Source organism: Cellulomonas phragmiteti, from assembly GCF_016862775.1.
In the GTDB taxonomy this organism is placed as follows: domain Bacteria; phylum Actinomycetota; class Actinomycetes; order Actinomycetales; family Cellulomonadaceae; genus Cellulomonas; species Cellulomonas phragmiteti.
Map to the genome: position 1 here is coordinate 170,084 of NZ_BONP01000001.1, position 115,343 is coordinate 285,426.

103 protein-coding genes (1 of these 103 cut by a window edge) are annotated in these 115,343 nt (G+C 74.4%); 83 read left to right on the forward strand and 20 right to left on the reverse strand.

The window, feature by feature from the left end:
- Nucleotides 1-408, reverse strand: partial view of an aminotransferase class I/II-fold pyridoxal phosphate-dependent enzyme gene (locus Cph01nite_RS00830; RefSeq protein WP_203670453.1) — the start only. 933 nt of this gene lie to the left of the window's left edge; only the first 408 of its 1,341 coding nucleotides appear in the window; its start codon is at nucleotides 406-408; the stop codon falls past the left edge of the window.
- A 233-nt stretch (nucleotides 409-641) separates the two neighbouring features.
- Between Cph01nite_RS00830 and Cph01nite_RS00835 the strand changes: the two genes are divergently transcribed.
- The 11 genes from Cph01nite_RS00835 to Cph01nite_RS00885 all read left to right on the forward strand — a co-directional run bounded on the left by Cph01nite_RS00835 (nucleotide 642) and on the right by Cph01nite_RS00885 (nucleotide 13,846).
- Nucleotides 642-1,490 (forward strand): nitrilase-related carbon-nitrogen hydrolase, encoded by an 849-nt coding sequence (locus Cph01nite_RS00835; RefSeq protein ID WP_203670454.1) that lies wholly within the window; start codon nucleotides 642-644, stop codon nucleotides 1,488-1,490.
- A 25-nt stretch (nucleotides 1,491-1,515) separates the two neighbouring features.
- A complete protein-coding gene (hydA, locus tag Cph01nite_RS00840; protein WP_203670455.1) occupies nucleotides 1,516-2,937 on the forward strand; it encodes a dihydropyrimidinase in 1,422 nt (473 codons plus the stop codon).
- Nucleotides 2,938-2,949: 12 nt separating this feature from the next.
- The gene (locus Cph01nite_RS00845) at nucleotides 2,950-3,993 is read left to right on the forward strand and encodes a TIGR03842 family LLM class F420-dependent oxidoreductase (RefSeq protein ID WP_203670456.1); all 1,044 of its coding nucleotides are present in this window, start codon (nucleotides 2,950-2,952) and stop codon (nucleotides 3,991-3,993) included.
- Complete coding sequence (locus Cph01nite_RS00850) at nucleotides 3,990-4,940, forward strand: ABC transporter permease (RefSeq protein WP_373307528.1); 951 nt, start codon at nucleotides 3,990-3,992, stop codon at nucleotides 4,938-4,940. The genes Cph01nite_RS00845 and Cph01nite_RS00850 overlap by 4 nt, the downstream gene beginning before the upstream one ends.
- Entirely contained in the window at nucleotides 4,937-5,812 is an 876-nt protein-coding gene (locus Cph01nite_RS00855; protein ID WP_203670457.1) for an ABC transporter ATP-binding protein, read from the forward strand. Before Cph01nite_RS00850 ends, Cph01nite_RS00855 begins: the two co-directional genes overlap by 4 nt.
- Nucleotides 5,809-6,582 (forward strand): ABC transporter permease, encoded by a 774-nt coding sequence (locus tag Cph01nite_RS00860; protein ID WP_203670458.1) that lies wholly within the window; start codon nucleotides 5,809-5,811, stop codon nucleotides 6,580-6,582. The genes Cph01nite_RS00855 and Cph01nite_RS00860 overlap by 4 nt, the downstream gene beginning before the upstream one ends.
- An 82-nt stretch (nucleotides 6,583-6,664) precedes the next feature.
- A complete protein-coding gene (locus tag Cph01nite_RS00865) occupies nucleotides 6,665-7,813 on the forward strand; it encodes an ABC transporter substrate-binding protein (protein WP_203670459.1) in 1,149 nt (382 codons plus the stop codon).
- A gap of 88 nt (nucleotides 7,814-7,901) precedes the next feature.
- Nucleotides 7,902-9,236, forward strand: a complete 1,335-nt coding sequence (locus Cph01nite_RS00870; RefSeq protein WP_203670460.1) for an aspartate aminotransferase family protein — start codon at nucleotides 7,902-7,904, stop codon at nucleotides 9,234-9,236.
- 106 nt (nucleotides 9,237-9,342) lie between these two features.
- Complete coding sequence (locus Cph01nite_RS00875; RefSeq protein ID WP_203670461.1) at nucleotides 9,343-10,107, forward strand: SDR family oxidoreductase; 765 nt, start codon at nucleotides 9,343-9,345, stop codon at nucleotides 10,105-10,107.
- Nucleotides 10,108-10,172: 65 nt separating this feature from the next.
- Nucleotides 10,173-12,014, forward strand: a complete 1,842-nt coding sequence (locus tag Cph01nite_RS00880) for an ABC transporter ATP-binding protein (protein WP_239068943.1) — start codon at nucleotides 10,173-10,175, stop codon at nucleotides 12,012-12,014.
- Complete coding sequence (locus Cph01nite_RS00885) at nucleotides 12,011-13,846, forward strand: ABC transporter ATP-binding protein (protein WP_203670462.1); 1,836 nt, start codon at nucleotides 12,011-12,013, stop codon at nucleotides 13,844-13,846. The genes Cph01nite_RS00880 and Cph01nite_RS00885 overlap by 4 nt, the downstream gene beginning before the upstream one ends.
- 12 nt (nucleotides 13,847-13,858) lie before the next feature.
- Here the strand turns inward: Cph01nite_RS00885 and Cph01nite_RS00890 are convergent, their stop codons facing one another.
- Nucleotides 13,859-14,743, reverse strand: a complete 885-nt coding sequence (locus Cph01nite_RS00890; RefSeq protein ID WP_203670463.1) for a formate/nitrite transporter family protein — start codon at nucleotides 14,741-14,743, stop codon at nucleotides 13,859-13,861.
- 173 nt (nucleotides 14,744-14,916) lie between these two features.
- On the opposite strand from Cph01nite_RS00890, the gene Cph01nite_RS00895 reads away from it, so the two are divergent.
- Nucleotides 14,917-15,429, forward strand: coding sequence for a phosphoribosyltransferase (locus Cph01nite_RS00895; protein WP_203670464.1), 513 nt, complete (start codon nucleotides 14,917-14,919; stop codon nucleotides 15,427-15,429).
- On the opposite strand, the gene Cph01nite_RS00900 is transcribed toward Cph01nite_RS00895, so the two are convergent.
- Nucleotides 15,383-16,105, reverse strand: a complete 723-nt coding sequence (locus Cph01nite_RS00900; RefSeq protein ID WP_203670465.1) for an HAD hydrolase-like protein — start codon at nucleotides 16,103-16,105, stop codon at nucleotides 15,383-15,385. The two genes, Cph01nite_RS00895 and Cph01nite_RS00900, sit on opposite strands and share 47 nt — an antisense overlap.
- 39 nt (nucleotides 16,106-16,144) lie before the next feature.
- Nucleotides 16,145-16,816, reverse strand: a complete 672-nt coding sequence (locus Cph01nite_RS00905; RefSeq protein WP_203670466.1) for an HAD hydrolase-like protein — start codon at nucleotides 16,814-16,816, stop codon at nucleotides 16,145-16,147.
- 312 nt (nucleotides 16,817-17,128) lie between these two features.
- Between Cph01nite_RS00905 and ileS the strand changes: the two genes are divergently transcribed.
- From ileS to Cph01nite_RS01055, 30 genes are all read left to right on the forward strand, one after another.
- Nucleotides 17,129-20,419, forward strand: coding sequence for an isoleucine--tRNA ligase (ileS, locus tag Cph01nite_RS00910; protein ID WP_203670467.1), 3,291 nt, complete (start codon nucleotides 17,129-17,131; stop codon nucleotides 20,417-20,419).
- Nucleotides 20,416-21,801 carry a bifunctional folylpolyglutamate synthase/dihydrofolate synthase gene (locus tag Cph01nite_RS00915; RefSeq protein ID WP_203670468.1) on the forward strand — a complete coding sequence of 462 codons (1,386 nt, stop codon included), beginning with the start codon at nucleotides 20,416-20,418 and terminating at the stop codon, nucleotides 21,799-21,801. The genes ileS and Cph01nite_RS00915 overlap by 4 nt, the downstream gene beginning before the upstream one ends.
- A gap of 78 nt (nucleotides 21,802-21,879) precedes the next feature.
- On the forward strand, nucleotides 21,880-22,875 hold the full coding sequence (gene dhaK, locus Cph01nite_RS00920; RefSeq protein ID WP_203670469.1) for a dihydroxyacetone kinase subunit DhaK: 996 nt from the start codon (nucleotides 21,880-21,882) through the stop codon (nucleotides 22,873-22,875).
- A gap of 34 nt (nucleotides 22,876-22,909) precedes the next feature.
- A complete protein-coding gene (gene dhaL, locus Cph01nite_RS00925) occupies nucleotides 22,910-23,551 on the forward strand; it encodes a dihydroxyacetone kinase subunit DhaL (RefSeq protein ID WP_203670470.1) in 642 nt (213 codons plus the stop codon).
- Nucleotides 23,552-23,625: 74 nt separating this feature from the next.
- Nucleotides 23,626-24,384, forward strand: a complete 759-nt coding sequence (dhaM, locus tag Cph01nite_RS00930; RefSeq protein WP_203670471.1) for a dihydroxyacetone kinase phosphoryl donor subunit DhaM — start codon at nucleotides 23,626-23,628, stop codon at nucleotides 24,382-24,384.
- Between the two features lie 69 nt (nucleotides 24,385-24,453).
- Nucleotides 24,454-25,077, forward strand: coding sequence for a TetR/AcrR family transcriptional regulator (locus Cph01nite_RS00935; RefSeq protein ID WP_203670472.1), 624 nt, complete (start codon nucleotides 24,454-24,456; stop codon nucleotides 25,075-25,077).
- Between the two features lie 90 nt (nucleotides 25,078-25,167).
- On the forward strand, nucleotides 25,168-26,871 hold the full coding sequence (locus tag Cph01nite_RS00940; RefSeq protein WP_203670473.1) for an MDR family MFS transporter: 1,704 nt from the start codon (nucleotides 25,168-25,170) through the stop codon (nucleotides 26,869-26,871).
- 9 nt (nucleotides 26,872-26,880) lie between these two features.
- The gene (locus Cph01nite_RS00945; protein ID WP_203670474.1) at nucleotides 26,881-27,279 is read left to right on the forward strand and encodes a DUF4233 domain-containing protein; all 399 of its coding nucleotides are present in this window, start codon (nucleotides 26,881-26,883) and stop codon (nucleotides 27,277-27,279) included.
- Nucleotides 27,280-27,326: 47 nt separating this feature from the next.
- Nucleotides 27,327-27,761 (forward strand): nucleoside-diphosphate kinase, encoded by a 435-nt coding sequence (gene ndk, locus Cph01nite_RS00950; RefSeq protein ID WP_203670475.1) that lies wholly within the window; start codon nucleotides 27,327-27,329, stop codon nucleotides 27,759-27,761.
- A 98-nt stretch (nucleotides 27,762-27,859) separates the two neighbouring features.
- Nucleotides 27,860-31,420, forward strand: coding sequence for a chromosome segregation protein SMC (smc, locus tag Cph01nite_RS00955; RefSeq protein ID WP_203670476.1), 3,561 nt, complete (start codon nucleotides 27,860-27,862; stop codon nucleotides 31,418-31,420).
- A 119-nt stretch (nucleotides 31,421-31,539) separates the two neighbouring features.
- Nucleotides 31,540-31,881 (forward strand): hypothetical protein, encoded by a 342-nt coding sequence (locus tag Cph01nite_RS00960; RefSeq protein WP_239068944.1) that lies wholly within the window; start codon nucleotides 31,540-31,542, stop codon nucleotides 31,879-31,881.
- Between the two features lie 56 nt (nucleotides 31,882-31,937).
- Nucleotides 31,938-33,140 (forward strand): signal recognition particle-docking protein FtsY, encoded by a 1,203-nt coding sequence (ftsY, locus tag Cph01nite_RS00965; RefSeq protein ID WP_203670477.1) that lies wholly within the window; start codon nucleotides 31,938-31,940, stop codon nucleotides 33,138-33,140.
- 183 nt (nucleotides 33,141-33,323) lie between these two features.
- Entirely contained in the window at nucleotides 33,324-34,631 is a 1,308-nt protein-coding gene (locus Cph01nite_RS00970) for an ammonium transporter (protein WP_203670478.1), read from the forward strand.
- Entirely contained in the window at nucleotides 34,631-34,972 is a 342-nt protein-coding gene (locus tag Cph01nite_RS00975) for a P-II family nitrogen regulator (RefSeq protein WP_013116698.1), read from the forward strand. The genes Cph01nite_RS00970 and Cph01nite_RS00975 overlap by 1 nt, the downstream gene beginning before the upstream one ends.
- 21 nt (nucleotides 34,973-34,993) lie before the next feature.
- Nucleotides 34,994-36,790: a [protein-PII] uridylyltransferase gene (locus Cph01nite_RS00980; protein WP_203670479.1), complete on the forward strand. Its 1,797-nt coding sequence runs from the start codon at nucleotides 34,994-34,996 to the stop codon at nucleotides 36,788-36,790.
- 29 nt (nucleotides 36,791-36,819) lie between these two features.
- Nucleotides 36,820-38,442 (forward strand): signal recognition particle protein, encoded by a 1,623-nt coding sequence (gene ffh, locus Cph01nite_RS00985; protein WP_203670480.1) that lies wholly within the window; start codon nucleotides 36,820-36,822, stop codon nucleotides 38,440-38,442.
- Nucleotides 38,443-38,447: 5 nt separating this feature from the next.
- The gene (locus Cph01nite_RS00990; protein ID WP_203670481.1) at nucleotides 38,448-39,536 is read left to right on the forward strand and encodes an amidohydrolase family protein; all 1,089 of its coding nucleotides are present in this window, start codon (nucleotides 38,448-38,450) and stop codon (nucleotides 39,534-39,536) included.
- Nucleotides 39,537-39,738: 202 nt separating this feature from the next.
- Complete coding sequence (gene rpsP, locus Cph01nite_RS00995) at nucleotides 39,739-40,173, forward strand: 30S ribosomal protein S16 (RefSeq protein WP_203670482.1); 435 nt, start codon at nucleotides 39,739-39,741, stop codon at nucleotides 40,171-40,173.
- Nucleotides 40,173-40,412, forward strand: a complete 240-nt coding sequence (locus Cph01nite_RS01000) for an RNA-binding protein (RefSeq protein ID WP_191783510.1) — start codon at nucleotides 40,173-40,175, stop codon at nucleotides 40,410-40,412. Before rpsP ends, Cph01nite_RS01000 begins: the two co-directional genes overlap by 1 nt.
- A 79-nt stretch (nucleotides 40,413-40,491) precedes the next feature.
- The gene (gene rimM / locus Cph01nite_RS01005) at nucleotides 40,492-41,055 is read left to right on the forward strand and encodes a ribosome maturation factor RimM (RefSeq protein WP_203670483.1); all 564 of its coding nucleotides are present in this window, start codon (nucleotides 40,492-40,494) and stop codon (nucleotides 41,053-41,055) included.
- Nucleotides 41,056-41,058: 3 nt separating this feature from the next.
- Entirely contained in the window at nucleotides 41,059-41,874 is an 816-nt protein-coding gene (gene trmD, locus Cph01nite_RS01010) for a tRNA (guanosine(37)-N1)-methyltransferase TrmD (RefSeq protein ID WP_203670484.1), read from the forward strand.
- Nucleotides 41,875-42,157: 283 nt separating this feature from the next.
- On the forward strand, nucleotides 42,158-42,523 hold the full coding sequence (gene rplS, locus Cph01nite_RS01015) for a 50S ribosomal protein L19 (RefSeq protein WP_203670485.1): 366 nt from the start codon (nucleotides 42,158-42,160) through the stop codon (nucleotides 42,521-42,523).
- A gap of 146 nt (nucleotides 42,524-42,669) precedes the next feature.
- Entirely contained in the window at nucleotides 42,670-43,557 is an 888-nt protein-coding gene (lepB, locus tag Cph01nite_RS01020) for a signal peptidase I (protein ID WP_239068945.1), read from the forward strand.
- The gene (gene rnhB, locus Cph01nite_RS01025; protein WP_203670486.1) at nucleotides 43,554-44,378 is read left to right on the forward strand and encodes a ribonuclease HII; all 825 of its coding nucleotides are present in this window, start codon (nucleotides 43,554-43,556) and stop codon (nucleotides 44,376-44,378) included. The genes lepB and rnhB overlap by 4 nt, the downstream gene beginning before the upstream one ends.
- Nucleotides 44,379-44,403: 25 nt before the next feature.
- Nucleotides 44,404-44,727, forward strand: a complete 324-nt coding sequence (locus Cph01nite_RS01030; protein ID WP_203670487.1) for a DUF2469 domain-containing protein — start codon at nucleotides 44,404-44,406, stop codon at nucleotides 44,725-44,727.
- A gap of 142 nt (nucleotides 44,728-44,869) precedes the next feature.
- Nucleotides 44,870-45,226, forward strand: a complete 357-nt coding sequence (locus tag Cph01nite_RS01035) for a YraN family protein (protein WP_203670488.1) — start codon at nucleotides 44,870-44,872, stop codon at nucleotides 45,224-45,226.
- A complete protein-coding gene (locus tag Cph01nite_RS01040) occupies nucleotides 45,226-46,743 on the forward strand; it encodes a YifB family Mg chelatase-like AAA ATPase (RefSeq protein ID WP_239068946.1) in 1,518 nt (505 codons plus the stop codon). Before Cph01nite_RS01035 ends, Cph01nite_RS01040 begins: the two co-directional genes overlap by 1 nt.
- Nucleotides 46,740-47,951, forward strand: coding sequence for a DNA-processing protein DprA (dprA, locus tag Cph01nite_RS01045; protein WP_203670489.1), 1,212 nt, complete (start codon nucleotides 46,740-46,742; stop codon nucleotides 47,949-47,951). Before Cph01nite_RS01040 ends, dprA begins: the two co-directional genes overlap by 4 nt.
- Before the next feature lie 137 nt (nucleotides 47,952-48,088).
- Nucleotides 48,089-49,021, forward strand: coding sequence for a tyrosine recombinase XerC (locus tag Cph01nite_RS01050; RefSeq protein ID WP_203670490.1), 933 nt, complete (start codon nucleotides 48,089-48,091; stop codon nucleotides 49,019-49,021).
- Between the two features lie 71 nt (nucleotides 49,022-49,092).
- A complete protein-coding gene (locus Cph01nite_RS01055) occupies nucleotides 49,093-50,019 on the forward strand; it encodes a FliA/WhiG family RNA polymerase sigma factor (protein WP_239068947.1) in 927 nt (308 codons plus the stop codon).
- An 8-nt stretch (nucleotides 50,020-50,027) separates the two neighbouring features.
- Here Cph01nite_RS01055 and Cph01nite_RS01060 read toward each other — a convergent pair whose 3' ends face one another.
- Nucleotides 50,028-50,597 (reverse strand): murein hydrolase activator EnvC family protein, encoded by a 570-nt coding sequence (locus Cph01nite_RS01060; protein WP_239068948.1) that lies wholly within the window; start codon nucleotides 50,595-50,597, stop codon nucleotides 50,028-50,030.
- Nucleotides 50,598-51,022: 425 nt separating this feature from the next.
- Between Cph01nite_RS01060 and rpsB the strand changes: the two genes are divergently transcribed.
- From rpsB to dxr, 8 genes are all read left to right on the forward strand, one after another.
- Complete coding sequence (gene rpsB / locus Cph01nite_RS01065; protein ID WP_203670493.1) at nucleotides 51,023-52,045, forward strand: 30S ribosomal protein S2; 1,023 nt, start codon at nucleotides 51,023-51,025, stop codon at nucleotides 52,043-52,045.
- Nucleotides 52,046-52,160: 115 nt separating this feature from the next.
- Nucleotides 52,161-53,006, forward strand: a complete 846-nt coding sequence (tsf, locus tag Cph01nite_RS01070) for a translation elongation factor Ts (RefSeq protein WP_203670494.1) — start codon at nucleotides 52,161-52,163, stop codon at nucleotides 53,004-53,006.
- 135 nt (nucleotides 53,007-53,141) lie between these two features.
- On the forward strand, nucleotides 53,142-53,894 hold the full coding sequence (gene pyrH / locus Cph01nite_RS01075) for a UMP kinase (RefSeq protein WP_203670495.1): 753 nt from the start codon (nucleotides 53,142-53,144) through the stop codon (nucleotides 53,892-53,894).
- A 66-nt stretch (nucleotides 53,895-53,960) separates the two neighbouring features.
- Nucleotides 53,961-54,518, forward strand: a complete 558-nt coding sequence (gene frr, locus Cph01nite_RS01080; protein WP_203670496.1) for a ribosome recycling factor — start codon at nucleotides 53,961-53,963, stop codon at nucleotides 54,516-54,518.
- Nucleotides 54,518-55,360 carry a phosphatidate cytidylyltransferase gene (locus Cph01nite_RS01085; protein ID WP_203670497.1) on the forward strand — a complete coding sequence of 281 codons (843 nt, stop codon included), beginning with the start codon at nucleotides 54,518-54,520 and terminating at the stop codon, nucleotides 55,358-55,360. Before frr ends, Cph01nite_RS01085 begins: the two co-directional genes overlap by 1 nt.
- A 32-nt stretch (nucleotides 55,361-55,392) precedes the next feature.
- Nucleotides 55,393-56,523 carry a dual-specificity RNA methyltransferase RlmN gene (rlmN, locus tag Cph01nite_RS01090; RefSeq protein WP_203670498.1) on the forward strand — a complete coding sequence of 377 codons (1,131 nt, stop codon included), beginning with the start codon at nucleotides 55,393-55,395 and terminating at the stop codon, nucleotides 56,521-56,523.
- Entirely contained in the window at nucleotides 56,520-57,074 is a 555-nt protein-coding gene (locus Cph01nite_RS01095) for a DivIVA domain-containing protein (protein ID WP_203670499.1), read from the forward strand. Before rlmN ends, Cph01nite_RS01095 begins: the two co-directional genes overlap by 4 nt.
- Nucleotides 57,075-57,105: 31 nt before the next feature.
- Entirely contained in the window at nucleotides 57,106-58,257 is a 1,152-nt protein-coding gene (dxr, locus tag Cph01nite_RS01100) for a 1-deoxy-D-xylulose-5-phosphate reductoisomerase (protein WP_203670500.1), read from the forward strand.
- 15 nt (nucleotides 58,258-58,272) lie between these two features.
- Here the strand turns inward: dxr and Cph01nite_RS01105 are convergent, their stop codons facing one another.
- From Cph01nite_RS01105 to Cph01nite_RS01115, 3 genes are read right to left on the reverse strand one after another with little or no spacing between them, the layout of a single operon-like run.
- Nucleotides 58,273-59,649: an NAD(P)/FAD-dependent oxidoreductase gene (locus Cph01nite_RS01105; protein WP_239068949.1), complete on the reverse strand. Its 1,377-nt coding sequence runs from the start codon at nucleotides 59,647-59,649 to the stop codon at nucleotides 58,273-58,275.
- On the reverse strand, nucleotides 59,646-61,022 hold the full coding sequence (locus Cph01nite_RS01110) for an aspartate aminotransferase family protein (RefSeq protein ID WP_203670502.1): 1,377 nt from the start codon (nucleotides 61,020-61,022) through the stop codon (nucleotides 59,646-59,648). Before Cph01nite_RS01110 ends, Cph01nite_RS01105 begins: the two co-directional genes overlap by 4 nt.
- Nucleotides 61,019-61,489, reverse strand: coding sequence for an Lrp/AsnC family transcriptional regulator (locus Cph01nite_RS01115; RefSeq protein WP_203670503.1), 471 nt, complete (start codon nucleotides 61,487-61,489; stop codon nucleotides 61,019-61,021). Before Cph01nite_RS01115 ends, Cph01nite_RS01110 begins: the two co-directional genes overlap by 4 nt.
- Before the next feature lie 225 nt (nucleotides 61,490-61,714).
- Here Cph01nite_RS01115 and Cph01nite_RS01120 point away from each other — a divergent pair, with 225 nt between their 5' ends.
- The 8 genes from Cph01nite_RS01120 to Cph01nite_RS01155 all read left to right on the forward strand — a co-directional run bounded on the left by Cph01nite_RS01120 (nucleotide 61,715) and on the right by Cph01nite_RS01155 (nucleotide 71,197).
- On the forward strand, nucleotides 61,715-63,157 hold the full coding sequence (locus Cph01nite_RS01120) for an aminobutyraldehyde dehydrogenase (protein WP_203670504.1): 1,443 nt from the start codon (nucleotides 61,715-61,717) through the stop codon (nucleotides 63,155-63,157).
- A 238-nt stretch (nucleotides 63,158-63,395) separates the two neighbouring features.
- A complete protein-coding gene (locus tag Cph01nite_RS01125) occupies nucleotides 63,396-64,601 on the forward strand; it encodes a polyamine ABC transporter substrate-binding protein (protein WP_203670505.1) in 1,206 nt (401 codons plus the stop codon).
- 31 nt (nucleotides 64,602-64,632) lie between these two features.
- A complete protein-coding gene (locus Cph01nite_RS01130) occupies nucleotides 64,633-65,787 on the forward strand; it encodes an ABC transporter ATP-binding protein (RefSeq protein ID WP_203670506.1) in 1,155 nt (384 codons plus the stop codon).
- The gene (locus tag Cph01nite_RS01135; RefSeq protein ID WP_203670507.1) at nucleotides 65,784-66,716 is read left to right on the forward strand and encodes an ABC transporter permease; all 933 of its coding nucleotides are present in this window, start codon (nucleotides 65,784-65,786) and stop codon (nucleotides 66,714-66,716) included. The genes Cph01nite_RS01130 and Cph01nite_RS01135 overlap by 4 nt, the downstream gene beginning before the upstream one ends.
- Nucleotides 66,713-67,501, forward strand: coding sequence for an ABC transporter permease (locus Cph01nite_RS01140; RefSeq protein ID WP_373307529.1), 789 nt, complete (start codon nucleotides 66,713-66,715; stop codon nucleotides 67,499-67,501). Before Cph01nite_RS01135 ends, Cph01nite_RS01140 begins: the two co-directional genes overlap by 4 nt.
- Before the next feature lie 119 nt (nucleotides 67,502-67,620).
- Complete coding sequence (locus Cph01nite_RS01145) at nucleotides 67,621-68,937, forward strand: M50 family metallopeptidase (protein ID WP_203670508.1); 1,317 nt, start codon at nucleotides 67,621-67,623, stop codon at nucleotides 68,935-68,937.
- A 147-nt stretch (nucleotides 68,938-69,084) separates the two neighbouring features.
- The gene (ispG, locus tag Cph01nite_RS01150; protein WP_203670660.1) at nucleotides 69,085-70,221 is read left to right on the forward strand and encodes a flavodoxin-dependent (E)-4-hydroxy-3-methylbut-2-enyl-diphosphate synthase; all 1,137 of its coding nucleotides are present in this window, start codon (nucleotides 69,085-69,087) and stop codon (nucleotides 70,219-70,221) included.
- Nucleotides 70,222-70,297: 76 nt separating this feature from the next.
- Nucleotides 70,298-71,197 carry a GNAT family N-acetyltransferase gene (locus Cph01nite_RS01155; RefSeq protein WP_203670509.1) on the forward strand — a complete coding sequence of 300 codons (900 nt, stop codon included), beginning with the start codon at nucleotides 70,298-70,300 and terminating at the stop codon, nucleotides 71,195-71,197.
- Nucleotides 71,198-71,270: 73 nt separating this feature from the next.
- Here Cph01nite_RS01155 and Cph01nite_RS01160 read toward each other — a convergent pair whose 3' ends face one another.
- Together Cph01nite_RS01160 and Cph01nite_RS01165 are read right to left on the reverse strand one after the other, a co-directional pair.
- The gene (locus tag Cph01nite_RS01160) at nucleotides 71,271-71,666 is read right to left on the reverse strand and encodes a hypothetical protein (protein WP_203670510.1); all 396 of its coding nucleotides are present in this window, start codon (nucleotides 71,664-71,666) and stop codon (nucleotides 71,271-71,273) included.
- Nucleotides 71,667-71,711: 45 nt separating this feature from the next.
- Entirely contained in the window at nucleotides 71,712-72,602 is an 891-nt protein-coding gene (locus tag Cph01nite_RS01165) for an Fpg/Nei family DNA glycosylase (protein WP_203670511.1), read from the reverse strand.
- 92 nt (nucleotides 72,603-72,694) lie between these two features.
- Here Cph01nite_RS01165 and Cph01nite_RS01170 point away from each other — a divergent pair, with 92 nt between their 5' ends.
- Nucleotides 72,695-74,488, forward strand: a complete 1,794-nt coding sequence (locus Cph01nite_RS01170; RefSeq protein ID WP_203670512.1) for a proline--tRNA ligase — start codon at nucleotides 72,695-72,697, stop codon at nucleotides 74,486-74,488.
- A 48-nt stretch (nucleotides 74,489-74,536) separates the two neighbouring features.
- Here the strand turns inward: Cph01nite_RS01170 and Cph01nite_RS01175 are convergent, their stop codons facing one another.
- The gene (locus Cph01nite_RS01175; protein WP_203670513.1) at nucleotides 74,537-75,598 is read right to left on the reverse strand and encodes a DUF4439 domain-containing protein; all 1,062 of its coding nucleotides are present in this window, start codon (nucleotides 75,596-75,598) and stop codon (nucleotides 74,537-74,539) included.
- A gap of 140 nt (nucleotides 75,599-75,738) precedes the next feature.
- Here Cph01nite_RS01175 and rimP point away from each other — a divergent pair, with 140 nt between their 5' ends.
- The 5 genes from rimP to rbfA all read left to right on the forward strand — a co-directional run bounded on the left by rimP (nucleotide 75,739) and on the right by rbfA (nucleotide 81,486).
- Nucleotides 75,739-76,308, forward strand: coding sequence for a ribosome maturation factor RimP (rimP, locus tag Cph01nite_RS01180; RefSeq protein ID WP_203670514.1), 570 nt, complete (start codon nucleotides 75,739-75,741; stop codon nucleotides 76,306-76,308).
- Nucleotide 76,309: 1 nt separating this feature from the next.
- Nucleotides 76,310-77,413 (forward strand): transcription termination factor NusA, encoded by a 1,104-nt coding sequence (gene nusA / locus Cph01nite_RS01185; RefSeq protein ID WP_203670515.1) that lies wholly within the window; start codon nucleotides 76,310-76,312, stop codon nucleotides 77,411-77,413.
- Nucleotides 77,414-77,571: 158 nt separating this feature from the next.
- Nucleotides 77,572-77,883, forward strand: coding sequence for a YlxR family protein (locus Cph01nite_RS19395; protein ID WP_505661171.1), 312 nt, complete (start codon nucleotides 77,572-77,574; stop codon nucleotides 77,881-77,883).
- Between the two features lie 71 nt (nucleotides 77,884-77,954).
- Entirely contained in the window at nucleotides 77,955-80,885 is a 2,931-nt protein-coding gene (gene infB, locus Cph01nite_RS01195; protein ID WP_203670517.1) for a translation initiation factor IF-2, read from the forward strand.
- Between the two features lie 163 nt (nucleotides 80,886-81,048).
- Nucleotides 81,049-81,486: a 30S ribosome-binding factor RbfA gene (gene rbfA, locus Cph01nite_RS01200; RefSeq protein WP_203670518.1), complete on the forward strand. Its 438-nt coding sequence runs from the start codon at nucleotides 81,049-81,051 to the stop codon at nucleotides 81,484-81,486.
- Nucleotides 81,487-81,492: 6 nt separating this feature from the next.
- On the opposite strand, the gene Cph01nite_RS01205 is transcribed toward rbfA, so the two are convergent.
- A complete protein-coding gene (locus tag Cph01nite_RS01205; protein WP_203670519.1) occupies nucleotides 81,493-82,551 on the reverse strand; it encodes a glycosyltransferase family 1 protein in 1,059 nt (352 codons plus the stop codon).
- Nucleotides 82,552-82,563: 12 nt separating this feature from the next.
- Complete coding sequence (locus Cph01nite_RS01210) at nucleotides 82,564-85,257, reverse strand: sodium-translocating pyrophosphatase (RefSeq protein ID WP_203670520.1); 2,694 nt, start codon at nucleotides 85,255-85,257, stop codon at nucleotides 82,564-82,566.
- 257 nt (nucleotides 85,258-85,514) lie between these two features.
- Between Cph01nite_RS01210 and truB the strand changes: the two genes are divergently transcribed.
- The 9 genes from truB to Cph01nite_RS01255 all read left to right on the forward strand — a co-directional run bounded on the left by truB (nucleotide 85,515) and on the right by Cph01nite_RS01255 (nucleotide 97,415).
- On the forward strand, nucleotides 85,515-86,477 hold the full coding sequence (gene truB / locus Cph01nite_RS01215) for a tRNA pseudouridine(55) synthase TruB (RefSeq protein WP_203670521.1): 963 nt from the start codon (nucleotides 85,515-85,517) through the stop codon (nucleotides 86,475-86,477).
- A 151-nt stretch (nucleotides 86,478-86,628) separates the two neighbouring features.
- The gene (locus Cph01nite_RS01220; protein ID WP_239068951.1) at nucleotides 86,629-89,925 is read left to right on the forward strand and encodes a glycoside hydrolase family 9 protein; all 3,297 of its coding nucleotides are present in this window, start codon (nucleotides 86,629-86,631) and stop codon (nucleotides 89,923-89,925) included.
- Between the two features lie 126 nt (nucleotides 89,926-90,051).
- Nucleotides 90,052-91,062, forward strand: coding sequence for a bifunctional riboflavin kinase/FAD synthetase (locus Cph01nite_RS01225; protein ID WP_203670522.1), 1,011 nt, complete (start codon nucleotides 90,052-90,054; stop codon nucleotides 91,060-91,062).
- Nucleotides 91,063-91,178: 116 nt separating this feature from the next.
- Complete coding sequence (rpsO, locus tag Cph01nite_RS01230; RefSeq protein WP_203670523.1) at nucleotides 91,179-91,448, forward strand: 30S ribosomal protein S15; 270 nt, start codon at nucleotides 91,179-91,181, stop codon at nucleotides 91,446-91,448.
- A gap of 235 nt (nucleotides 91,449-91,683) precedes the next feature.
- A complete protein-coding gene (locus Cph01nite_RS01235) occupies nucleotides 91,684-93,915 on the forward strand; it encodes a polyribonucleotide nucleotidyltransferase (protein WP_203670524.1) in 2,232 nt (743 codons plus the stop codon).
- Nucleotide 93,916: 1 nt separating this feature from the next.
- Nucleotides 93,917-95,239 carry a M16 family metallopeptidase gene (locus tag Cph01nite_RS01240; protein ID WP_203670525.1) on the forward strand — a complete coding sequence of 441 codons (1,323 nt, stop codon included), beginning with the start codon at nucleotides 93,917-93,919 and terminating at the stop codon, nucleotides 95,237-95,239.
- Nucleotides 95,240-95,277: 38 nt separating this feature from the next.
- Nucleotides 95,278-96,108, forward strand: coding sequence for a helix-turn-helix domain-containing protein (locus Cph01nite_RS01245; RefSeq protein WP_203670526.1), 831 nt, complete (start codon nucleotides 95,278-95,280; stop codon nucleotides 96,106-96,108).
- 60 nt (nucleotides 96,109-96,168) lie between these two features.
- Entirely contained in the window at nucleotides 96,169-96,927 is a 759-nt protein-coding gene (gene dapB / locus Cph01nite_RS01250; protein WP_203670527.1) for a 4-hydroxy-tetrahydrodipicolinate reductase, read from the forward strand.
- The gene (locus tag Cph01nite_RS01255) at nucleotides 96,924-97,415 is read left to right on the forward strand and encodes a tetratricopeptide repeat protein (RefSeq protein WP_203670528.1); all 492 of its coding nucleotides are present in this window, start codon (nucleotides 96,924-96,926) and stop codon (nucleotides 97,413-97,415) included. Before dapB ends, Cph01nite_RS01255 begins: the two co-directional genes overlap by 4 nt.
- A gap of 24 nt (nucleotides 97,416-97,439) precedes the next feature.
- On the opposite strand, the gene Cph01nite_RS01260 is transcribed toward Cph01nite_RS01255, so the two are convergent.
- Nucleotides 97,440-97,991 (reverse strand): GNAT family N-acetyltransferase, encoded by a 552-nt coding sequence (locus tag Cph01nite_RS01260; RefSeq protein WP_203670529.1) that lies wholly within the window; start codon nucleotides 97,989-97,991, stop codon nucleotides 97,440-97,442.
- 42 nt (nucleotides 97,992-98,033) lie between these two features.
- Between Cph01nite_RS01260 and Cph01nite_RS01265 the strand changes: the two genes are divergently transcribed.
- On the forward strand, nucleotides 98,034-98,606 hold the full coding sequence (locus tag Cph01nite_RS01265; protein ID WP_203670530.1) for a hypothetical protein: 573 nt from the start codon (nucleotides 98,034-98,036) through the stop codon (nucleotides 98,604-98,606).
- A 19-nt stretch (nucleotides 98,607-98,625) separates the two neighbouring features.
- Here the strand turns inward: Cph01nite_RS01265 and Cph01nite_RS01270 are convergent, their stop codons facing one another.
- From Cph01nite_RS01270 to Cph01nite_RS01280, 3 genes are all read right to left on the reverse strand, one after another.
- Nucleotides 98,626-98,940, reverse strand: a complete 315-nt coding sequence (locus tag Cph01nite_RS01270) for an AzlD domain-containing protein (RefSeq protein WP_203670531.1) — start codon at nucleotides 98,938-98,940, stop codon at nucleotides 98,626-98,628.
- Nucleotides 98,937-99,629, reverse strand: a complete 693-nt coding sequence (locus Cph01nite_RS01275) for an AzlC family ABC transporter permease (protein WP_239068952.1) — start codon at nucleotides 99,627-99,629, stop codon at nucleotides 98,937-98,939. Before Cph01nite_RS01275 ends, Cph01nite_RS01270 begins: the two co-directional genes overlap by 4 nt.
- 67 nt (nucleotides 99,630-99,696) lie before the next feature.
- On the reverse strand, nucleotides 99,697-101,166 hold the full coding sequence (locus tag Cph01nite_RS01280) for an NAD-dependent succinate-semialdehyde dehydrogenase (protein WP_203670533.1): 1,470 nt from the start codon (nucleotides 101,164-101,166) through the stop codon (nucleotides 99,697-99,699).
- Nucleotides 101,167-101,201: 35 nt separating this feature from the next.
- Between Cph01nite_RS01280 and Cph01nite_RS01285 the strand changes: the two genes are divergently transcribed.
- The 4 genes from Cph01nite_RS01285 to Cph01nite_RS01300 all read left to right on the forward strand — a co-directional run bounded on the left by Cph01nite_RS01285 (nucleotide 101,202) and on the right by Cph01nite_RS01300 (nucleotide 105,238).
- Entirely contained in the window at nucleotides 101,202-102,038 is an 837-nt protein-coding gene (locus tag Cph01nite_RS01285; RefSeq protein WP_203670534.1) for a thymidylate synthase, read from the forward strand.
- 4 nt (nucleotides 102,039-102,042) lie between these two features.
- Nucleotides 102,043-102,525, forward strand: a complete 483-nt coding sequence (locus Cph01nite_RS01290) for a dihydrofolate reductase (RefSeq protein ID WP_203670535.1) — start codon at nucleotides 102,043-102,045, stop codon at nucleotides 102,523-102,525.
- Nucleotides 102,526-102,588: 63 nt separating this feature from the next.
- A complete protein-coding gene (gene dapA / locus Cph01nite_RS01295; protein ID WP_203670536.1) occupies nucleotides 102,589-103,518 on the forward strand; it encodes a 4-hydroxy-tetrahydrodipicolinate synthase in 930 nt (309 codons plus the stop codon).
- 34 nt (nucleotides 103,519-103,552) lie between these two features.
- Nucleotides 103,553-105,238, forward strand: coding sequence for a ribonuclease J (locus Cph01nite_RS01300; protein ID WP_203670537.1), 1,686 nt, complete (start codon nucleotides 103,553-103,555; stop codon nucleotides 105,236-105,238).
- A 32-nt stretch (nucleotides 105,239-105,270) separates the two neighbouring features.
- Here Cph01nite_RS01300 and Cph01nite_RS01305 read toward each other — a convergent pair whose 3' ends face one another.
- On the reverse strand, nucleotides 105,271-106,422 hold the full coding sequence (locus Cph01nite_RS01305) for a DNA glycosylase AlkZ-like family protein (RefSeq protein WP_239068953.1): 1,152 nt from the start codon (nucleotides 106,420-106,422) through the stop codon (nucleotides 105,271-105,273).
- Between the two features lie 132 nt (nucleotides 106,423-106,554).
- Here Cph01nite_RS01305 and Cph01nite_RS01310 point away from each other — a divergent pair, with 132 nt between their 5' ends.
- Together Cph01nite_RS01310 and Cph01nite_RS01315 are read left to right on the forward strand one after the other, a co-directional pair.
- Nucleotides 106,555-109,176, forward strand: coding sequence for an FtsK/SpoIIIE family DNA translocase (locus Cph01nite_RS01310; protein ID WP_203670538.1), 2,622 nt, complete (start codon nucleotides 106,555-106,557; stop codon nucleotides 109,174-109,176).
- Between the two features lie 11 nt (nucleotides 109,177-109,187).
- A complete protein-coding gene (locus tag Cph01nite_RS01315) occupies nucleotides 109,188-111,362 on the forward strand; it encodes a putative bifunctional diguanylate cyclase/phosphodiesterase (protein WP_203670539.1) in 2,175 nt (724 codons plus the stop codon).
- Nucleotides 111,363-111,389: 27 nt separating this feature from the next.
- Here the strand turns inward: Cph01nite_RS01315 and Cph01nite_RS01320 are convergent, their stop codons facing one another.
- Nucleotides 111,390-112,709, reverse strand: coding sequence for a CapA family protein (locus Cph01nite_RS01320; RefSeq protein WP_203670540.1), 1,320 nt, complete (start codon nucleotides 112,707-112,709; stop codon nucleotides 111,390-111,392).
- Between the two features lie 110 nt (nucleotides 112,710-112,819).
- On the opposite strand from Cph01nite_RS01320, the gene pgsA reads away from it, so the two are divergent.
- The 3 genes from pgsA (at nucleotide 112,820) to Cph01nite_RS01335 (ending at nucleotide 114,481) form a co-directional block, all read left to right on the forward strand.
- Complete coding sequence (pgsA, locus tag Cph01nite_RS01325; protein WP_203670541.1) at nucleotides 112,820-113,413, forward strand: CDP-diacylglycerol--glycerol-3-phosphate 3-phosphatidyltransferase; 594 nt, start codon at nucleotides 112,820-112,822, stop codon at nucleotides 113,411-113,413.
- On the forward strand, nucleotides 113,410-113,916 hold the full coding sequence (locus Cph01nite_RS01330; protein WP_239068954.1) for a CinA family protein: 507 nt from the start codon (nucleotides 113,410-113,412) through the stop codon (nucleotides 113,914-113,916). The genes pgsA and Cph01nite_RS01330 overlap by 4 nt, the downstream gene beginning before the upstream one ends.
- A 202-nt stretch (nucleotides 113,917-114,118) precedes the next feature.
- Entirely contained in the window at nucleotides 114,119-114,481 is a 363-nt protein-coding gene (locus Cph01nite_RS01335) for a helix-turn-helix domain-containing protein (protein ID WP_203670542.1), read from the forward strand.
- Nucleotides 114,482-114,518: 37 nt separating this feature from the next.
- On the opposite strand, the gene Cph01nite_RS01340 is transcribed toward Cph01nite_RS01335, so the two are convergent.
- Complete coding sequence (locus tag Cph01nite_RS01340) at nucleotides 114,519-115,340, reverse strand: DNA-formamidopyrimidine glycosylase family protein (protein ID WP_203670543.1); 822 nt, start codon at nucleotides 115,338-115,340, stop codon at nucleotides 114,519-114,521.
- Nucleotides 115,341-115,343: the final 3 nt, after the last annotated feature.

Consider the following 115,343-nt stretch of genomic DNA (forward strand, 5'->3'; position numbering starts at 1 on the left):
GTCGAGGTACCCGGTCGCGCGCGAGCCGTGCCCGTGCGCGGCCACCCGGGCCAGCGCGGGCGCCAGGTCCGGCAGGAGGTCGGGGTCGGGCGTGCCGCCGGCGAGGTCGAGGCGCGCTGCCGGCACGTCGGCCAGGTCGCGGTAGCGCGGCGGCAGCCGCCCGGCCGGACCGGGCAGCACGGACGTCCCGGCGCGCCCCCGGGAGATGACGAGCCCGGCGGACGCGAGCGTCTGCCAGGCGGAGCCGACGGTCGCCGGGCTGACGCCGAGGGCGCCCGCGAGCTGGCGGACCGTGGGCAGCCGGTCGCCGGGCAGCAGGTCGCCCGTGTGGACCAGTCGGGCGATGGTCGCGGCGATCCCCCGGGGGGACCGGTCGGCGACGAGTTCCGCCAGCTCCTGCGGTGACATGCGCGCATCGTCGCGCGCCCGTGTTGCGCCTGCGTGTCCGGGAGGTGAGCGCCGACGATGCGGCCGCGAGGCGGACGGGTGTCCAGAAGTTCACGCGCCGCTCCGGGAAGTTCCGTGGCCGCAAACGACCCGTGACCGCGAGGAAATGTCCAAGGACGACAGTCACATTCCTCCCCGGTGGGCGGCCCGTGCGGTCGTCGGCCCGGGGGCACCGTCGTCGAACCGGAGGACACATGACCGTCGTGCGCGTCGCGTTCACCCAGGCCACCTGGACGGGGGACAAGGAGTCCATGATCCGGCTCCACGAGGACTGGGCCCGTGAGGCCGCGGCCGCGGGTGCGCAGGTCATCGGGTTCCAGGAGCTCTTCTACGGCCCGTACTTCGGCATCACGCAGGACACCGCCTACTACGACTACGCCGAGCCGGTGCCCGGACCCACCACGCAGCGGTTCAGCGCGCTCGCGGCCGAGCTCGGGCTCGTCATCGTCCTGCCCATCTACGAGGAGGACCAGCCGGGCGTGCTGTACAACACGGCGGTCGTCATCGACGCGGACGGCACCGTGCTCGGCACCTACCGCAAGCACCACATCCCGCACCTGCCCAAGTTCTGGGAGAAGTTCTACTTCCGCCCCGGCAACCTGGGGTACCCGGTCTTCGACACCGCGGCCGGACGCATCGGCGTGAACATCTGCTACGACCGGCACTTCCCCGAGGGGTGGCGCGTCCTGGCGCTCAACGGAGCGCAGATCGTCTTCAACCCCAACGCCACGGCGCCCGGCATCTCCAACAAGCTGTGGGAGATCGAGCAGCCCGCCGCCGCCGTCGCCAACGGCTACTACGTCGTGGCGAACAACCGGGTCGGGCTCGAGGACAACGAGTACGGCGACGAGGCCGTGGACTTCTACGGCTCGTCCTACGCCGTGGGGCCCGACGGCAACTACGTGGGCGAGGTCGGCTCGTCCAGCGAGAACCAGCTCCTCATCCGTGACCTGGACCTCGACCGGATCCGCGAGGTGCGCGAGCGCTGGCAGTTCTTCCGCGACCGGCGGCCGGACGCCTACGGCCCGATCGTCGCCCCCTGACCGCGCGGCACGAGGAAGGAGCACCATGACCACCACGCTCATCCGCGGCGGGACCGTCGTCTCCGCAACGGGCCGGGTCGCGGCCGACGTCCTCGTCGACGGCGAGACCATCGCCGCCGTCCTCGCCCCCGGCTCCACGCTGCTCGGCCACGACCTCGCCGCGTCCGTCGACCGCGTCCTGGACGCCACGGGTCGGTACGTCGTCCCCGGCGGCGTCGACGCCCACACCCACATGGAGCTGCCGTTCGGCGGCACCGCGGCGTCCGACACCTTCGAGACCGGCACCCGCGCCGCCGCGTGGGGCGGCACGACGACGATCATCGACTTCGCGGTGCAGCGCGCCGGCGAGCGCGTCCAGGACGGCCTCGCGGCGTGGCACGCCAAGGCGGCGGGCGCCTGCGCGGTGGACTACGCGTTCCACCAGATCGTCGGCGGCGTGGACGAGGACTCCCTGGCCGCCATGGCGTGGCTCGTCGACGAGGGCATCACCAGCTACAAGCTCTTCATGGCGTACCCCGGCGTGTTCTACGCCGACGACGCCCAGATCCTGCGCGCCATGCAGCGGGCGGCCGACCTGGGGCTGCTGACGATGATGCACGCCGAGAACGGCCCGGCGATCGACGTGCTCGCGGCCCAGCTCGTCGAGCAGGGGAAGACCGCCCCGTACTTCCACGGCGTGGCCCGGGCGTGGCAGCTCGAGGAGGAGGCCACGCACCGCGCGATCATGCTGGCCGACGTCACGAACGCCCCCCTGTACGTCGTGCACGTGTCCGCCAAGCAGGCCGTGCAGCAGCTCGCGTGGGCGCGCGACGCCGGCAAGAACGTGTTCGGCGAGACGTGCCCGCAGTACCTCTACCTCTCCCTCGAGGAGCAGCTCGGGGCGCCGGGGTTCGAGGGCGCGAAGTGGGTCTGCTCGACCCCGCTGCGCTCCCGCGCCGAGGGGCACCAGGACCACATGTGGCAGGCGCTGCGCACCAACGACCTGCAGATGGTGTCCACCGACCACTGCCCGTTCTGCATGAAGGGCCAGAAGGAGCTGGGGCTCGCGGACTTCCGCGCGATCCCCAACGGCATCGGGTCCGTCGAGCACCGCATGGACCTCATGTACCAGGGGGTCGTGACCGGGGAGATCTCCCTCGAGCGCTGGGTCGAGATCACGTCGACCACGCCCGCCCGTATGTTCGGGCTCTACGGCCGCAAGGGGGTGATCGCGCCGGGCGCCGACGCCGACGTCGTCGTGTACGACCCCGCGGGGCACACGTCCATCGGCGTCGACGCGACGCACCACATGAACATGGACCACTCCGCGTGGGAGGGGTTCGAGATCGACGGGCACGTGGACGTCGTGATGTCCCGCGGCGAGGTGCTCGTGGACGCCGACGGCTACCACGGCCGACCCGGCCACGGCCGCTACCTGCGCCGCGACCTCTCGCAGTACCTGGTCTGAGGGGAGCGGCAGATGGACTTCGGCGTCGTCCTGCAGACCAACCCACCCGCCTCGCGCACCGTCGAGCTGGCCCGGCAGGCCGAGACCCACGGGTTCTCGCACGTGTGGACCTTCGACTCCCACCTGCTGTGGCAGGAGCCGTTCGTCATCTACTCCGCGATCCTCGCCGCGACCCGCAAGGTCGTCGTCGGGCCCATGGTCACCAACCCCGCCACGCGCGACTGGACGGTGCTCGCCTCGCTGTTCGCGACGCTCAACGAGATGTACGGCAACCGGACGATCTGCGGGATCGGGCGCGGCGACTCGGCCGTGCGCACGCTCAACGGCCGGCCCTCGAACCTCGCGACGCTGCGCGAGTCGATCCACGTGATCCGCGAGCTCGCGAACGACCGACCGGCCGACCTGGGGGAGCGCACCGTCCGGTTCCCCTGGTCGCGCGGCTCGGCCCTCGACGTGTGGGTCGCGGCCTACGGGCCGCTCGCGCTGAAGCTCACCGGCGAGGTCGGCGACGGCTTCATCCTCCAGCTCGCGGACCCCGACATCGCGCGCTGGATGGTGCGGGCCGTCCGGGACTCCGCCGAGGCTGCCGGCCGCGACCCCGACGACGTCGACATCTGCATCGCGGCCCCCGCGTACGTCGGCGACGGGTCCTCCCCGTCCGAGCGGGCGCACATGCGCGAGCAGTGCCGCTGGTTCGGCGGCATGGTCGGCAACCACGTCGCCGACATCGTGCGCCGCTACGGCACGGACTCGGCCATCCCGAAGGCCCTGACCGACTACGTCCGCGACCGCGAGGGGTACGACTACAACGAGCACGGCCGGGCGGGCAACTCCCACACCACGTTCGTCCCCGACGAGATCGTCGAGCGGTTCTGCCTGCTCGGCTCGCCGCACGAGCACGTCGAGCGGCTGCGCGAGCTGCAGGCGCTCGGCTGCGACCAGTTCGCCGTGTACCTCCAGCACGACAACAAGGAGGAGACCATGCGGCTGTACGGCGAGCGGGTCATCCCGGCGATGGCCGAGCACGTCGTGGCGACCTCCACCGCGGCACCGTGAGCACGGCGACCGCCCCGACCACGCTCGCCGAGGCGGTGAGCAGCCCGGCCGCCCCCGCGGCCGCCGGTCGCGTCGCCCGGCTGCTGCGGGTCCGCCCGCTGGTCGCCGTCCTGGCGGCGTTCGCGGTCGCCGCGCTCTGGGAGGCGTACAAGCTGCTCGGGCCCGAGCAGGGGTGGTCGCTCGGGGAGACCCGGCTGCTGCCGCGCACCACGGCCATGGCGATGCCCCACACGTGGGACGTCGCGGCGCGGCTGCTCGAGCCGGTGTCCGGCGCGACGGGCGCCGAGGCGCTGTGGGTCGCCGTCCTGCGCGCCGGCGCGTCCTCGGCGGGCATCGCGCTGACCGGCTGGGCGATCGGGGTGGCCGTGGGCGCGGTCCTGGCGGTCACCATGCAGCGGCTGCGGGTCGTGGAGTCCGCGGTCCTGCCGCTGGTCGTCCTGTCGCAGACGGTTCCGCTCATCGCGCTGGCACCCCTCGTGCGGTCCTGGGGGTCGCGGCTGGAGCTGGGGGCCGTGACGTGGCAGCCGTGGATGTCGGTCGCCGTCATCGCGAGCTACCTCGCGTTCTTCCCCGTCGCCGTCGGCATGCTGCGCGGGCTGCAGTCGCCGGACACGATCCACGTCGAGCTCATGCGGGCCTACGGCGCCGGCTGGTGGACGACCCTGGTCGCCCTGCGGCTGCCCGCCGCGGTCCCGCACCTGCTGCCCGCCCTGCGCCTGGCCGCCGCCAACGCCGTCGTCGGCACGGTCGTGGCCGAGGTCGCCACGGGACTGCCCGGCGGGCTCGGCCGGATGATCCTCGAGTTCGCCAACTTCGCGGCCAGCGACCCGCCCAAGCCGTGGGCGCCGATCCTCGGCGCCGTCGCGCTGGGGCTGCTCGCCGCGGGACTGGTGGCCCTGCTGGGCCGCGCCCTGCACCGGTACCGACGGACGGAGGTGGCGTCGTGAGCACCGTGCAGGAGCACCCGACCCCCGCAGCACACCCCCGCGGCGCGACCGCGGTCGAGATCGTGGGGGCCGGCCGGGTGTTCGGCGGCAGGTCCGCCCCGGTCGTCGCGCTCGAGGACGTCGACCTCACCGTCGCAGCCGGGGAGTTCGTGTCGCTCATCGGCCCGTCCGGGTGCGGCAAGTCGACCCTGCTGCGCCTGGTGGCCGACCTCGACCAGCCCACGTCCGGCACCGTGCGGGTGTTCGGCGGCAGCGCGCGCGACGCGCGCCTGGCCCGGGACTACGGCATCGCGTTCCAGCAGGCCGGGCTGCTGCCCTGGCGGACCGTGCGCGCCAACGTCGAGCTCCCCCTGGCCCTGGCCGGCACCGGCCGGGCGAGCCGCCGCGAGCGTGCCGACGAGCTGCTCGCCATGGTCGGCCTCACCGAGTTCGCGGAGCACCACCCCGACCAGCTGTCGGGCGGGATGCAGCAGCGCGTGGCGATCGCCCGCGCCCTGGCCGACTCGCCGTCGCTGCTGCTCATGGACGAGCCGTTCGGTGCGCTCGACGAGATGACGCGCGAGCACCTGCAGGCCCAGCTGCTGCGGATCTGCGCCGAGACGCGGGCCGCCGTCGTGTTCGTCACCCACTCGATCCCCGAGGCGGTGTTCCTGTCCGACCGGGTCGTCGTCATGTCCCCGCGTCCCGGGCGGATCCGGCAGGTCGTCGACGTGACGCTGGACCGCTCCGGTGCCGCGACACCCGGCTCCGGCCCGCACGACGACGCCGGCGACGACCTGCGCACCGACGCCGCCTTCGTCGCGGCCGTCGCGGCCGTGCGCACGGCCCTGCACGGCGGCGGCACCGGCCCCCGGGGGGTGGACCTGCGATGACCCGCTCACCGGTCGCAGGTGCTGCCCGGCAGGTGCTGCCGCCCGTCGTGCTGCTCGCCGCGCTGCTCGGCGCCTGGCACGGCGCGGTGGTGCTCGGCGACGTGCCGCCGTTCGTCCTGCCGGGACCCGCCGCCATCGGCGACCAGGTCGTGACGTACCGCGAGGCGATCTCGTCGGCCGCCCTCGTCACCGGGCGCAACGCGGCCCTCGGGCTGCTCGTCGGGTCCGTGCTCGGCGTCCTCCTCGCGGTCGTGGCCGCCGCGGTGCACCTGCTGGACGTGCTCGCCGAGCCGGTCGTCGCGGCGCTCGCGGTCGTGCCGATCGTGGCCCTCGCGCCCGTCCTGTACGCCATGTACGGGGCCGGCTCGGAGCAGGCGCGGGTCGTCGTCGCCGCGCTCGCGGTGTTCGTGCCCGTGTACGTCACGACGCTCCGCGGGCTGCGGCAGGTGCGCCCCGTGCACCGCGACCTCATGGCGGCCCTCGCCGCGTCGCGCGTGCAGGTCGCGCGCACGGTGACGATCCCCACGGCGGTCCCGTTCGTCTTCACCGGGCTGCGCATGGCGTCGTCGCTCGCCGTCATCTCGGCCATCGTCGCCGAGTACTTCGGCGGGCCGCGCTCGGGCATCGGCTCGTTCATCACGACGGCCGCCGCCGGCTCGAACTACGCGCAGGCGTGGGCGTACGTGCTCGGCGGCATCGCCGTCGGGCTGACGTTCTACGCCGTGACCGCCACCGCCGAGCACCTCGCCACCCGCCGGGCCGGCCCGTGAGCCGCCCCCGCACGTCCTCCTGCCGACGCCGCCAGGACGGTCGACCCGCTGTTCGTCCGCGCACGCAACGAAGGGAGATGACATGAGGACCACGACGTACCGGGGGGCGGCCGTCGCGGCCGTCGCAGCCGCCGGGCTGCTGCTGACGGCCTGCTCGAGCACCGACGGGGCGGAGGCGTCCGGTGGTGGCACCGCCGCCGGCGACGACCTCACGCCGGTCACGCTGCAGCTGCAGTGGCTGACCCAGGCGCAGTTCGCCGGCTACTACGCGGCCGTCGACCAGGGCTACTACGCCGACGAGGGCCTGGACGTGCAGATCGTCCCCTCGGGCGGGGACGTCGTGCCGCAGGACGCGCTCGCGGCCGGCGAGGTCGACTACGCGATCGCGTGGGTGCCCAAGGTCCTGGGCTCGATCGAGCAGGGCGCGCAGGTCACGCACGTCGCCCAGGTCTTCGAGCGGTCCGCGACCCTGCAGGTCGCGTTCGCCGACTCCGGCATCACGTCCGTCGCCGACCTCGCGGGCAAGAAGGTCGGCTCGTGGGGCTACGGCAACGAGTGGGAGCTGTTCGCCGGGCTCAACCAGGCCGGCGTCGAGGACTTCGAGCTCGTGACCCAGGCGTTCGACATGCTCGGCCTGCTCAGCGGCGACATCGACGCCGCGCAGGCCATGACGTACAACGAGTACGCCCAGCTGCTGGAGACGGTCGACCCGGACACCGGTGAGCTGTACCAGCCCGAGGACTTCACGGTCATCGACTGGAACGACGAGGGCGTCGCGATGCTGCAGGACGCGATCTGGGCCGACGCGGCACGCCTCGCCGACGACGAGGAGTACCAGGAGACGACCGTCAAGTTCCTCAAGGCCTCGCTCAAGGGCTGGGTGTACGCGCGGGACAACCCGCAGGAGGCGGCCGACATCGTCACCGCGGCCGGGTCCACCCTGGGCACGTCGCACCAGCTGTGGATGACCAACGAGGTCAACAAGCTCGTCTGGCCGTCCACGGGCGGCATCGGGCTGGTCGACCCCGCGGCGTGGGACCGCACCGTGGCGCTCGCCCTCGAGACGTCCAACGAGACCGGCGCGACGATCATCACGCAGGAGCCGCCGGACACGGCCTACACGTCCGAGTACGTCGAGCGCGCGCTCGCGGAGCTCGCCGAGGAGGGGGTCGACACCTTCGGCGCCGTTTTCGAGCCGATCGACGTCGAGCTCGCCGAGGGCGGCAACTGACCGACGCCCGGGCGGGGTGCGCGCACCCCGCCCGGGCCCCGGGGCGACGACGGACGCGGCCGCCCCGACGCACCGCCGGGAGGCACCCATGGCAGCACCCCCTCAGGTCGACGGCCTGACGCTCGACGCCGAGGCCGTCGCGCTCGACCGCGCGCACGTCTTCCACTCGTGGTCCGCCCAGGCCCACGTCGCGCCCTTCGTCGTGGCCGGGGGCGCGGGCTCGACCGTCTGGGACCACGCCGGGCACGCGTACCTGGACTTCTCCAGCCAGCTCGTCAACACGAACATCGGGCACCAGCACCCCCGGGTCGTCGAGGCGATCCGCGAGCAGGCGGCGGCGCTGACGACCGTGGCGCCGGCGACGGCGAACCTCACGCGCGGGCGGGCGGCCGAGGCGGTCCTCGCGCACGCACCCGACCGGTTCGCCAAGGTCTTCTTCACCAACGGCGGCGCCGACGCCAACGAGAACGCGATCCGCATGGCGCGCCTGCACACCGGCCGCGACAAGGTCGTGTCGCACTACCGCTCGTACCACGGCAACACCGGGGCGGCCGTCGTCGCGACGGGGGACTGGCGCCGCGTGCCCAACGAGTACGCCCGCGGCCACGTGCACGTGTTCGGCCCGTACCTGTACCGCTCGGAGTTCTGGGCGACCACGCCCGAGCAGGAGTGCGAGCGTGCCCTGCAGCACCTCGAGCGCGTCGTGCAGTGCGAGGGTCCGGACTCGGTCGCGGCGATCCTGCTGGAGACCGTGCCGGGGACCGCGGGCGTGCTCGTGCCGCCGGCCGGGTACCTGGCCGGGGTCCGGGAGATCGCCGACCGGTACGGGATCGTGCTGGTCCTCGACGAGGTCATGGCCGGGTTCGGGCGCACGGGCTCGTGGTTCGCGTTCGACCAGCACGACGTCGTCCCCGACCTGGTGACCTTCGCCAAGGGCGTCAACTCCGGGTACGTGCCGGCCGGCGGGGTGCTCGTCTCCGCCGAGATCGCCGCGACGTTCGACGACCGCGTGTACCCCGGCGGTCTGACGTACTCCGGGCACCCCCTGGCGATGGCCGCGATCGTCGGCGCGCTGGGGGCCATGGAGGACGAGGGGGTGGTCGAGAACGCCGCGGCCGTGGGGCGTGACGTGCTCGGGCCCGGGCTGGCCGACCTCGCCGCACGGCAGCCACTGGTCGGCGAGGTCCGCGGGTGCGGGGTGTTCTGGGCCGTCGAGCTCGTGGCCGACCGCGCGACGCGCGCGCCGGTGCCCGCCGCCGTCGTCGGGGCCGTCAAGGCCGCGTGCCTGGCGCGTGGCCTGCTGCCGTTCGTCGTGGACAACCGTGTGCACGTCGTCCCCCCGTGCGTGGTGACCCCCGACGAGGCACGCCGCGGGCTGGAGATCCTCGACGACGCCCTCACCGAGGCCACCCCCGCCCCCTGACCCGGCCCCACCCCACCCACCCCACCGGCGACGGTGCGATCCTGTCGCCCGCCCGCCCGCGTGCGATGCTCGTCCGACACCCGCACCGTGACCGCCAGGAGCCCGCATGACCTCGTCCACCGACCGTCCCCGCCGCGCGCTCGTCACGGGGGCGTCGTCCGGCATCGGCGCCGCCACGGTGCGTCGGCTGCGTGCCGAGGGGTGGGACGTCGTCGCGACCGCCCGCCGCGCGGACCGGCTCGCGGCGCTCGCTCGCGAGACGGGTGCGGACACGTTCGCCGCGGACCTCACGCGCGACGCCGACGTCGACGCGCTGCTCGCGCACGTGCGGGCGACGGGCGGGCTCGACGCCGTGGTCAACAACGCGGGCGGGGCGCTCGGGCTCGACAGCGTCGAGGACGCCGACGTCGACGGCTGGCGCACGATGTACGAGCTGAACGTGCTCGGGACGCTGCGCGTGGTCAAGGGCGTGCTGCCGCTGCTGCGCGAGCGCGGTGCGGGCGACGTCGTCGTCGTGACGTCGACCGCGGGTCAGGCGCCCTACCCGGGGGGCGCCGGGTACACGGGCGTCAAGCACGCCGAGCGCATGCTGGCCACGACGCTGCGCTGGGAGATCGTCGGGGAGCCCGTGCGGGTCATCGAGATCGCACCCGGCAACGTCGCGACCGAGGAGTTCTCGCTCGTGCGGTTCGACGGCGACGCCGAGCGCGCCGCGAAGGTCTACGAGGGCTACCAGCCGCTGCTCGCCGAGGACGTCGCCGACACGATCGCGTGGAGCCTGTCGCGTCCCGCCCACGTCAACGTCGACCTGCTGGTCGTGCGGCCGCGCGCGCAGGCGAACAACACGACGATCGCGCGCACCGGCGTCTGAGCGGGGCGACGCCGCGGGGCGCACCTCCGACGTGCGATGTCGGGGCCGCGATCTACGCTGGCCGGGTGCCCCCGCCCGACACCTCCACGACGCGTGCCCTCCTCCGCCTCGTGCGCTGGGCGCGCCCCGCGCTGCCCCGGGTGGTCGCCGGCGGCAGCGCGACGCTCGTGGCGAGCCTCATCGCGCTCTCGGTGCCGCAGGTGCTGCGCGGAGTCGTCAACGGGCCGCTGCTGACGGACGGCTCGCGCGTCGCCGTCGTGCAGGCCGCGCTGCTCGTGCTCCTGCTCGGTGTGCTCGAGGCCGTGCTGGTGTGGGCGCGGCGCGCGCTCATCGCGACCCCCGGGACCGGTGTCGAGCGCACCATGCGCACCGACCTGTTCCGGCACCTGCTGGACCTCCCCGTCGCGTCGCACGACCGGTGGTCGGGCGGGCAGCTGCTGCAGCGCTCGATGGGCGACCTGCACACCGTGCGCCGCTGGATGGTGTTCGGGCTCGTGCAGCTGGTCGTGTCCTCGACCACGGTGCTGGTCGGCGGGGTGCTGATGATCGTGACCAGCCCGCTGCTCGGCGTCGTGTACCTCCTGGGTGCGGTCCCGGTCATCTGGCTCGGCTTCCGGTTCCGCCAGCACTACAAGGTCGTCGCGCGGCGCGCGCGGGACCAGGCCGGCGACCTCGCGACGAGCGTCGAGGAGTCGGTGCACGGCATCCGGGTGCTCAAGGCCTTCGGTCGCGGCGACGACGCGCTCGAGGACTTCGTCCGGCAGGCCGACGAGCTGCGCGGCACCGAGCTCGACAAGGCCCGCGCGCAGTCGCGCATGTCGTTCGCGCTCGCGTGGATCCCCGAGACGACGTTGGCCGTGGCCCTCGGGCTGGGGGTGTGGCTCGCCGCGACCGACCGCGCGAGCGTCGGCGCGCTCGTCGCCTTCTTCGCGACCGCCGCCGTGATGACCCGGCCCGTCGAGAGCCTGGGGATGCTGCTGGCGATGACGCTCGACGCGCGCGCCGGGACCGACCGCTTCCTGGAGGTCATGGACGCCGTACCGGCGCTGGCCGACCCCGAGCGGCCGGTGGCCCTGCCGCTCGCGCCGTCGGCCGGGACCCGCGTCGAGCTGCGGGACGTGCGGTTCGCGCACCGGCCCGGGTCGCGCGAGGTGCTGCGCGGCGTCGACCTCGTGCTCGAGCCGGGGGAGACCCTGGCGCTCGTCGGCCTGACGGGCAGCGGCAAGACGACGCTCCTGCAGCTGGTGCCCCGCCTCTACGACGTGACGGGGGGTGCCGTCCTGGTGGACGGGGTCGACGTGCGGGACGTCACGCGCCACGACCTGCGCGGTGCGGTCGCCGTCGCGTTCGAGGACCCGATCCTGTTCTCGGCCTCGGTCCGCGACAACGTGCTCATGGGTGTGCCGGCCGAGCAGGTGGCCACCCTGAGCGAGGCGGACCGCGAGGAGGTGGTGCGCACGGCCCTCGACGTGGCGCGCGCGGGGTTCGTGCACCGCCTGCCGCGGGGTGTCGACACGGTCATCGGCGAGGAGGGCCTGAGCCTGTCCGGCGGGCAGCGCCAGCGCGTCGCGCTCGCCCGCGCGATCGCCGGGCGGCCCCGCGTGCTCGTCCTCGACGACCCGCTGTCGGCCCTCGACGTCGCGACGGAGGCCGAGGTGACCGCGGGCCTGCGCCGGGTCCTGGCGACCACCACGACGCTCGTCGTCGCGCACCGCACGTCGACCGTCGCGCTGGCCGACCGCGTCGCGGTGCTGGAGGACGGCCGCGTCACCGGGGTCGGCCGGCACGCCGACCTGCTGGCGACGCACGCCCACTACCGGTACGTGCTCACCGCCGAGTGCGGCGACGACGACCCGCCCCCGCCCGGTGACCCCCGGCTGCCGCTGGCCGAGGAGGTGCGGCGGTGAGCGCCACCACCGCCCCGGGTGCCGCCACGCCCGCACCCGGCGGGCCCGCGCGCGACGAGCACGAGGACGTGGCACCGGCCGAGGTGCGACGCCGCTCGCTCGGGCTGCTGGGCACGCTCCTGCGGCCGGTGGCGCGGCGGGCGACGCTCACGGCGCTCGTCGTCGTGGTCGCCCAGCTGGCCCTGGTGGCCGGGCCGGCGCTCGTCGCGGTCGGCATCGACCGCGGCATCCCCGCCCTGCGCGCCGGCGACTCCGGACCGCTCCTGCTCGTCGCCGGCGGCTACGCGCTCACCGCCCTCGTCGCGGGCACCTTCACGGCCGCGACCGTGCGCATGGCCGCCACCGTGAGCCAGACCGTCCTGCTCGAGCTGCGCCGGCGCGTCTTCCGGCACACGCAGCGCCTGAGCCTGGAGTTCCACGAGCGGTACACGTCCGGCCGGATCATCTCGCGGCAGACCTCGGACCTGGAGGCGCTGCGCGAGCTGCTCGACGGCGGCGTCACGACCCTCGCGGCCAGCGGCCTGGCGATGACCTTCACGGCCGTCGGGCTCACGCTGCTCGACTGGCGCAGCGGGCTCGTGCTGCTCGTCGCGGTGGTGCCGGGCGTCGTCCTGACGCGCTGGTTCCAGATGCGCTCCCAGGCCCAGTACCGGCGCTCCCGGACGGCGGCCGCGCGGGTCATCGTGCGGTTCGTCGAGACGATGACGGGCATCCGCGCCGTGCAGGCGTTCCGCCGGGAGCGCCAGGTCGCCGAGGTCTACGCCGAGGAGTCCGAGGAGTACCGGGCCGCCAACGCCGAGGCGATCCGCGTCAACGGCGTGTTCGACACCGGGCTCGTCCTCATCGGCAACGTCACGGTGGCCGGTGTGCTGCTCGTCGGGGGGCTGCGCGTGCTCGACGGCGCCCTCGACGTCGGCGTGCTCGTCGCCGCCGTGCTGTACGCCCGTCGGTTCTTCGCCCCGCTGGCCCAGATCGGCATGTTCTACAACTCGTTCCAGTCGGCGACGGCCGCGCTGGAGAAGCTGTCCGGCCTGCTCGCGCAGGAGCCGACCGTGCCCGACCCGGTGCGGCCCGTGCGCCTGCCCGAGCCCCGCGGTGACGTCCGCTTCGACGGCGTCGAGTTCGGCTACGCCGACGGGCCGACCGTGCTGCCGCACCTCGACCTGCACGTCCCGGCCGGGCAGACCGTCGCGCTCGTGGGGGAGACCGGGGCGGGCAAGTCGACCGTCGCCAAGCTGCTCGCGCGGTTCTACGACCCCCGGTCCGGGGCGGTGCGCCTGGACGGCGTCGACCTGCGCGACGCGGACCCGGGTGACCTGCGCACCGCGATGGTGATGGTCACGCAGGAGGCGTACCTGTTCTCCGGGTCGGTCGCGGCCAACATCGCGCTGGGACGCCCGTCGGCGACCCGCCAGGAGATCGAGCAGGCCGCCCGCGCGGTCGGGGTGCACGACCTGCTGGCCTCGCTGCCGGACGGGTACGACACGGACGTCGACACCCGCGGGGTGCGCCTGTCCGCCGGGCAGCGTCAGCTGGTGTCGTTCGCGCGCGCGTTCCTCGCCGACCCGGCGGTCCTGGTGCTGGACGAGGCGACGAGCTCGCTGGACATCCCGGGCGAGCAGCTCGTCCAGGAAGGGCTGCGCACCCTGCTGACCGGGCGCACGGCGGTCGTCATCGCGCACCGCCTGTCCACCGTCATGCACGCCGACCGCGTGCTGGTGGTCGACGACGGGCGCGTCGTCGAGGACGGCAGCCCGCAGGAGCTCGTCGCGGCGGGCGGGCGGTTCGCCACCCTGCACACGCAGTGGCAGGAGTCCCTGCGCAGCACCTGAGCCCGGGAGCCGTCAGGCGCCCTCGGCGCCGTCCTGCGAGCCCGCGTGGTCCCGCAGCCAGCGCGTGTCGTCGTTGACGAAGGCGTAGTACCAGCCGATGAGCAGGCCCCCGCCGAGGAAGTTGCCGACCAGCGCCAGCGCGACGTTCCCGGCGGCGAGCCCCACGTCGATCCCCTCGCGCAGCCCGACGATCGAGAACAGCACCGTGTTGGCGACGGAGTGCTCGAGCCCCAGGAAGGCGAACACGAAGACCGCGATGATCATGACCAGCGACTTCGTCAGGTCGTCCTTGATGAGCCCGTTGTAGACCAGCAGCATGGCGAGGTTGATGCAGAAGTTGCACAGCACCGCGCGCACCAGCAGGTCGACCCACCCGGTCGGCCCGTCCGCGACGAACGCGAGCTTGTGGTCCACCGACGCGACCATCTGGTCGAGGACCGCACCGTCGGCGAGCGTCGAGAACCGCACGAAGACCGCGACGAGCAGCCCGCCGACGAGGTTGCCGAGGTAGCACAGCCCGAGCAGGCGCAGCGCGTTCCCCCAGGTCGTGCGGCGGTGGTACGCCCCGATCGACACGATCATCATGTTCGAGGTCAGCAGCTCGGAGCGGGAGTAGTAGATGAACACGAGCGCCCAGCCGAACGTGAGGGCGCCGACGATGCGGCCCAGCGGGTACAGGCTCGACCCACCCAGCACGACCTGGTCGAACGCCGCGACGACCGCGTAGTGCACCGCGTACAGCAGGCCGATGATGATGCCGGCCATCGCGGCGCGCATGAGGTACCGGCGGCCCAGGGTCCCGGACATCGCGGTCTTCGTCTCGAGGGACTCCAGGACGGTGCTGATGAACTGCTTGCCCGGGAAGAGGGAACGGGCGTCGGGGCCGGTGGTGCTCACGGGCTCACGCTGCCACAGGGTGCCCCCGGCGCGCCGGGTCGACGGTCCCGTCGGACGCTGTGACCTGCGTCCCGCCGCGTCCGCGACGCCGGGGCACCCTCGCACGGCCGCAGCGGCGTCACCCGGGACGACCGGGCAACGCCACCGCAACGCGCGTGGGCGACGATGTGCGCATGACGACGACGGAGGCCGCACCCGGCCAGGACCTGCCCGGCGACCGCGAGGTCCTCGACTGGGAGACGTTCGGTGCGGCCGTGCGTGAGATGGCGCAGGAGGTCGTGGACTCCGGGTACGTGCCCGACGTCGTGGTGTCGATCGCACGTGGGGGGCTGCCGCCCGGCGGCGCCCTCGCGTACGCGCTGGGCACCAAGGCGGTCGGCACGATGAACGTCGAGTTCTACACCGGCATCGGCAGCACCCTGCCCGAGCCGCTGCTGCTGCCGCCGCTGCTCGACACCACGGCGATGCAGGACCTGCGCGCACTCGTCGTCGACGACGTCGCGGACTCCGGGGAGACGCTCGCGCTGGTGCAGCGGCTGCTCGCCCAGCACTGCCGCGAGGTGCGCACCGCGGTGCTGTACGCCAAGCCGCGGTCCGTCGTGGACCCGGACTACGTGTGGCGGCGCACCGACCGGTGGATCACGTTCCCGTGGTCGGCGCTCCCGCCGGTCGAGGCGACCCGCTGACGGCCCCGTCGTCGCCGGACGCACGGCCCAGGACCGCGAGCACCGCGGCCGCGAGGCCACCGACGTCGGCCACGACGTCGACCGCGCCGGCCGCGGCGAGCTCACCCGGCTGCGCGTAGCCCCAGGCCACCCCCAGGCAGTCGACGCCGTGGGCCCGCGCGCCGTGCACGTCGTGCTCCCGGTCGCCGACCATCAGCACCGCACCGCCGGGTCGCAGCGCGTCCAGCGCCGCCGCGACGACGGTCGCCTTGGAGGACGGCACGTGGTCGAGCGGTGCACCGAACACGCCCTCGAGGTGCGCGGCGAGCCCGAAGCGCTCGCAGATGGGCCCGGCGAAGACCTCGGGCTTGCTGGTCGCGACCGCCAACCGCACGCCGGCCGCGCGCAGCTCGACCAGCTGCTCCGGGATGCCGGCGTACACGGAGTTCTCCCACATGCCGGCCTCGCGGAAGTACCCGCGGTACGCCGCGACCGCCTCCGGCACGCGCTCGCCCGGCACCCCGAACGCGGGGAACGAGTCCGCCAGCGGGGGACCGACGAACCGGCGCAGCGCCGCGTCGTCGGGGACGGGCATGCCGAGGGCCGTGAACGCGACGCGCGCGCTCGCGGCGATGCCGGGGTAGGAGTCGGTGAGGGTGCCGTCGAGGTCGAGCAGGACCAGGGGTGCGGGAGTCATCCCCGCCATCCTCCCAGCACTGCCCGCCGGCGCCGACGGTCAGCCGGCGAGGTGGGCGAGCACCGCGGCGGGCACGTCGACGGGGGACGTGAGCACGGCCGCGGCACCCGCGGCCCGCAGCTCGTCCTCGCCGCCGTACCCCCACAGCGCACCCAGGCACGGGATCCCGTGCTCCGCGGCACCGTGCACGTCGTGCTCGCGGTCTCCGAGCATCACGGCCCGGTACCCCGCGTCGCCGGTGGTCGCGCGCACCCAGGTCAGCGCGCGCCCGATGATGTCGCCCTTGGTCTGCGACTCGTCGTCGGGGGCGCCCACGAGGTGGTCGAGCAGCGGCGTCAGCCCGACCTCGTCGCAGATGGGCGCGGCCCAGCGCGTCGGCTTGGCGGTCGCGACGACGAGCAGCACCCCGGCCTCCCGCAGGGTCGTCAGCGCCTCGGGGACGCCGTCGAAGACGCGGGTGTCCCACACGCCCTCGCGCCCGAAGTGCTCGCCGTAGCCGGCGATCGCGGCGTCGAGGCGGTCCGCGGGCACGCCGTGCGTCGTGAAGGACCACGCGATGGGCGGCCCGGCGAACGACCGCATGACGTCCTCGCCCGGTGCGGGCAGGCCGACGCCCGCGTACGCCGCGCGCACGGACGCGACGATGCCGGCGGCGGAGTCCATGAGGGTGCCGTCGAGGTCGAGCAGGGCCACGGGGCGTGCGGGGGTCATGCGCCCGATGGTGCCCCGAGCAGGTGCGCCGGCACGAATCGACGGGGCGTCGTGTCGCGGTCGTCGCTATGCTGGCCCGCACAGGCGTCGACCCGGCCATCACCGGCGAGCCTCCGGAAGAACGGGACGCCGCGGGTGCGGCGCCCTCAGTAGAACCGGACGGGGCAGGCCCGTCACAGCCGTCGGCGAGAGGCCGGGGACCCGTCCCCGGCAAGCGAGGTGGTACCGCGGTGTCCCCGGCCGGTCCGGGTGGCGTCGTCCTCGTGGCCGTACCGCGCCCGGACCGGGTGCGTGAGACCAGGAGCACCGACCGTGGCGTACCCGCTGCACCGCACGTCCGACGGCACCCCCGCGACCGTCCCGCCCAGCCCCGACCTGCCCGCCCTGGAGCAGGACGTGCTGCGGTACTGGGAGGCGGACGACACGTTCCGCGCGTCGGTCGCGCAGCGACCCGCGGGGCCGGACGGGACCAACGAGTACGTCTTCTACGACGGCCCGCCGTTCGCCAACGGTCTGCCGCACTACGGGCACCTGCTCACCGGCTACGCCAAGGACGTCGTGCCGCGCTACCAGACGATGCGCGGCAGGCGCGTCGAGCGCCGCTTCGGGTGGGACACGCACGGCCTGCCCGCGGAGCTCGAGGCCGAGCGCGTCCTGGGGATCACCGACAAGTCGCAGATCGACGAGATGGGCATCGCCGCGTTCAACGAGGCCTGCCGCTCGTCGGTGCTGACCTACACCCAGGAGTGGCAGGACTACGTCACGCGCCAGGCGCGCTGGGTCGACTTCGAGCACGACTACAAGACGCTCGACCCGTCGTTCATGGAGTCGGTGATCTGGGCGTTCAAGCAGCTGTACGACAAGGGCCTGGCCTACGAGGGCTACCGCGTCCTGCCGTACTGCTGGCGCGACGAGACCCCGCTGTCCAACCACGAGCTGCGCATGGACGACGACGTGTACGCGTCGCGTCAGGACCCCGCGCTGACCGTCGTGCTGCCGCTCGTCGACGCGCCCGGCGACCTGGCGGACGCTGCCCTGCTCATCTGGACGACCACCCCGTGGACGCTGCCGTCGAACCTCGCCGTCGCGGCCGGCCCGGACATCGCGTACGTCGCGGTCCGGCCGTCCCAGGGCACGTTCGCCGGGCGCACGCTCGTCCTGGCCGAGTCCCGCCTCGCGGCGTACGCGCGCGAGCTCGGCGAGCCCGAGGTCGTCGCCCGCCTGAGCGGCACGGACCTCGTCGGCCTGCGCTACACGCCGCCGTTCGGCTACTTCACGGGGCGGGAGCACGCGCACCAGGTGCTGGCCGCGGACTTCGTCACCACCGACGACGGCACCGGGCTCGTGCACCTGGCCCCGGCCTTCGGTGAGGACGACGCCGCGGTCTGCGCCGAGGCCGGCATCGAGACCGTCGTCCCGGTCGACTCCAAGGGCCGCTTCACCACCGAGGTCCCCGACTACGCCGGCCAGCAGGTGTTCGACGCGAACCCCGGGCTCATCCGCGAGCTGAAGGACCGTGACCTCGTGGTGCGCCACGAGACGTACGAGCACTCCTACCCGCACTGCTGGCGGTGCCGGAACCCGCTGATCTACAAGGCGGTGTCCTCGTGGTTCGTGCGCGTCACGGAGTTCAAGGACCGCATGGTCGAGCTCAACCAGGGCATCGAGTGGATCCCGGGGCACATCCGGGACGGCCAGTTCGGCAAGTGGCTCGAGAACGCGCGCGACTGGTCGATCAGCCGCAACCGGTACTGGGGCACGCCCATCCCCGTGTGGGTCAGCGACGACCCGGCGTACCCGCGCGTCGACGTCTACGGCTCGTTCGCGGAGCTCGAGGCCGACTTCGGCCGCGTGCCCACCAACGAGGCCGGCGAGCCGGACCTGCACCGTCCGTTCGTCGACGACCTGACGCGGCCCAACCCGGACGACCCGACGGGGCGCTCGCGCATGCGGCGCATCCCCGACGTCCTGGACGTGTGGTTCGACTCCGGCTCGATGCCGTTCGCGCAGGTGCACTACCCGTTCGAGAACCGCGAGTGGTTCGAGCACCACTACCCGGGCGACTTCATCGTCGAGTACATCGGCCAGACCCGCGGCTGGTTCTACACGCTGCACGTGCTGGCCACGGCGATCTTCGACCGTGCGGCCTTCCGCAACGTCATGTGCCACGGCATCGTGCTGGGCGACGACGGCCGCAAGGCCAGCAAGTCGTTGCGCAACTTCCCCGACCCCGTCGTCATGTGGGACAAGTACGGGTCGGACGCCGTGCGCTGGTCGCTCATGTCCTCGACGATCCTGCGCGGCGGCAACCTCGTCGTCACCGAGGAGGGCATCCGCGACGGCGTGCGCCAGGTGCTGCTGCCGCTGTGGAGCACGTACTACTTCTTCACGCTCTACGCCGGGGCCGCCGACGACGGCCGCGGGTACCCCGCGCAGCAGGTCACCGCCGAGCGCGCCGCCGGGCTGGCGCCGATGGACCGGTACCTGCTGGCCCGCACCGGGGACGTCGCGCAGCGCCTGACGGGGCTGCTCGACGCGTACGACATCCCCGCCGCGTGCGAGGCCGTGCGCGAGCACCTCGACCTGCTGACGAACTGGTACGTGCGCACCCAGCGCGACCGCTTCTGGTCCGAGGACGCCGACGCGTTCGACACGCTGTGGACCGCGCTGGAGCTGCTGACGCGCGTCATGGCGCCGCTCGCCCCGCTGGTCACCGAGGAGGTCTGGCGCGGCCTGACGGGCGGGCGGTCCGTGCACCTCGCGGACTGGCCGGTGCGCACGGAGCCGAGCCCGGACACCCCGGTGCACGGGCTCGGGGACGGCGCGCACGCCGTCGCGGGCCGGTTCGTCGGCGAGGCCCTGCTCGTCGACGACCCCGCGCTCGTCGCCGCGATGGACGAGGTCCGCGCGGTCGTCTCGTCGGCGCTGGGCCTGCGCAAGGCGCACCAGGTGCGCGTGCGCCAGCCGCTGCGCCGGCTCACCGTCGCCGTGGCCGACCCCGCCGCGCTGTCGCCGTACACCGACCTGCTGGCGGCCGAGCTCAACGTCAAGCACGTCGACGTCGTCGCGGCCGACGCCGCCACGACCGAGCGGTTCGGCATCACGCAGCGGCTCGCGGTCAACGCGCGCGCTGCCGGCCCGCGCCTCGGCCGTGCCGTGCAGCACGTGATCAAGGCCGCCCGCTCCGGCGCCTGGCGTGTCACGGGGGACACGGTCGTCGTGACGACCGACGACGGTGACGTCGCGCTCGAGCCGACCGAGTACGAGCTGACGACGGTCGTCGGTGACGGCGCCGGGGGCGACGTCGCGGCGGCCGTGCTGCCCGGCGGGGTGGTCGTCGTGCTCGACCTCACGCTCGACGACGCGCTGCGTGCCGAGGGCTACGCCCGCGACGTCGTGCGGGCCGTGCAGGACGCACGCAAGGCCGCCGGTCTGCACGTCGCGGACCGCGTGGACCTCACGCTCACGGTCCCGGCGGCGCACGTCGGCGACGTCGAGGCGCACCGCGAGTTCGTCGCCGCCGAGACGCTCGCGACGTCCGTGACGGTCGAGGCCGCCGACGTGGCCGAGGTCGCCGTGACCGTCGTGCGGGCCGACGCGTGAGCCGCGAGCACGGTGGCGCCGACCACCTGAGGGACGAGGCCGCACGCGCCGCCCGCGAGGCGGCCGACGAGGTGTACCGCGGCATCCTGGCGCGGGCCCCCGAGCACGACATCGATCCCGAGCTGGGCCGTGTCCGGGCCGTGCTCGAGCTGCTCGGCGACCCGCAGCGCGCGTTCCGCTCGGTGCACGTCACCGGCACGAACGGCAAGACGTCGACCGCGCGGATGGTCGAGGCGCTGCTGCGCGAGCACGGCCTGCGGACCGGCCGGTTCACCAGCCCGCACCTCACACGCGTCAACGAGCGCATCAGCATCGACGGCGAGCCGATCAGCGACGAGCGCTTCGTCGAGGTCTGGCAGGACGTCGCCCCCTACGTGCACATGGTCGACGCCGAGGCCGCGGAGCGCGGCGAGCCTCGGCTGTCGTTCTTCGAGGTGTTCGTCGTCATGGCGTACGCCGCGTTCGCGGACGCACCCGTCGAGGTCGCGGTCGTCGAGGTCGGCATGGGCGGGCGCTGGGACGCGACCAACGTGATCGACGCCGAGGTCGCCGTCATGTCGCCGGTCGCGATGGACCACGAGCGGTACCTGGGCAGCACCTTGGTCGAGATCGCCTCGGAGAAGGCCGGCATCATCAAGGACGGCGCGACGCTCGTGCTCGCGCAGCAGACCGACGACGTCGAGGGCGTCGTGCTGGCGGCGGCGGCCGAGCGCGGCGCCCGTGTCGTGCGTGAGGACGTCGACATCGCGGTCACCGACCGGCAGGTGGCCGTGGGCGGCCAGCTCGTGGCGCTGCGGGGTCTCGGCGGCGTCTACACCGACGTGTTCCTCCCGCTGTACGGCGAGCACCAGGCGCACAACGCGCTGCTCGCGCTCGTCGCGACGGAGGCGCTGCTCACCGGCGGCGCCGCGCTCGACGGGTCGGTCGTCGAGGCCGCGTTCGCCGGCGTCACGTCGCCCGGGCGCCTCGAGGTGGTGCGCTCGAGCCCGACCGTGCTCGTCGACGCGGCGCACAACCCGGCGGGTGCCGAGGCGCTGGCCGACGCCGTCGAGGAGGCCTTCGACTTCACGCGGCTCGTCGGCGTGGTTGGGGTCATGGCGGACAAGGACCCCGAGGGCATCCTCGCCGCGCTCGAGCCGCTGCTCGCCGAGGTCGTCGTGACGCAGGCGTCGACGGCGCGGGCGCTCGACGCCGACGACCTCGCGGAGATCGCGGTCGACGTCTTCGGTGAGGACCGCGTGCACGTCGCGGCCCGGCTGCCCGACGCCCTGGACCTCGCGGTGCAGCGCGCCGAGAGCGAGGAGGAGCGGGGGGCCGGCGTGCTGGTGACCGGCTCGGTGCTGCTCGTCGCCGAGGCGCGGATCCTGCTGGGCCGGCTCTGAACGGCGTCTCGCCTTGACGGCGGCGCGGGACCGGGGTGAGGTGGACGAGCCACCGCAGGGACGGGGAAGGGGCCGATCGTGAAGAAGCTCATCAACGACCCGCAGGACGTCGTCGCCGAGTCGGTCGAGGGGTTCGGTCTCGCGCACGCCGACCTGGTGACCGTGCACCTCGACCCGACGTTCGTCGTCCGTGCAGGCGGGCGGGTGCCCGGCAAGGTCGGGCTGGTGTCGGGGGGCGGCAGCGGCCACGAGCCGCTGCACGCGGGGTTCGTCGGCGTCGGCATGCTGGACGCCGCCGTGCCGGGGGCCGTCTTCACCTCGCCCACGCCCGACCAGATCGCGCCGGCGATCGCGGCCGTCGACGCCGGCGCCGGTGTGCTCACGATCGTCAAGAACTACACCGGCGACGTGCTCAACTTCGAGACCGCCGCCGAGCTCGCCGACGCCGACGGCACGACCGTCCGCCAGGTCCTGGTGAACGACGACGTCGCCGTCGAGGACTCGCTGTACACCGCGGGCCGGCGAGGCGTCGCCGGCACCGTCGCGGTCGAGAAGATCGCCGGTGCCGCCGCCGAGCGGGGCGACGACCTGGACGCGGTCGCCGCCGTCGCGCAACGGGTGGTCGACAACGTCCGGACCATGGGCCTGGCGCTCACGGCGTGCACCGTGCCCCACGTCGGCCGACCGAGCTTCGACCTCGCCGACGACGAGATCGAGATCGGGATCGGCATCCACGGCGAGCCCGGACGGCACCGCGTGGGGCTCGAGCCGGCGGACGTCCTGACGGAGAAGCTGCTGACCCCCGTGGCCGACGACCTGGGGCTGGCGCGCGGCGACCGGGTGCTGCTGCTCGTCAACGGCATGGGCGGGACGCCCACGTCGGAGCTGTACGTCGTCTATCGTCGGGCACGCGCGTTGCTCTCCGAGCGCGGGGTCGAGGTGACCCGCTCGCTCGTCGGCAACTATGTGACATCGCTGGAGATGCAGGGCGCGTCGGTCACCGTCCTCCGTCTGGACGACGAGCTGACCGCCCTGTGGGACGCGCCTGTGCGCACGGCCGCGCTGCGCTGGTGAGCGACGTGGGTGGGGACTCGGGGAGGCTGGGCGGATGACGTTGGACGCGGCATGGGCCGTCGACTGGGTGCGCCGCAGCGCGGCCACGGTCGCCGAGCACCGGGACGAGCTCGTCGAGCTGGACCGGCAGATCGGCGACGGCGACCACGGCGAGAACATGAACCGCGGCTTCCGGGCGGTCGTGGCCAAGCTCGACGCGCTCGACGCCCCGCCCGCGAGCGTCGGTGACGTGATGCGCCTCGTCGCGACGACGCTGATGTCGACGGTCGGGGGAGCGGCCGGCCCCCTGTACGGCACGGCGTACCTGCGGGCGTCGAAGTCGGGTGCCGCGACCGCGCTGGGCTCCGACGGTGTCGTCGCGCTGCTCGAGGCGGCGCTCGACGGCATCGTGACCCGCGGCCGGGCGCACGAGGGCGAGAAGACGATGGTCGACGCGTGGACCCCGGCGGTCGCGGCGGCCGTGGACGCCGCCGACCACGGCGCCCCTCCGTCGGCGGTGCTGGCCGCGGCGGCCCGGGGTGCGCACGAGGGCGCGGCCGCGACCGTGGCGCTCGTCGCGACCAAGGGTCGCGCCAGCTACCTGGGGGAGCGCTCCGCGGGACACCTGGACCCCGGGGCGCGCTCGAGCGAGCTCATCCTGCGCGCGGCCGCGGAGGCCGCGGCGGCCGCGGACTGATCGACGACGACCGTGCCGACCACGGCCCGGCGGACGACGGCGCGGCGACGGCGCCGCGAGGGAGGCAGGATCCGGTGACGGACCGGTGGGCGCCCGTGGCGCTGGTGCTCGTGTCGCACTCACGTGCGCTCGCGGAGGGGGCGGCGGAGGTCGCGGCGCAGATGGCGCCCGGCGTCCTCATCGTCCCGGCCGGTGGCACCGACGGGGGTGGGCTGGGCACGAGCTTCGACCTCGTCGAGGTGGCGCTGCGCCGGGCGACGGACGACGGACGCTCGGCGGTCGTCGTCGCGGACCTCGGGTCGGCCGTCCTGACGGCGGAGTCGGTGCTGGAGCTGGTCGAGGGTCACGTGGCGGAGCGCGTGCGGCTCGCGGACGCGCCCTTCGTCGAGGGCGCGGTCGCGGCGGCGGTCACGGCCCACGGCAGGGCCGACCTCGGTGCCGTGCTCGCGTCGGCGCAGGCGGCGGCCGCGACGTTCGGTCCCGTCGACGTCGAGCGGACCGCGCCGGCCGCCGCGCCGCCCGCCGCGGCCGGCGGCACGTCGGGGGGCGCCACCGCCCCGGTGGTGGACGACGACGGGTCGGTCCGGGCGACGGCCGTGCTGCGCAACCCGCTGGGCCTGCACGCGCGCCCGGCGGCGCTGATCGTCCGGATGCTCGCGCACTACGACGCGAAGGTCCAGGTCAACGGCGTCAACGCGGCGAGCGTCCTGGACCTCATGAAGCTCGGTGCGGTCAAGGACGACGTGCTCACCGTGAGCGCGCAGGGGCCGCAGGCGGTCGAGGCCGTGACGCGTCTGGTCGAGGACGTGGAGGCCGGCTTCGGGGAGGTGTGACCCGGGGCACGTCGCCCCAGCCGCAACTTGCATTGACTGCAACTTTGCATCAGGTGCAAGATCACCCCCGTGACCCCGCCCACCGACGACCTCGACGCCGTGCCGCCCGGCGCCGGGCTGCGTGAGCGCAAGAAGGCCGCCCGCCGCCTCGCGCTCATCGACGCGAGCCACCGCCTGGTCGCCGAGCACGGCCTGGACGCCGTCACGGTCGAGATGATCTGCGCCGAGGTCGGTGTCTCGCCCCGCACGTTCTTCAACTACTTCGCGACCAAGGACGACGCGGTGCTCGGTCACCGGCCGTGGTCCCTGCCGGAGAAGACGGCCGCCGCGTTCGTCGCGGGCGGACCCAGCGGGGTCCTGCTGGACGACCTCGTCGACCTGGTCGTCGGGCTCGTCGCGGCGCCGCCGCCGGGCAGCGCGCGCATGCGCCGCACGCTCGAGCTCGCAGCCGCCCACCCCCGCCTCATGGCCCACCACATCGCGTGGATGGACCGCCAGAAGGAGCAGGTCGAGCGGCTCGTGCGCGAGCGGCTCGGCCCCGCGGCCGCGCACCGCCCCGACACCGTGACGGCGCTGCTCCTCGTGTGCGTGCACGCGACGCTCATGCGCTGGGACGCCGCCGGGGGTGAGGGTCACGTGCGTGAGCACGCCACGGCCGTCGTCGCCGAGCTGCGCGCCCTGATCACCGCCTGAGCACCGCCTGATCCACGGCCGGGCCACGTGGCCCGTGACCGTCCCCCGGCAGCGTCGCCGCCCACCTCCACCGGAAGAGAAGGACCACCCATGGCCGGCACCACCGCGCCCGCACGCGCCGACGACGCGCCCGTCGTCGTCCTCACACCGCGCACGGTGTGGCTCATCTTCGGCGCGCTCATGGCGTCGATGTTCCTGTCGTCGCTCGACCAGTCGATCGTCGGCACCGCGATGCCGACGATCGTCGGCGAGCTCGACGGCGTCGCCCACCAGGGCTGGGTCGTGACCGCCTACATCCTGGCGATCGCGATCGTCATGCCCCTGTACGGCAAGTTCGGCGACGTGTGGGGGCGGCGCTGGCCGTTCCTCGTCGCGATCAGCCTGTTCACGATCGCGTCCGCCGGTGCCGGGTTCGCGCAGTCCTTCGGGGAGCTGGTCGTCTGGCGCGGCGTGCAAGGGCTGGGCGGCGGCGGTCTGATGATCCTGTCGCAGGCGATCATCGCGGACATCGTGCCGGCGCGGGAGCGCGGCAAGTACATGGGGCCGATGGGCGCGCTCTTCGGCATCGCCGCGGTCGTCGGGCCGCTCCTCGGCGGGCTCTTCACGGACCACGCGGACTGGCGGTGGTGCTTCTGGATCAACATCCCCATCGGTGTCGCGGCGTTCGTCACGGCGTGGTTCACGCTCAAGCTTCCGTCGCGGCGCTCGACCCGACGCATCGACGTGGCCGGGGTCGTCCTCGTCGTCCTCGCGACCTCGGGCCTCGTGCTGGCGACCAGCTGGGAGTCCTGGAGCGGGAGCCGCGGCTACGACTGGTCGGACCCGGGCCTCGTCGCGCTCGTCGTGGGCACGGCCGTCGCGGCCGTCGCGTTCGTGCGCGTCGAGCAGCGCGCCGACGACCCGCTGCTGCCGATGCGCCTGTTCCGGAACCCGACCTTCACCATCGCGACCCTCATCGGCCTGATCCTCGGCATGGGCATGTTCTCCGCGTTGGCGTTCCTGCCGACCTTCCTGCAGATGGCGACGGGTGCCGGCGTCACCGAGTCCGGGTTCCTCATGCTGCCGATGATGGTCGGCGTCATGGTCACGGCGATCGGGTCGGGCCTGGCGATCACGCGGACCGGGCGCTACAAGGCGTTCCCCGTGGTGGGGCTGGCGATCACGACGGCCGGGCTGGTCTGGCTCACGCGCCTGACGGGCGACATCTCGATGTGGCTGTTCGGCGCCATGATCTTCGTCCTGGGCGCGGGCATGGGCCTGGTCATGCAGACGATCGTGCTCGCCGTGCAGAACTCCGTGGACCCCAGCGAGATCGGGACCGCGACGAGCGCCAACAACTTCTTCCGGGAGATCGGCGCCGCCGTCGGCACCGCGATGTTCTCCACCATCTTCACCTCCCGGCTCACCGACCGGCTCGCGGACGTGTTCGCCGACGTCCCCGCCGGTGGGGAGACCTCGACGTCGAGCCTGACGCCCGCGATCGTGCAGGCGCTGCCCGAGCCGCTGCGCGACGGCGTCGTCGACGCGTTCGCCGGCGCGCTCGCGCCCGCGTTCTGGTACCTCGTGCCGCTCGTGGCCGTCGGCTTCGTCCTCGCGCTGTTCCTGCGGGAGGTCACGCTGTCCGACGTCGCCGGGATGGTGGCGCGCGGGGAGGCCGTCGCGGGGGGCCCGCAGGGGACGCGCGCGGCGGCCGGGACCGACGCAGCGGACGCCGACGGCACCGTCCTGGTCGACACCCTGTCGGCACCGGCACCCCGGGAGCGCGACGGCTCGGGTGCGCCGCCGCGCGGCTAGCCTGGGGCGATGAGCACGCAGCAGCCTGCCCCGCCACGGCGCAAGCGTCCGGCGAAGCCGCAGTTCACCCAGACGACGCTGCTGCTGGAGGCGTTCCTCGTGGGGTTCGCGACGCTGGTCGCGTTCGGCCTGCGGGTCGCGCCACCCGCGACCGTCTGGACGCTCGGCGGTGTGACGTGCGTCGTCCTGGTGCTGCTCTCGGGCTACATGGGGCGTCCCGGCGGCTACGTCGCCGGGACGCTCGCCCAGCTCGCCGTGCTGGGGTTCGGCGTCCTGGTCCCGATGATGTACGGCATCGGGGCGGTGTTCGTGGTGCTCTGGATCGTGGCGCTTCGCCTGGGGGGCCGGATCGACCGGGAGCGCGCGGAGTGGGACGCCGCGCACCCCGAGGGCCCCGCCCCGGCGTGACGGACGCGGACGGCAGGCGCAGGCCGTCCGCCGATAAGGTGACGGGCATGACTGACGCACCCGCACCGCAGCGCACCCTCGTCCTCGTCAAGCCCGACGGCGTGCGTCGGGGTCACGTCGGCGAGGTGCTGCGCCGCATCGAGGCCAAGGGCTACACGCTCGTCGCGGTCGAGCTGCGCCACGCCGACGAGGCGCTGCTGGCCGAGCACTACGCCGAGCACGCCGGCAAGCCGTTCGTCGACGCGCTCATCTCCTTCATGCGCTCGGGCCCCGTGCTCGCGGCCGTCGTCGAGGGCCACCGGGTCATCGAGGGCTTCCGCTCGCTCGCCGGGGCCACCGACCCGACCGTCGCCGCGCCCGGCACCATCCGCGGTGACCTCGCGCGCGACTGGGGGACCAAGCTCATCGAGAACATCGTCCACGGCTCGGACGGCGAGGAGTCCGCCGCGCGCGAGATCGCGCTCTGGTTCCCCTCGCTCTGAGCCGTCTGCTGACCGGCCGCGCGCCGCACCGACCCCGCGCACACGCCCGGGGCCGGTGCGTGCGCGGCCCGGCGGCCCGCGTTGCCTAGGCTGCCTACGTGCACCTCAAGACCCTGACCCTGCGCGGGTTCAAGTCGTTCGCCTCGGCGACGACCCTGAACTTCGAGCCGGGCATCACCTGCGTCGTCGGACCCAACGGTTCCGGCAAGTCCAACGTGGTGGACGCGCTCGCGTGGGTCATGGGCGAGCAGGGCGCCAAGTCGCTGCGCGGCGGCAAGATGGAGGACGTCATCTTCGCCGGCACGTCCGGTCGCCCGCCGCTGGGCCGGGCCGAGGTGGCGCTGACGATCGACAACTCCGACGGCGCGCTGCCCATCGAGTACTCCGAGGTGACGATCTCGCGGACGCTGTTCCGCAACGGCGGGTCCGAGTACGCGATCAACGGGCGCGGGTGCCGCCTGCTCGACATCCAGGACCTGCTGTCGGACTCCGGCCTGGGCCGGGAGATGCACGTCATCGTCGGCCAGGGGCAGCTGGACGCGGTGCTGCGCGCCACGCCGGAGGAGCGCCGGGGCTTCATCGAGGAGGCCGCGGGCGTCCTCAAGCACCGCAAGCGCAAGGAGAAGGCGCTGCGCAAGCTCGACGCGATGCAGGGCAACCTCACGCGGCTGGGGGACCTGACCGCGGAGATCCGCCGTCAGCTCGGTCCGCTCGGGCGGCAGGCCGAGGTCGCCCGCAAGGCCGCGGTCGTGCAGGCGGACCTGCGCGACTCACGCGCCCGGCTGCTCGCCGACGACCTCGCGCAGCTCCGCGCCCGGCTCGAGCAGGAGATCGCCGACGAGTCGGCGGTCCGGGAACGGCGCGAGGCCGTCGAGGCGCAGCTCGCCGAGGCGCGTGGCCGGCTGGGTGCGCTCGAGCGTGAGGCCGCGCAGGCCGCGCCCGCGGTGAGCGAGGCGGGGGAGGTCTGGTACCGGCTGTCGTCCCTGCGGGAGCGGGTCCGGGGCACGGCGTCCCTCGCGGCCGACCGCGCGCGGCTGCTCGGGACCGCGTCGAGCGAGCGCTCCGGCGGCCAGGACCCGGCCGACCTGGAGGCGCAGGCCGAGCGCGTCCGCCAGGCGGAGGCCGAGCTCGCGGCCGAGGTCGAGCTCGCGCGGGCGGCGGTCACGGCGGCCGGCGCCGCGCGGCAGGAGGCCGAGGCCGCCGCGACCGCGGCCGAGCGCGCGCTGGCCGACCTGCAGCGCGGCGCCGCGGACCGGCGCGAGGGCGTCGCCCGCCTCGCCGGGCAGGTCGCGGCCCGCCGCAGCCGCGTGGAGGCCACCGAGGCCGAGATCGGCCGGCTGCGCGCGAGCCTGGCCGCGGCCGAGGAGCGGGCCCGCGACGCCACGACGCAGTTCGCCGCGCTCGAGTCGCAGGTGGCGGGCGTCGAGGAGGGGGAGGAGGGGCTCGACGCGGAGCACGAGGCGGCCGCGGAGGCGCTGGACGTCGCGACCGCACGCGTCGCCGCCCTCGAGGACGAGCTGCGCTCCGCCGAGCGCGAGCGCGACCAGCAGACGTCGCGCGCGGAGACCCTCGAGATGTCACTGAGCCGCAAGGACGGCGCCGGTGCGCTCCTGGCCGCGGACGGGCTCCCCGGCGTCGTGGGCTCCGTCGCCGCCCTGCTCAGCGTCGACGCACGCGACGAGGAGGCGATCGTCGCGGCGCTCGGCGCGGTCGCGGACGCGGTCGCCGTCGAGTCGGTCGACGCGGCCGTCGACGCGATCCGTCACCTGCGCACCGAGGACGCGGGCCGGGCGACGCTCATGGTCGCGGGCGCGGGACAGCCGCCCGCCACGACGCTGCCGACGGGAGTCGACCGTGCCGTCGACCTGGTGCAGGCACCGGCGGCCGTGCTCGACGCGGTGCGCGCCCTGCTCACCGGCGTCGTCGTCGTCGACGACCTGGCGACCGCACGGCCGCTGGTCGCGGCGCACCCGGACCTGGTGGTCGCGACGCGCACGGGTGACCTGCTCTCGCGGTTCCGCGCCTCGGGGGGATCGGCGTCCGCGCCCAGCGCGCTGCACCTGCAGGGCGCGCTCGACACCGCGCGCGCGGCCGCGCAGTCCGCGACCACCGCCGCGGAGCGGCTGCGCTTCGAGCTCACGACCGCACGGGACGGACGCGCGGCGGCCCAGGCCGACGTGGACGCGACCCTGGACCGCCTCAACGAGTCCGACGCCGCGCTCGCCGCCGTGGCCGAGCAGCTCGGTCACCTGGGGTCCGCGTCGCGGGCCGCACGTGCCGAGGCGGAGCGCGTGCAGCGCTCGCTGGACGCGGCGAGCGAGACCCTCGCCGCCGACCACGCCACGCTCGCCGAGCTGACCGCACGGCTCGCGGCCGTCGAGGACGCGCCGGAGGACTCCGAGGCGGCGATCGCCGCGGCGACCGGGCGGCGCGACGCGACGGCGCAGGAGGCCACGGCCGCCCGCGGCCGCGAGACCGAGTCGCGGCTGACGCTGCGCACCGGCGAGGAGCGCGCCCGCGCGCTGGCGGGCCGCGCCGAGTCGCTCGAGCGGGCGGCGGCCGCGGAGCGGGCGGCGCGCGAGAAGGCCGCGCGCCGCGAGCAGGAGCGCGCCCGGCAGGCGGGCGTCGCCCGTGCCGTGCACACCGGCGCGGTGCACACGGGCCGGCTGCTCGACCACGCGCTGCGGCGCGCGTCGGACGAGCGCGACGCCGCCGAGGCGGCACGCGCCGAGCGGGACGCCGCCCTGGCCACGGTCCGGTCGCGCGTCGACGCGCTGGCGCGGGACCTCGCCGAGCTGACGGACGTGGCGCACAAGGACGAGGTCGCGCGCGCCGAGCAGCGGCTGCGCATCGAGCAGCTCGAGACGCGTGCCGTCGAGGAGCTCGGCCTCGACCCGCAGGTGCTCCTCGAGGAGTTCGGCCCCCACCGCGACGTGCCGGTCGTCCCGGCTCCGGGCGCCGAGCCCACCGACGACGCACCGGCGGCCGTGCCGTACGTGCGCGCCGAGCAGGAGAAGCGCCTGCGCGCCGCCGAGCGGGCCCTCTCGCTGCTCGGCCGGGTCAACCCCTTGGCGCTCGAGGAGTTCGCGGCGCTCGAGGAGCGCCACCAGTTCCTCGTGGAGCAGCTCGCCGACCTCAAGAAGTCCCGCGCGGACCTGCTGGAGATCGTCAAGGACATCGACCAGCGCGTCGAGCAGGTGTTCACCGACGCCTACCGGGACACCGCGGCGGCGTTCGACGTGGTCTTCCCCCGGCTGTTCCCCGGAGGCGAGGGGCGCCTCGTGCTCACCGATCCCGACGACATGCTGACGACGGGCATCGAGGTCGAGGCGCGCCCCGCGGGCAAGAAGGTCAAGCGGCTCTCGCTGCTGTCGGGAGGAGAGCGGTCGCTCACGGCGGTCGCGCTGCTGGTCGCGATCTTCAAGGCGCGTCCCAGTCCGTTCTACGTCATGGACGAGGTCGAGGCCGCGCTCGACGACGCGAACCTCGGCAGGCTCCTGGGGATCTTTCGCGAGCTGCAGGAGGACTCCCAGCTCATCGTCGTCACGCACCAGAAGCGGACGATGGAGATCGCGGACGCGCTGTACGGCGTCACGATGCGCGGGGACGGTGTCACCACCGTGATCAGCCAGCGGATGACCGAGGACGTCCCGGCCTGAGGGGTCCGCGGGACGTCGTGGCCGCGTCCGGGTGACGGGGTGTGAAGGTTGTGCGGGGGTTCGGGCGTGGGCACGTGCGTCGGCGCGCCCGGCCCGCCGGGGGGCCGGAGAATCGCCCTGTGGCCGTCGTGATCTGGATCCTTGTCGCACTGCTCGTCGCAGCGGCGGTGCTCGTCGTCGTCTCGTCGGGCGCCGACGAGGACGGCCCGTGGCGGACGTTCCTGCGCGGCCTGCGCGGCCGTCGTCACCCCGACGCCGAGCAGGCGGCCGCAGCGCGCGCCGCCGCCGCCGACCCGGTGGACCTCTCGCTCGCGGACTTCCTGCGCGCGACCGCCTCCGAGGGGGACGGCTACCTGCACCCCGAGGAGCTCGTCGAGGACCTGCGCACCGCGCGCGAGCGCGCCGCCCAGGTGGTGCGCCCCCGCCGCGAGGCCGCCGAGGCGCAGGGCGCGACCCGCTGACGTCCGCCTGACGTCCCAGGTCGCCGCAGGGTCCCGCCGCCCGACAGACTGTCCGCGTGGACCTCAACGACTTCCTGCCCTACCTCATCGGGATCCCCGTGCTGGCGGCGGGCGCCGCCGCCGCCGTCGGGGTGCGTCGACGCCGCCCCGGCGGTCCGACCCCGCCGCCCGCCGACGGTGCGCCGTCCGGGACGGCCGTCGCCGACCGGCCGTCCGGTCCGTCGCCCGTCGCTCCGGACGTCCTCGACCGCCCGGCGCCGGGCGTCGACGACCTGGTCGTCCCCGAGGACCTGGCCGCGCCGGCGCTGGAGACCCCGGAGCCCACGGCCGGGCGGCTGCGCCGGCTGCGCGAGCGGCTCGCGCGCTCGGGCTCGCCCCTGGGCACGCGCCTGCTGGGCGTGCTGTCCCGCGACCACCTCACCGAGGACGACTGGGACGAGCTCGAGGAGACCCTGCTGCTCGCCGACGTCGGAGCCGGTCCCACGGACGAGCTCATCGCGGCGCTGCGCACGCGCGTGCGCGTCGACGGGCTGCGCGACGGGGAGCAGGCCCGCGCGGTGCTCCGCGAGCAGCTGCTCGCCCTCGTCGACCCCTCCCTGGACCGGTCGCTGGCCACCACGCCCACCACGGGGGAGGACGGCACCCGGGTGCCTGCCGTCGTGCTGGTGGTCGGGGTCAACGGCACCGGCAAGACGACGACCGTCGGCAAGCTCGCCCGTGTCCTGGTCGCCGACGGCAGCAGCGTCGTCCTCGGTGCCGCGGACACGTTCCGCGCCGCGGCGGCCGACCAGCTGCAGACGTGGGGCTCGCGCGTCGGCGTCCCCACGGTCCGGTCGGACCGCGACGGCGCCGACCCCGCGGCCGTCGCCTTCGACGCCGTGCGGACGGGCGTCGCCGACGGTGCGGACGTCGTGCTGGTCGACACCGCGGGCCGCCTGCAGAACAAGGCGGGCCTCATGGACGAGCTGGGCAAGATCACGCGGGTCATCACCCGCACGGCCCCGCTGTCGGAGGTGCTGCTGGTCCTGGACGCCACGACCGGTCAGAACGGCCTCAACCAGGCGCGCGTCTTCGGCGAGGTCGCCGGCGTGACGGGCATCGTCCTCACCAAGCTCGACGGCACGGCGAAGGGCGGCATCGTCGTGGCGGTGCAGCGCGAGCTCGGCGTGCCGGTCAAGCTGATCGGGCTCGGGGAGGGGCCGGACGACCTGGCGCCCTTCGACCCCGAGGCGTTCGTCGACGGCCTGCTGCAGGCCTGACGTCCGTGCCGCGGGCCGGGACGAATCGTCCCGGCCGCTGGACGTCCGCCCAGCACGAAACCCAACGTTTACGCGGCGAGGGTCGCTGTCACACGTGCGTAACCCGCGTGCCGGTCCTGTGAAACCGCCCCGCTCCACAGTTGTCCCCAGTCCGGCCGCCCGGCTGGCGAGGGGAGTGCAGACATGGAGTGGGACACCGGAGCCGCAGCCTGGATGCTGACGTCAGCATCCCTCGTGCTCCTCATGACGCCAGGACTGGCGTTCTTCTACGGGGGCATGGTCAGGGGCAAGTCCGTCCTCAACATGATGATGATGTCGTTCGGTGCCATCGGCGTCGTGGGTGTCATCTACGTGCTGTGGGGCTGGTCGATGTCGTACGGCTCGTCGATCGCCGGCATCTTCGGCAACCCGTTCGACCAGTTCGGTCTGAGCGGCACGATGTTCGACGCCGACGGCGCGGCCGTGGTCAGCCCGCTGGGTGACTACCCGCAGGTCATCGACGTCGCCTTCCAGGTGACGTTCGCGATCATCACCGTCGCGCTGATCAGCGGCGCGATCGCCGACCGCACCAAGTTCGGCACGTGGCTCGCGTTCGTCGCGGTCTGGGTCACGGTCGCGTACTTCCCGATGGCCCACATGGTGTGGGGCGGCGGTCAGCTGTCCGGCGCCGAGGGGTCGATCGCCGCGGCGATCTTCGGCACCACGGACGGTGTCGCGAACACCGCACCCATCGACTTCGCCGGTGGCACGGTCGTCCACATCAACGCCGGTGTGGCCGCCCTCGTCCTCGCGCTGATCATCGGCAAGCGCAAGGGCTTCGGCACCGAGGCGATGCGCCCGCACAACCTGCCGTTCGTCATGCTGGGCGCCGCCCTGCTGTGGTTCGGCTGGTTCGGGTTCAACGCGGGCTCGGCGTTCGGCGCCAACGAGACCGCCGGCCTCGCCTGGGTCAACACGACCACCTGCACCGCGGCCGCCATGCTCGCCTGGCTCCTCACGGAGAAGATCCGTGACGGGCACGCCACGTCCCTGGGTGCCGCGTCCGGCATCGTCGCGGGCCTCGTGGCGATCACCCCGGCGGCGGGCGCGCTGCGCCCCGTGACCTCGATCATCCTGGGTCTGGTCGTGGGTGTGCTCGCCGCGCTCGCGGTGGGGCTGAAGTACAAGTTCGGCTACGACGACTCGCTCGACGTCGTGGGTGTCCACCTGGTCGGCGGTCTCGTCGGTACCGTGATGATCGGCTTCCTCGCCGCGGACGGCGGTCTGTTCTTCGGTGGTGGCGCCAACCTGCTCGTCATCCAGGTGGTCATCGCGCTCGTCGCGATGGTGTTCTCCGGCCTGACGACGCTGGTGATCGGTCTCATCCTCAAGGCCACGCTCGGGTGGCGCGTCTCGCAGGACGTCGAGGTCGGCGGCATCGACCTCGCGGTGCACGGCGAGACCGCGTACGAGAACCTGGGCGGCGCCCGTGTCGTGTCGGAGGTGAAGTGATGACGAAGCTCGTGACGGCGATCATCCAGCCGCACCGGTTGGACGACGTGAAGTCGGCCCTCGAGGCCGCCGGGGTCCGCGGCCTGACGGTCAGCGAGGCCAGCGGCTACGGCCGCCAGAAGGGGCACACCGAGGTCTACCGCGGTGCCGAGTACACCGTGGACCTCGTGCCCAAGGTCCGCATCGACGTCCTGGTCGCGGACGAGGACGTGGCCGGTGTCACCGAGGTGGTGGTGCAGGCTGCGCAGACCGGCAAGATCGGCGACGGCAAGGTCTGGGTCGTGCCGGTGGAGGACGTGGCTCGCGTCCGCACCGGTGAGCACGGCGACGACGCCCTCTAGACGGACGGTCGCAGCGCACAGATGACGACCGGACGGCCGCCCGCGGGGGGCGCGGCCGGGTCGCCGCAGCAGCCGCAGGTCCCGCACCCCGCCGGGGTGCGGGACCTGCGCGCTGCGAGGCTCGACCTGGCGGCACGGATGATGGCACCGGGCAGCGACGGCGTGGCACGACGCCGCGCCGTGTCCGACCTGGTGGTGGGCGCGCTCGCGCGGCTGTGGACGGAGGCCACCGAGGGGCGCGACGTGCAGGGCGTGGCGCTCGGTGTCGTCGGCAGCGTGGGCCGCGGCGACGCGAGCCCGGTCTCGGACCTCGACCTGTTGCTCGTGCACGAGGGCAGGGGGCACTCCGCCGGCGAGCTCGCCGAGCTCGCCGAGCGCCTGTGGTACCCGATCTGGGACGCGGGTCTCGACCTCGACCACTCGGTCCGCTCGCTCGCGCAGTGCCGGCAGGTCGCGTCCAAGGACCTGCCGGCGGCCGTCGGGCTGCTCGAGCTGCAGCCCGTGGCGGGCGACGGCGTCGTCATCGCACGTGCCACGTCCGCGCTGCTCGCGGACTGGCGGTCGGCCGCACGGCGCCGGCTGCCCGAGCTGCTCGCCTCGACGCGCCAGCGTGCCGACCGGCACGGCGAGCTCGCCTACCTCATCGAGCCGGACCTCAAGGAGGCACGCGGCGGGATCCGGGACGCGGTCGTCCTGTCGGCGCTCGCCGCCACCTGGCTCACCGACCGCCCGCACGGAGCGGTGGACCACGCGTACACGCACCTGCTGGACGTGCGTGACGCGGTCCAGGTGGTGACGCGGCGCCACACCAACCGGCTGCTGCAGGCCGACCAGGACGAGGTCGCCTCGCTCGTCGGCTTCGACGACCGCGACGACCTGCTCGCGTCGATCGCGGAGTCCGGGCGCGTCATCTCCTACGCGCTGGACACCACGGCGCGCAACGCGCGCCAGGCGCTGCAGCGTCCGGCGCGGGCGCCGCTGCTGGTGCGCGGGCGGCGGACGCCACCCCGCCTGCGCACGATCGCCGAGGGGCTCGTGGAGCACGACGGCGAGATCGTGCTGGCCGTCGACGCACGGCCCGCGGAGGACCCGGTGCTGTCGCTGCGCGCGGCGGCGACGGCGACCCGCACCGGTCTGGTGCTGTCCCCGGTGACCGTCGCGAGCCTCGAGGCGACCCCGCCCCTGCCGACGCCCTGGCCGCGCGCGGCACGCCAGCAGCTGCTGCACCTGCTCGGCTCGGGGCCCGCCCAGGTCCCGGTCTGGGAGGCTCTCGACCTCGCGGGCGTCGCGACGACGTGGATCCCGGAGTGGGCGGGGGTGCGCAACCGGCCGCAGCGCTCGGCCATCCACCGGCACACCGTCGACCGGCACCTCGTCGAGACCGTGGCCCGGGCGAGCCGTGACCGGCGGGCGGTCGAGGCGCCGGACACCCTGCTGCTCGCCGCGCTGCTCCACGACATCGGCAAGCGCGCGGGCGCCGGCGACCACTCGGTCGAGGGAGCCCGGCTCGCCGGGCCGATCGTGGCGCGCATGGGGTTCGGCCCCCAGGTGGTGGCCGACGTGACGCGGCTCGTGCGCGAGCACCTGACGCTCTCGGAACTCGCCACGAGCGCCGACCACGAGGACCCGGCGACGCTCGCCCGGCTGCTCGACGCCGTCGACCACCGGGCCGACCTGCTGGCGCTGCTGCGCGCGCTCACCGAGGCCGACGCGTCGGCGGCGAGCCCGGCCGCGTGGACGGCGTGGCGCGCGACGCTGGTCGACGACCTCGCCGCCCGGGCCGCGCGTGCACTGGCGGGTACCCTGGGACGTCCGTAGCCGTCCCGCCGACCACCGCGAGGCCCAGGTTGTTCGCCACCCTCTCCGACCGTCTCACGTCGACGTTCAAGAACCTCCGTGCGAAGGGTCGCCTGTCCGAGGCGGACATCGACGCGACGATCCGCGAGATCCGACGTGCGCTGCTGGACGCCGACGTCGCCGTCCCGGTCGTGCGCCAGTTCACCGGTGCCGTGCGCGAGCGTGCCCTGTCGTCCGAGGTCTCCGGCGCGCTGAACCCGGCGCAGCAGGTCGTCAAGGTCGTCAACGACGAGCTCGTGGCGATCCTCGGCGGGCAGACGCGCACGCTCGCGTTCGCCAAGCAGCCGCCGACCGTCATCATGCTCGCGGGCCTGCAGGGCGCGGGCAAGACGACGCTCGCCGGCAAGCTCGCGCTGTGGCTGCGCGAGCAGGGCCACACCCCGCTGCTCGTCGCGGCGGACCTGCAGCGACCCAACGCGGTGACGCAGCTGCAGGTCGTCGGGGAGCGCGCAGGCGTGCCCGTCCACGCGCCGCACCCGGGCAACCAGGGCGCCGTCGACGTCCTGCCCGCCGGCGCGGACCCGGTCGCGGTCGCGCGCGCGGGCCTGGACACGGCCCGGCAGAAGCAGCACGACGTCGTGATCGTCGACACCGCCGGGCGGCTCGGCGTGGACGCCGAGCTGATGGCGCAGGCGTCCGACATCCGTGACGCCGTCGACCCCGACGAGGTGCTGTTCGTCGTCGACGCGATGATCGGCCAGGACGCCGTGACCACGGCGCAGGCGTTCGCCGACGGGGTGGGCTTCACCGGCGTCGTCCTGTCGAAGCTCGACGGGGACGCCCGCGGTGGTGCGGCGCTGTCGATCGCGAGCGTCACCGGCCGCCCCATCATGTTCGCCTCGACGGGTGAGAAGCTCACCGACTTCGAGGTGTTCCACCCGGACCGCATGGCGTCCCGGATCCTCGACATGGGCGACGTGCTCACGCTCATCGAGCAGGCGGAGAAGGCCTTCGACGCCGAGCAGGCCGAGAAGATGGCCGGCAAGCTCGTCGCCGGCGAGGACTTCACGCTCGAGGACTTCCTCGTGCAGATGCAGCAGCTCAAGAACATGGGCTCGATCAAGAAGATGTTCGGCATGCTCCCGGGCATGGGGCAGATGCGCGAGGCCCTGGAGAACTTCGACGAGCGCGAGGTCGACCGGATCGAGGCGATCATCCGCTCGATGACCCCCGGCGAGCGGCAGAACCCCAAGATCATCAACGGCTCGCGGCGCTCCCGCATCGCCCGCGGGTCGGGGACGACGACGAGCGAGATCAACCAGCTGCTCGAGCGGTTCGACGGCGCGAAGAAGATGATGCGGCAGATGGCCAAGGGCGGTGGCATGCCCGGCGGGATGCCGGGCATGGGCAACCTGCCCGGCATGGGCGGCAAGAAGTCGCGCGGACGGCAGGCGCCGCAGCCGAAGCGGGCCAAGGGCGCGCGCTCCGGCAACCCCGCGAAGCGTGCGGAGCAGGAGCGCGCGGCCGCGGCCCGCGCCGCGGGCGAGGCCCCGGCCGCTCCCGCGGGGTCCGCGTTCGGGCTCGGCGCCACCCGCGACGCGGCGCCGGACGCCGCCGCGTTCGACCCGAGCGACCTGCCCGCCGGGCTCGGGGACCTCTTCAAGGGTCGCTGAGCGCGGTGATCACCCACCTGCGGGGCACGGTCGTCCTCGACGACGAGCACGAGGTCGGCGAGGCCTGGGTCGTGGGGGACCGCCTCACGCTGGAGCAGCCCGCCGAGGCGCCGGAGGTGGTCCTCGAGGGCTGGGTGCTGCCCGGCCTGGTCGACGTGCACTGCCACGTCGGTCTGGCGGCCGACGGCCCCGTGGACGACGCGACGGCGCAGGTGCAGGCGTGGGCCGACCGGGACGCGGGCGTGCTGCTCGTGCGCGACGCCGGTTCCCCGTCCGACACGCGGTGGATGGACCAGCGGCCCGACCTGCCGCGGCTGCTGCGCGCCGGCCACCATCTCGCGCTGCCCAAGCGGTACCTGCGCCACTACGGCCGTGAGCTCGCGGACCCGTCGCTGCTGCCGCAGGCCGTGCGGGAGGAGGCGGCACGCGGTGACGGCTGGGTCAAGATCGTCGCGGACTGGATCGACCGGGACCTCGGGGCCGAGGGGGACCTGCGGCCGCTGTGGCCCGCCGACGTCCTCGCGGAGGCCGTCGCGGCGGCCCACGCCGCCGGCGCGCGCGTGACCGCCCACACCTTCAGCCACGAGGCGATCGACGCGCTGCTGGACGCGGGGGTCGACGGGCTCGAGCACGCCACGGGAGCCACGCCCGCGCAGATCGAGCGCATCGCGGCGGCCGGCGTCCCGGTCACGGCGACGCTGCTGCAGGTCGGCCGGTTCGCGGACATCGCGGCCCAGGGCGAGGCCCGGTACCCCCGCTTCGCCGCGCGCATGCGCGCGATGCACGCGCGGCGGTACGAGCACGTGCGCGACCTGCACGACGCGGGCGTGCGGGTGCTCGTCGGCACCGACGCGGGCGGCACGATCGGCCACGGGGAGATCGCGGCGGAGGCCGCCGAGATGGTGCGTGCCGGGATCCCGGCGCACGACGTCGCGGCGGCCGCCTCGTGGCGGACCCGCGCCTGGCTGGGCGTCCCGGGTATCGCCGAGGGGAGCAGCGCCGACGTCGTCGTCTACGGCGCCGACCCGCGGGCCGACATCCGGGTGCTGGCGCGCCCGCAGGCCGTCGTGCTGCGGGGCGTGCGGGTGCGCTGACGGCGTGGCGCGCCCGGCCGCCCCGCGGCGCGGGTGCCGTGTTGGGAGCGGTCGCCCGCATCTGGCACAATGGTCGGCTGTACTCGGTCCGCGCAGCCCCTCTACCTGTGCGGGGTCCGTGTCCTCCGGCCCACGACGGCGCGCCCACCCCACGGGAGGCGCCGCACGGCCACCCCGGCAGACATCAGGAGAACACCACCTCGTGGCAACGAAGATCCGTCTCAAGCGCCTGGGCAAGATCCGCGCGCCGTACTACCGCATCGTCGTCGCCGACTCGCGCACCAAGCGCGACGGTCGCGTGATCGAGGAGATCGGCAAGTACCACCCGACCGAGGAGCCGTCGCTCATCGAGATCACCTCGGAGCGGGCGCAGTACTGGCTGGGCGTCGGCGCGCAGCCGACCGAGCAGGTGCTCGTGCTGCTCAAGATCACCGGCGACTGGCAGAAGTTCAAGGGCCTGCCGGGTGCCGAGGGCACCCTGCGCGTCAAGGAGGCCAAGGTCGACCCGAAGGCCGCCGTCGAGGCTGCCGCGCTGGACGCCGAGAAGGTCAAGGCGAAGGCGTCGGAGAAGAAGGCCGCCGCCGCCGCGCAGGAGCCCGCCGAGCAGGCTGCTCCGGCCGAGGACGAGCAGGCCTGATGCTCGCCGACGCGCTCGAGCACCTGGTGCGCGGCATCGTCGACCACCCGGACGACGTGCACGTGCGCTCGTCGTCGCTGCGCCGTGGGGAGATGCTCGAGGTGCGGGTGCACCCCGAGGACCTCGGGCGCGTCATCGGCCGCGGTGGCCGGACCGCTCGTGCGCTGCGCACGGTCGTCGGGGCGCTGTCGCCCGACGGTGCCGTGCGCGTCGACGTCGTCGACGTCGACCGGCGCTGACCGCAGACACCCGACGGCCCGGTCCCTCGACGAGGGACCGGGCCGTCGTCGTCCCCGACACGTCGGGGGAGGGAGTGACATGCTGCTGACCGTCGCCCGCATCGGGCGCCCCCACGGGCTGCGCGGGGAGGTCGCGCTGGACGTGCGGACCGACGTGCCGGCGGACCGGCTGGTCGTCGGGGCGCGGTTCGCCACCGAGCCGGCGGACGCGGGGCCGCTCGAGGTCGCGCAGGTCCGCGACGCCCAGGGGCGGTGGTACGTCACGTTCGCCCAGGTCGCCGACCGCACCGCCGCCGAGGCGCTGCGCGGCGTCGCGCTCGTCGTGGAGTCCGACGACGACGAGCACGACGACGACGGCTGGTACCCGCACGAGCTCGTGGGCCTGCGCGCCGAGCACGCGTCCGACGGTCGCGTGCTGGGCGAGGTCGTGGGGCTGGAGCACCTGCCGGCGCACGACGTCCTGGTGCTGCGCGAGCCCGACGGCGCCCGCACGCTCGTCCCCTTCGTCGAGGCGATCGTGCCCGTCGTCGACGTGACCGGCGGACGCGTCGTGCTCGACCCGCCCGGTGGTCTGCTCGCGGCCGACGCCGCGAACCTCGTGGTCAGCGACGAGACCCGCGGCGACGCGTCCGACGAGGACTGAGACGTGCGCGTCGACGTCGTCTCGATCTTCCCGGAGTACCTGGCGCCCCTGGAGCTGTCGCTCGTCGGCAAGGCCCGGACGTCCGGCCTGCTGGACCTGCGGGTGCACGACCTGCGCGACTGGACCGACGACCGGCACCGCACCGTCGACGACACGCCGTTCGGCGGCGGCGCCGGCATGGTCATGCGGCCGGACGTGTGGGGGCGTGCGCTCGACGACGTCCTGACGCCCGAGGCCCACCTGCTCGTCCCGTCACCCGCGGGGGCGCCGTTCACGCAGCGGACGGCCGAGGAGCTGGCCGGCGAGCAGCACCTCGTGGTGGCGTGCGGACGGTACGAGGGCATCGACGCGCGCGTCGCGGAGCACTACGCCGCCCGCGCCCGGGTCACGGAGGTGTCGCTCGGCGACTACGTGCTCAACGGCGGCGAGGTCGCGGCGCTCGTCGTCGTCGAGGCGGTCGCGCGGCTGCTCCCGGGCGTCGTGGGCAACCCGGAGTCGCTCGTGGAGGAGTCGCACGGGGCCGCGGGCCTGCTGGAGTACCCGGTGTACACCAAGCCGCCGTCGTGGCAGGGGCACGACGTGCCGGACGTCCTGCTCTCGGGGCACCACGCCCGCATCGCCCGCTGGCGGCGGGACCAGGCGCTGCGCCGGACCGCCGTGCGTCGTCCCGACCTGCTCGAGGCGCTCGACGTGGCCCGCTGGGACCGGCACGACCTCGAGGTGCTCGCCGGCTGCGGGTGGCAGGTCGTCGACGGCCGGCTGCGGGCGCAGGACGGCGCGGGCGAGCAGCGCGCCGCGGGCGAGCAGGGCGGCGCCTGAGCCGCACGGAGCCCGGCGTGCGGGGGCCGTGTCGCCACCGAGCGACCCACGGCCGTCGGTTCGGTCACCGGGTCGGGGTGTGGCAGACTGTCTCCTCGGTGTGCGTCCGCCGCCTCTCTGCCGCAGGGGAGAGCGCCCGTGACGCGTGGACCGGACCGGCCTCGCGGCCGGGGCCCCGGTCCGGACCGACAGACCCGACCCACGGGCACGTGCCCTGCCCCGGCAGCGCGCGCGCCCGTCGATCACGTTCCTGACCTGCGGCAGGGCGGGGAAGCGACACGACATGCAGACGCTCGACGCGGTCGACGCAGCATCGCTGCGGAACGACCACCCGGACTTCCGTCCCGGCGACACCCTCAAGGTCAACGTGAAGGTCGTCGAGGGCAACCGCTCCCGTATCCAGGCCTTCCAGGGCGTCGTCATCGCCCGCCAGGGCGCCGGCGTCCGTGAGACCTTCACGATCCGCAAGATCAGCTTCGCCGTCGGCGTCGAGCGGACCTTCCCGCTGCACACGCCGTCGATCGAGTCGATCGAGGTCGTCACCCGTGGCGACGTGCGCCGCGCGAAGCTGTACTACCTGCGCGCGCTGCGCGGCAAGAAGGCGAAGATCAAGGAGAAGCGCGAGAACGCCCCGGCGAAGAAGCGCTGAGCCCTCACGCTCCCGGCACGTCGCGACGGGCGGTCACCCTCGGGTGGCCGCCCGTCGTCGTCCCCGGACGTCCGGGAGGCGTCGCGGGGGGTCTCGCGAGGTGGCGCGCGCGCACGAACGCCTCGGGTTCGTGCCAAAGTGTGTCGGTGACCGAGTTCCGAGCCGACGGAACGGGGCCGATGCCGTCCTCCGACCGCCCCGCCGACGCCCAGCCGACCGCCGCGCGCCCGTTGTGGACGCCCACGGGCGCGCACGGTGGGGGGTCCGGTCAGGACTGGGCCTCGCGCTCGCGCGAGGAGCGCGCGGAGACCGGTGGTGACGCCGCCGCGCACCGGGACCGCGACGCGGTCCGTCGCCGGTCGGGCACGGCGTGGTCCTGGGTCCGGGAGACCGCGATCATCCTCGTCAGCGCGCTCGTCCTGTCGCTGGTGGTCAAGACGTTCCTGGTCCAGGCGTTCTTCATCCCGTCGCAGTCGATGCGGGAGACCCTCGTCGAGAACGACCGGATCCTGGTCAGCAAGCTCACGCCCGGACCGTTCGACCTGCAGCGCGGCGACGTCGTGGTCTTCAAGGACCCGGGCGGCTGGCTCACCCCCGAGATCCAGCAGCCGCGCGGGCCCGTGGCCCAGGCGGTCAACGACGGGCTGACGTTCATCGGCCTGCTCCCGCAGGACGCCGGAGAGCACCTGGTCAAGCGCGTCATCGGCCTGCCCGGCGACCGCGTGGCGTGCGCCGGACCCGGCGAGCCGGTCACCGTCAACGGCGTCGCGATCGACGAGTCCTACGTGGCTCCCGGCTCCCAGCCGAGCGAGAAGGAGTTCGAGGTCGTCGTGCCCCCGAACTCGCTGTGGGTGATGGGGGACAACCGTCAGCACTCGGCGGACTCCCGGTACAACCAGGGCCGGGCCGGTGGCGGGTCCGTCCCCGTGGCCAACGTCGTGGGCGTCGCGTTCGTCACCGTGTGGCCCGTCGACCGCTTCACCATGCTCCGCAACCCGTCCGCGACGTTCGCCGACGTCCCCGACGCGGGATGACGACCGCGGTCACCGGCACCTCGGCGCGGCGGTCGGCCACGGGCGTGCGACGCCCGGCGCGCCCCGCGCCGCACCTGCGCCACGAGCGCGCCCTGCTGCGGGGCGGTCTGCGGCTCGTCGCCGGGATGGACGAGGTGGGGCGCGGGGCCCTCGCGGGCCCGGTGTCGGTGGGCGTGGTGGTCGTCGACCTCGCGACGCGCTCCGCCCCGCGCGGCGTGGCCGACTCCAAGCTGCTCAGCCCGGCGGCACGCCAGGCCCTGCTGCCCGCGCTGGGGCGCTGGGGCGTCGCGCGGTCGGTGGGGCACGCGTCGCCCGAGGAGATCGACGCGTGCGGCATCATCGCGGCCCTGCGGCTGGCCGGCACCCGGGCGCTGCGGGCCGTCACCGAGGTCGTGGACCGGGTCGACGCCGTGGTGCTCGACGGGTCGCACGACTGGCTGACGCCCCCGGCGCCCGACCTCCTCGGCACGCAGGACGACCTGTTCGAGGCCGTGCCGGACGTCCCGGTGCCCGTGGTCCACCTGCGGGTCCGGGCGGACCGCTCCTGCGCGAGCGTCGCCGCGGCGAGCGTCCTGGCCAAGTGCGAGCGCGACGCCCTCATGGTGCGCCACGCGGCCGCGCACCCCCAGTACCGCTGGGAGGACAACAAGGGCTACGCCGCGCCGGAGCACCTCGCAGCGCTGCGCGAGCACGGGCCGAGCGTGCTGCACCGGCGGTCGTGGCGCCTGCCGTCCGTGCAGGAGCCGCCCGTCGCGACGAGCGGGCAGGGCTGGGTCGCCGACGCGCTGCTGCCGGACGACGCCGGGGACGGCCGGTGGTGACGGCACGATGGGGGATGATGGTCCGGTGAGCGCCGAGGACCTGGAGAACTACGAGACCGACATGGAGCTCGCGCTCTACCGCGAGTACCGCGACGTGGTCGGGCTCTTCTCGTACGTCGTCGAGACCGAGCGGCGGTTCTACCTGGCCAACCACGTGGACCTGCAGGTCCGGTCCGCCGCGGGTGAGGTCTACTTCGAGCTGTCGCTGGTCGACGCCTGGGTGTGGGACGTGTACCGGTCGGCGCGCTTCGTGAAGTCGGTCCGGGTGGTGACCTTCAAGGACGTCAACGTCGAGGAGCTCGCCAAGGCCGAGCTGGACCTCGGGGCGGGTCCGGGCTTCACGCGCTGACGACGGGTGCGCACGTCGGCGGTCGCACGCCGGCGCCCAGCCGTCCACAGCCCCCGCCCGGGACCGGCCCGTCCACGGGTCCGCCGAGACGCGCCCCGGCCACCGCTGCGGCCCGTCAGGGTCGGTGCCGGAGGTGGTCGACGTGCGAGCGAAGGACGCGGTCGGGCGGTACGGGGAGGACGTGGCGGCGGCGTTCGTCGCGCGAGCGGGTTGGACGGTGCTCGCCCGCAACTGGCGGTGCCCCGAGGGCGAGCTCGACATCGTCGCGCTCGACGGGGACGAGGTCGTCGCCGTCGAGGTCAAGACGCGACGGTCGACGACCTACGGGCACCCTGCCGAGGCGGTCACCCACCGCAAGCTCGCCCGGCTGCGCCGGCTGACGGCGCGCTGGCTCAGCGAGCACGACGTCCGCGCCCGGTCCGTCCGGGTCGACGTCATCGCGGTCCTCGTCCCGCGCCAGGGCGCGGCGCAGGTCGAGCACCTCGTCGGGGTGCTCTGATGCTCGGGCGGACCCGCGCCGTCGCGCTCGTGGGCCTCGTGGGCCACCTCGTGGACGTCGAGTCGCACCTCGCGCCGTCGCTTCCCGCGTTCACCCTGGTGGGCCTGCCCGACGCGTCCCTGGCCGAGGCCCGGGACCGGGTGCGCGCCGCCGTGACGTCGTCGGGGCTCGCGTGGCCCACGCGTCGGATCACGGTCAACCTGTCGCCCGCGACGCTGCCGAAGACGGGCTCGTCGTTCGACCTGGCCGTGGCCGTGGCGACCCTCGCGGGCGCGGGACTCGCCGAGCCGTCGTCCGTGGCCGGCTGGGTCCACCTCGGCGAGCTCGGCCTGGACGGTCGGCTGCGGCCCGTCCGTGGGGTCCTGCCCTCGGTGGCCGCCGCGGTCGCCGCAGGGCATCCGCGGATCGTGGTCCCGCGGGGGAACGCGGCGGAGGCACGCCTCGTCCCGGGGGCGGACGTGCTGGCCGCGGACAGCCTCGGGGAGGTCGCCGCGCATCACGGTGCCGACGTCGAGGTGCCGGACGTCGAGCCCGTACGGGACGTCGTCACGGCGGTCCCGGTGCGCTCCGCTCCGGACCTGGCGGACGTGCTGGGGCAGGACGAGGCGCGGTACGGGCTGGAGGTCGCGGCCGCCGGTGGGCACCACCTGCTGATGGTGGGGCCGCCGGGGGCCGGCAAGACGATGCTCGCGGCACGTCTGCCCGGTCTGCTGCCGGACCTCGACGAGGCCGACGCCGTCGAGGTGACCGCCGTGCACTCGGTGGCGGGCACGTTCGACCCCGGTGGCGGCCTGGTGCGTCGGCCACCGTTCGAGGACCCGCACCACACCGCGACGCCCGCGAGCATCGTCGGTGGCGGGTCGGGGCTGCCCCGCCCCGGGGCGGCGTCCCGCGCGCACCGGGGCGTGCTGTTCCTCGACGAGGCGCCCGAGTTCACCTCCGCCGTGCTGCAGACGCTGCGCCAGCCTCTCGAGCACGGGGAACTCGTGCTCCACCGGGCCGCCGGCACGGCCCGATACCCCGCGCGCTTCCAGCTGGTGCTGGCCGCCAACCCGTGCCCCTGCGGCCACGCGACGGGCAAGGGCCTGGCGTGCACGTGCCGACCCGAGCAGCGGCGGCGGTACTTCGGCAAGCTCTCCGGGCCGCTGCTCGACCGTGTCGACCTCCAGCTCGAGGTCCCACCTGCCCGCGCGGCCGACGCCGCCGGCGAGGGCACGGCCACGGTGGCGCACCGGGTGGTCGCGGCACGGGCGGCCCAGCGTGACCGCTGGCGGTCCACCGGCTGGCGGACCAACGCGGAGGTGCCCGGCCGGCAGCTGCACGCACGCCTGGGAGCGGACCGTGCGCTCGTGGGCGACCTGGAGCGGGCGGTCGACCGCGGCACGCTGAGCCTGCGGGGGGCCGACCGTGTGCTGCGGGTCGCGTGGACGGTCGCCGACCTCGCCGGCCGCGCCGCCCCCCGCCGCGAGGACGTCGCCCACGCCCTGGTGCTGCGCACGCGCGGGCACGGCGCATGAGCGGGCCGGCGGGCACCTCGGCCGAGGGGCGGACCGGTGTCGGCGACGAGCGACGGGCCCGCGCGGTCTGGAGCGCCCTCGTGGAGCCCGGCGACGCGGTCGCCGGCGCCCTGGTGCAGGCGTGCGGTGCCGCGCCGGCGCTGGCGTGGGTCGCGGGCGCCGTCGAGGCGGGCCGTCCCGACTGGTCGCAGCTCGAGACAGCCGGCAGCGGGCTCGACGGGGCCCTGCGCGGACGCCTCGGTGCCGCGGTGCGCCGGTGGTCCGCACGGTGGCCCTCGCTCGACGCGGAGCGTGATGTGGCCGCCGGGCGGCGCTGCGGGGCACGGCTGGTGATCCCCGGCGACCCGGCGTGGCCGACCGGTCTGGACGACCTGGGGGCGCTGGCCCCGTTCGCGCTGTGGGTCCGCGGCGCTCCGCCGGCAGCGCCGCGGGCGGTCGCGCTGGTCGGTGCGCGGGCCAGCACCACCTACGGCGAACGCGTGACCGTCGACCTGGCGGTGGAGCTCGCGCGACGTGGCTGGGCGGTGGTGTCCGGAGGGGCGTACGGCATCGACGCGGCGGCGCACCGCGGCGCGCTCATGGGCGAGGGCCGGACCCTGGTCGTGCTCGCCGGGGGCGTCGACCGCGCCTACCCGGTGGGCAACGCGCCGCTGCTGGAGGAGGTCGTCCGCGCCGGCGGCAGCCTCGTCAGCGAGGTGCCGCCGGGGGCGACGCCGAGCCGGAGCCGGTTCCTGCAGCGCAACCGGCTCATCGCCGCGATCTCCGGTGCCACCGTCGTGGTGGAGGCGGCATGGCGCTCGGGTGCCGTCAGCACGGCCCACCACGCGGGACGTCTGCTGCGCCCCGTGGGTGCGGTGCCGGGCCCCGTCACCTCGGCGGCGTCGGCGGGCTGCCACCGCCTGCTGCGCGACGGGGTCGCCGTGTGCGTCACGGACGCGGCGGAGGTCATCGAGCTCGTCGGGCACGTGGGACCCGATCTGGCGCCCGCGCCGGACGGGGATGCGGCACGCGCCACGGACGGCCTCGACCCGCTGGCCCGGGCGGTGCACGACGGGTTGTCGCGCCGGACCGCGCGCGACACCTCGCAGGTCGCCGCGCGCGCCGGGACGACGCTCGCCCAGGCTCGTGCGATGCTCGGGCTGCTGGAGCTCGAAGGGCTCGCACGCCGGGCTGCTTCCGGTTGGGTGGTGGGTGACGCACATGAGTAGCGGACGGGTGAAAAAAAGCGGCGTTGGTGGGAATTCACTCCACCGGATCGGACATTGTCGGCCAATCCGTGCGGCGCTTTGGGCGTACGTCCAGGACCAGCCTTGTCGAACCGCGTGGTGCACGTCACCTTAGGGGCATGAACTTGGCCGAGATCACCACAGGGGCACCATCGCGTGCGCTTCTGTGCAGCGATTTCGCCCTCCATCTGCGGGCGCAGCGAGGGGTGTCGGACCACACCGTCCGTGCGTACCTCGGCGACGTGGACCACCTCCTCGACCACGCTGTGCGCCACGGCGTCACCCGCGTGGACGAGATCGACATCACGGTGCTCCGCGGCTGGCTGGCCGCGATGGCGAACGCCGACCGCAGCCGTGCCACGCTGGCGCGCCGGGCGGCCGCCGCCCGGACGTTCTTCCGCTGGGCGACCCACACCAGCCGTGTCGCCACGGACCCCACCCTGCGTCTGGGCACCGCCCGTGCGGCCGGCACCCTGCCGACCGTGCTGGCGCTCGAGCCCGTCACCCGCCTCCTCGACGCCGCGCGTGAGCGTGCCGCCGACGGCGACCCCGTCCACGTGCGCGACTGGGCGGCCGTGGAGCTGCTGTACGCCACCGGCGTGCGCGTCGGCGAGCTGTGCGGTGCGGACGTCGACGACCTCGACCTGGCGGAGCTCACCCTGCGGGTCGTCGGCAAGGGCGACAAGGAGCGCGTCGTGCCCTTCGGTCGCCCGGCGTCCCGGGCGCTCGACGCGTGGCTGCGGACCGGTCGTCCTCGGCTCGCGCGTGACGGATCGGGCAGCGCCCTGCTGCTCGGGCGCCGCGGCGGACGCATCGACCAGCGTCAGGTCCGCACCGTCGTCCACGAGCTGGCGGCGCAGGTGGGTGTCGACGACATCGCGCCCCACGCGCTGCGTCACACCGCGGCGACGCATCTGCTCGAGGGCGGGTCCGACCTGCGCACGGTGCAGGAGATCCTCGGCCACGCGAGCCTGTCGACGACCCAGCGGTACACCCACGTCTCGGCCGAGCGGCTGCGCTCGGCCTTCGAGCTCGCGCACCCGCGGGCCTGACCTGCATGACCACCCACCCGGGCGGGGCCCCTTCCCCCCACCTGACCACCTGCACAGAGACGGAGCCGACGATGACGGCACTGCACGAAGCCCTCGCCGGCACCGCCGCGCCCGCCGCGCTGCGCGCCTACACCCCGGGGACGGCACCGACCGGACTCGTCCCGCAGCAGCGGACGGCGACCGCCGCGGCTCCGGCGACCCACGCCGAGGCCCCCGCCCCGGAGGTCGTCGAGCAGTCGCCCGTCGACCTCGCGTGGTCCGAGTTCACCGCGTCCCGCTGCCCGCAGGCCCGCGAGCGTCTGATCCTGCACTACGTGCCGCTGGTCATGGCGGTCGCCGGTCGCATCGGCATGCGGCTGCCGTCCACGGTCGAGCACGCGGACCTCGTCTCCTACGGCATGTTCGGACTGATCGACGCGATCGAGAAGTACCGCACCGACCGCGCCGTGAAGTTCGAGTCCTACGCGTCGTCCCGCGTCCGGGGCGCGATCATCGACGAGCTGCGGGCGATGGACTGGGTCCCGCGCTCGGTGCGCACCAAGGCGCGCGCCGTCGATCGTGCCTACGGCGAGCTCGAGTCCTCGCTCCACCGCGCGCCGACCGAGGCGGAGGTCGCGCAGCGGCTCGAGCTGCCCGTCGGCGAGCTGCGTGCCGTGTACTCCCAGCTCGCCTCGGTGAACATCGCCGCGCTCGACGAGCTGCTCGCCGGCAGCGACGACCGGCCCGGTGCGGCGACGTTGGCCGACACCCTGGGCGACCGTCGCGCCGACGACCCGGCCGGCTCGGTCGAGGCCCAGGAGACCAAGTACCTGCTGTCCCGGGCCATCGAGTGCCTCGGCGAGCGTGAGCGGCTGGTCGTCGTCCTCTACTACTACGAGAGCATGACGCTCGCGGAGATCGGGCGCGTGCTCGGTGTCACGGAGTCGCGCATCTCGCAGATCCACACGGCCGCGATGGGCCGGCTGCGCACGCGGCTGCTCGACGCCGAGCACGCCTGACACCTCGGTCACGGGACCGGCAGGAGGACGACCGGGCCGCGACCCGGCAGCAGCGCCCACGGGTTCACGTACCGGTCGTCCTCCCGCACGCCCCAGTGCAGAGCAGGGCCGCCGTGCGCCCCGCCGTGCGCGTGGCCGTCGACCGTCCCGAGGACGTCGCCGGCACGCACGTGGGCACCGGCGGCCACCGACGGGCTGACCGGCTCGAGGCTGCTGCGCCGCCCGTCGTCGTGCAGCACCGTCACGACGCCGCGGTCGACGACCCGGCCCGCAAACGTCACGGTCCCGTCGGCCGGCGCCCGCACGGCCGCGCCGGGCTCGGCCGCCAGGTCCACGCCGCGGTGACCGGCGAGCCACGGACGGGCGGGCGGGTCGAACGCCCGCACCACCCGGACCGGCGCGTCGAGAGGTGCCCGGTAGACGACCGCGGCCGGCGCGGGTGGCCGTGCGGGTGCGCCGTCGGCGCCGGACCCGGGCAGGATCGCGCCCAGCACCAGGGCGACGGAGCACGCGGCACGGAGGGCGGCGCGCAGAGCGGCGCGACGCGGCGCGGGGCCGGGGTGCGGGGGAGCGGTCACGCGTCGATCGTGCCGTCCGGCGCCGACGGGGCGCCCGACCCGGTGGCGGGTCCGTGGACGAGCCGCCCGCGGGTGGGACCTGGGGTCGGGTCGCCGGCGCGGCGCCCTTCGTCCTGCGGCGCGGTCCGGGCTCCTGCCGTGGTGGGCTAGACTGCTCCCACGACCGGCGTGTGCCGGTCGAATTCGCGTGCCACGACCCCGGTCGTCCACGTCGACGTCGTCCATCCGTCGGTGCCTCGGCCCGGCAGGACGCGCGGTCGACGTCGACGGCGGACGTCGTCCGCAACGGTCCGGGCCTCGTGCCCGGCGCGGGCGCCGTGTGGCACCAGGGGCACGGCCGCCGGCCGCGCCGACAACCGAGATCGCGGGCCCGGGGGGTCCGCAGGAGCGCGTGCGCCTCGCGGTGCACGCCGGAAGGACGTGCCATGGCCGTCGTGACCATGCGCCAGCTGCTCGAGAGCGGTGTCCACTTCGGGCACCAGACCCGCCGCTGGAACCCCAAGATGAAGCGCTTCATCTTCACCGAGCGCAACGGCATCTACATCGTCGACCTGCAGCAGTCGCTGTCCTACATCGACCGTGCGTACGAGTTCGTCTCCCAGACGGTCGCGCACGGCGGCTCGATCCTGTTCGTCGGGACGAAGAAGCAGGCGCAGGAGCCGGTCGCCGAGCAGGCTGCGCGCGTCGGCATGCCCTACGTGAACCAGCGCTGGCTGGGCGGCATGCTCACCAACTTCACGACGGTCCACAAGCGCCTCCAGCGCCTCAAGGAGCTCGAGCAGATCGACTTCGACGACGTCGCGGGCTCGTCCCTGACGAAGAAGGAGCTGCTCGTCCTGCGTCGCGAGAAGGACAAGCTCACCAAGACCCTCGGTGGCATCCGCGACATGGCCAAGGTCCCCTCGGCCGTGTGGATCGTCGACACCAACAAGGAGCACCTCGCCGTCGACGAGGCGCGCAAGCTCGGCATCCCGGTCGTCGCGATCCTCGACACCAACTGCGACCCCGACGTCGTGGACTACCCGATCCCGGGCAACGACGACGCGATCCGCGCCGTCCAGCTGCTCACCCGCGTGATCGCGGACGCGGTCGCCGACGGCACGCTCAAGCGCCACTCCGGCGGTTCGTCCGCCGCGCAGGGTGGCGACGCGGGCGCGGAGCCGCTCGCCGAGTGGGAGCGTGAGCTCCTCGCCGGTGCCGAGGCCGGCCTGCAGGACCCGGCGGCCGTCGAGGCTGCCGCGCAGGCCGTGGGTGACGTCGAGGCGGCTCCGGGCACCGCGAGCCCCGAGGAGTCGGCCGCCGCGCCCGGCCAGGACGCCGCTCCCGCCGTCGAGGCCGCCGCCGCGGCCGAGGCGCGCGAGGAGACCGCGGCCACGACGGCCGAGGAGGCCCCGGCCGCCGAGGCCGCTGCCGAGCCGACCGAGGCCGCGGGCACCGAGCAGGCCTGACGCCGGCGCCCACGGGCGCCCGGCACGACCCGACGGGTGCGGCGCGGAGGACCGCGCCGCACCCGGCATGCCGAGGACCTCGGCATGACGAGAAACTCCAGGACGGACGGAACTGATGGCGAACTACTCGCTGGCAGACATCAAGGCCCTGCGCGAGCGGACCGGCGCGGGCATGCTCGACGTGAAGAAGGCGCTGGAGGAGGCGGAGGGCGACGCCGACAAGGCGCTCGAGATCATCCGCGTCAAGGGCCTCAAGGGCGTCGGCAAGCGCGAGGGCCGCTCCGCCTCCGACGGCCTGGTCGCCGCGCACGTCGGCCCGACGGCCGACGGCGAGGGGCAGACCGGTGTGCTCGTCGAGGTGAACTCCGAGACGGACTTCGTCGCGAAGAACCAGACCTTCATCTCGCTCGCCGACCGCGTCCTGGCCACGGCCGTCGCGACCGGTGCGGCGGACGCGGACGCGCTGCTGGCTGCCGAGACGGACGGCGTGACCGTGCAGACGGTCGTCGACGAGACGGCTGCGACCCTGGGCGAGAAGGTCGTCGTGCGGCGTGTCGCCCGGCTCGCCGGCGAGCACGTCGAGGTCTACCTGCACAAGGTCAACAAGGACCTGCCCCCGCAGGTCGGCGTCCTCGTGGCGACCGACGCGGCCGGTGCCGGCGTGGCCCGCGACATCGCGACCCACATCGCCGCCTTCTCGCCGTCGTACCTCACGCGTGACGAGGTGCCCGCCGACGTCGTCGAGAACGAGCGCCGCATCGCCGAGGAGACCGCCCGCAACGAGGGCAAGCCCGAGGGCGCGCTCCCGAAGATCGTCGAGGGTCGCGTCAACGGCTTCTTCAAGGAGTCGGTCCTGCTGGACCAGGCGTTCGCCAAGGACAACAAGAAGTCGGTCGCCCAGGTGCTCACCGAGGCCGGTGGCACGGTGACCGGGTTCGTGCGCTACCGCGTGGGAGCCTGAGCGCGTGACGACGACGGTGGCCCCGGCCCGCGAGGGTCGGGGCCGCCGCCGCACCGGGCGTCCGCGGTCCGCCGGACGATCCGCGCCGACCCAGCGGCCAGGCGCCACGCGGCGCACGAGCGAGGTGGAGAACACGTGAGCCAGCAGCCGTCGTCGCAGGGGCACCGCGAAGGTCCGGGAGGGGCGCGCCGCGTCCTGCTCAAGCTCTCCGGCGAGAGCTTCGGCGGCGGGGCCGTCGGCCTGGCCGTCCCCGTGGTCCGTCGGATCGCCGAGGAGATCGCCGCCGCCGTCGCCGGCGGCGTGCAGGTCGCGATCGTGGTGGGGGGCGGCAACTTCTTCCGCGGCGTCGAGCTGCAGGTCAGCGGCATGGACCGCGCGCGTGCCGACTACATGGGCATGCTCGGCACGGTGATGAACTGCCTCGCGCTGCAGGACTTCCTCGAGCAGGCGGGCGTCAGCACGCGCGTGCAGACGGCGATCGCGATGGGGCAGGTCGCCGAGCCGTACATCCCGCTGCGGGCCATCCGGCACCTCGAGAAGGGTCGCGTCGTGATCTTCGGCGCGGGCGCCGGCATGCCGTACTTCTCGACCGACACGGTCGCCGTGCAGCGCGCCCTGGAGACGCACTGCCAGGAGGTGCTCATGGGCAAGAACGGTGTCGACGGCGTCTACACCGCCGACCCGCGCCTCGACCCCGACGCCCGCAAGCTCGACCACCTGACGTACACCGAGGCGATCGTCGGCGAGCTCGGCGTGATGGACACGTCGGCGCTGAGCCTGTGCCGGGACAACGACGTGCCGATGCGCGTCTTCGGCCTCGAGGCCACCGGCAACGTCACGCGTGCCCTCGAGGGTGAGAAGATCGGGACGCTCGTCACCGCGAGCTGAGCACCGCGCCGGGTGGTCCTGCCGCCCGGGAGCGCAGGTCCGCACGACACAGACGAAGGAGCACCGGTGATCGACGACACACTCCTCGAGGCCGAGGAGAAGATGGACAAGGCCGTGGAGGTCGCGAAGGAGGACTTCGCGGCGATCCGGACCGGCCGGGCGAACGCCGCGATGTTCGCGAAGGTGTTCGTCGACTACTACGGCTCGCCGACCCCGCTGCAGCAGCTGGCGTCCTTCAACGTCGTCGAGGCCCGCACGATCCTCGTGTCGCCGTTCGACAAGTCGTCGACGACCGCGATCGAGAAGGCCCTGCGCGACTCCGACCTCGGCGTGAACCCGACCAACGACGGCAACGTCGTCCGCGTCGTGCTCCCCGCCCTGACGGCCGAGCGTCGCAAGGACTTCGTCAAGCTCGCCAAGTCGAAGGCGGAGGACGCCCGCATCTCGGTGCGCTCCGTGCGTCGGCGCGCCAAGGAGGAGCTCGACCGCATCGCGAAGGACGGCGAGGCGGGCGAGGACGAGGTCGGACGCGCCGAGAAGGAGCTCGAGTCGCTGACGAAGAAGCACGTCGAGATCGTCGACCAGCTGCTCGCCTCCAAGGAGAGCGAGCTGCTCGAGGTCTGATGACGCAGCTTGCCGCCCCTCGCAAGACCGGAGCGGGCCGGGACCTCCCGGCCGCCGTGACGGTCGGCGTCGTCCTGCTCGGCGTCGTCGGGGCGTCGCTGTTCGTCCGCAAGGAGGCGTTCGCCGCGTTCGCCGTGATCGCGGTGAGCGCGGCGATGTGGGAGCTCGCGCAGGCCTTCACCCGGCGGTCGATCCACCTGCCGCTGGTGCCGCTGATCGTCGGGTCGGCGGGGATCCTCGTGTCGGCGTACGTCGCCGGCACGGAGGCGCTCTTCGTCGCCTTCCTGCTGACCGTCGGCGGGGCCGTCGTGTGGCGCGTGCTCGACGGCAGTGGCGAGGCTGCCCTGCGGGACGCGTCCGCGGCGACGTTCGCGGCGGCGTACCTGCCGTTCCTCGGCGGGTTCGTCATGCTCATGCTCGCCGAGCCCGACGGGCCGGCCAGGGTCGCGCTGTTCATCCTGCTGGCCGTCGCGTGCGACACCGGCGGGTTCGTGGTCGGCTCGCTGCTGGGACGGCACCCCTTGGCTCCGTCGGTCAGCCCCAAGAAGACGTGGGAGGGCCTGTTCGGGTCCCTCGTGCTCACGAGCGTGGTGGGCGTGATCGGCGTGCAGACCGTCTTCCAGGGCGAGCCGCTGGTGGGAGCGCTGCTGGGCGTCGGTGTCGTCGTCAGCGCGACGCTCGGCGACCTCGCGGAGTCGATGCTCAAGCGTGACCTCGAGCTCAAGGACATGGGGCGGCTGCTGCCCGGCCACGGCGGCGTGCTCGACCGGCTCGACTCCCTCCTGCTCACCGCCCCGGTGGTGTGGGTCCTGCTCACCGTCCTCCAGCCCGCCGCCGGCTGACCGCTCCCATCCACCGGAAGGAGGCGCGAGACGTGAACGCCACCCCTGTGCGCCTGCAGCTCACCGCCTCGTCCCGGGGCGCGCGCGGCAAGCCCCCGCGGCACTTCGTCGACCTCACGCCCGACGAGCGGGTCGAGGCCGTGACGGCCCTCGGCGAGAAGCCGTTCCGCGCCAAGCAGCTCGCGACCCACTACTTCACGCACCTGACCGCCGACCCCGGTGCGATGACGGACCTGCCGAAGGCCAGCCGGGACGTGCTCGTCGCGGACCTCTTCCCGGAGCTGCTGACGACCACCCGCACGCTCACCGCCGACCACGGCACGACCGTCAAGACGCTCTACCACCTGTTCGACGGCGCCAAGGTCGAGTCCGTCCTCATGCGGTACGCCAACCGCACGACCCTGTGCGTGTCGTCCCAGGCGGGCTGCGGGCTGGCCTGCTCGTTCTGCGCCACCGGCAAGATGGGGCTGCTGCGCAACCTGTCGACGGCCGAGATCGTCGAGCAGGTCCGGCAGGCCGCGCAGGCGCTGGCGGCGGGCGAGGTGCCGGGCGGCGCGACACGGTTGAGCAACGTGGTCTTCATGGGCATGGGTGAGCCGCTGGCCAACTACAAGGCCGTCATGGCGACGGTGCGCCGGCTGGTCGCCCCGGCGCCCGACGGCCTGGGCATGTCGGCCCGCAACGTCACCGTCTCGACGGTGGGCCTCGTCCCCGCGATGGACAAGCTCGCGGGGGAGGGCATCCCCGTGACCCTGGCGCTCTCGCTGCACGCCCCCGACGACGAGCTGCGCAGCGAGCTGGTGCCGGTGAACACGCGCTGGAGCGTGGACGAGGCGCTCGACTCCGCGCGCCGCTACTTCGACGCGACCGGTCGCCGCGTCTCCATCGAGTACGCGCTGATCCGGGACGTCAACGACCACGCCTGGCGCGCGGACCTGCTGGGGGAGAAGCTCCTCGCCCGTGGCGGCGCCGGGTGGGTGCACTGCAACCCCATCCCGCTGAACCCGACGCCGGGTTCGCGCTGGACGGCGAGCGATCCCGGGGTCGAGCGCGAGTTCGTGGCACGCTTGCGTGCGCACGGGATCCCGACGACCATCCGGGACACCCGCGGCAGCGACATCGACGGCGCGTGCGGCCAGCTCGCGGCGGAGGAGGACGAGTGAGCGACGGGATGTTCCGCACGGTCTCCGGGCTGCGGCGTGGCTACGACCCCGACGAGGTGGACGAGTTCTTCTCGCACGCCCGCTCGGTGTACGAGCAGGGCCCCGCGACGGCGATCTCGGGTGCCGACGTGCGGCAGGTGGCGTTCGACCTGGTCCGCGGCGGGTACGTCACGGCTGCCGTCGACGCCGCCCTCGACCGGCTCGAGGCCGCGTTCGTCGCGCGTCACCGTGCCCAGTTCGTCGCCGAGCGCGGGCAGGACGCGTGGATGGCGCACCTCGGTGCCCAGGCCCGGTCGCTCTACGGCCGCCTGGGACGACCGGACGGCGACCGCTTCGCGCCGCCGGAGGGCCGCAAGCCCGGGTACGAGCCGGCGGACGTCGACGAGCTGTGCCACCGCCTGGTGGCCTACTTCGACACCGGGGCACCGCTGACCGCGGGCGAGGTCCGGGCGACGACGTTCCGTCGCCGCAACGGTCGCAACGGCTACGCGGAGGGACCCGTCGACGCGTTCGTCGCGCGCGCGGTCGAGGTCCTGCTCGGCGTCGAGTGACCACCTCCCGCACCGGACGTCGGAGGAACGCATGACTCGCACGGTCGTCGTGCTCGGCTCGACGGGCTCGATCGGCACGCAGGCCCTGGAGATCATGGCGCCGCGTCCCGACGCCTTCCAGGTCGTCGGCCTGTCCGCCGGCGGCGCGAACGTGGACCTGCTGGTCGCGCAGGCCCGGGCGCACGCCGTGCCCGTCGTGGCGGTCGCCGACCCCGCCGCCGCGGCGGCGGTGCGCGCGGCGCTGCCCGGGACCCGGGTGCTCGCGGGTGCCGACGCGGCGGCCGAGCTCGCGGCCTGCGGCGCCGACGTCGTGCTCAACGGCATCACCGGCTCGGTCGGTCTGCTGCCGACGCTCGCCGCGCTGCGGGCCGGCAGCTCGCTCGCCCTCGCCAACAAGGAGTCCCTGGTGGTCGGCGGTGCGCTCGTGCACGCCGCCGCGGTGCGGCCCGACCAGATCGTCCCGGTCGACTCCGAGCACTCGGCGATCGCGCAGGCGCTGCGCTCCGGGGCGGGGCACGAGGTCCGCCGCCTCGTGCTCACGGCGTCGGGCGGGCCGTTCCGCGGGTGGTCGGCCCAGGAGGTCGCGGGGGCGACGCCGCAGCAGGCGCTGGCGCACCCGACGTGGTCGATGGGTCCGGTCGTCACCGTCAACTCCGCCAGCCTCATGAACAAGGGCCTCGAGCTCATCGAGGCGCACCTGCTCTTCGACGTCCCGGCCGACCGGATCGCCGTCGTGGTGCACCCGCAGTCGGTGGTGCACTCGATGGTCGAGTTCGTCGACGGGTCGACGATCGCCCAGGCGTCCCCCCCGGACATGCGGCTGCCGATCGCGCTGGGGCTCGCGTGGCCGGACCGCGTGCCGGGGGCGGCCGCGGCGTGCGACTGGACGGCGGCCACGTCGTGGACGTTCGAGCCGCTCGACGAGGAGGTGTTCCCCGCGGTCGGCCTCGCGCGGTCCGCGGTGGCCGCGTCCGCGACGCACCCGGCCGTCTACAACGCCGCCAACGAGGAGTGCGTCGCGGCGTTCCTCGACGGGCGCATCGGGTTCGGGCGGATCGTCGCGACGGTGGCCGACGTGCTGGCCGACCACGCGGGCACGCCTGCGGACGAGCTCACGCTCGACGCGGTCCTCGACGCCGAGTCGTGGGCGCGCACCCGCGCGCACGAGGTGCTCGCCTCCTGACCGACGGGGGCCCGCTCACCCGCCCAGCAGGGGTGCGAGCACGTCCGTCACGCGGCTCGGGCGGCCCGTCCGGGCCTCGGTGCGGTCCGACCAGGCGGTCGCCCACCGCGCGGCGGTGATCCCCGCCCACCGCAGCGGCTCCGGCTCCCACGGCGGAGAACGGTGCCCCACCCACGGCAGCCGCGTCAGCGGGGTGTCCGCGCCGGTCACGAGGTCGGCCAGCGTGCGCCCGGCGAGGTTCGCGGTGCCGACGCCGTCACCGACGTAGCCGCCGGCCCAGCCGATCCCCGTCGCGGGGTCCAGCCCGACGGAGGCGTGCCAGTCGCGCGGGACCCCGAGCGGGCCGCCCCACACGTGCGTCACGTCGACGTCGGCGAGGTGGGGGAACAGGCCGACGAGGGTCCGCCGCAGGTGCCGGTGGACGCGGGGGGCCCGGTCGTAGGACGGCTCCACGCGTGAGCCCGCGTGGTACGGCGCCCCCCGGCCCCCGAACGCGAGGCGGTCGTCGGCGGTGCGCTGGCCGTAGACGACCAGGTGGCGCGCGTCGGTGAACGTCTGACCCCGGTCCAGCCCGATCTGCGACCACACGGCGGCCGGCAGGGGCGCGGTGGCGATCATGAGCGAGTACACGGGCGCCAGGTCCCGGTGGGTGCCCGGCAGCGTCGCCGTCCACGCCTCGGTGGCACGCACGACGAACCGTGCGCGGACCGTCCCCTGGTCGGTGACGACCGCCCGCGGCGAGATCCGTCGCGCCCGGGTGCCCTCGACGATGCGCGCCCCGCGCTGCTCGACCACGCGCGCGAGCCCGCGCACGAGCCGCACGGGCTGCAGCCGGGCGCAGTCCGGTGCCCACGACCCCGCCAGCACGCCCGCGGCCCGCACGTGGTCGGCGACGCCGGCGGGGTCGAGCAGGTGCGCCTCGTCACCCCACCGGTCGGCCTGGGCGACCTGCGCCGCGACGCGGTCGACCTGGGGGGCGGTCCGCGCGAGCGTCACGGTCCCCCCGAACCGGAAGTCGCAGTCGATCTGCTCCGCCGCCGCGACACCACCGACCTCCACGACCGTGTCGCGCATGGCGGCGCGCATCTCACGGGTGGCCTCGGGCCCGTGGCGCCGGGCGAGCGCGTCGGGCCCGACGGGGAACAGCGCGGAGCACCACCCGCCGTTGCGCCCGCTGGCACCGAAGCCGACGACGTGCGCGTCGAGCACCAGCACGTCGAGGGACGGGTCCGCCTCGAGCAGGTAGTACGCGGTCCACAGACCGGTGAAGCCCCCGCCGACGACCACGACGTCCGCGGTGGTGTCACCGTCCAGCGGCGGTCGCGCGCGGGCGGCGTCGGGGTCGTCGGCGACGACCTGGTCCCACCACAGCGACAGGTCGGCGACGGTCACAGGCGCGCCCACGCCTCGGTGAGGACGCCGCGCAGGATCTGCTCGATCTCGTCGAACTGGGCGGGGCCGCACGTCAGCGGCGGGGCCAGCTGCACGACGGGGTCCCCGCGGTCGTCCGCCCGGCAGTACAGCCCCGCCTCGTAGAGCGCGGGGGTGAGGAACCCGCGCAGCAGCCGCTCGGACTCGTCGTCGTCGAACGTCTCGCGGGTGGCGGTGTCCTTGACGAGCTCGATGCCGTAGAAGAAGCCCTCGCCACGGACGTCGCCGACGATCGGCAGGTCGAGCAGCCGCTCGAGCGTGCGGCGCAGCACGGGGGCGTTCTGCCGGACGTGGTCGACGACGCCCTCGGTCTCGAACAGGTCGAGGTTCGCCATGGCGACGGCCGCCGAGACCGGGTGGCCGCCGAAGGTGTAGCCGTGCGCGAAGCTCGTCGTGCCGGTGGCGAAGGGCTCGAACACCCGGTCGGACACCAGGCACGCGCCGATGGGCGAGTAGCCCGACGTCATGCCCTTGGCGCACGTGATCATGTCGGGGACGTAGCCGAGGTCCTCGCACGCGAAGATCGAGCCGATGCGCCCGAAGGCGCAGATGACCTCGTCGGAGACGAGCAGCACGTCGTGCTCGTCGCAGATCTCCCGCACGCGCTCGAAGTAGCCCGGCGGCGGCGGGAAGCAGCCGCCGGCGTTCTGCACCGGCTCGAGGAACACCGCGGCGACCGTCTCGGGTCCTTCGAACTCGATGGCCTCGGCGATCCGGTCCGCCGCCCAGCGTCCGAAGGCCTTGGGGTCCTCGCGCAGGTGCTCCGGCGCGCGGTAGGCGTTGGTGTTGGGCACCTTGTGGGCTCCGGGGACCAGCGGCTCGAAGGGCGCCTTGAGCTCGGGGAGCCCCGTGATGGACAGCGCGCCCTGCGTCGTCCCGTGGTACGCAACGGCCCGGGAGACCACCTTGTGCTTGCCCGGGCGCCCCCGCAGCTTCCAGTACTGCTTGGCGAGCTTCCACGCCGTCTCGACGGCCTCGCCGCCGCCCGTCGTGAAGAAGACGCGGTTGACGTCGCCCGGGGCGTGGGCCGCCAGCCGCTCCGCGAGGTCGATGGCCTGCGGGTGGGCGTAGGACCAGATCGGGAAGAACGCCAGCTCGCGCGCCTGCGCCGCCGCCGCGGCGGCCAGCTCCTCGCGGCCGTGGCCCAGCTGCACCACGAACAGCCCCGACAACCCGTCGATGAGGCGGTGCCCGTCGGCGTCCCACACGTGGTGCCCCTCGCCGCGCACGATCGTCGGGACCCCGTGCTCCCAGGAGCTCTGGCGCGTGAAGTGGCCCCAGAGGTGGTCACGGGCGGCGGTCTGGCGGTCGGTGCCGCGCGGCGTGGTGCTCATCGTGTTCCCCAGTTGTAGAGCTGCTTGTGCAGTCGCAGGTAGACGAAGGTCTCGGTGCTGCGGACTCCCGGCAGGGCGCGGATCGCGTCGTTCAGCACGGTCAGGAGGTGCTCGTCGTCCTCGCAGACCACCTCGACGAGCACGTCGAAGGAGCCCGCGGTGACGACCACGTAGTCGACCTCCGCGACGGCGGCGACCTGCTCGGCGAGCTCGTTGAGGTCGCCGTCGGCGCGGATGCCGATCATCGCCTGGCGCCGGAAGCCCACCTGGAGGGGGTCGGTGACGGCGACGATCTGGATCACGCCGGACTCCTGCAGGCGCTGCACGCGCTGCCGGACGGCCGCCTCGGACAGGCCGACGGCCTTGCCGATGGTCGCGTACGCCCGGCGCCCGTCCTCCTGCAGCTGCTCGATGATGCCCTTGGCCGCCGCGTCCAGCGCGACGACGGTGCGGTCCCGCTGCGTCATGGTGCCGATCGTGACGCGCGGGACGGGAGCACGGCAAGTGATTCCGCGTTGCGATCGCGTGTCCACGCGCGGATCCGCATGACGGACGCGTGTCGGGCGCCGATTCCGCTGCTCGTCGGCGCTCGCGGTGCTACCGGAGCGACCGTGCGGCGCACTAGCCTTCGCCGCATCGCACCGCCGCCCGCAGACCGCCGCCCCGCCCACGGGGACGTCAGGAGGAGCACCGTGTCCGACGTCGCGCCGCTCGAGCTCACCAACGTCGTCGACGGCCGGGACGTCCCGGCCCGCGACGGCGCCACCACTGCCGTGATCGACCCGAGCACCGGCCAGGAGTACGCGCGGGCACCGCGCAGCGGCCCGCCGGACGTCGAGGACGCCTACGCGGCCGCCCACCGCGCGGCCGCCACCTGGGGACGCACGAGCCCCGCGGAGCGGCAGACCGCCCTGCTGGCGCTGGCGGACCTGGTCGACGAGCACGCCGACGAGCTGGTGGCCGCGGAGTCGCGCAACACCGGCAAGCCGCTGCACCTGACCGCCACCGACGAGATCCCGCCGTGCGCCGACCAGCTGCGGTTCTTCGCCGGGGCGGCGCGCGTGCTCACGGGGCTGTCGGCGGGGGAGTACCTCGAGGGGCACACGTCGTGGCTGCGCCGCGAGCCCGTCGGGGTGGTCGGTCAGGTGACGCCGTGGAACTACCCGCTGATGATGGCGGTCTGGAAGATCGCGCCCGCGCTCGCGGCCGGCAACACCGTCGTGCTCAAGCCGTCCGACACGACGCCGGTGACGACGGTCCGCCTCGCGCAGCTCGCGGCGCAGGTGCTGCCCCCCGGGGTCCTGAACGTCGTCTGCGGCGACCGTGACACCGGGCGTGCCCTCGTGGCCCACCCGCGCCCGGACCTGGTCGCGATCACCGGCTCGGTCCGGGCGGGCGCGGAGGTCGCGCGGGCGGCGGCCGACGGGCTCAAGCGCGTCCACCTCGAGCTCGGGGGCAAGGCGCCGGTGCTGGTCTTCGACGACGCCGACGTGGCCGCCGCAGCCGAGGGCATCGCCGACGCCGGCTACTACAACGCGGGGCAGGACTGCACGGCCGCCACGCGCGTCCTGGTCCACGCGCGCGTGCACGACGACCTCGTCGCGGCACTGGTGCAGGCGGCCCGGGCGCGACGCACGGGCATGCCCGACGACCCGGACGTCGCCTTCGGCCCGGTGAACAACGCCGGGCAGCTCGAGCGGGTCACGGGCTTCCTCGACCGGCTGCCGGGCCACGCGGAGGTCGTCGCGGGGGGCGGGCGGCCGGCGGGGCCGGGCTACTTCCTCGAGGCGACGGTCGTGGACGGTCTGCGCCAGACCGACGAGGCCGTGCAGGAGGAGATCTTCGGGCCGGTGATCACGGTCCAGACGTTCACGGAGGAGGCCGAGGCCGTGCGCCTGGCCAACGACGTGCGCTACGGGCTGTCCTCGTCGGTGTGGACGACCGACCACGCCCGCGCCCTGCGGGTGTCGCGCGCGCTCGACTTCGGAGTGGTGTGGGTCAACACGCACCTGCCGTTCGTCGCGGAGATGCCGCACGGAGGGTTCAAGCACTCCGGTCACGGCAAGGACCTCTCGCTGTACGGCCTCGAGGAGTACACGCGCCTCAAGCACGTCATGTCGGCCTTCGACGCGTAGCACGTACCGGGACGAACCGGGACGGTCCGATCGGTGGGCGGCACTGTCATCCCGCGGGGTCACGCCCGTAACATGTGGCCGCCGTCACCGCCCTGGCAACGTTCTTCGTCGTGGATGTTCCGGGACTGCAAACTTTTCGTTGCGTGCGGTGCGTGATGCCACGGATTCCTTGTGCGGCCACCGTCCGGTGGGCCACGATCCACGCGGGCCGCCCCACGGTCCGGGCGAGAGGAGCGAGATGAGCAGCGACCGACGTGCCCTGCCGGGTGACCCGCGCGTGCGCGAGCTGGTGCGCCAGGCCCAGGGGGTCTCACGGCGCCGATTCCTGGCGGGGGCCGCGGGTGTCGTGGGCGCCGGGGCGCTGCTCGGGGCGTGCGGGACGGCCGGGCCGACGCAGGCGGGCGACGGGGGCAGGGGCGACGGCCCGCTGCGCTGGGCGAACTGGACCCAGTACCTCGACCAGGACGAGGACTCCACCAGCTTCCCCACGCTCGTCGCGTTCGAGGAGTCGTCGGGGATCGACGTCGAGTACTACGAGGACATCGAGGACAACGACTCGTTCTACGGCAAGATCTCGCGCCAGCTCGAGAACGGGCAGGACGTCGGCTACGACGTCGTCACCCTCACCGACTGGATGGCGGCGCGGTGGATCCGCCAGCAGCACGTCGCCGAGCTCGACCGCACACGCATCCCGAACGCCGAGAACATCCTGCCGAACCTCGCCGCCGTCGACTTCGACGACGGACGCAGGTTCTCGCTGACGTGGCAGTCCGGGTTCGCAGGGATCGCCTGGAACAGGGAGGTGATCCCCGACGGTCTGCGCTCCGTCTCGGACCTGTGGGACCCGCAGTACAGGGGCCGTGTCCTGGTGCTGTCCGAGATGCGCGACACGATCGGCCTCCTCATGCTCGAGAACGGCATGGACCCGGCCGGCAGCTGGACCACCGACGACTGGTTCGACGCCCTCGACGTCGTGCAGCGCAACCTCGCCGACGGCCAGATCCGCCAGGTCCGGGGCAACTCCTACACGCAGGACCTCGCCTCCGGCGACGCGGTCGCCTGCATCGCGTGGTCGGGCGACATCACGTCGCTCAACTACGAGAACGACGGCAAGTTCGCGTTCGCCATCCCCGACGCCGGCGGCACCCTGTGGAGCGACAACCTCATGGTCCCCAAGGCGTCGTCCCGCCGCGCGCAGGCCGAGGACCTCTTCGACTACTACTACGACCCGGTCGTCGCCGCCGAGGTGGCCGCGTGGGTCAACTACGTCACCCCCGTGCAGGGTGCGCAGGAGGCGATGACGCAGATCGACCCCGAGCTCGCCGAGGACCCGATGATCTTCCCCACCGAGGAGATCCTGTCCCAGGTCCACGTGTTCCGGACGCTGACCCCGGCGGAGGAGGAGCGGTACAACGGCCAGTTCCTCGAGGCGATCGGCGCCTGAGGACGTGACCACGCTGGGGACGAGGGCTGCGGTGGCCGTCCGGACCGGCGGGGTCCGTGGCGCGGCGCTCGAGATCGACGCGGTCACGAAGCGGTTCGGCGCGTTCGTCGCGGTCGACGACCTGACGCTCGACGTGCCGTCCGGTGCGTTCTTCGCGCTGCTCGGCCCGTCGGGCTGCGGCAAGACGACGACCCTGCGGATGGTCGCCGGCCTCGAGCGGCCGTCCGCCGGCACGGTGAGCCTCGCGGGGCGCGACGTCACGCACGCCCCGGCGCACCGCCGGCCCGTCAACACCGTCTTCCAGTCGTACGCGCTCTTCCCGCACCTGACCGTCCTCGAGAACGTGGCGTTCGGGCTGCGGCGGCGCCGTGCCCGCGACGTGCGCGCACGTGCGCTCGAGGCGCTCGAGCTCGTCGAGCTCGTGCACCTGGCGCACCGGCGTCCCTCCCAGCTCTCCGGCGGTCAGCAGCAGCGCGTCGCGCTCGCGCGCGCGGTCGTCAACCGGCCCGCGCTGCTGCTGCTCGACGAGCCGCTGGGTGCCCTCGACCTCAAGCTGCGCCGGCAGATGCAGCTCGAGCTCAAGCGCATCCAGGCCGAGGTGGGCATCACCTTCGTGCACGTCACCCACGACCAGGAGGAGGCCATGACGATGGCCGACACCGTCGCGGTCATGAACCACGGCCGCATCGAGCAGCTCGGTGCCCCCGCGGACCTGTACGAGCACCCCCGGACCGCGTTCGTCGCGAACTTCCTCGGCCAGTCCAACCTGGTGGCGGGCACGGTCGTCGAGACGCTCGACGCCGGGACGACGCTCGGTGTCGACGTGGCAGGCGTGCGCGTCCGGGTGCCGGCCGCGCGCACCGTGGCCGCCGGTCCGCGGGTCCTCGTCGGGGTCCGGCCGGAGAAGATCCGCCTCCTGGGCGGCACCGAGGACGCCGCCGGCGGGGACAACGTGCTGGGGCCGGGCACGGTCGTCGACACCTCGTTCGCCGGCGTCAGCACGCAGTACCAGGTGGCGGTCGACGGCCTGGGGACCTTCGGGGTCTTCGCCCAGAACGTCGGGGGAGCGACCGTGCACCCGCCGGGCAGCCGGGTGCACCTCGCCTGGGCCGCGCCGTTCACGTTCGCGCTCGACGGGCACGAGGAGGTCGCGGCCGGGACGGTCGACCTGGACGACGAGCCGTGAGCGTCGCCACCGCGCTGCAGCGGCCCGGCGGCGCGCCCGGCGCCGCTGCCGGGAGGCCGGCGCCACCCGGCGGCGCGGGGTCGGGCCACCGGCGGCTGATCGTGCCGGGCGTGCTGTACCTCCTGGTGTTCTTCGTCCTGCCGGTCGGTGTCCTGCTCGCGACGTCGTTCTACGCGCGGGTGCCGGGCGGCGAGCTGGGGGAGTTCGAGCCCGCCCTGCGGTGGCAGAACTACCCCGAGGCCCTCGCGCAGTTCTGGCCCCAGCTGCTGCGCTCGTTCGGGTTCGCCGCGGCGGCCACGGTGGCGGCGCTGCTCGTCGGCTACCCCATGGCGTACGTCATCGCTGTGCGGGCCCGGGGGCGTCCTGCGCTGCAGGGGCTGCTCGTCGTGCTCGTCGTCGCGCCGTTCTTCACCAGCTTCATCCTGCGGACGATCGCGTGGAAGCAGATCCTCTCCGACGACGGGCGTGTCGTGGGGGCGCTGCGCTGGCTGCACGTGCTGCCGCCGGACGGGCGGCTGTCGGCGACGTCCGCGGCCGTCGTCGTCGGCCTGACCTACTCGTTCCTGCCGTTCATGGTGCTGCCGCTGTTCGCGTCCCTGGAGCGGCTCGACCCCCGGCTCCTGGAGGCGGGGGCCGACCTGTACGCGACGCCGCTGACGACGTTCCGCCGGGTGACCCTGCCGCTGTCCGCGCCGGGCGTCGTCGCCGGCACGCTGCTGACGTTCATCCCGGCGGTGGGCGACTACGTGAACTCCTCGCTGCTCGGCAACAACACCACGACCGTGATGATCGGGCAGGTCGTCGACGCCCGGTTCTTCCGCGTGCTGGACTACCCGACGGCGGCCGCGCTGTCGGTCGTCCTCATGGTCTCGATCCTCGTGCTGGTGACGGCGTACGTCCGGCGCGCGGGGACCGAGGAGCTGGTGTGACGCGGCTGCGCCTGGGCGGCGCGGTGGTGCCGGTGTTCGCGTCGCTCGGTTTCGTGTTCCTCCTCGTCCCGATCGCGTACACCGTGCTGTTCTCGTTCAACGACGCGGGCAAGACCAACCTGGTCTGGCGCGGCTTCACCCTGGACGCGTGGCGCAACCCCTGCGGTGCCCCGCGGGTGTGCGCGGCCCTCGTCGGATCGCTGCAGGTCGGACTGGTGTCCACGCTGGTCGCCACGGCCCTGGGCGCGCTGCTCGCGGTCGGCCTGGCACGCGCGCGGTTCCGCGGGCGCGGCGCCGTGAACCTGCTCGTGTTCCTGCCCATGGCCACGCCCGAGGTCGTGCTGGGTGCCGCGCTGCTCACGCAGTTCCTGTCGCTGCGGCTGCCCCTGGGGTTCGGGACCGTGGTGGTCGCGCACGTGATGTTCTGCCTGAGCTTCGTCGTCGTGGCCGTCAAGGCGCGCGTCGCGACGCTCGACCCGGCGCTGGAGCAGGCGGCCGCCGACCTGTACGCCACCCCGTGGCAGGCGTTCTGGAAGGTGACGTTCCCGCTCCTGCTGCCCGGCATCGGCGCCGCCGCGCTGCTGGCGTTCAGCCTGAGCTTCGACGACTTCATCGTCACCAACTTCACGTCCGGCGGGTTCACGACGTTCCCCAAGTTCGTGTACGTCTCGGCCACGCGCGGCATCCCGCCGCAGGCGAACGTCATCAGCTCGGCGATGTTCGTCCTCGCGCTGCTGGTCGTGGTGGTCGTCCACGTCGTGTCCCGGGCGCGCCGCCCCCGCTGAGCGCTGCTCCGGGCGGGCGACGACCGTGCCACCCGGCCGGGCGGACGGGGGATGATGGGCGTGCGCGGTCGACCCCTGTCCGCGCACGCTGGGCCGTCGGGCCCGTGGGAGGTGATGTGGTGGAGACCGCCGTCGGTGTGCTCGTCTTCGTCGTGGTGCTGCTCGGCTCGATCGCGCTGCACGAGGTCGGGCACATGGTGCCCGCGAAGAGGTTCGGCGTCCGGGTGAGCCAGTACATGGTCGGGTTCGGCCCGACGCTGTGGTCGCGCACGCGGGGGGAGACCGAGTACGGCCTCAAGGCGCTCCCGCTGGGCGGCTACGTCCGGCTCATCGGCATGTACCCCACCGACGACGCGGTCGGCGCGGGCAGCCCGCGCAGCTGGTGGCAGCGCGTCGCCGCCGACGCGCGTGCCGCGAGCGCCGAGGAGATCCACCCGGGCGAGGACCACCGGGCGTTCTACCGGCTCTCGACGCCCAAGAAGCTCGTCGTGATGCTCGGCGGGCCCGTCATGAACCTGCTCATCGCCGTCGTGCTCATGCTCGTCACGTACGTCGGCATCGGCGTACCGGTGGCCGGCACGACCGTCCAGAGCGTGTCCCAGTGCATCGTCGCCGTCGACGCGCCGGCCGGGACCACCTGCACCCCCGACGACCCCGCGGCCCCGGCCGCGGCCGCGGGCGTACGCCCCGGCGACCGGCTCGTGTCGTACGACGGCGTCGCGGTGACGTCGTGGCCGCAGGTCAGCGGGCTGATCCGCGACAGCGGCGGTCGCACGGTCACGCTGGTCGTCGAGCGCGACGGCCGGGAGGTCGACCTCACGGTGACGCCCGTCTTCGAGGAGCGGCCAGTGACGGACGACGACGGCATGGTCGTCACCGACGCCGCCGGGGAGACCGTCACCCGCGTCGTCGGGTTCCTCGGCGTGGCACCGGTCTCCGTCGTCGAGCGCCAGTCCGTCGGCAAGGCCGTCTCGGTCGCCGCGTCCGCGACCTGGCAGACGGCCCAGGTGGTCGTCACGCTGCCGCAGCGGGTGAGCGACCTGGTCTCCACGACGGTGTCGGGCGGTGAGCGCGACCAGACGTCGATCGTCGGGCCTGTCGGGGTCGGACGGTTCGCCGGCGAGATCGCCTCGATGGACGGTGAGACCGTCGGGGTCCGGGCGGCGGCCCTGCTCTCGGTCCTGGCGGTGCTGAACCTCGCGCTGTTCCTCTTCAACCTCCTGCCGCTGCCGCCGCTCGACGGCGGCCACGTCGTCACCGCGCTGTGGGAGGGGGCGCGCCGACAGGTCGCCCGGCTGCGCGGGGCGCCGCGTCCGCGCCCCTCGGACTCGGCGCTGCTGGTGCCGCTCGCCTACACCGTGTTCGTCGTCCTCGGCGGGGTGGGCCTGCTGCTGGTGTACGCCGACATCGTCAACCCGGTGCGGCTGAGCGGCTGAGGCACGCGCCGACGGCCACCGGCACGGGACTCCTCGTGGACCTCCGGTGACGGCTCGGTGAGCATGCGACCTCGACGCGTCGCGGGCGGCGCCCCGGGCGCGTCGGGGTGGGATGATGGGGGGGTGAGCACCCCGATCAGCCTCGGCATGCCGCAGGCCCCCGCCCCTGTGCTGGCCCCGCGACGCGTCTCCCGCAAGATCCGCGTCGGCAAGGTCGAGGTGGGCGGTGACGCCCCGGTGTCGGTGCAGTCGATGACGACCACGCCGACGACCGACATCAACCGGACCCTGCAGCAGATCGCCGAGCTGACGGCCTCGGGGTGCGACATCGTGCGCGTCGCGGTGCCGAGCCAGGACGACGCCGAGGCGCTGCCCGCGATCGCGCGCAAGTCGCAGATCCCGGTCATCGCCGACATCCACTTCCAGCCCAAGTACGTCTTCGCGGCCATCGACGCCGGGTGCGCCGCGGTCCGCGTCAACCCCGGCAACATCCGCAAGTTCGACGACCAGGTCCGCGAGATCGCCCAGGCGGCCTCCGACGCCGGGGTCTCGATCCGGATCGGCGTCAACGCGGGCTCGCTCGACCCCCGCCTGCTGGCCAAGTACGGCAAGGCGACGCCCGAGGCGCTGGTCGAGTCGGCCGTCTGGGAGGCGTCGCTGTTCGAGGAGCACGGTTTCCGCGACTTCAAGATCAGCGTGAAGCACAACGACCCCGTGATCATGGTCCGGGCGTACGAGCTGCTCGCCGAGCGCGGCGACTGGCCGCTGCACCTGGGCGTCACGGAGGCGGGCCCGGCGTTCCAGGGCACGATCAAGTCGGCCACGGCGTTCGGTGCGCTGCTCAGCAAGGGGATCGGGGACACGATCCGCGTGTCGCTGTCGGCGCCTCCCGTCGAGGAGGTCAAGGTCGGCATCCAGATCCTGCAGTCGCTCAACTTGCGCCCCCGCAAGCTCGAGATCGTGTCGTGCCCGTCGTGCGGCCGCGCGCAGGTCGACGTGTACACGCTGGCCGAGAAGGTGACCGCCGGGCTCGAGGGCATGGAGGTGCCGCTGCGCGTCGCGGTCATGGGCTGCGTGGTCAACGGACCCGGCGAGGCGCGTGAGGCCGACCTCGGCGTCGCGTCGGGCAACGGCAAGGGGCAGATCTTCGTGCGGGGCGAGGTCATCAAGACCGTGCCGGAGTCGATGATCGTCGAGACGCTCATCGAGGAGGCCATGCGCCTGGCCGAGACGATGGATCCCGTCGAGTCGGGTGAGGGATCGCCCGTCGTCAGCGTCGGCTGAGCCCTGCAGGGTGATGTCGACGGGTGGGACGCCCGCCCGAGGGACAGGCGCGTGTGACGTGGGGCACAATCGGGCCATGGCGGTGCCGGCGACGACGCTTCCGGGGCGCACGGGCGCGGTCGTGCTCGGCGACGCGGACGTGCCGGCGGCGCTTGCGGTGTGCGCGAGCGACCCCGTGGGCTCGGTGCTCGCCGCGAGCCGCCTCGAGCAGGCTGCGACGCTGGGCCTGCGTCGCGCGGGCGGTGAGCTGTGGGGCTACGCCGAGGACGACGTCCTGCTCGCGGTCTGCTGGGTCGGCGCGAACCTCGTGCCCGTCGTGGGCACGACGGACGCCGGCACCACGTCCCGCGCGCTGACCGCGTTCGCCGGGCTCGGCAGGGCACGCGGACGGCGCTGCTCGTCGATCGTCGGGCCGGCCGACGCGGTCCTGGGGCTCTGGTCGCGCCTGCGCGGCGCCTGGCCGGTCGAGCGCGAGGTGCGCACGCATCAGCCCTCGATGGTCCTGGACGGTGACCCGCTCGTGGCGCCCGACCCCCGGGTGCGCCGCTCCCGGCCCGAGGAGTACGACCTCGTGCTGCCCGCCTGCGTCCGGATGTTCACCGAGGAGGTCGGGTACTCCCCGGCCAGCGGCCCGGGTGGACCGTACGAGGTCCGCGTCCGGCGCCTCGTCGAGGACGGCCGCTCGTTCGTCCGGGTCGACCGGGAGGGCGGCTGGCGCCGACCGCGCGTGGTGTTCAAGGCCGAGGTGCCGGCCGTCGCGGGGGGCGTCGCCCAGGTCCAGGGCGTGTGGGTCGACCCCGAGCGGCGTGGCGAGCGGCTCTCGGAGAGCGGCATGGCCGCGGTGGTGCAGGCGACGCGCGCGGAGATCGCCCCGGTCGTCTCGCTGTACGTGAACGGGTACAACACGCGGGCCGTGCGGGCGTACGAGGCCGTCGGGTTCCGGGAGGTCGGCGCGTACGCGACCGTGCTGTTCTGACCGCCGAGCTGTGCCTCCCGCGAAGCTGTGCCGACCGCGGGCGAGCCGTGCCGACCAGGTCACGGCGGCACGGTCAGGCCGGGCGGGCCACCGGGCGCAGCTGCCACCAGCGCAGCAGTGCGCCTGCCGCCGCCCCCGCCGTCAGGGCGAGCAGCGCGGCGAGCCACGGGTGGGCGACGACCACCGCGCGCGCCCCGAGCGCGAAGGCGACGAGCAGCGCGATCAGCGCGAGGACGCCGGCCACGGCACCGAGCGGCGTCGGTGGCGGGGCGACGGCGTCGCCCGCTCTGCGGCTGAGCTGGATCATCGCGGCGCAGGTGCCGCCGGCCAGCATCAGGGCCCAGCCGGCGATCCCGTGCCCGGCGACCATCAGCGCGAGCCCACCGACCGAGGACGCCGTGGTGAGACCGCCGGCGACGGCGAGGCGGACGGGTGGGCGACGTGCCGTCGACGAGGGTGCTGCGCTCACGGGACAGACGTTAGCCAACGCGGCGACGCCGTGGGGCCGCTCCGGTCAGCGCAGCAGGCGCGACATGCGCCGGTCGGCCAACGGCTTGCCACCGGTCTGGCACGTCGGGCAGTACTGCAGCGAGGAGTCGGCGAACGACACCTCGCGCACCGTGTCCCCGCACGGCGTGCCGTCCCAGCCGGGGCACGGCTGGCCGGTGCGGCCGTGCACGCGCATGCCGCGCCGCTTCGCGTCCTTGAGCTCGGCGGCAGGGCGGCCGGTGGCCGTGGCGACGGCCTCGGTGAGCACCGCCGTGATCGCCGCGTGCAGCGTGCGGGTGCGGGCCTCGTCGTACGAGCGGGTGGGGGAGAACGGGCTCGTGCGCGCGACCAGCAGGATCTCGTCGGAGTAGGCGTTGCCGATCCCGGCGATCACCCCCTGGTCGCGCAGCAGGCCCTTGACCTGCTGGTTGCGCACCGCGAGCAGCTCGCCCAGCCGTCCGGGCGTGAACTCGTCGGACAGCGGCTCGACCCCGAGCGAGGCGATCTGCGGCACGTCGGCCGGGTCCGCCACGACGTGCACCGCCAGGCGCTTGCGGGTCCCCGCCTCCGTCAGGTCGAAGCCCGACCCGTCGTCGAACCCGACCCGCAGCGCGATGGGCGACTTCCCGGGCCGGGCGGGGCGTTCGGGGAGGGCGTCGTACCAGCGCACCCATCCCGCGCGGGACAGGTGCCACACGAGGTGCAGCGTCCCGTCGGCGGGCGAGTCGACCACGGTGTCGAGCCACTTGCCGTGCCGGGCCACGTCGGCCACCACGCCGCCGCGCAAGGACGTCGGCGGGGGCCGGAACGTCTTGAGCGCGCTGATCGCGGCCACCTCGACGCGCGTGACGGCGCGGCCCACCGTCCGCCCGCGCAGGTACTGCGCGAGCGCCTCGACCTCGGGCAGCTCCGGCACCACCGCATCCTCGCACCGACCGCGCCGGGGTGACAGGTGGTCGCGCCGGAACGGTGTCGGGTCTCGGCGCGTGGCCCACTAGGCTCGTCGGCATGCTCCTGCGCATGTCCACGCTGTTCGTCCGCACCCTGCGCGAGGACCCCGCCGACGCCGAGGTCGCCAGCCACCGGCTGCTCGTGCGCGCGGGGTACATCCGGCGCGCCGCCCCCGGCATCTACACCTGGCTGCCGCTGGGCCTGCGCGTGCTCGCGAAGGTCGAGCAGGTCGTGCGTGAGGAGATGGCGGCCATCGGCGCGCAGGAGGTCCACTTCCCCGCGCTGCTGCCCAAGGAGCCGTACGAGGCCACCGGTCGCTGGACCGAGTACGGGCCCAACATCTTCCGCCTGCAGGACCGCAGGGGTGGCGACTACCTCCTCGCCCCCACGCACGAGGAGATGTTCACGCTGCTGGTCAAGGACCTGTACTCCTCGTACAAGGACCTGCCCCTCGCGCTCTACCAGATCCAGACGAAGTACCGCGACGAGGCACGGCCGCGCGCCGGGCTCATCCGCGGGCGCGAGTTCGTCATGAAGGACGCGTACTCGTTCGACGTGGACGACGCCGGCCTCGCCGCCTCCTACGAGGCCCAGCGGGGCGCCTACCAGCGGATCTTCGACCGGCTGGGGCTCGAGTACGTCATCGTCGCGGCGACCTCCGGCGCGATGGGCGGGTCGCGGTCCGAGGAGTTCCTCACGCCGACCCCGATCGGTGAGGACACCTTCGTCCGCTCGGCCGGGGGGTACGCGGCCAACGTCGAGGCCGTCACGACCGTGGTGCCCGAGCCCCTCGACTGGTCCGATGCGCCCGCCGCCCACGTCGAGGACACCCCGGACACCCCGACGATCGACTCGCTCGTCGCGCTGGCCAACGAGCGCCTGCCGCGGGCGGACCGCCCCTGGACCGCGGCCGACACCCTGAAGAACGTCGTCCTCGCGCTCGTCCAGCCCACGGGGGAGCGCGAGCTCGTCGTCGTCGGCCTGCCGGGGGACCGCGAGGTCGACCTCAAGCGCCTCGAGGCGGCCGTCGCACCCGCCGAGGTCGAGCCGGCGGGCGACGCGGACTTCGCCGCCCACCCCGAGCTCGTGCGCGGGTACATCGGCCCCAGCGCGCTCGGGCCGAACGCGAGCGTCGCCGAGGGCGCCGAGCGGACGGCCGTCCGCTACCTGCTCGACCCGCGCGTCGTGCCCGGGACGCGCTGGATCACGGGCGCGAACGCGCCCGGACGTCACGTGTTCGACCTCGTGGCCGGCCGGGACTTCACGGCCGACGGCACGGTCGAGGCCGCCGAGGTCCGCGCCGGTGATCCCGCGCCGGACGGGTCCGGCCCGCTGGAGCTCGCCCGCGGCATCGAGATCGGCCACATCTTCCAGCTCGGCCGCAAGTACGCCCAGGCGCTCGGCCTGACGGTCCTGGACCAGAACGGCAAGGCGCAGGTCGTCACGATGGGGTCCTACGGCATCGGCGTCACCCGTGTCCTCGCGGCCCTCGCCGAGGCGAACCACGACGAGCGGGGTCTGGCGTGGCCCGCCCACGTCGCACCCGCGCACGTGCACGTCGTGGCGACCGGCAAGGACGCTGCGGTGTTCGAGGCGGCCGAGGCGCTGGCCACCACGCTGTCCTCCCGGGGCGTCGAGGTGCTGTACGACGACCGCCCCAAGGTCTCGCCCGGCGTGAAGTTCGCCGACGCCGAGCTCCTGGGGGTCCCGCTCGTCGTCGTCGTGGGGCGGGGCCTGGCCGACGGGGTCGTCGAGGTCCGGCCGCGCGTCGGCGGCACGGCGGAGCAGGTGCCCGTGTCGACGGCCGCGGACCGCGTCGCCGAGCTGGTCGACGAGCTCGGCCGGGCCTGACGGCGCCCACCCGGGCCCGCCCGCCGACGGCGGGACCGGGCCTCCCCGTCAGCCGACGGGGACCGTCGCCAGCTCGGGCATCCCGGGGAACGGCACGGGGGCGGCGCCCCAGGCGGCGGCCGCGGACGTCGCCGTGCGCAGCGACTCGACGGCCTCGCGGCGTCCGCCGGCGTCCGCCCCGGCGACGGCTGTCGCGCTCGCGTCGGCGACCGCCTGCTCGAGCGAGCGGGGCAGCCCCTGCACCACCGCGGGGTCGTCGAGGCCGGCCGGCAGCGCGTAGGCGGCCCGGCGTGGGTCGCTGGGGCGCCCGACGACGCCCGCCGTGCGTGCCCACGTGTCCGACGCCGCCCGGTGCCGAGCGGCGGCCGCGAGCATCGCGGCACGCACGTCGTCCGCGCCGCGGGCTGCGAGGACGGTGAAGGTCCATGCCGCCTCGTCGTGCGCGAGCGCGAGCGCTGCCGGTCCGGCCGGGTCCGGCGCAGCGGCGTCGGTCGCGCCGTCGTCGACCGCGCCGGTGTCCTGCGGTGCGGACCCGTCGTCGGTCGCGGCGGGAGGAGCCGGCTCGGGGCGGGGGACGCCCGCGGCTGCCGCGAGGCGGTCGGCAAGCCCGTCGCGGGCCACGGCGACCGAGGCGACGAGGCGGGCGAGCTGCGGGTCCGGAACCTCGTCGGCGTCGATGACCGCGCGGTCCGCGCCGTCCACGAGCAGGGCGAGCAGCCCTGCCGCGTCCGCCGCCGGGGCCTCGGACGCGGCGGGCGACGCGCTCGGGCTCGGGTCCGGCAGGCCCGAGTCGTACACCCCCCCGAGCTCCTCGACGTGCCGCGTCGAGAACGCCGTCACGTCGTCGAGCACGGCGCGGACGGGCTCCTCGACCCCCTGGGCCGCCGTCGCGGACGCGGCGTCGACGAGGGTGAGCGCGTCGGCCACCGTGCGCCCGCGGACCTGCTCGACCGCGTCGGGGGACGGCTCGACCGGTGGCGGGGTCTCCAGCCGCAGCCCGCACCCGCCGAGCGCGAGCGTGCCCAGCAGCAGCACGGTGGCGCCGCGCAGGACGCGCGCGGCCGGGGCCAGGCCGCGGTGGCGTGACGTCGGGGGGCGGTGAGCGCTCATCGGGCGCGATCCTGCCATGCCGGCACCCGCGGGCGGTGCACGTCCGGTGGAGGTTCCGGGAGTCGTTACGCTGGTGGGACAACGTCACAGGGTCGCCGCCTGCGCCCCGCCGTGCAGGACAGCTGACAGGAGGCCGGGTCATGGGCGCGCCAGCCACCGCACCGCGGGTGCGGGAGATCGTGGAGGCCGCCGTGACCGGCGCCGGGCTGGTGCTCGACGGTCTCGAGGTCACGGGGAGCGGTCGCAGCACCGTCGTGCGCGTCGCCGTGGACCTCGCGGACGACGACGCCGGGACGCTCGACCTCGACCGGGTCGGCGAGGTGACGCGGGTGGTCTCCGACGCGCTCGACGCGGCCGACGTGCTCCCGAGCGCCTACACCCTCGAGGTGGGCAGCCCCGGCGCCGAGCGCCCGCTCACCGTGGCGCGGCACTGGCGACGGGCGCGCGGGCGCACCGTCGTGGTGCGGCGGACGGACGGGCGCACGCTCACCGGTCGGCTCGAGCAGGTGGGGGACGGCGACGTCCCGGACCTGGTCGTGGTGCCGGTGACGTCCCCGGGCAAGGGGCGCCGGCCCGTCGAGGGCGCGCCCGTGACGCTGGCGTGGGACGACGTGCGTGACGCGCGTGTGCAGGTGGACCTCGCCGCGGTCCGCGACGACGACACCGACGAGGACGCCACCGGGTCCCCGGACGGCGCAGGAAGGGGCTGACGTGGACATCGACATGCAGGCGCTGCGACTCATCGAGCGCGAGCGGGAGATCAGCCTCGACGTGCTCGTCGAGGCGATCGAGCAGGCGCTGCTCTCCGCCTACCACCGGACGCCCGGGGCGCGGGCCCGCGCCCGGGTCGAGCTGGACCGCCGCACGGGGCACGTGACCGTGTGGGCGCGCGACCCGGCGCCGGAGGTGGCGACCCCCGACGTTCCCGCCGGCGAGGGTGAGGTGCCGGCGGTCGCGGCGCCGCCGGTCGCCGAGATGCCCGAGTACGACGACACGCCCGCCGGGTTCGGACGCATCGCGACGGCGACCGCGCGCCAGGTCATCGTGCAGCGGCTGCGCGACGCCGAGGACGACCAGGTGCTCGGCGCGTTCCGCAGCAAGGCCGGGGAGATCCTCGGCGGGGTCATCCAGCAGGGGCGCGACCCCCGCACCGTCCTGGTCGACGTCGGCGGGGTCGAGGCCGTGCTCCCGGCGCACGAGCAGGTGCCCGGGGAGAAGTACGTCCACGGCGAGCGTCTGCGGGCGTTCGTGCTGGACGTCGCCCGCGGGCCCCGGGGCCCGCAGATCACGCTCTCGCGCACGCACCCCCACCTCGTCCGCAAGCTCTTCGCCCTCGAGGTCCCCGAGATCGCCGACGGCACGGTCGAGATCACGGCGATGGCCCGCGAGGCCGGGCACCGGACCAAGATGGCGGTCCGTGCCAACGTGGCCGCGGTCAACGCCAAGGGCGCCTGCATCGGACCCATGGGGGGCCGCGTCCGGGCGGTCATGGCCGAGCTGCACGGCGAGAAGATCGACATCGTCGACCACTCGGACGACCCGGCGGAGATGATCGCCCACGCGCTGTCGCCCGCGCGTGTGCTCAGCGTCACGATCGTCGACCCGGTGGCGCGGGCGGCACGCGTCGTCGTGCCCGACTACCAGCTCTCGCTGGCGATCGGCAAGGAGGGGCAGAACGCCCGCCTGGCCGCGAAGCTCACGACCTGGCGCATCGACATCCGCTCGGACGCCGAGACGGCCGGGGGACCGGCGTCCCCGGACCCCGCGCGAGGTGCTCAGGACCCCGGGCCGGGGGCGTCCGGTCACGCCGGGTGAGCGGGCGCGGTAGACTTCCGAAGGCTGGGCCGGGTGCCCGGCTCTCCTCGCCGAGCAGGCGGAACCCCGATCCCGCGCCTCCCGTGCCCGAACCGGGTCCCGTCCGCACGTGTGTGGGGTGCCGTGCGACCGGCCTCAGGTCGGCCCTGCTGAGGGTGGTGCTGTCGGACGACGGCGCGGGTGATCCCGTGCTCGTCGTGGACGAGCGCCGTCGGATGCCGGGCCGGGGTGCGTGGCTGCACCCCGACCAGCGTTGCCTCGAGCTCGCCGTACGACGGCGGGCGTTCGGACGGGCGCTACGGCACACGGGCCCTTGCGGGACCGAGGCCGTGGACCGCACCGTGACGCGGCTCGCCGCGCAGGTCCAGCCACAGCACAGCACCACGGTGCCGGAGTCGACTCCGGTGCCGACCGTCGACAGGGAAAGCGGGTTGGAAGCCGATGGCGACCCGATGAGCACGCACCGATGAGTACCCAGCGATGAGTACCCAGCACTAACGACGGTCCGACCCTGTCCGGGGCGGACCAGGACAGGAGAGATGTGGCTAAGGTCCGCGTCTACGAGCTCGCGAAGGAGCTCGGGGTCGACAGCAAGACCATCATGACCAAGCTCAACGAGCTCGGAGAGTTCGTCCGCTCGGCGTCATCGACGATCGAGCCCCCCGTCGTGCGCAAGCTGCGCGACACGTACCCCGTCGGTGGGTCCGGCAGCAGCCGACCCTCCGCCCCGGCACGCCCGGCCGCCCCCCAGGCGCCGGCGTCGTCCGGCGGCACGCCGGCGGCCGCGCGCCCCGGTGCCCCGGCCCCGCAGGCCCCGGCACCACGGGCCACGCAGCCGGCTGCTCCGGCCCCTGCCGAGCAGGCTCCGGCCGCCCCGGCGCCCGCAGCCCCGGCTCCGGCTCCGCAGGCCCCGGCGGCGCAGGCTCCGGCCGCGCCGGCCCCGGCGGCGCAGACCCCTGCCGCGGCGGCGCGTCCTGCCTCCGCGGCTCCCGGTGCGCGCCCCGGTGCCCCGCGTCCGCCCCAGGCGGGCGGCGCAGGAGGTGCCGGCGCACGTCCCGGCGCTCCCCGTCCCGCAGCGCGTCCGGGCAACAACCCGTTCGCTCCCGCCCAGGGCATGCCGCGGCAGGGCGAGCGCCCCGGCGGCACCCGCGGTGGCGGCGGTGGTGGTGGTCCGCGTCCGGGCAACAACCCGTTCGCACCGTCCCAGGGGATGCCGCGCCCCGGTGACCGTCGCCCGGCCGAGGGTGCCCCCGCCGCTGCGGCGGGCGAGCGTCCCGGCGGGCCGCGTCCCGGCGGTCCGCGTCCGGGCGGTCCGCGCCCCAACCCGGGCATGATGCCCGGGCGCACGCAGAGCGGCGTCGGTCGCCCCGGTGAGCGGCCGGCCCCGGCCGGTCGTGGCGGCGGTGGCGGTCGCGGCGGCTACGGCGGTGGCGGTGCCGGTCGTCCCGGTGGCGGCACCGGACCGGGTGCGGGCGGCGGCGGCTTCGCCGGTCGTCCCGGCGGCGGTGGCCGTCCCGGTGGTGCCGGTCGTGGCTCCACGCAGGGCGCCTTCGGCCGTGCCGGCGGACGTCCCGTGCGTGGGCGCAAGTCGAAGCGTGCGAAGCGCCAGGAGTTCGAGCAGATGCAGGCGCCGTCGCTGGGCGGGGTCTCGGTCCCGCGCGGCAACGGCAGGACCGTCGTCCGCCTGCGTCAGGGCTCGTCGCTCAACGACTTCGCCGACAAGATCGACGCGAACCCCGCGTCGCTCGTGACCGTGCTGTTCCACCTCGGTGAGATGGCCACGGCCACGCAGTCGCTCGACGAGGACACGTTCGGCACGCTCGCGGCCGAGCTCGGCTACGTCATCGAGATGGTGTCGGCCGAGGAGGAGGACCGCGAGCTGCTCGGGTCCTTCGACATCGACCTCGACGCCGAGCTCGAGGCGGAGGGCGACGACGACCTCGTCGCGCGTCCCCCCGTCGTCACGGTCATGGGTCACGTCGACCACGGCAAGACCAAGCTCCTCGACGCCATCCGGTCCACGGACGTCGTCGCGGGCGAGGCCGGCGGGATCACCCAGCACATCGGCGCCTACCAGGTGCACGCGATGCACGAGGGTGTCGAGCGCGCGCTGACCTTCATCGACACACCGGGTCACGAGGCCTTCACGGCCATGCGTGCCCGTGGTGCGCAGGTCACCGACATCGCGATCCTCGTGGTCGCGGCGGACGACGGCGTGATGCCCCAGACGATCGAGGCGCTGAACCACGCCCAGTCGGCGAACGTGCCGATCGTCGTGGCGGTGAACAAGGTGGACCGCGAGGGGGCCAACCCCGCCAAGATCCGCCAGCAGCTCACCGAGTACAACCTCGTGGCCGAGGAGTACGGCGGCGACACGATGTTCGTCGACATCTCCGCGCTCAAGCGCACGGGTATCGACGAGCTGCTCGAGGCCGTGCTCCTCACGGCGGACGCGGCGCTCGACATGCGCGCCAACCCCGACAAGGACGCCCGCGGTGTCGCGATCGAGGCCAACCTCGACAAGGGCCGCGGTGCCGTCGCGACGGTGCTGGTCCAGTCCGGCACGCTGCACGTCGGCGACGCGATCGTCGCGGGCACCGCGCACGGCCGCGTGCGCGCCATGCTCGACGAGCACGGCGAGACGCTGACCGAGGCGGGCCCGGCCCGTCCCGTGCAGGTGCTCGGTCTGTCCTCGGTGCCCAGCGCGGGCGACACGTTCCTCGTGGCGCCCGACGAGCGCACCGCCCGGCAGATCGCCGAGAAGCGCGAGTCGGCCGAGCGTGCCGCACTCCTGGCCAAGCGTCGCAAGCGCATCAGCCTCGAGGACTTCACGCAGGCGCTCCAGCAGGGCAAGGTCGAGACGCTCAACCTGGTCCTCAAGGGCGACGTGTCCGGTGCCGTGGAGGCGCTCGAGGACGCGCTGCTCAAGATCGACGTCGGCGAGGAGGTCGACCTGCGCGTCATCCACCGCGGTGTGGGTGCCATCACGCAGAACGACGTCAACCTCGCGACGGTCGACAACGCCATCATCATCGGCTTCAACGTCAAGCTGGCGCCGCGCGTCGAGGAGCTGGCGGACCGCGAGGGCGTCGACGTGCGCTTCTACTCGGTCATCTACCAGGCGATCGACGACGTCGAGGCGGCCCTCAAGGGGATGCTCAAGCCGGAGTACGAGGAGGTGCAGCTCGGCTCGGCCGAGGTGCGCGAGGTCTTCCGCTCCTCGAAGTTCGGCAACATCGCCGGGTCGATCGTGCGCTCGGGCGAGATCCGCAGGAACACCAAGGCGCGCGTGCTCCGCAAGGGCAAGCTCGTCGCGGACAACCTCACGATCGAGTCCCTCAAGCGGTTCAAGGACGACGCGACCGAGGTCCGCGAGGGCTACGAGTGCGGTATCGGCCTCGGGTCGTACAACGACCTGCAGGTCGAGGACGTCATCGAGACGTTCGAGATGCGGGAGAAGCCGCGCAAGTAGGACGCGCGAGCAGGACCAGTGCCAGGGGGTGGGTCGACGGCTCACCCCCGGCAGGCCCCGGGGGGCGGCGCGGCGGACCGCCGCGCCGCCCCCCGCGGCCACCCTCGGCAGTCGTCAGGCTCGCACGCCCGTGGGGCGGTGGGCCGGAAGGAAGGCAGGACACATGGCCGACACAGGGCGGGCGCGCAAGCTGGCGGAGCGGGTCCAGCAGGTCGTGGCCCAGATGATCGACACCCGGGTCAAGGACCCGCGGCTGGGGTTCGTCACGGTCACGGACGTGCGTGTGACGGGCGACCTGCAGCACGCGGACATCTACTACACGGTGCTGGGTGACGAGGAGTCGCGTGCCGGGTCCGCCAAGGCGCTCGAGAGCGCCAAGGGGCTGATCCGTTCCGAGGTCGGCAAGCAGACGGGCATCCGCCTGACACCCACCCTGGCGTTCCACCTCGACGCGGTGCCGGAGACGGCAGCTCACCTCGAGTCAGCGCTGTCGGAGGCCGCCCGCCGGGACGCCGAGGTCGCGCGGCTCGCGCAGAGCGCGCGCTACGCCGGTGACGCGGACCCCTACCGGCACCCGGACGACGCCGACGACGAGGACTGACGGGCGTCAGCCGAACCACTCACGCACGCGATCGGCGATCGCGCGCTCGAAGAGGTCGTCGTCGTGCCGGCTGCGCAGCCACCCCTGGAAGTCGCCGCCCACGCAGGCGTCGAGGTCGGCCCGGCAGGCGTCGGGCTCGCGGACCGCCCGCAGGAGCATCGCCCGTGCCGTCGGCGGGTCGCCGTAGAGGAACGGGTAGCGCGCCGGCAGGATCGCGCGCGCCCAGGGCAGGTCGGGGAGCACCCCGATCGCGCCGGCGACCAGAGCCTCGACGTACTCCAGGCCGTACGACTCGTCGACCGACGTCGCGAGGAACGCCGTGGTGCGTGACAGCGCCTGCCAGTAGGACTCGCGGCTCGAGGTGAGCGGGCCCACCCAGGTCCAGTCGTGCTGCGAGAACCTCATCGCCAGCTCGGTCGCGAGGTGCTGCTCGTGCAGCCGCATCTCCACGACCAGCGGTGCCTGCTTGCGGACCTGCTCGACCACGTCGACGAAGAGCCGCGGCCGCTTGCGCTCCGAGAGGTAGATGGCCGGGTAGAGCACCACCGGCACCTCGGTGGGCGTGCGCGGCCGGACGTGCTCGAGCCGGATCCCGAGGTCCACCCACGCGACGACGGCGCGTTCGGCCAGCGGTGCGACGGTGAGCATCCGCACGACCTCCCGGATCTCTGACGCCGTGCGCTCGGAGTTCGCGAACGTGGGGAACAGCGCGCACGACAGCGCCAGAGTGGCGCGTGGCACCGGGTGCGTGTGGTGCGTGGCGACGTTCCACCACAGGAAGTTCATGACCTGCGGCTCCGCGCCGTCCCGCGCCAGCGCACGCCAGATCTCGGGCGACGTGAGCACGTCCATGTTGATGACGACCGCCGCCTGCGGGTCGAGGTCCGCGAGCGGCACCACCTCGACGGGGCCTGCGCGCCGGACGGGACCGACGAGCGCGGCGCCGGGGAAGACCCGCAGCAGGCGTCGGACGAGCGTGGCCCCGGCGTCGTGCCCCGTGACCTGCCCGTCGTCGTCGAGGACGGGCAGGCCGACGGGGTTCGTGTACGCGATCGCGATCTGCACGGCCGTCTCCCGTCAGCGCGCGGGGGCGGGGTCGAGCTCGGGGACCTCGTCGGGCACCTCGTCGAGGCCGTCGTCCGTGTCCGCGCCGTGCGGTGCGTCCGCCGTGGGCGCGTCCCGGGGCGCGTCCGCGCGCGCGGCCGTCGGCTGGTCCGTGGTCGGGGCGGTCGCGGGCCCGGCGTCGGCGTCCGGCTCGGACGGCAGGGGCTCAGGGCTCTCGTCGCCCGTGCGCCCGATGCGCATCCCGTAGAAGGAGCGGTACACGCAGGCGAACGAGGCGAGGGCGAACACGGCGGCGAGCGTGAGCACCAGCACGCCCTGCCCCTGCCCGCGCATCGACACGGCGAGCTCGACGGCGAGCAGACCGAACAGCGTCGTGAACTTGATGACCGGGTTGAGTGCCACGGACGAGGTGTCCTTGTACGGGTCGCCGACGGTGTCGCCGACGATCGTCGCGTCGTGCAGGGGAGTGCCCTTCGCGTTGAGGTCGACCTCGACGATCTTCTTCGCGTTGTCCCAGGCGCCGCCGGCGTTGGCCATGAAGATCGCCTGGTAGAGGCCGAAGATGGCGATCGAGATCAGGTACCCGATGAAGAAGAACGGTTCCACGAAGGCGAACGCCAGCGTCGTGAAGAACACCCCGAGGAACATCGTGAGCATGCCGCGCTGGGCGTACTGCGTGCAGATCTGCACGACCTCGCGCGACTGCTCGGCGCTGGCGTGCGTGACGCCGTCGAGCCGGATGGTGTCCTTGATGTAGGCGACGGCGCGGTGCGCACCGGTGGTCACGGCCTGGATCGACGCCCCCGTGAACCAGAAGATGACGGCACCACCCGTCACGAGGCCGAGCAGGAACGGCGGGTGCAGCAGCGACAGGCGGTCGAGGTCGAGGGTCAGCCCCTCGGTCAGCGCCATGATGATCGAGAAGATCATCGTGGTGGCGCCGACGACCGCGGTGCCGATGAGGACCGGTTTGGCGGTCGCCTTGAAGGTGTTGCCCGCGCCGTCGTTCTCCTCCAGCATCCGCTTGGCCGTCGCCCACCGCGGGTCGAGGTCGAAGTCGCGGCGCAGCTCCTCCTCGATCTCCGGCAGGTCCTCGATCGTGGACAGCTCGTACACGCTCTGGGCGTTGTCCGTCACCGGCCCGTAGGAGTCGACCGCGATCGTGACCGGACCCATGCCGAGGAACCCGAACGCGACCAGCCCGAACGCGAAGACCGCGGGGGCGGCCATGAGCTCGTCGAGCCCGAGCCCGGACACGGCGTACGCGCCCGTCATCAGCGCGACGATGGCCATCCCCAGCCAGTACGCGGAGAAGTTGCCGGCCACCAGGCCCGACAGGATGTTGAGCGAGGCACCGCCCTCGCGGGAGCTGGTCACGACCTCGCGGACGTGCCGCGACGCGGTCGACGTGAAGACCTTGACCAGCTCGGGGATGAGCGCTCCGGCGAGCGTCCCGCAGGAGACGATCGCGGAGAGCTTCCACCAGAGCCCGTCGTCGGCAACCGGTGCCAGGACGAACCACGAGATGACGAAGGTGAGCGCCGTGCACAGGGCCGACGTCAGCCAGACCAGCGCCGTCAGGGGGGACTCGAAGTCCATCCGCGTCGACGCCGCGTGGCGGTGCCGCGTCCACAGGTCGTTGACCAGGTAGGAGGCACCCGACGCGACGAGCATGACGGCACGCACGACGAAGAGCCACACGAGCAGACCCGCCTGGACGGCGGGGTCGCCCACCCCCAGGAGGATGAACGTGATGAGGGCGACGCCGGTCACCCCGTAGGTCTCGAACCCGTCCGCGCTGGGGCCGACGGAGTCGCCCGCGTTGTCCCCGACGCAGTCGGCGATCACCCCCGGGTTACGGGCGTCGTCCTCCTTGATGCGGAACGCGATCTTCATGAGGTCGGCACCGATGTCGGCGATCTTCGTGAAGATGCCGCCGGCGATCCGCAGGGCGGCCGCGCCGAGCGACTCGCCGATCGCGAACCCAATGAAGCAGGCCCCGGCGATGGTGGGGGGGAGGAACAGCAGGATGATGAGCATGATGAGCAGCTCGAGGCTGATCAGCACCATGCCGATCGCCATGCCGGACTGCAGCGGGATCCGGGAGACGGGCAGCGGGCGTCCTCGCAGTGCCGCGAACGCCGTGCGTGAGTTGGCGAACGTGTTGACGCGGATGCCGAACCAGGCGACGGCGTAGGAGCCCGCCATGCCGATCAGCGAGAACGCGATGACGATCGCGACCTTGCCCCACGGGAACCCGACCAGCACCTTGTAGTACACGACGATGACGGTCGCGATGAACGCCCAGAGCACGAGCAGGAACCTGCCCTGCTGCAGCAGGTACTCGCGGCACGTGGTGTAGATCAGGTCCGACACGTCCCGCATCGACACGTGCACGGGGAGCCGGCGCAGCCGCGCGAGCATGACGGCGCCGAACGTCAGGCCGAGCACGCAGACCACGAGGCCGAGCAGCAGGAGCGTGCGGCCGGGCACGCCGCCGAGCGCCGTGACCGCGCTCAGGTCGGGCAGCACCAGGTCGGCCTCACCACCGTGGGCCGCCGAGGACTCCGCACCGGGCGGAGCGGCGCACCCCGCGAGGAGGACGGTCCCGCACGCGAGCAGGGAGGCGGCGCGGCGTCGGCGCTGGCGCCGACGCACGGAAGCGGTCTGCGGGACCTCGTCGTCCCGACGTGCGGGTGCGTCCACCTCTCGCACGCTAGGGACCTCGGGGGTCCCGCACCCGTGACGAAGGTCACGTACCGCGGTCGGCCCAGGTGAGGGGACCGCACGCCACCCGTCCGGGTGGGCGCCGACCGCGACCGCCCGGGCGACGTGGGGACCGGGTGGCGACCGGCATCGACTGATAGCCTCCCGGGCGTGCCGGCCTCCCCGCACCGTGGTGCGACCGCGGTCCTCGACGCGCGCTGCGCGTCCGACGACCGGCCGACCCCACCGGCGCGGGCGTGAGCGCGGACGCGCGCCGGCCGGGCGGACGTCCTCCGTCGGCCCCGCGCCGTCCCACCGCGGCCGACGGTGTGCTCGTCGTCGACAAGCCCGCGGGGTGGACGAGCCATGACGTCGTCGCGCGCGTGCGCCGGCTCGCCTCGACGCGCAAGGTCGGGCACGCCGGCACGCTCGACCCCATGGCGACGGGTGTGCTCGTGGTCGGCATCGGGCGCGCCACCCGGTTGCTCACGTTCGTGACCGGTGCCGACAAGGACTACGCCGCGACCGTGCGCCTCGGGGTCGCCACGACGACGGACGACGCCGAGGGCGAGGTGCTCGCCCGCTCCGACGCCGGGCACCTGGTCCGGGGTGACCTCGACACGCACGTCGCGGCGCTGACCGGGGACATCCTCCAGGTGCCCAGCGCGGTCTCGGCGATCAAGGTCGACGGGCAGCGCGCGTACGCGCGGGTGCGCGCCGGCGAGGACGTCGAGCTCGCCGCGCGGCCCGTGCGCGTGACGCGCCTGGAGGTCCTCGACGTGCGGCCCGCGTCGTCCGACGGCGTCGCGGCCCTCGACGTCGACGTCGAGGTGACCTGCTCGTCCGGCACGTACGTCCGCGCGCTCGCGCGGGACCTCGGCGCGGCACTGGGCGTCGGTGGGCACCTCACCGCGCTGCGGCGCTCGCGGGTCGGAGGGTTCGGGCTGGCGCAGGCGCGGACGCTGGACGAGCTCGCGGCGACGCCCGACGACGTGGCGGTGACCGTGCTGCCGCTCGCCGAGGCCGCACGTGCCGTGCTGCCGGTGCGCGAGCTGAGCGAGGCCGAGGCCCGCGCGCTGTCGTACGGGCAGGGGATCGACCCGGTCGGCGGGTCCGCGGGTCCGGTCGCCGCGGTCGGTCCCGACGGCGTCCTCGTGGCCGTGGTCGAGGCGCGCGGCGCGCGGCTGAGGCCCACCGTCGTGTTCGCGCCAGCGTCCTAGGTCCCGGTCGGGCCGCTACGAAACGATTCGACCACCGGAGGTCGCGGGTGCGGCCTTCCGGTTGGTCCGTTTCACACCTACCCTGACGCACGCAGGACGAGCGCCCCGACGCCGAGGTCTGGGAGCGCTCCTACACTCCAGGGGAGACGACGTGGTTTCTCGAACGATGCGCCGTGCACTGCGCACGGCCACGGCGATCACCGGCGCCGGCGTGCTCGCCGCCGCCGGGCTGCTGCCCGCCGGGGCGGTCGATGACGACTTCGACGACGGGGCCGGCGCGTGGATCGCGTACGGGACCGACGGCGGCATCGACACCAGCACCGGCGCCCTGTGCGTGCAGGTGCCCGCCGGCTCCGCGCAGTACGGCGTCGGGGTCGTGCTCAACGGCGTCGCGGTCGAGGAGGGGGCGACCTACACCTTCGGCTACGCGGCGAGTGCCTCCACCGACGTGACCATCCGCGCGCTCATCGGGCAGAACGGGGCGCCGTACGGCACGGTGCTGGACACGAGCCCGGCGCTCACGTCCGAGCCCACGGTCGTCGAGGAGACGTTCACGGCCACGGCGTCCTACCCCGCGACGGCGACCGACGAGTCGCCCGAGGGTCAGATCGCGTTCCAGCTCGGGGGGTTCAGCGACGACGCCTGGACGTTCTGCCTCGACGACGTCACCCTGAGCAGCGACAGCGAGCTGCTCCCGCACACGTCGTTCGCCGAGAGCCTGGGCCCGTGGGGCCTGTACGGCACGGGCGACCCGACCTTCGCCGACGGCGAGATGTGCGTCGAGGTCCCCGGCGGCAACGCCAACCCCTGGGACGCCGGCCTGTCCTTCACGGGCCTGCCGATCGAGGAGGGCGAGAACTACGTCCTCACGCTGACCGGCCGCACCGAGCCCGCCACCCCGGTGCGCGTCATCGTCGGCGAGGGCGGCGGCGACTACCGGATGGTGCTGGAGCAGTCCGCCGCGCCGCTGGGCGTCGAGCGGACGACCCTGACGTACCCGTTCACCGCGGGGCTGGCCTTCCCGGCCGACGGCGCGGCGCCCGGCCAGGTCGCCATCCACCTCGGCAAGACCGCCGCCTACACGTTCTGCCTCTCGGAGGTCTCGTTGACCACGTCCGCCACCCCGCCGCCCCCGTACGAGCCGGACACCGGCCCGCGGGTGCGGGTCAACCAGGTGGGCTACCTGCCGCACGCCCCGAAGCGCGCGACGCTCGTCACCGACGACCCCTACGCCGTGGCGTGGCAGCTGCTCGACGCGGACGGCGAGGAGCTCGCCTCCGGCCGGTCCCAGCCCGTCGGGGCCGACGCGTCCTCCGGGCAGGACGTGCACGTCATCGACTTCTCCGACGTCCGGTCCACCGGCACGGGGCTCACGCTCGTCGCCGACGGCGAGACCAGCCACCCGTTCGCGATCGCCGAGGACCTCTACGCGCAGCTGCGCTACGACGCCCTCAACTACTTCTACCTCGCGCGCTCCGGGATCGACATCGAGGCGTCGATCGTCGGCGAGGAGTACGCCCGCGTCGCCGGGCACGTCGGCGTGGCTCCCAACCAGGGGGACACCGACGTGCCGTGCATCGGCCCGCGTGCCTACTACGACGGCTGGACGTGCGACTACACGCTCGACGTCACCGGAGGGTGGTACGACGCCGGCGACCACGGCAAGTACGTCGTCAACGGCGGCATCGCCGTGGCCCAGCTGCTCGCGACCTACGAGCGCACGCTGACGACTCCCGGCGCGCGCGCCGGCGCGCTCGACGACGGCACGCTCGACCTGCCCGAGCACGGCAACGGGGTCCCGGACGTGCTGGACGAGGCGCGCTGGGAGCTCGAGTGGATGCTCAAGATGGTGGTCCCGTCCGGGGAGTACGCCGGGATGGTGCACCACAAGATCCACGACGAGGGGTGGACCGGTCTGCCCCTCGCACCCGCGGCGGACCCGCAGGCGCGGTCGCTGCACCGGCCCTCCACCGCGGCGACGCTGAACCTGGCGGCCGTCGCCGCCCAGGGCGCCCGGCTGTTCGCCGACCACGACGAGGAGTTCGCCGCGCAGCTGCTGGCGACCGCCCGCAGCACGTACGACGCGGCGCTCGCGCACCCCGCGGTCTACGCCCCGGCAGCGGCGGGCGCCGACGGTGGCGGACCGTACGACGACTCCGACGTGACCGACGAGTTCTACTGGGCGGCCGCGGAGCTGTACGTCTCCACCGGTGAGGACCGGTACGCGGCGGACGTCGTCGCGAGCCCGCACCACACGGGCGACGTGTTCGGGCCCGGCGGGTTCAGCTGGGGCGCCACCGCGGCGCTCGGTCGTCTGACGCTCGCGACCGTGCCGAACGGGCTGCCCGACCGTGCCGAGGTGCGCGCGTCGGTCGTCGCCGGCGCCGACGCGTACCTGGCCGCGCAGGCGGAGCAGCCCTGGGGCTCGGTGTACTCGCCCACGGGGGGCGTGTACGACTGGGGCTCCAACTCGTCGGTCACCAACATCCTCGTGGTGATCGCGACGGCGTACGACCTCACGGGCGAGGAGCAGTACCTGAGCGGCACCCTCGAGGGCCTGGACTACCTGTTCGGGCGCAACGCCCTCAACCTGTCGTACGTCACGGGGTGGGGCACGGTCTCGTCGCAGAACCAGCACTCGCGCTGGTTCGCGGCGCAGCTCGACCCGTCGCTCCCGCACCCGCCGAGGGGCTCGCTGGCGGGCGGGCCGAACTCGATCCGCGGCACGTGGGACCCGACGATGCAGGCCACGCTGCCCGAGGACTGCGCACCGGCCACCTGCTACCTCGACGAGATCAGCTCGTGGGCGTCGAACGAGATCACGATCAACTGGAACTCGTCGCTGTCCTGGGTCGCCTCGTTCGCGGCCGACCAGGGCGACGGTGCCGTCGCGGCCGTCGCGCCGGTGGTCTCGACGCAGCCGGTGGACGTGACCGTGGCCCTCGGGTCGACCGCGACGTTCACGGCCGCCGCCACGGGCGTCCCCGCGCCGCAGGTGCGGTGGCAGGTGCGCACCGGCGCGACCTGGCGCGACGTCCCGGGGGCGACGTCCCCGACGCTCGAGGTCGTCGCGACGGCCGCGAACGCCGGGTCGCAGTACCGGGCGGTGTTCACCAACGCGTCCGGGACGGCGACCAGCGCCACGGCGCGCCTGCTGGTGGAGCACCAGGCGCCCGTGGTCGTGAAGCACCCGGTCGACACCTCGGGGCGCATGGGCACCTTCGTGTCGTTCACCGCGGCCGCGTCCGGGCACCCGGCGCCGTCGGTCCGCTGGCAGGTGCGCTGGGGCGGTGGGCCGTGGATCAGCGTGCCCTTCGCCACGAGCACGACGTTGCGGGTGTTGGTGACCCCGCTGGCGTACGGCACGCAGTACCGCGCGGTCTTCACCAACCCGGGGGGCACGGTCGCCACGGCCGGTGCGCACCTGACGCCACGGTTCGGCCGCTGACGCGCACCGCCCGTCCCCGCGTCGCCAACGGCGCCGGGGGCGGGCGGTGCCGTGCGTCGGCCCGCGGCGTGGCAGGCTTGTCCGCCGGGCCCCGCGACGGGCGGGCCGACGGGGACGGGAGCGGGTGTGCAGGTCTGGACCGACGTGTCGCAGGTGCCGGCGGGGTGGGGGCCGTCGGTGGTGACGCTCGGCAACTTCGACGGCGTGCACCGCGGGCACGTCGCGGTGCTGACCCGCATGGTCGAGGACGCGCGGGCCGTCGGGGCACGGGCCGTGGCGGTCACCTTCACGCCCCACCCCGCCCAGGTCCACCGGCCCGACGCCGCCCCGCCGCTGCTGCTCGGCGACGCCGACCGGATCGAGATGCTCGCGGCCACGGGTCTGGACGCGGTGCTGCTCGTCACGTACACGCTGGAGTTCGCGCGGCAGAGCCCGCAGGAGTTCGTCCAGCGGTACCTGGTGGGGGCGCTGGCCGCGCGCACGGTCGTGGTGGGGCGCGACGTGCGCTTCGGCTGGCAGAACTCCGGCGACCTGGCGACGATGCGCGAGCTGGGGGAGCGGCACGGGTTCGACGTCGACGACATCGAGGACGTGCGCCCCGGTGGGGAGCCCGACGCCCCGGCGGGGCGCCGCTGGTCCTCGACCTGGGTGCGTGAGCTGCTCGCGCTCGGGGACGTGCGGGCTGCGGCGGACGTGCTCGGCCGCGCCCACCGCGTCCGCGGTGTCGTCGTCCACGGCGACGCCCGGGGGCGTGCGCTCGGGTACCCGACCGCGAACCTGGGCGGGACGACCGGCATGGTGCCCGCCGACGGCGTCTACGCCGGCTGGCTGCGCCGCGCCGACCGGCGGCCGGACGGGGCACCGGTCGAGGAGGGCGACCGGGTGCTGCCGGCGGCCGTGTCGATCGGCACGAACCCGACGTTCGGAGGGCGGGACCGGCGGGTCGAGGCGTACGTGCTGGACCGCACCGACCTCGACCTCTACGACGAGGAGGTCGTCCTCGAGCTGGTGGAGCGGCTGCGTCCGACGCTCCGGTTCGACGCCGTCGACGAGCTCCTGACGCAGATGGCGTCGGACGTCGCCGAGGTGCGGCGGGTGCTCGGGAGCGCCGGGCCCGAGGAGCCTGCGGGTCCGTGACGAGCTCAGCGCCCGGCACTGGTAGTCTGGTGGACGCCGTACGACCGGCCGCGGACCGAGAGAGCCCGGGTGGACATGCCCCGGCGCACCGCGCAACGAGAAACCTGAGGAGCACCGTGTCGCTCGACACTGCCACGAAGCAGTCCATCATGGCCGAGTACGCCACCCACGAGGGCGACACCGGCTCGCCCGAGGTGCAGATCGCGGTCCTGACCCAGCGGATCAAGGACCTGACCGAGCACCTCAAGGAGCACAAGCACGACCACCACAGCCGCCGCGGGCTGCTCCTGCTCGTCGGGCGCCGTCGCCGGCTGCTCGGCTACCTGCAGAAGGTCGACATCAACCGCTACCGCGCGCTCATCGAGCGCCTCGGCCTGCGCCGCTGAACGACCCGCACCAGCCCGGACCTCCTCGGTCCGGGCTGGTCCTGCGTCGGGCCCGGTCCGGCTCGACGGACCGACGCGGGACCGCACGACCGCACCACCTGCACGACCAGCACAACCACCGCGCCGACCCCGCTCGTCCGGTCCTCGGTAGTGGCTCCCGGAACACGTGTCCGGGTACCACGGTCGAAGACCGCCGCGGGGCAGGGCGGCGCCTTCGAGAACAAGGAGGGCACCCGTGGAGGGTCCCGAGATCCAGTTCGCCGAGGCCACGATCGACAACGGTCGCTTCGGCACCCGCACCGTCCGCTTCGAGACCGGCCGCCTGGCCAAGCAGGCCGCCGGCGCAGCCGTCGCCTACCTGGACGACGACACGATGCTCCTGTCGGCCACGACGGCCGGCAAGCACCCGCGTGAGGGCTTCGACTTCTTCCCCCTGACGGTCGACGTCGAGGAGCGGCAGTACGCCGCCGGCAAGATCCCCGGCTCGTTCTTCCGTCGCGAGGGCCGCCCCTCGACCGAGGCGATCCTGGCGTGCCGCCTGATCGACCGCCCGCTGCGTCCCCTGTTCGTCAAGGGCCTGCGCAACGAGGTGCAGGTCGTCGTCACGGTCCTGTCGATCAACCCCGACGACTCGTACGACGTCCTGGCCATCAACGCGGCGTCGATGTCGACGCAGCTGTCCGGCCTGCCGTTCTCCGGCCCGGTCGCGGCCACGCGCCTGTCGCTCGTCGACGGCCAGTGGGTCGCGTTCCCGCGCTACTCCGAGCGCGAGCGCTCGACGTTCGACATCGTCGTCGCCGGCCGCGTCGTCGGTGACGACGTCGCGATCGCGATGATCGAGGCCGACGCCCCCGAGGGCGCGTGGAACCTCATCCACGGCGGCGGCGGCACCGCGCCGACCGAGGAGATCGTCACGCAGGGCATCGAGGCCGCCAAGCCGTCGATCCGCGCCCTGGTCGAGGCCCAGCAGCAGCTGGCCGCCTCGAGCGCCAAGGAGACGCGGGACTTCCCGACGTTCCCCGACTACCAGCCCGACGTGCTCGCCGCGGTCGAGCAGGCCGCCACCGCGCGCCTGTCGGACGCGCTGTCGATCGCCGACAAGCAGCAGCGCGAGGCGCGCCTCGACGAGATCAAGGGCGAGGTCCAGACCGAGCTCGCCGGTCAGTTCGAGGGTCGCGAGAAGGAGATCTCCGGCGCGTACCGCTCCGTGCAGAAGACCCTCATCCGCCAGCGGATCCTCACCGACGGCTTCCGCATCGACGGCCGTGGCCTGCGGGACATCCGCACCCTCTCGGCCGAGGTCGAGGTCCTGCCCCGGACGCACGGCTCGGCGCTGTTCGAGCGCGGCGAGACGCAGATCCTCGGCGTCACGACGCTGAACATGCTGCGCATGGAGCAGCAGATCGACTCGCTGTCGCCCGAGACGCGCAAGCGGTACATGCACCACTACAACTTCCCGCCGTTCTCCACCGGCGAGACGGGGCGCGTCGGCTCGCCGAAGCGTCGCGAGATCGGTCACGGCGCGCTCGCCGAGCGCGCGATCGTCCCGGTGCTGCCGGCCCGCGAGGACTTCCCCTACGCGATCCGTCAGGTCTCCGAGGCGCTGGGCTCCAACGGCTCGACCTCCATGGGCTCGGTCTGCGCCGCGACGCTGTCGCTGCTCAACGCCGGTGTCCCGCTGCGCGCGCCCGTCGCGGGCATCGCCATGGGCCTGGTCTCCGACACCGTCGACGGTGAGACCCGCTACGCGGCCCTCACGGACATCCTCGGGGCCGAGGACGCCTTCGGTGACATGGACTTCAAGGTCGCCGGCACGCGGGAGTTCGTCACCGCGATCCAGCTCGACACCAAGCTCGACGGCATCCCGGCGTCGGTCCTGGCCGGCGCGCTGACGCAGGCGAAGGAGGCTCGCCTGGCGATCCTCGACGTCATCGGCGAGGCCATCGACGTCCCGGACGAGATGAGCCCGTTCGCCCCGCGCGTCATCTCGGTGAAGGTCCCGGTCGACAAGATCGGCGAGGTCATCGGCCCGAAGGGCAAGATGATCAACCAGATCCAGGAGGAGACCGGCGCCGACATCTCCATCGAGGACGACGGCACGGTCTACATCGGCGCCACCGACGGACCGTCGGCGGAGGCCGCACGGGCCGCGATCAACGCGATCGCGAACCCGCACATGCCCGAGATCGGCGAGCGGTTCGTCGGGACCGTGGTGAAGACCACGACCTTCGGCGCGTTCATCTCGCTGTCGCCGGGCAAGGACGGTCTGCTGCACATCTCGCAGATCCGCAAGCTCGTCGGTGGCAAGCGCGTCGAGAACGTCGAGGACGTCCTGGCCATCGGCCAGAAGGTCCAGGTCGAGATCGGCGAGATCGACCCGCGCGGCAAGCTGTCGCTGCACGCGGTCCTCGACGAGGCGCAGGGCGAGGGCGAGCCGGCCGTCGAGCCGGCGACGACCGACGCCTGACGTGCCGCAGATCCTCCCGCTCGTCGCGCCCGGCTCACCGGGCGCCGAGCTCGTCGTCGGGCAGGACGGTGCCGCCGTACGGCGCACCGTCCTGCCCGGCGGCGTCCGGGTCCTGACCGAGCACATGCCCGGCCTGCGCTCCGCCACCGTCGGGGCGTGGGTCGGGGTCGGATCGCGGGACGAGACGTCGGGCCACTTCGGCTCGACGCACTTCCTCGAGCACCTGCTGTTCAAGGGCACCGCGCGCCGCTCCGCCATGGACATCGCGGAGGCGTTCGACGCCGTCGGCGGTGAGGCGAACGCCGCCACCGGCAAGGAGCACACCTGCTACTACGCACGGGTGCTCGACACCGACGTGCCCATGGCCGTCGACGTCATCGCCGACATGGTGACGTCCGCCCGCCTCGACGGCGACGAGCTCGAGACCGAGCGCGGCGTCATCCTCGAAGAGCTCGCCATGAACGACGACGACCCGTCGGACGTCGCGCACGAGCAGTTCGCCACGGCCGTGTTCGGCGACACCCCGCTCGGTCGGCCGATCGGCGGCACCCCGCACGCCATCCGGACGGTGCCCCGCGCCGCGGTGTGGGACCACTACCGCGAGCACTACCGCCCCGAGACCCTCGTCGTCACCGCGGCCGGGGGCGTCGACCACGACGCGCTGTGCGCCCAGGTCGAGGCGGCGCTCGCGGCCGGCGGCTGGGACCTGGCGCCGGGCGCGGTCCCTGCAGCGCGCCGTGCCGCGGGTGTGCCCGGACCCGCCGCGGCGGGCGTCGAGCTCACGGTCCGCCGCTCCACCGAGCAGGCCAACGTCATCGTCGGCGGCACCTGCCTGAACGCCACCGACGATCGGCGGTTCGTGCTGTCGGTGCTCAACGCCGCCCTCGGCGGCGGCATGTCGTCGCGGCTGTTCCAGGAGATCCGCGAGAAGCGCGGGCTGGCGTACTCCACCTACTCCTTCGCGAGCGCGCACGCCGAGACCGGCCTGTTCGGTCTGTACGCCGGGTGCACCCCCGCAAGGGTCGACGAGGTCACCGCCCTCATGGTCGTCGAGCTCGAGCGCATGGCCGACGAGCCGATGGGCGCGGCCGAGCTCTCCCGCAGCATCGGCCAGCTCTGCGGCGGGCTCGTGCTCGGCATGGAGGACACCGGGTCGCGGATGAGCCGGCTCGGCAAGGCCGAGCTCGTGCACGGGCAGCTGCTCGACGTCGACGAGTCGCTCGCCCGGATCCGGGCGGTCACGGCGGGCGAGGTCCAGGAGCTCGCGGCCGAGCTCGCCGCAGCGCCGCGCAGCGTCGTGCGCGTCGGGCCCTTCGGGGACTGACCGGCCCCACTGACGCCTTGTCGGCGGCATGATGAGGCATGGCCGTCGCCGTGGACTCGTACCGTCGCCTTCCCGTTCCCGCCGGGCTGCACGGCATCGCCGAGCACGCGTGGGTCGCGAGACACGACGGCGGGCGGCAGCACACCGAGGTGCTGCTGCCCGACGGGCGCGGTCTGCTGCAGATCGTGCGCGGCACGGGCGGTCGGCTCGTCGACCCGCTCACGGGGGTGGTCACCCCCGACCGCGACGGGCTGCGCAGCGCGTGGACGCGGGCGGTGATCGCCGAGCAGACGGGCCCCGTGGCGCGCCTGGGGGTGCAGCTGCACCCGCTGGGGCCCGCGCGGCTGCGCGCCGAGCGGCCCGTGGCCGACACCTGGCTGCCGGTCGAAGAGGTCCTCGACGCGGCGACCGTCGCGCGCGCAGGTGAGCTCCTGGAGGCCGGTGGCGACGACGAGGCCGTGGGCGTCGTGCTCGACGCGCTCGCGGCGCTGCCGCGGCGGACGGGTGCGGACCTCGACCACCTTGAGGACGCCCTGCGGTTCATCGACGAGCGGCACGGTCTGGTCCGCCAGCTCGACGTGGCACGCGACGTCGCGACGAGCCTGGGTGAGCTGCACCGCTGGTGCACGCACCTGCTCGGCATGACGCCCGCGCAGTACCTGTCCGCGGTGCGGTTCGCGACGTTCGTGCGCGAGTCGGTCGGGTCCGGCCCGGTCGACGCCGCCGCCACGACCGCCGTCGTCGAGTGGTTCGTCGAGGCCGGCTACCCGCCGCGGGAGGTGGAGCGGTTCACCGGCCTGCCGCCGGTCGAGCTGCGGCGGCTCGCGGAGCACCTGGCGCAGCGCGTCGCCGCGTCCCCCGGCCGCTGAAGCGCGGGCCCGGCGGACGCGCCGGGTCGCGGCGCGGTGCGGCGGCTAGGGTGGCGTGCCGTGAGCGAAACGATCCGCGTGGCCGTGCTGGGAGCGTCCGGGCGCATGGGAGCGACCACCGTGCGCGCCGTGCAGGAGGCCGACGGGCTGGAGCTGGTGGCCGCGCTGGACGCGGGTGACGACCTGCGCACCGTGGTGGCCGAGGGCGCGCACGTCGCCGTCGACTTCACCGTGCCGTCGGTGACGGAGCAGAACGTGCACCTCCTCGTCGACGCGGGCGTGCACGCGGTCGTCGGCACGACGGGGTGGGACGACGCGTCGCTCGGCCGTGTCCGTGACCACCTCGGGCGGGCGCCCGGGGTGGGTGTCGTGGTGGCCCCGAACTTCGCCCTCGGCGCGGTCCTGGCGATGTCGTTCGCGCGGCAGGCCGCCCGCTGGTTCGAGTCCGCGGAGGTCGTCGAGCTGCACCACCCCGACAAGGTCGACGCGCCGTCGGGCACCGCACGGCACACCGCGCAGGGCATCGCGGCCGCCCGCGCCGCGGCCGGGCTGGGGGCGATGCCCGACGCGACGTCGCAGACCCTGGACGGCGCGCGCGGCGCCGACGTCGACGGGGTGCGCGTGCACGCGGTGCGACTACGTGGCCTGGTCGCGCACGAGGAGATCCTGCTGGGCAACCCGGGCGAGATGCTCACGATCCGTCACGACTCGTTCGACCGCACGAGCTTCATGCCCGGCGTGCTGCTCGCGGTGCGCCGGGTGGGGGAGCGCCCCGGGCTGACGGTCGGGCTCGAGCACCTGCTGGACCTGCCCGCATGAGCGAGCACCCCCCGGCCCGGCGCCGGCGCACGGGGCTCGCTGCTGCCGTGGGGCTCACGGCGCTGCTGGGCATCTACGTGTGGCTCGTCGCGCTGCGCGCGGTGCAGCTCGTCGCGACCGGTCGGGCCGTGGGGATCGTGCTCGGCGTCGCCCTGCTCGTCGCGCCGCTGCTCGTGCTCGGCCTCATCGTTCGGGAGTGGCTGCTGGCGCTCGACGTGCAGCGCATGGCCGACACGCTGGCCACCGCCGGGCAGCTGCCCGTGGACGACCTGCCGCGCTCGGCCAGCGGTCGGGTCGACCGGGCGGCGGCGCGGGAGGCGTTCGGGCCGTACCGCGACCAGGTGCAGGCCGACCCGGGGGACTGGCGCGGCTGGTACCTCCTGGGGTTCGCGTACGACGCGGCCGGTGACCGGTCGCGGGCGCGGGCCGCGCTGCGCACGGCGAGCCGGCTGCACCGGGGCAAGGGCGCGCCCGGCGACCTGCCCTGAGGCGGCCCGGGCGCGCGGCGCGACTCAGATCGCCGCGTACCACCGGTGCTCGGCCACGACGTGCGCCTCCTCGTCGGGCCCCGGACCGGTCGCCAGGCGCCGGGTGCGCCCGTCGGGGCCCAGGCCCGTGCCGGACAGGAACCGCTCGCGGGCGGCGTCGCCCTCGACGACCCAGGTCTGCACCTGGTCGGCGCCGTCGGCGCGCAGCAGGTCGACCGCAGCCGCGAGCAGGCGCGAGCCGTGCCCGGAGCGCTGGTCCGGCGGGTCGACCTCGAGGGCGAGGACCACGCCGCCGGGCGCCTGCATCGGGTCCGGCGGTGCGACCGGTGCGACCGAGGCGACGCCGACGACCCGCGGCCCGTCGCACGCGACCAGCACGTGGTAGCCGGGCCCGGGAGGCGTGGTCACCGCCTGGCGCCACTGGGCGACGAACGCCTGCTCGTCGAGCGAGTCGAGCACGACCTCGCCGAGCACGTCGGCGTGGGCCGTGCGCCACGCGGCGAGCTGGATGGCGGCGATGCGGGTCTCGTCGCCCGGCACGGCGGGACGGACGGACACGTCGGCGGTGGGCGGCACCCCGCGAGCCTAACCCGCAGGTGCGGACGGCAGACTGGCACGGTGACCGAGCCCTCCTGCGCCGACCTCGCCGACCGCTTCGATGCCTACGGCCCGGCGACGGCGACGCCCGGGCACCTGCGCGCCCTGACCGGCGCCGACCTCGAGGCTCGCGGCCGGGCGGTGCGGCACCTGTGGTCGGCGGTCCTGCACCAGGGGACGCCGGCCACGGTCACGCCTGGAGCCGTCCGGTACCTGCTCGCGGTGCTGCCCGACCTGTGGGTCGACCGGGCGACCGCGCTCGAGGTGCTCGCTCTGCTCGAGCTGGTCGCGCGGGAGGGGACCGTGCCGCACGAGCCGCGCTCCGCCCTGGAGGCGTCGGTGGCCGCCCACCCCGACGCCGAGGACGTGCTGCGTGCCTTGACCGCGGCGGGGCGGGAGGACGACTTCTACGACTCGCCGGAGCTCACGGGCGCCCTGCTGGCCCGGGCGGCGCTGGGGTGCCGCGACGTGCAGGCCGACGTGGTCATGGCGCTCGACGCGCTGCCGGCGGTGGCGGACGAGCGCGAGGAGGCGGTCCGGCGGGCGAGGGCCGCGGCTGCTCGGGTGGTCGGCGCGTCACGCGGCGACGGCTGACACCCGAGGTCCGGCGCGGTCAGGGCATCCCGAGCAGCCGCAGGCCGGCGGCCGTGGCCGCGGCCAGGACGACGACCACGACGAACGGCGCCCGCAGCGCCAGCGCCACGGCCGCGACGGCCAGCGCGGGCAGGCGCGCGTCGAGGACGACCTGGCCGCTGCTCGTCGCGGTCTGCACCGCGACGAGTGCGGACAGCAGCGCGACGGTGACGAGCGCGGCGACCCGGGCCACCCGGGGCCGCGCGAGCCAGTGCTCGGGCAGCACGTGCCCCGCGAGCTTGATGGCGAGGCAGGCCAGCCCGGCGAGCAGGACCGCACCCCACAGGGCCGTCATGCCGGCACCTCGGGCGCGGGCCGGGGCGGGACCGCGACGCCGACGACGACCGCGACGCACGCCGCCAGCAGCACCGGGATCCCGGCGGGCAGGACCGGCGTGGTGACCAGTGCGACCACGACGGCCGCCGCGGCCACGCCCTGCGCCGCACGTCCGGCCAGGCGGGGCCAGACGAGGGCGAGGAACGCGGCCGCCGCGGCCGCGTCGAGGCCGTAGGCACGCGGGTCGCCCAGGCGGTCACCGGCCAGCGCGCCCAGCAGCGTGAACGCGTTCCACAGCACGAGGACGCCGACGCCCGTCCACCAGAACCCGACGCGGGCGGCGGCCCGGGTGGGCTGCGCGGTCGCGACCGCGGTGGACTCGTCGATCGTGACGTGGGCGGCCGGGCCACGCCAGCGCCACGGCAGGTCCAGCAGCGGCGTGAGCTGCGCGCCGTACAACCCGTTGCGCGCGCCGAGCAGCGCGGCGGACGCGACGGCCGCCCCCGCGGCGCCGCCGGCGCCGATCACGCCGATGAACGCGAACTGCGACCCTCCGGAGAACATCAGCAGGCTCAGCGCCATCGTCTGGGGGACCGTCAGCCCGGCGGCGACCGACAGCGCGCCGAACGACACGCCGTACAGGCCCGTGGCCACGGACACCGAGACCGCCTGCCGGCGAGCGGCGGTGGCGGGGTCGTGCGGCGTCACGGCGTCACTGTCGCACACGCACCCGGGCTCGACGCCCCCGCGGTGCGGCCCGTGCCACGGGCTGCCCTCAGAGCGCGACGTACACGGGCTCGAGGTACTCCTCGAGCCCCAGCTCCCCGCCCTCGCGTCCCAGCCCGGACGTCTTGAGGCCGCCGAACGGCGCGCTCGCGTCGGACACCATGCCGCGGTTGATGCCGATCATGCCGGCCTCGAGCTCCTCGGCCAGCCGCATCACCCGGCCCACGTCCCGCGTGTACGCGTAGGAGACCAGGCCGAACGGGGTGCCGTTGGCCAGCCGCAGCGCCTCGTCCTCGTCGTCGAAGGTCACGACGGGTGCCACGGGCCCGAACGTCTCCTCGGTGACGACCCGGGCGTCGGGGGACACCTCCGTCAGGACGGTCGGCCGGAAGAAGTACCCGTCGCGGTCGGGCGCGTCGCCGCCCGTGCGGACGCGCGCGCCACCGTCGGTCGCCTGCGCGACGACCTCGGCCACGCGCTCGACCGCCGAGCGCTGGATGAGGGGGCCGACCGTGACGCCGTCGTCGGCCCCGTGACCCAGCACGAGGTCGGCGAACGCCGTGGTCAGCCGCCGGGCGAACTCGTCGGCGACCGACGCGTGCACGAGGAACCGGTTGGCAGCGACGCACGTCTGGCCGGAGTTGCGCATCTTCGCCTGCACCGCGCCCTCGACCGCGGCATCGAGGTCGGCGTCCTCGAAGACGAGGAACGGCGCGTTGCCGCCGAGCTCCATCGACGTGCGCAGGACCGAGGGGGCGGCTGCCGCCAGGAGCGTCGCACCGACCTCGGTCGACCCCGTGAACGACAGCTTGCGCAGGCGCGGGTCGGCCAGCAGCGGCTCGCTGACGCGCCGCGCGGACGACGTCGGCACGACGTTGACCACCCCCGTCGGCAGGTCGCGCGCGGCGAGCTCCGCGCGGATGATCTCGGCGACGTACAGCGTGGTCAGCGGCGTCAGCTGCGCGGGCTTGACGACGCACGTGCACCCCGCCGCCAGCGCGGGGGCCACCTTGCGGGCGATCATCGCGACCGGGAAGTTCCACGGGGAGATGAGCAGCGCCGGCCCCACCGGGCGCCGCAGCACCAGCTGGTGGTGCGTGCCGGCCGGAGCGCGCCGTGCGAGGCCGTCGACCCGCACGGCCTGCTCCCCGTACCAGCGGACGTACTCGGCGGCGTAGGCCACCTCGGCCCGTGCCTCGGCGAGCGGCTTGCCGCCCTCGGCGGTGACGAGCGCCGCGATGTCCTGCGCCCGCGCCCTCATCGCCTCGTCGACGGCGCGCAGCAGGTCCGCCCGGACGCGTGGCGACGTCCGACGCCAGGGACCGGCCGCGTCGGCCGCGGCGTCGAGCGCCTCGCGGGCGTCGTCCTCGTCGCCGTCGGCGACCTCGACGAGCGTGCGCGCGGTGCCCGGGTCCTCGACCTCGAACGTCGCGCCCGAGCGTGCGGGACGCCAGCGCCCGTCGACGAGCACGCCCGTGGGCAGGTGGGCGGCGAGGGCGGGGGGCAGCGGGCGGCTCATGCGTGCCATCCTGCCGTCGCGCCTACGATGTCGCCATGACGCAGCCGGCACCGGGATCGAGCGACCTCACGACCGACGTCCCGACGCCGTACGAGGACCTGCTGCGGCTCGTGCTGGCGACCGGGACACCCAAGGCGGACCGCACCGGGACGGGCACCCGCTCGGTCTTCGGGCACCAGCTGCGCTACGACCTGCGCGCGGGGTTCCCGCTGGTCACGACGAAGCGCGTGTTCTTCCGTGGGGTCGCCGAGGAGCTCTTCTGGTTCCTGCGCGGGGAGTCCAACATCGCGTCGCTCGTTGACCGCGGCGTGCACATCTGGGACGAGTGGGCCGACGACGAGGGCGAGCTCGGTCCGGTCTACGGCGTGCAGTGGCGCTCGTGGCCGACGCCCGACGGCGGGCACGTCGACCAGCTCGCGCGGCTGCTCGACGAGCTGCGCCGCGACCCGGACTCACGTCGCCACGTGGTCTCGGCGTGGAACGTGGCGGCGCTGGACGACATGGCGCTGGTCCCGTGCCACGCGTTCTTCCAGCTGTACGTCAGCGACGGACGGCTCTCGCTGCAGGTGTACCAGCGCTCGGCCGACCTGTTCCTCGGGGTGCCGTTCAACCTCGCGTCGTACGCGCTGCTCACGCACATGATCGCGCAGCAGGTCGGCCTCGAGGTGGGCGACCTGGTGTGGACCGGTGGCGACTGCCACGTCTACGACAACCACGTGGAGCAGGTCCGCGAGCAGCTGTCACGCCGCCCGTACCCGTACCCGACGCTGCAGCTGCGCCAGGCGCCGTCCCTGTTCTCCTACACGTGGGACGACGTCGCCGTCGAGGGGTACCGGCACCACCCGACGATCGCCGCGCCCGTGGCGGTCTGACACGGTGATCGGCCTGGTCTGGGCGCAGACGCCCGACGGCGTGATCGGCGATGCCGGCACCATCCCGTGGCACGTGCCCGAGGACCTGGCGCACTTCCGCGAGCTGACGACCGGCGGCACCGTCGTCATGGGGCGGGCGACGTGGCAGTCGCTGCCCGAGCGCTTCCGGCCGCTGCCGGGCCGGCGCAACGTGGTGCTGTCCCGCGACCCCGGGTTCCGTGCGCCGGGCGCCGAGGTCGTCCACGGCCTCGACGAGGCGCTGGCGGCGGACCACGACGTCTGGGTCATCGGTGGTGGCGCGGTGTACGCGGCCACGATCGACCACGCGGAACGCGTCGAGGTCACGGTCGTCGACCTCGACGTGCCCGGCGACACCCGGGCACCGGCGATCGGCGCCGGGTGGCGGCTCGCGTCGGGCGGCGAGGGCGCACCCTGGCGCGTCTCGCGCACCGGGACGCGGTACCGGTTCGACTCCTGGCGCCGCTGAGCAGGCCGTCGCGGAGGCGGAAGGCCCGGACGCGGACCACCCTCCGGGCGGTACCGTGTGGCCATGTCTGCCGTGACGTCCGCCACCCACCCGTTCGGGTCGCTGCTCTCCGCCATGGTCACCCCGATGACCCGCGACGGCGCGGTCGACCTCGAGGCCACGGCACGGCTCGCCCGGCACCTCGTCGACGCCGGCCACGACGGCCTGGTCGTCAACGGCACCACCGGCGAGGCGCCCACGACGCACGCACCCGAGAAGGCCGAGATCGTGCGCGTCGTCGTCGAGGCGGTCGGCGACCGGGCCGTCGTCGTCGCGGGCGCCGGCTCGAACGACACCGCGCACGCCGTGCGCATGGCCGAGCAGGCCGCCGAGGCCGGGGCCCACGGGCTGCTCGTGGTGACGCCCTACTACTCGCGTCCGGCGCCCGACGGCATCGTCGCGCACGTCCACGCGGTCGCCGCCGCGACCGACCTGCCGATCATGCTCTACGACGTCCCCGGCCGGGCGGGCGTCCGCCTGACGGCGGCGACGATCGACGCGCTCGCGGCGCACGACCGCGTCGTCGCCATGAAGGACGCGACGGGCGACGTCGTGGCCGCCGCGGAGTCGGTCGTCCGCACGGGCCTGGCCTGGTACAGCGGCGACGACGGGCTCGCGCTGGCCTTCCTCGCCCACGGTGCCGTCGGTCTCGTCGGGGTCGCGACGCAGGCCGCGCCCGAGGGCTTCGCCCGCCTGTTCGCCGCCTGGCGCGACGGCGACGCCGCGACCGCCCTCGACGTGTACCGCTCGCTGCTGCCCGTGGTGACGGCCCTCAACGGCGCCGGTTTCCAGGCGGCCGCCGCGAAGGCGGCGCTCGTCGAGCTCGGCGTCCTGGGCAGCAGCGCCATGCGCCTGCCCCTGGTCCCCTTCACCGACGACGAGGTCGCGGGTGTGCGCGCCGCCCTGGCCGCGGCCGGGCTGCTCGGCGTCGTCCCGGGTGCCGAGCGCGTGTGACGCCGCGGGCACCCACCGATCCCTCAGGAGCTCCATGAGTCACCCGCACCCCGATCTGACGCTGCCCCCGCCGCTGCAGGACGGAGCCCTGCGGATCGTCCCGCTGGGCGGGCTGGGCGAGGTCGGCCGGAACATGGCCGTCCTCGAGCACGCGGGTCGTCTGCTGGTCATCGACTGCGGGGTGCTCTTCCCCGAGGACCACCAGCCGGGCGTCGACCTGATCCTCCCGGACTTCGCCTACATCGCCGACCGCCTCGACGACATCGACGCGATCGTGCTCACGCACGGCCACGAGGACCACATCGGCGCGGTCCCGTACCTGCTGCGCCTGCGGCGCGACATCCCGCTCGTCGGCTCGCAGCTGACCCTGGCGTTCGTCGAGGCCAAGCTCAAGGAGCACCGGATCGCCCCCACCACCCTGACGGTGCGCGAGGGGCAGGTCGAGCAGCTCGGTGCCTTCGAGTGCGAGTTCGTCGCGGTCAACCACTCCATCCCGGACGCGCTCGCGGTCGCCGTCCGCACGGCCGCCGGCACGGTCCTGCACACCGGCGACTTCAAGATGGACCAGCTCCCGCTCGACGGCCGCATCACGGACCTGCGGGCGTTCGCGCGGCTCGGTGAGCGGGGCGTCGACCTGTTCATGGTGGACTCCACGAACGCCGAGGTCCCGGGGTTCGTGACCCCCGAGCGGGAGATCGGCCCCGTGCTCGACCAGGTGGTCGCGGAGTCGACGGGGCGGGTCGTGGTGGCCTCGTTCGCCTCGCACGTGCACCGCGTCCAGCAGGTCATCGACGCCGCGGTCGCCAACGAGCGCAAGGTCGCGCTGGTCGGCCGGTCGATGGTCCGCAACATGGGCATCGCGGCCGAGCTCGGGTACCTGCGCGTGCCCGACGGGGTGCTCGTGGACCTCAAGCAGCTGGAGAGCATGCCCGACGACCGGGTGGTGCTCATGTGCACCGGCTCGCAGGGGGAGCCGATGGCGGCGCTGTCGCGCATCGCGAACGGCGACCACAAGGTCGCCGTCGGACCGGGGGACACGGTCGTGCTCGCGTCCAGCCTGATCCCCGGCAACGAGAACGCGGTCTTCCGGGTCATCAACGGCCTCATGCGGCTGGGCGCGCGGGTCGTGCACTCCGGCAACGCGAAGGTCCACGTGTCCGGGCACGCCAGCGCCGGTGAGCTGCTCTACTGCTACAACATCCTGCGTCCGCGCAACGTCATGCCCGTCCACGGGGAGGTCCGTCACCTCGTGGCGAACGCGGCGCTCGCGGTCCGGACCGGTGTGCCGGCGGACCGCGTCGTCCTGGCGGAGGACGGGGTCGTCGTCGACCTCGTCGACGGGCAGGCCCGGGTGGTCGGCGCCGTGCCCTGCGGGTACGTGTACGTGGACGGGTCGAGCGTCGGGGAGCTGACGGAGGCCGAGCTCAAGGACCGCCGGATCCTGGGGGACGAGGGCTTCGTGTCGATCTTCGCGGTCGTGTCCTCGGGCGACGGCAAGGTGCTCGCCGGCCCGCAGATCCACGCGCGCGGCGTCGCGGAGCAGGACGACGTCTTCGACGAGATCCTGCCGGTGCTGACCGCTGCCCTGGAGGACGCGGCGCGCACGGGCACGAGCGACACCCACCAGCTCCAGCAGGTGATGCGCCGCGTCGTGGGCCGCTGGGTGTCGAGCAGGCTGCGACGCCGCCCGATGATCATCCCCGTGGTCGTGGAGGCCTGAACCGGAGCGCGCCGGACGGTGCGGGCGCGCCGTCAGGGTGTGCGCAGTCCACGGAACTCCGCGAGCCGTGCGTGCTGGGCGTCGACCTGGGCGCGCAGCGTGGCGTCCCACCGCGTCCAGGGTGTGACGTCGAGCGCCAGCACCCCGCTGCGCGTGCGCGGTCGCCACGTGCCGACGATCTCGCCGTCGCGGAGCACCGCCCCGGGCCGGCCGAGCACGGGCCACAGCGAGCGGCGTGCGGCGGCGTCGGGCACGAGCAGCTCGCGGTCGCGCGCCTGGACGAACAGGTCGTAGGTGCCCAGCAGGCGGACCGGCGGCCGGTCGGACGGGTGCGCCGCGGCGCGCAGGGCGTCCACGTCCTCGTCGAGCACCTGGGCCGGGACGCCGTCGACGGTGACGTCCGTGACGTCCGACGGCCACCGGGACGTGACCTCGCGGACGGGGGCGTCGAGGTAGCCGGCGACGGCGGCGGGCGTGGTGGGCCCGAGCAGGTGCAGCGCCGACCGGACGACGTCGAGCGGTGCTCCCGGCGCGGCGGGCTCGGTGCGGCCCACCTGGGTGGACGGCCAGCGGGGGATGCGTCGCAGCACCGGGGGTGAGGTCGCCGCCTCGAGCTCGAGGCCGGCGTGCAGCGCCGCGAGCCGGAAGGTCTGCTCGTACATGTGGGTCGCACCGCAGGGTCGGCAGGCGCGCAGGTAGGCGTCGGGCATGGCCGCGGTCAGCGCTGCCGACACCTCACCCTTGACCGTCGGGCGCACGACGATCTCGCGCATCGCTCGTGCCACGGCGGCCAGGGCCTGGGTGGGGGCGATGCCGGCGGCCCGCAGCGGGCGTGCCGCGTCGAAGATGCGCCGTGCGGCGTCGGCGTCGGACCAGGGACGCAGGGCGCGCTCGACGTCGCGCAGGTCCGCGCGGCGGTAGGCGTGCGGCGCCCCCCGCAGCGTCCAGGCCAGGGCGAGGGTCGCGGGTCGGTCGGAGGCGACGACGGACGCACCGCGGTTGGCGAGCGCCCAGAGGGCGCCGTCGGTCCCGGTGTCCTGGACGCCGGCGTCGAGCACGGCGCTGTCGGTGACGTCGGTCACCGTCCCCGGGGCGCGATCGAGCTGCTGGGCCCGGGCGCGGTGCCGCAGGGCGGTGACGCGGTCGACCGCGATCGACGCGGTCGCCGTCCTCGGGTGGTCCATGCCCCGCATCGTGGCACCCACCTGCGACACCCGGGGCCGGCCGCTGGCCGGGTCGGCTCCGTGTCGCTCCGGAGAGCGACACGGACACGCACCAGCGACGTCCCGGGCCGTGGCGACGCTACCGTGAGGACCATGGCGACCCGTACGACTCCAGGCCCGGCGCGATCGACCCGCGCCTCCGGTGCGTCGTCCGGGTCCGCCAAGGGCTCGTCGTCGCGCGGCACCGCCAAGCCCGCGGCCCGCGGCGCGGCCGCACCGCGGCGCCCGGCGCTGCCGCTGCGGATCGTGCGGGGCATCTGGATGGGCGCCGCGCACCTCGTCGGGGGGACGGCCCGGCACGTCGGAGCAGGCGCGCGCGAGCTGGACCCGGCGCACCGGCGCGACGGGCTCGCGCTCACGCTCGTGGGCCTCGCGGTCGTCGTCGCCGCGCGCGAGTGGTGGGACCTGTCGGGGACGGCGGGCGACGTCATCCACAACGTCGTGGCGGGCACCTTCGGTGTCGTCGGTGTCGTGGTGCCGGTCGTGCTGCTCGGTCTCGGCGTCCGCCTCATGCGCCACCCGGACCGTGTGCAGGCCAACTCGCGCATCGGCATCGGGCTGACCGCGATCACGGTCGCCTCCTGCGGCATCGTGCACCTCACGCAGGGTCTGCCCCGCACCCAGGACATGGCCGCCGTGCGGGCGGCGGGGGGTGTGGTCGGCTTCCTGGTCGGGACCCCGCTGGCGACGCTGCTGACGACGGTCGTGGCGGGCGTGCTGCTGGCGATCCTCGCGTTCTTCGGCGTGCTGGTCGTGACCGCCACGCCCGTGCACCAGATCGGCCCGCGGCTCGCCGGCCTGTACCGCCGTCTGACGGGCCACCACGAGGAGCCCGTCGACGAGCCGGACGCGCCGTTGGTGATCGAGGCGCTGCACAGCGCCCGTCCCGAGGCCCCCGTGTCGAAGACCCGGCGGCTGCTCGGCCGGCGCCGCGCGCAGGAGGTCCCGCCGCCGGACGACGGCCGCCTCGACGGTTACGAGGGCGACGAGGCGTTCGAGCGCGCCGCCGTCGTGGCGCGCGAGGAGGAGGAGGCCGCAGCGGCAGCGGCGGCCGCCGACGCGGTGGCCACCCGCCGCATGGCACCGGTCACCGACACGGCGACCACGGCCGTCGTGGAGGCGGACCTGCCGGCCCCGCCGACAAGCGGCGTGCCCCGTGGTGAGCAGCCGATGCTCGAGGGCGACGTCGTGTACATCCTGCCCACCGAGGAGGTCCTGGCGAAGGGCCCGCCGCACAAGGTGCGCTCGGCCGCGAACGACCGCGTCGTGGAGTCGCTGACGTCGGTGCTCGACCAGTTCGAGATCGACGCGCAGGTCACCGGCTTCACCCGGGGGCCGACGGTCACGCGCTACGAGGTCGAGCTCGGCCCCGCGGTCAAGGTCGAGCGCGTCACGGCGCTGAGCAAGAACATCGCCTACGCGGTCGCCAGCGCGGACGTGCGGATCCTGTCGCCGATCCCCGGCAAGTCGGCCATCGGCATCGAGATCCCGAACACCGACCGCGAGACCGTCGCGCTGGGTGACGTCCTGCGGTCCTCGGCCGCCAAGCGCAGCGAGCACCCGATGGTCATCGGCGTCGGCAAGGACGTCGAGGGCGGCTACGTGGTGGCGAACCTGGCCAAGATGCCGCACCTGCTGGTCGCCGGCGCGACCGGCGCGGGCAAGTCGTCCTTCGTGAACTCGATGATCGTGTCGATCCTCATGCGGTCGACGCCCGACGAGGTCCGGATGATCCTCGTCGACCCCAAGCGCGTCGAGCTCACGCTGTACGAGGGGATCCCGCACCTCATCACGCCGATCATCACGAACCCGAAGAAGGCCGCCGAGGCGCTCGAGTGGGTCGTGCGGGAGATGGAGGCGCGGTACGACGACCTCGCCAACTTCGGGTACAAGCACATCGACGACTTCAACGTCGCCGTGCGCGCCGGCAAGGTCAAGCCGCTGCCCGGGTCGGAGCGCAAGATCGCCACGTACCCGTACCTGCTGGTGATCGTCGACGAGCTCGCCGACCTCATGATGGTCGCGCCGCGGGACGTGGAGGCGTCGATCCAGCGGATCACCCAGCTGGCGCGCGCCGCCGGCATCCACCTCGTCCTGGCCACGCAGCGCCCGTCGGTGGACGTCGTCACGGGTCTCATCAAGGCCAACGTCCCGTCGCGGCTCGCGTTCGCGACCAGCTCGCTCACGGACTCGCGGGTCGTGCTCGACCAGCCCGGTGCGGAGAAGCTCATCGGGCAGGGCGACGCGCTGTTCCTGCCGATGGGCGCGGCCAAGCCGATGCGCACCCAGGGTGCGTGGGTCTCGGAGTCGGAGATCCACGCCGTCGTGGAGCACGTGAAGACCCAGCTCAAGCCGGTGTACCGCGAGGACGTCGCCGTCCAGGCCGTCAAGAAGCAGGTCGACGACGACATCGGCGACGACCTCGACCTCCTGCTCCAGGCGGCCGAGCTGGTGGTGACGACGCAGTTCGGCTCGACGTCCATGCTGCAGCGCAAGCTCCGGGTCGGGTTCGCCAAGGCGGGCCGGCTGATGGACCTGCTGGAGTCGCGCGAGATCGTCGGGCCCTCGGAGGGCTCGAAGGCCCGCGAGGTCCTGCTGCAGCCGGACGACCTGCCGGCCACCCTCGCCATGCTGCGGGGTGAGCCCGGCCCCGCCGCACCGTCGCAGGCGGACGAGGAGAGCGACGGCGGGCACGGTCCCGCCGACGACGACTGAGCGGCCGCGGAGTGGACGTCGGTCTGGTCGGTCCGTACAACGTCATCACCACGGTCATCGCGGTGGTGGCCGTCGCCGCACTCGGCACGGTCCTGGTCCTGCTGCGTCGGGAGCGCGCCCAGGCCCGACGCAACGCCGAGCTGGTGCGCGTCGCCGGGCAGCTCCACCGCCGCTACGACGCGCTGCAGCGGGTCACGAGCGAGGGCGTCCTGGTGCAGTCCCGGGACGGCGAGGTGCTGGACCTCTCGGAGCGCGCGGCACAGATCCTGGGGGTCACGCGCGACTCGGTCGTCGGGATGCCGGTGTCGCGGATGCCCGTCGTGCTCCTCGACGACCGGGGCCTCGCGGTGAACCCGGGGCTCGTCCTGGCGCGGCACGACGTGGAGGGCGAGGAGCGCACGACGGTCGTCACGCTCGTCCCGCCGGGGCCGGGTGCGCGCCCGTCGGTCGTGCAGGTCACGAGCCGCACGATGCCCGCCGACGACGACGGGAGCGTCGGTGTGCTGACGACGATCGTCGACATCACGGCCCGGCACGACGTCGAGGTCGCGCTGTCCCGCAGCGAGACGCAGTTCCGCGTGGCGATGGAGAACGCCCCGATCGGCATGGCGCTGGTCGACCTCGAGTGGCGCATCACCGAGGCCAACGTCGCGCTGGCCGAGCTGCTCGGGACGCACGCGTCCGCCCTGCGGGGCTACCGCATCGACGAGCTCAGCGCGCCCGAGGACCGTGCGTCCCAGCGGATGGAGATGGACAAGCTGCTCGGCGGCGGGCAGCAGCGGTTCTCGCTGGAGATGCGCTGCCGCCGCGCGGACGAGCAGCTCGTGTGGGTCGTCCTCGACGCGGCGCTCGTGCGGGCCGCGGACGGCCGCGCCGACCACTTCGTCGTCCAGGTGCGCGACGCCACGGAGTCGAAGATGCAGGCCGAGATGCTCACGCACCGGGCCATGCACGACCCGCTCACCGGGCTCGCGAACCGCACCCTGCTGCAGGAGGTCCTGCAGGCGGCCCTCGCCCAGCCGGGCGCCGTCGACCGGATCGCCGTGCTCGCGTGCGACCTCGACGGCTTCAAGGCGATCAACGACCGGTACGGGCACGCTGCCGGCGACGACATCCTCGTGCACGTCGCCGGGGTGCTGCGGGCGGCCTCGGCCGGCAACGGCACCGTCGCGCGGCTCGGGGGTGACGAGTTCGTCGTCGTGCTGCAGGACGTGCACGCCGCCAAGGCCGTGTTCGAGGTCGCCAACGAGATCCACTCGGGTCTCGCCGAGCCGGTGCGGGTGGGCCGTCGGCGTCTCGGTGTGGGGGCCAGCGTCGGGATCGCGCTCGCCGAGCCGCACCTCGTCGAGGCGGGGGCGCCGACCCTGCTCGCCGCGGCCGACGCCGCGCTGTACCGCGCCAAGCAGACCGGGCGCGGGCGCACCGAGGTGTACGACACGTCGATGGAGCTCGCCGCACCGTCCAACGTGCACCGCGAGCTGGTGCAGGCGATCGAGGCGGGCGAGATGGTCGTGCACTACCAGCCGATCGTCGACCTGTCCGACGGGCACGTCGTCGGGTACGAGGCGCTCGTGCGCTGGCAGCACCCGCACCGCGGCCTGCTGCTGCCCGGCGCCTTCCTGCCGCAGGTGCAGGAGGCCGGCGTCTCGGTGCTCCTGGGGCAGCTGGTCGCCAGCCGCGTCGTGGAGTTCCTCGCGACCCACGCGGACGACGGGCGGTGGGTCTCCGTCAACGTGTCCGCGGACCAGCTCGGGGACTCCGAGCTGGCGACCCGGTTGCTGCAGGACCTGTCGCGGCACCGGGTGACGGCCGGTCGGCTCGTCCTGGAGCTGACGGAGTCGTCGCTGGTCGCCTCGGGCACGCGGATCCGGCACGAACTCACGCAGCTGTCCGCGGCGGGCGTCCCGATCCTGCTGGACGACTTCGGCACGGGCGTCTCCCCGTTGTCCTACCTGCGGGACCTGCCGGTCGCGGGGGTCAAGCTCGACATGTCCTTCACGTCCGGGATCCCGCACGACCCGACCGCGGGCAAGGTCGTGCGGGCGCTGGGGGCCCTGGCGCGCGAGCTGGCGATGGTGACCATCGCGGAGGGCATCGAGTACGAGGAGCAGGCCGAGTTCCTGCGACGCAACGGGTGGCGGTACGGGCAGGGCTGGCTCTACGGCGGCGCGCGGCCCTTCGAGTGAGGTGCGGCGCCCGTGGTCGCGGCGGCCTCAGCGGGTGCGGGGGACCACGACCGGCGCCGGACCGGTCGCCGCTGCCGGTGTGGCACGCTCGGGCGCCGCGGGGCCCGCGGCGCCCCGCACCAGCTCGAGCCGCCGCGCGACGCGGGCGGCGGGCAGCGACGCCGTGCCGTCGGGGATGTCGACGAGGGCGTGCACGCGGTGCCCGCCCGCGCGGTCGACGGTGATGGGCGTCCACTGCACCCCGGCGACCCGCGCCGGCCCCGCCGGCGTCCCCGCGGCGGGATCGGCACCGGTGGCGACGACCTCGGCGGTGAGCAGGAGACCCGACGCGGTGTCGGCCGCGCAGCACGCCTCGTCCTGGTTGGACACGTAGTTGCCCAGCCCGTAGGCCACCCACATGCCCACCCCGTCCGGCCCGCCGGCCAGGAGCTCGACGGGTTGCGGGACGTGCGCGTGATGCCCGATCACGAGGTCCACGGAGCCCGAGTCGGCGAGCTCCTGCGCGAGTGCGCGCTGCGTGTCGGTGGGTGCCGTGCGGTACTCGCTGCCCCAGTGCAGGCTGACGAGCACGAGGTCGGCACCTGCGGCGCGGGCCGCGGTCGCCCGGGTGACCAGGTCGTCCGCGTCGGTCAGCTGCACGGACCACGGCTTGTCGGGGTCGACGGGCATGCCGTTGGTCCCGTAGGTCGAGGCGAGGTGGGCCACCGTGACGGTGCGGCCGGCCCGCTCGAGGCGGTACAGCTGCGCCTGCGCGTCCTCGCCGGGTGACCGCGCCGTGCCGACGTGGCCGAGCCCGGCGCCGTCGAGCGCGTCGAGCGTCGCGCCGACCCCGGCCCAGCCGCGGTCGACGGAGTGGTTGGAGGCGGTCGAGCAGCCGTCCCAGCCCTGCGCGGCGAGCCCGTCCGCGAGCTGTGCCGGCGCCCCGAACACGGGGTACCCGGACGGGGCGGAGCCCTGGGGGGCGACCGGGACCTCGAGGTGGCACAACGCGAGGTCCGCGCTGCGCACCCAGGGATCCAGGGGCGTGAGCAGCGGGGTGAAGTCGTAGCCGTCCCCGGCGCGGGCGGACCGCAGCACGGGCAGGTGCGGCAGCACGTCACCCGCGGCGACGATGCTCAGCGCGACGTCGGGCTCGGCGGTGGGGACCGGGACAGGCGGGGCGGGCGGCGCCGGTGCCGACGTGTAGGCGCCCGCGACCGTGGGGACCGCACCCGGCAGGGACGGGGGAGCGGATGCGCCCAGGGCGCCCGCCGCTCCTGCGGAGCCGGCCAGGACGAGCCCGGTCAGGGCGGCCGCGACCGCGACCGGGAGCACCGGCCGGTGCGGTTCCCGGGCGTGACGTGGCACGCCGGGAGACTAGTCGGTCATCCGTCCAGGTGAATGCCGCCGGACGGGTGACGACGTGGGTGGGCCGTCGGGCGGTCGGGGCCTGCCTGCGCGGCCCGTAGGCTGGGCGCGTGGTCGCCGACGCTCCGTCCGTGTGGAACCCGGCCAACGTCGTCACGGTCCTGCGGATCGCCGTCGTGCCGGTCTTCGCCGTCGTGCTGCTCTCCGACGGCGGGCACACCGTGGGTGGGCGGCTGCTCGCGACGGGGCTGTTCGTCGTGGCTGCCGCGTCCGACAGGCTCGACGGGTGGCTCGCCCGCAGGTCGGGCCAGGTGACCGACCTCGGCAAGCTCCTCGACCCGATCGCCGACAAGCTGCTCGTGGGCAGCGCACTCGTCCTGCTCTCGTGGCTCGGCGACCTGTGGTGGGCGGTGACGGTCCTCGTCCTGGTGCGCGAGCTCGGCATCACCGTCATGCGGTTCTTCCTGCTGAGGTACGTGGTGCTGCCCGCCTCGCGCGGCGGCAAGCTCAAGACGGTGCTCCAGGCCGTCGCGATCTCGCTGTACCTGCTGCCGCTGGCCGCCCTGCCCGCCGTCGTCGGCGTCCTCGCCGCGGTGGTCATGGGCGTCGCCGTGCTCGTCACCGTGCTCACCGGCGTCGACTACGTGCGTGACGCCGTGCGGATCCGCCGGACCGCCGGCCTGCCACCTGCTGCCGGCCTGTGACCGCGGTGCGCGACGCCGCAGCCCGGCTGCTCGCCGCGCTCGCCGGGCGCGGCTGGACGCTCGCCGTCGCGGAGTCGCTCACCGGAGGTCTCGTGACGGCGGCCCTCGTCGAGGTGCCCGGCGCCTCGGCGGTGCTCCGTGGCGGCGTCGTCGCCTACGCCACGGACCTCAAGGCGACGGTGCTCGGCGTCGACGCGGCGCTGCTGGCCGGGCGTGGCGCCGTCGACCCGCAGGTGGCGGCCGCGATGGCCACCGGGGTGCGGCACCGCCTGGGCGCCGACGTGGGACTCGCGACCACGGGCGTGGCCGGCCCCGACGGCCAGGACGGGCACCCGCCCGGCACCGTGCACGTCGCCGTGGCCGCACCCGGCTCGAGCCTGGTCCGCAGCCTCGAGCTGCCCGGCGGCCGCGCCGAGGTCCGGGCGGCCGCGTGCCTCGCGGTCCTGGTGCTGGCCGCCGAGGCCCTGGTGGACCCGGAACGGCAGCCGGACGCCCGCGCATGACGGGAACACGGGGCGGTGCGCTCGCGTTGGGTGGGGTGTGACGACGACCCGACCGCCGGTGCGCGGGACAGGAGCACGTGCGGGCGCTGCGCGGTACGGTGGTCGTCTCCCGGCTCCACGGCCGGGAGCAGCCAGTGCGACGGGACCGCGGACCGCGGCACCGTCCGTCGACCGAGGACGTGACGTGAGGGGAGGAGCCCAGATGGTCGTTCTGCGACGAGAGATCGGCGACGTCCTGCGGGACGCGCGCCAGCGCCAGGGGCGGACCCTGCGTGAGGTGTCCTCTGCGGCTCGTGTCTCCCTGGGGTACCTCAGCGAGGTCGAGCGTGGCCAGAAGGAGGCGTCGTCGGAGCTGCTCAGCAGCATCTGCGACGCGCTCGACGTCCCGCTGTCGCTCGTGCTGCGCGAGGTCAGCGACCGTGTCGCGGTGGCCGAGGGCCTGCTGATCCCCGACACCGTCCCGGCCGACCTGACGGCCTCCGCGGGTCTCGGTGGGGGCGACCGCGCCATCGGCGGGGACGCAGGGTGGGCGATGTCGCGCTCGGAGCTCACGCCGGTCGGCTGAGTCCGCCACCGGACGCCGCGTGCGGCCCCGGGTCGCCTCAGGCACGCCCGCGGACCTGGCAGCCCGGGCACCAGTACGCCTGGCGCTGCGTGGGCGGGGAGCCCACGTCGCCGCGCGCCACCCGTGCGCCGCAGCGCGGGCAGGACCGGCCTTCGCGCCCGTAGACGGACGCCGGCGGGCGACCGGTGGCCACCGACGTGCGCAGCAGCGCCCGGGCGGCGCGCAGCACCTCGTCGGCGTCGGTCACCGCGGCGGCGGGCGCCCACGGCCACCAGCCGCGCGCGAACAACGACTCGGCCATGAAGATGGTGCCGATCCCCACCACGACCCGTTGGTCGAGCAGCACCTCGGCGACGGGCCGCTCGCCCTGGGCGGCCCAGCGCCGCAGCGCCTCGTCGATGCCGGGCGTGGGCAGGTCGAGCACCGGGGGACCGGCCCACGGCACACCGGGCGTCGCGTCGAAGTCGCCGTCCAGGACGTCGGGGCCCAGGTGCCCCAGCAGGGAGCGCTCGGTGCTCGTGGGCACGACGTCGAGCATGCCCAGCAGGTAGCCGACGGCCGTCCACCGGGAGTCGCCGAGCACGGCACGCACCTGGGGCGAGCGCGCCGCGGCCCGTCGCTCGGAGGTGGGGACGATGCGCCACGTGCCGTCCATCCGCAGGTGGGTGTGCAGCGTCCGGCCGTCGTCGAACCGTGTCAGCAGGTGCTTGCCGTAGGGGCGGGTCCCCAGGACCGTGCGCCCCGTGAGGTCCACGGTCGCCGCGGTCGGCCACCGCAGGTCGGCACGCAGGAGGCGGTGCCCGGCCAGCGCGCGGTCGAGGTGGGCGGCGGTGCGCCGCAGGACGTCACCCTCCGGCACCGC

Excerpts from the sequence above, each read along its gene's own strand:
- Cph01nite_RS01270 (WP_203670531.1), bottom strand. The coding sequence starts at position 98,940 with ATGACGGCCCTGTGGGGTGCGGTCCTGCTCGCCGGGCTGGCCTGCCTC.
- dxr (WP_203670500.1), top strand. The coding sequence starts at position 57,106 with ATGACTCGCACGGTCGTCGTGCTCGGCTCGACGGGCTCGATCGGCACG.
- Cph01nite_RS01310 (WP_203670538.1), top strand. The coding sequence starts at position 106,555 with ATGGCGACCCGTACGACTCCAGGCCCGGCGCGATCGACCCGCGCCTCC.
- rimM (WP_203670483.1), top strand. The coding sequence starts at position 40,492 with ATGCTGCTGACCGTCGCCCGCATCGGGCGCCCCCACGGGCTGCGCGGG.
- Cph01nite_RS01170 (WP_203670512.1), top strand. The coding sequence starts at position 72,695 with ATGCTCCTGCGCATGTCCACGCTGTTCGTCCGCACCCTGCGCGAGGAC.
- dprA (WP_203670489.1), top strand. The coding sequence starts at position 46,740 with ATGAGCGGGCCGGCGGGCACCTCGGCCGAGGGGCGGACCGGTGTCGGC.
- rimP (WP_203670514.1), top strand. The coding sequence starts at position 75,739 with ATGGGCGCGCCAGCCACCGCACCGCGGGTGCGGGAGATCGTGGAGGCC.
- Cph01nite_RS01285 (WP_203670534.1), top strand. The coding sequence starts at position 101,202 with ATGACGCAGCCGGCACCGGGATCGAGCGACCTCACGACCGACGTCCCG.
- Cph01nite_RS00905 (WP_203670466.1), bottom strand. The coding sequence starts at position 16,816 with ATGACCCCCGCACGCCCCGTGGCCCTGCTCGACCTCGACGGCACCCTC.
- Cph01nite_RS01110 (WP_203670502.1), bottom strand. The coding sequence starts at position 61,022 with ATGAGCACCACGCCGCGCGGCACCGACCGCCAGACCGCCGCCCGTGAC.
- Cph01nite_RS00870 (WP_203670460.1), top strand. The coding sequence starts at position 7,902 with ATGGCAGCACCCCCTCAGGTCGACGGCCTGACGCTCGACGCCGAGGCC.
- tsf (WP_203670494.1), top strand. The coding sequence starts at position 52,161 with ATGGCGAACTACTCGCTGGCAGACATCAAGGCCCTGCGCGAGCGGACC.
- Cph01nite_RS01155 (WP_203670509.1), top strand. The coding sequence starts at position 70,298 with ATGGCGGTGCCGGCGACGACGCTTCCGGGGCGCACGGGCGCGGTCGTG.
- Cph01nite_RS01055 (WP_239068947.1), top strand. The coding sequence starts at position 49,093 with ATGACGGCACTGCACGAAGCCCTCGCCGGCACCGCCGCGCCCGCCGCG.
- Cph01nite_RS01280 (WP_203670533.1), bottom strand. The coding sequence starts at position 101,166 with ATGAGCCGCCCGCTGCCCCCCGCCCTCGCCGCCCACCTGCCCACGGGC.
- Cph01nite_RS00845 (WP_203670456.1), top strand. The coding sequence starts at position 2,950 with ATGGACTTCGGCGTCGTCCTGCAGACCAACCCACCCGCCTCGCGCACC.
- Cph01nite_RS00900 (WP_203670465.1), bottom strand. The coding sequence starts at position 16,105 with ATGACTCCCGCACCCCTGGTCCTGCTCGACCTCGACGGCACCCTCACC.
- rpsB (WP_203670493.1), top strand. The coding sequence starts at position 51,023 with ATGGCCGTCGTGACCATGCGCCAGCTGCTCGAGAGCGGTGTCCACTTC.
- rnhB (WP_203670486.1), top strand. The coding sequence starts at position 43,554 with ATGACGACCGCGGTCACCGGCACCTCGGCGCGGCGGTCGGCCACGGGC.
- Cph01nite_RS01255 (WP_203670528.1), top strand. The coding sequence starts at position 96,924 with ATGAGCGAGCACCCCCCGGCCCGGCGCCGGCGCACGGGGCTCGCTGCT.
- Cph01nite_RS00875 (WP_203670461.1), top strand. The coding sequence starts at position 9,343 with ATGACCTCGTCCACCGACCGTCCCCGCCGCGCGCTCGTCACGGGGGCG.
- Cph01nite_RS01125 (WP_203670505.1), top strand. The coding sequence starts at position 63,396 with ATGAGCAGCGACCGACGTGCCCTGCCGGGTGACCCGCGCGTGCGCGAG.
- Cph01nite_RS01085 (WP_203670497.1), top strand. The coding sequence starts at position 54,518 with ATGACGCAGCTTGCCGCCCCTCGCAAGACCGGAGCGGGCCGGGACCTC.
- Cph01nite_RS00980 (WP_203670479.1), top strand. The coding sequence starts at position 34,994 with ATGACGACCGGACGGCCGCCCGCGGGGGGCGCGGCCGGGTCGCCGCAG.
- dapA (WP_203670536.1), top strand. The coding sequence starts at position 102,589 with ATGTCTGCCGTGACGTCCGCCACCCACCCGTTCGGGTCGCTGCTCTCC.
- Cph01nite_RS01245 (WP_203670526.1), top strand. The coding sequence starts at position 95,278 with ATGGCCGTCGCCGTGGACTCGTACCGTCGCCTTCCCGTTCCCGCCGGG.
- Cph01nite_RS00970 (WP_203670478.1), top strand. The coding sequence starts at position 33,324 with ATGGAGTGGGACACCGGAGCCGCAGCCTGGATGCTGACGTCAGCATCC.
- Cph01nite_RS01305 (WP_239068953.1), bottom strand. The coding sequence starts at position 106,422 with ATGGACCACCCGAGGACGGCGACCGCGTCGATCGCGGTCGACCGCGTC.
- Cph01nite_RS00865 (WP_203670459.1), top strand. The coding sequence starts at position 6,665 with ATGAGGACCACGACGTACCGGGGGGCGGCCGTCGCGGCCGTCGCAGCC.
- rplS (WP_203670485.1), top strand. The coding sequence starts at position 42,158 with ATGCAGACGCTCGACGCGGTCGACGCAGCATCGCTGCGGAACGACCAC.
- Cph01nite_RS00975 (WP_013116698.1), top strand. The coding sequence starts at position 34,631 with ATGACGAAGCTCGTGACGGCGATCATCCAGCCGCACCGGTTGGACGAC.
- Cph01nite_RS00835 (WP_203670454.1), top strand. The coding sequence starts at position 642 with ATGACCGTCGTGCGCGTCGCGTTCACCCAGGCCACCTGGACGGGGGAC.
- rbfA (WP_203670518.1), top strand. The coding sequence starts at position 81,049 with ATGGCCGACACAGGGCGGGCGCGCAAGCTGGCGGAGCGGGTCCAGCAG.
- Cph01nite_RS00940 (WP_203670473.1), top strand. The coding sequence starts at position 25,168 with ATGGCCGGCACCACCGCGCCCGCACGCGCCGACGACGCGCCCGTCGTC.
- Cph01nite_RS01175 (WP_203670513.1), bottom strand. The coding sequence starts at position 75,598 with ATGAGCGCTCACCGCCCCCCGACGTCACGCCACCGCGGCCTGGCCCCG.
- Cph01nite_RS00860 (WP_203670458.1), top strand. The coding sequence starts at position 5,809 with ATGACCCGCTCACCGGTCGCAGGTGCTGCCCGGCAGGTGCTGCCGCCC.
- Cph01nite_RS01300 (WP_203670537.1), top strand. The coding sequence starts at position 103,553 with ATGAGTCACCCGCACCCCGATCTGACGCTGCCCCCGCCGCTGCAGGAC.
- hydA (WP_203670455.1), top strand. The coding sequence starts at position 1,516 with ATGACCACCACGCTCATCCGCGGCGGGACCGTCGTCTCCGCAACGGGC.
- Cph01nite_RS01050 (WP_203670490.1), top strand. The coding sequence starts at position 48,089 with ATGAACTTGGCCGAGATCACCACAGGGGCACCATCGCGTGCGCTTCTG.
- Cph01nite_RS01335 (WP_203670542.1), top strand. The coding sequence starts at position 114,119 with ATGGTCGTTCTGCGACGAGAGATCGGCGACGTCCTGCGGGACGCGCGC.
- ndk (WP_203670475.1), top strand. The coding sequence starts at position 27,327 with ATGACTGACGCACCCGCACCGCAGCGCACCCTCGTCCTCGTCAAGCCC.
- dhaL (WP_203670470.1), top strand. The coding sequence starts at position 22,910 with ATGACGTTGGACGCGGCATGGGCCGTCGACTGGGTGCGCCGCAGCGCG.
- Cph01nite_RS01000 (WP_191783510.1), top strand. The coding sequence starts at position 40,173 with ATGCTCGCCGACGCGCTCGAGCACCTGGTGCGCGGCATCGTCGACCAC.
- ispG (WP_203670660.1), top strand. The coding sequence starts at position 69,085 with ATGCCGCAGGCCCCCGCCCCTGTGCTGGCCCCGCGACGCGTCTCCCGC.
- Cph01nite_RS01040 (WP_239068946.1), top strand. The coding sequence starts at position 45,226 with ATGCTCGGGCGGACCCGCGCCGTCGCGCTCGTGGGCCTCGTGGGCCAC.
- Cph01nite_RS01115 (WP_203670503.1), bottom strand. The coding sequence starts at position 61,489 with ATGACGCAGCGGGACCGCACCGTCGTCGCGCTGGACGCGGCGGCCAAG.
- Cph01nite_RS00945 (WP_203670474.1), top strand. The coding sequence starts at position 26,881 with ATGAGCACGCAGCAGCCTGCCCCGCCACGGCGCAAGCGTCCGGCGAAG.
- Cph01nite_RS00895 (WP_203670464.1), top strand. The coding sequence starts at position 14,917 with ATGACGACGACGGAGGCCGCACCCGGCCAGGACCTGCCCGGCGACCGC.